The organism is Kitasatospora sp. NPDC059160, assembly GCF_042755465.1.
Classification (GTDB): domain Bacteria; phylum Actinomycetota; class Actinomycetes; order Streptomycetales; family Streptomycetaceae; genus Kitasatospora.
Window position 1 is genome coordinate 1 of sequence record NZ_JBHZCN010000007.1, and the last position, 114909, is coordinate 114909.

Annotated in this window: 95 protein-coding genes and 2 pseudogenes (1 of these 97 only partly in view); 43 read left to right on the forward strand and 54 right to left on the reverse strand. The window is 73.7% G+C overall.

The window, feature by feature from the left end; all coding sequences use genetic code 11:
- The first annotated feature begins 1402 nt into the window (after positions 1–1402).
- On the forward strand, positions 1403–1894 hold the full coding sequence (locus ACFXOZ_RS04210) for a lipocalin/fatty-acid binding family protein (protein WP_380587302.1): 492 nt from the start codon (positions 1403–1405) through the stop codon (positions 1892–1894).
- A gap of 944 nt (positions 1895–2838) precedes the next feature.
- On the opposite strand, the gene ACFXOZ_RS04215 is transcribed toward ACFXOZ_RS04210, so the two are convergent.
- The 6 genes from ACFXOZ_RS04215 to ACFXOZ_RS04240 form a co-directional block, all read right to left on the reverse strand.
- Entirely contained in the window at positions 2839–3246 is a 408-nt protein-coding gene (locus ACFXOZ_RS04215) for a hypothetical protein (protein ID WP_380587305.1), read from the reverse strand.
- Between the two features lie 127 nt (positions 3247–3373).
- Complete coding sequence (locus ACFXOZ_RS04220; protein ID WP_380587307.1) at positions 3374–4354, reverse strand: hypothetical protein; 981 nt, start codon at positions 4352–4354, stop codon at positions 3374–3376.
- Between the two features lie 90 nt (positions 4355–4444).
- Positions 4445–6799, reverse strand: coding sequence for a Helicase associated domain protein (locus tag ACFXOZ_RS04225; RefSeq protein WP_380587310.1), 2355 nt, complete (start codon positions 6797–6799; stop codon positions 4445–4447).
- Positions 6800–6918: 119 nt separating this feature from the next.
- Positions 6919–7626, reverse strand: a complete 708-nt coding sequence (locus tag ACFXOZ_RS04230) for a helix-turn-helix domain containing protein (RefSeq protein WP_380587313.1) — start codon at positions 7624–7626, stop codon at positions 6919–6921.
- Positions 7623–9851, reverse strand: a complete 2229-nt coding sequence (locus ACFXOZ_RS04235; protein WP_380587316.1) for a hypothetical protein — start codon at positions 9849–9851, stop codon at positions 7623–7625. The genes ACFXOZ_RS04230 and ACFXOZ_RS04235 overlap by 4 nt, the downstream gene beginning before the upstream one ends.
- Before the next feature lie 7 nt (positions 9852–9858).
- Complete coding sequence (locus tag ACFXOZ_RS04240) at positions 9859–10485, reverse strand: DNA-binding protein (protein ID WP_380587319.1); 627 nt, start codon at positions 10483–10485, stop codon at positions 9859–9861.
- A gap of 636 nt (positions 10486–11121) precedes the next feature.
- Here ACFXOZ_RS04240 and ACFXOZ_RS04245 point away from each other — a divergent pair.
- Positions 11122–11565: a hypothetical protein gene (locus tag ACFXOZ_RS04245; RefSeq protein WP_380587322.1), complete on the forward strand. Its 444-nt coding sequence runs from the start codon at positions 11122–11124 to the stop codon at positions 11563–11565.
- Between the two features lie 94 nt (positions 11566–11659).
- Here ACFXOZ_RS04245 and ACFXOZ_RS04250 read toward each other — a convergent pair whose 3' ends face one another.
- On the reverse strand, positions 11660–12304 hold the full coding sequence (locus ACFXOZ_RS04250) for an SAVED domain-containing protein (RefSeq protein ID WP_380587324.1): 645 nt from the start codon (positions 12302–12304) through the stop codon (positions 11660–11662).
- Positions 12305–12481: 177 nt separating this feature from the next.
- Between ACFXOZ_RS04250 and ACFXOZ_RS04255 the strand changes: the two genes are divergently transcribed.
- On the forward strand, positions 12482–13672 hold the full coding sequence (locus ACFXOZ_RS04255; protein WP_380587326.1) for a hypothetical protein: 1191 nt from the start codon (positions 12482–12484) through the stop codon (positions 13670–13672).
- 81 nt (positions 13673–13753) lie between these two features.
- Entirely contained in the window at positions 13754–16069 is a 2316-nt protein-coding gene (locus ACFXOZ_RS04260) for a hypothetical protein (RefSeq protein WP_380587328.1), read from the forward strand.
- Between the two features lie 617 nt (positions 16070–16686).
- Here the strand turns inward: ACFXOZ_RS04260 and ACFXOZ_RS04265 are convergent.
- Positions 16687–16860, reverse strand: a complete 174-nt coding sequence (locus ACFXOZ_RS04265) for a hypothetical protein (RefSeq protein ID WP_380525943.1) — start codon at positions 16858–16860, stop codon at positions 16687–16689.
- 13 nt (positions 16861–16873) lie between these two features.
- Positions 16874–17263 carry a hypothetical protein gene (locus ACFXOZ_RS04270; protein WP_380525944.1) on the reverse strand — a complete coding sequence of 130 codons (390 nt, stop codon included), beginning with the start codon at positions 17261–17263 and terminating at the stop codon, positions 16874–16876.
- 346 nt (positions 17264–17609) lie between these two features.
- Between ACFXOZ_RS04270 and ACFXOZ_RS04275 the strand changes: the two genes are divergently transcribed.
- Positions 17610–17741 carry a hypothetical protein gene (locus ACFXOZ_RS04275; RefSeq protein ID WP_380525945.1) on the forward strand — a complete coding sequence of 44 codons (132 nt, stop codon included), beginning with the start codon at positions 17610–17612 and terminating at the stop codon, positions 17739–17741.
- Positions 17742–17843: 102 nt separating this feature from the next.
- Here ACFXOZ_RS04275 and ACFXOZ_RS04280 read toward each other — a convergent pair whose 3' ends face one another.
- Entirely contained in the window at positions 17844–18269 is a 426-nt protein-coding gene (locus ACFXOZ_RS04280; RefSeq protein WP_380587331.1) for a hypothetical protein, read from the reverse strand.
- 257 nt (positions 18270–18526) lie between these two features.
- Positions 18527–19864, reverse strand: a complete 1338-nt coding sequence (locus tag ACFXOZ_RS04285; RefSeq protein ID WP_380525948.1) for a hypothetical protein — start codon at positions 19862–19864, stop codon at positions 18527–18529.
- Positions 19865–20779: 915 nt separating this feature from the next.
- On the opposite strand from ACFXOZ_RS04285, the gene ACFXOZ_RS04290 reads away from it, so the two are divergent.
- Positions 20780–22054: a hypothetical protein gene (locus tag ACFXOZ_RS04290; RefSeq protein ID WP_380526004.1), complete on the forward strand. Its 1275-nt coding sequence runs from the start codon at positions 20780–20782 to the stop codon at positions 22052–22054.
- A 303-nt stretch (positions 22055–22357) separates the two neighbouring features.
- Here the strand turns inward: ACFXOZ_RS04290 and ACFXOZ_RS04295 are convergent, their stop codons facing one another.
- The 3 genes from ACFXOZ_RS04295 to ACFXOZ_RS04305 form a co-directional block, all read right to left on the reverse strand.
- Positions 22358–23056, reverse strand: a complete 699-nt coding sequence (locus tag ACFXOZ_RS04295) for a hypothetical protein (protein ID WP_380587333.1) — start codon at positions 23054–23056, stop codon at positions 22358–22360.
- 1643 nt (positions 23057–24699) lie between these two features.
- The gene (locus tag ACFXOZ_RS04300; protein ID WP_380525952.1) at positions 24700–25089 is read right to left on the reverse strand and encodes a peptidoglycan-binding protein; all 390 of its coding nucleotides are present in this window, start codon (positions 25087–25089) and stop codon (positions 24700–24702) included.
- Positions 25090–25304: 215 nt separating this feature from the next.
- On the reverse strand, positions 25305–25709 hold the full coding sequence (locus tag ACFXOZ_RS04305; protein WP_380525954.1) for a peptidoglycan-binding protein: 405 nt from the start codon (positions 25707–25709) through the stop codon (positions 25305–25307).
- 1780 nt (positions 25710–27489) lie between these two features.
- Between ACFXOZ_RS04305 and ACFXOZ_RS04310 the strand changes: the two genes are divergently transcribed.
- Positions 27490–28341 (forward strand): ribosome-inactivating family protein, encoded by an 852-nt coding sequence (locus ACFXOZ_RS04310; RefSeq protein ID WP_380525958.1) that lies wholly within the window; start codon positions 27490–27492, stop codon positions 28339–28341.
- 624 nt (positions 28342–28965) lie between these two features.
- Positions 28966–29451, forward strand: a complete 486-nt coding sequence (locus ACFXOZ_RS04315; RefSeq protein WP_380525960.1) for a hypothetical protein — start codon at positions 28966–28968, stop codon at positions 29449–29451.
- Here ACFXOZ_RS04315 and ACFXOZ_RS04320 read toward each other — a convergent pair.
- The 3 genes and pseudogenes from ACFXOZ_RS04320 to ACFXOZ_RS04330 all read right to left on the reverse strand — a co-directional run.
- A pseudogene (locus ACFXOZ_RS04320) lies at positions 29444–29971 on the reverse strand (transposase); the annotation flags it as partial. The gene ACFXOZ_RS04315 and the pseudogene ACFXOZ_RS04320 sit on opposite strands and share 8 nt — an antisense overlap.
- A gap of 1336 nt (positions 29972–31307) precedes the next feature.
- Complete coding sequence (locus tag ACFXOZ_RS04325; protein ID WP_380587335.1) at positions 31308–32291, reverse strand: alpha/beta hydrolase; 984 nt, start codon at positions 32289–32291, stop codon at positions 31308–31310.
- A gap of 93 nt (positions 32292–32384) precedes the next feature.
- A complete protein-coding gene (locus tag ACFXOZ_RS04330) occupies positions 32385–33452 on the reverse strand; it encodes an alcohol dehydrogenase catalytic domain-containing protein (protein ID WP_375896590.1) in 1068 nt (355 codons plus the stop codon).
- A 183-nt stretch (positions 33453–33635) separates the two neighbouring features.
- On the opposite strand from ACFXOZ_RS04330, the gene ACFXOZ_RS04335 reads away from it, so the two are divergent.
- A complete protein-coding gene (locus ACFXOZ_RS04335) occupies positions 33636–34265 on the forward strand; it encodes a CGNR zinc finger domain-containing protein (RefSeq protein WP_380587338.1) in 630 nt (209 codons plus the stop codon).
- A 217-nt stretch (positions 34266–34482) separates the two neighbouring features.
- On the opposite strand, the gene ACFXOZ_RS04340 is transcribed toward ACFXOZ_RS04335, so the two are convergent.
- The 5 genes from ACFXOZ_RS04340 to ACFXOZ_RS04360 form a co-directional block, all read right to left on the reverse strand.
- Positions 34483–34866, reverse strand: coding sequence for a peptidoglycan-binding protein (locus tag ACFXOZ_RS04340; RefSeq protein WP_380587341.1), 384 nt, complete (start codon positions 34864–34866; stop codon positions 34483–34485).
- A gap of 146 nt (positions 34867–35012) precedes the next feature.
- A complete protein-coding gene (locus ACFXOZ_RS04345) occupies positions 35013–35483 on the reverse strand; it encodes a DUF3291 domain-containing protein (protein ID WP_380587344.1) in 471 nt (156 codons plus the stop codon).
- A 32-nt stretch (positions 35484–35515) separates the two neighbouring features.
- Positions 35516–36169, reverse strand: a complete 654-nt coding sequence (locus tag ACFXOZ_RS04350) for a helix-turn-helix transcriptional regulator (RefSeq protein ID WP_380587347.1) — start codon at positions 36167–36169, stop codon at positions 35516–35518.
- A 217-nt stretch (positions 36170–36386) separates the two neighbouring features.
- Positions 36387–37169: an AAA family ATPase gene (locus tag ACFXOZ_RS04355; protein ID WP_380587350.1), complete on the reverse strand. Its 783-nt coding sequence runs from the start codon at positions 37167–37169 to the stop codon at positions 36387–36389.
- Positions 37170–37564: 395 nt separating this feature from the next.
- Positions 37565–39523 carry an SMI1/KNR4 family protein gene (locus ACFXOZ_RS04360; protein ID WP_380587353.1) on the reverse strand — a complete coding sequence of 653 codons (1959 nt, stop codon included), beginning with the start codon at positions 39521–39523 and terminating at the stop codon, positions 37565–37567.
- A 447-nt stretch (positions 39524–39970) separates the two neighbouring features.
- On the opposite strand from ACFXOZ_RS04360, the gene ACFXOZ_RS04365 reads away from it, so the two are divergent.
- On the forward strand, positions 39971–41044 hold the full coding sequence (locus ACFXOZ_RS04365) for a ParB/RepB/Spo0J family partition protein (RefSeq protein ID WP_380587356.1): 1074 nt from the start codon (positions 39971–39973) through the stop codon (positions 41042–41044).
- On the opposite strand, the gene ACFXOZ_RS04370 is transcribed toward ACFXOZ_RS04365, so the two are convergent.
- Positions 41037–41762, reverse strand: a complete 726-nt coding sequence (locus tag ACFXOZ_RS04370; RefSeq protein WP_380525982.1) for a hypothetical protein — start codon at positions 41760–41762, stop codon at positions 41037–41039. The genes ACFXOZ_RS04365 and ACFXOZ_RS04370 overlap by 8 nt on opposite strands.
- Positions 41763–42093: 331 nt before the next feature.
- Between ACFXOZ_RS04370 and ACFXOZ_RS04375 the strand changes: the two genes are divergently transcribed.
- A complete protein-coding gene (locus tag ACFXOZ_RS04375; RefSeq protein ID WP_380525984.1) occupies positions 42094–43518 on the forward strand; it encodes a S1 family peptidase in 1425 nt (474 codons plus the stop codon).
- A 152-nt stretch (positions 43519–43670) separates the two neighbouring features.
- Entirely contained in the window at positions 43671–43982 is a 312-nt protein-coding gene (locus tag ACFXOZ_RS04380) for a hypothetical protein (RefSeq protein ID WP_380587359.1), read from the forward strand.
- Positions 43983–44283: 301 nt separating this feature from the next.
- Here the strand turns inward: ACFXOZ_RS04380 and ACFXOZ_RS04385 are convergent, their stop codons facing one another.
- Positions 44284–44760, reverse strand: a complete 477-nt coding sequence (locus ACFXOZ_RS04385) for a hypothetical protein (protein WP_380587362.1) — start codon at positions 44758–44760, stop codon at positions 44284–44286.
- Between the two features lie 103 nt (positions 44761–44863).
- Positions 44864–45694 (reverse strand): hypothetical protein, encoded by an 831-nt coding sequence (locus tag ACFXOZ_RS04390; RefSeq protein ID WP_380587365.1) that lies wholly within the window; start codon positions 45692–45694, stop codon positions 44864–44866.
- 707 nt (positions 45695–46401) lie between these two features.
- Between ACFXOZ_RS04390 and ACFXOZ_RS04395 the strand changes: the two are divergent.
- Positions 46402–48978, forward strand: a pseudogene (locus ACFXOZ_RS04395) (BTAD domain-containing putative transcriptional regulator); the annotation flags it as partial.
- A 273-nt stretch (positions 48979–49251) separates the two neighbouring features.
- Here the strand turns inward: ACFXOZ_RS04395 and ACFXOZ_RS04400 are convergent.
- Both ACFXOZ_RS04400 and ACFXOZ_RS04405 read right to left on the reverse strand, forming a co-directional pair.
- The gene (locus ACFXOZ_RS04400) at positions 49252–50820 is read right to left on the reverse strand and encodes an FG-GAP-like repeat-containing protein (RefSeq protein WP_380587500.1); all 1569 of its coding nucleotides are present in this window, start codon (positions 50818–50820) and stop codon (positions 49252–49254) included.
- Between the two features lie 94 nt (positions 50821–50914).
- Positions 50915–52207, reverse strand: coding sequence for an FG-GAP-like repeat-containing protein (locus ACFXOZ_RS04405; RefSeq protein ID WP_380587368.1), 1293 nt, complete (start codon positions 52205–52207; stop codon positions 50915–50917).
- A gap of 352 nt (positions 52208–52559) precedes the next feature.
- On the opposite strand from ACFXOZ_RS04405, the gene ACFXOZ_RS04410 reads away from it, so the two are divergent.
- The 6 genes from ACFXOZ_RS04410 (at position 52560) to ACFXOZ_RS04435 (ending at position 60710) form a co-directional block, all read left to right on the forward strand.
- A complete protein-coding gene (locus ACFXOZ_RS04410) occupies positions 52560–53540 on the forward strand; it encodes a hypothetical protein (protein ID WP_380587371.1) in 981 nt (326 codons plus the stop codon).
- A gap of 21 nt (positions 53541–53561) precedes the next feature.
- Positions 53562–54347: a thaumatin family protein gene (locus ACFXOZ_RS04415; protein ID WP_380587374.1), complete on the forward strand. Its 786-nt coding sequence runs from the start codon at positions 53562–53564 to the stop codon at positions 54345–54347.
- Positions 54348–54438: 91 nt separating this feature from the next.
- Positions 54439–55257, forward strand: coding sequence for a glycoside hydrolase family protein (locus tag ACFXOZ_RS04420; RefSeq protein WP_375896396.1), 819 nt, complete (start codon positions 54439–54441; stop codon positions 55255–55257).
- A 305-nt stretch (positions 55258–55562) separates the two neighbouring features.
- Positions 55563–57773, forward strand: coding sequence for a protein kinase (locus ACFXOZ_RS04425; RefSeq protein ID WP_380587377.1), 2211 nt, complete (start codon positions 55563–55565; stop codon positions 57771–57773).
- The gene (locus ACFXOZ_RS04430; RefSeq protein ID WP_380587380.1) at positions 57770–59899 is read left to right on the forward strand and encodes a protein kinase; all 2130 of its coding nucleotides are present in this window, start codon (positions 57770–57772) and stop codon (positions 59897–59899) included. Before ACFXOZ_RS04425 ends, ACFXOZ_RS04430 begins: the two co-directional genes overlap by 4 nt.
- Positions 59900–59924: 25 nt before the next feature.
- A complete protein-coding gene (locus ACFXOZ_RS04435; RefSeq protein ID WP_380587383.1) occupies positions 59925–60710 on the forward strand; it encodes a hypothetical protein in 786 nt (261 codons plus the stop codon).
- Between the two features lie 143 nt (positions 60711–60853).
- Here the strand turns inward: ACFXOZ_RS04435 and ACFXOZ_RS04440 are convergent, their stop codons facing one another.
- Positions 60854–61042: a hypothetical protein gene (locus ACFXOZ_RS04440; protein ID WP_375896387.1), complete on the reverse strand. Its 189-nt coding sequence runs from the start codon at positions 61040–61042 to the stop codon at positions 60854–60856.
- 206 nt (positions 61043–61248) lie between these two features.
- Here ACFXOZ_RS04440 and ACFXOZ_RS04445 point away from each other — a divergent pair, with 206 nt between their 5' ends.
- Positions 61249–62607: a Fic family protein gene (locus tag ACFXOZ_RS04445; protein WP_380587386.1), complete on the forward strand. Its 1359-nt coding sequence runs from the start codon at positions 61249–61251 to the stop codon at positions 62605–62607.
- Between the two features lie 75 nt (positions 62608–62682).
- Here the strand turns inward: ACFXOZ_RS04445 and ACFXOZ_RS04450 are convergent, their stop codons facing one another.
- From ACFXOZ_RS04450 to ACFXOZ_RS04480, 7 genes are all read right to left on the reverse strand, one after another.
- A complete protein-coding gene (locus ACFXOZ_RS04450) occupies positions 62683–63816 on the reverse strand; it encodes a methyltransferase domain-containing protein (RefSeq protein WP_380587389.1) in 1134 nt (377 codons plus the stop codon).
- On the reverse strand, positions 63813–63962 hold the full coding sequence (locus ACFXOZ_RS04455) for a hypothetical protein (protein ID WP_375895101.1): 150 nt from the start codon (positions 63960–63962) through the stop codon (positions 63813–63815). Before ACFXOZ_RS04455 ends, ACFXOZ_RS04450 begins: the two co-directional genes overlap by 4 nt.
- 321 nt (positions 63963–64283) lie before the next feature.
- Positions 64284–65132 (reverse strand): helix-turn-helix domain-containing protein, encoded by an 849-nt coding sequence (locus tag ACFXOZ_RS04460; RefSeq protein ID WP_380529012.1) that lies wholly within the window; start codon positions 65130–65132, stop codon positions 64284–64286.
- 26 nt (positions 65133–65158) lie between these two features.
- Entirely contained in the window at positions 65159–65689 is a 531-nt protein-coding gene (locus ACFXOZ_RS04465) for a DUF6879 family protein (protein ID WP_380529014.1), read from the reverse strand.
- A complete protein-coding gene (locus ACFXOZ_RS04470) occupies positions 65686–65883 on the reverse strand; it encodes a hypothetical protein (RefSeq protein ID WP_380529016.1) in 198 nt (65 codons plus the stop codon). The genes ACFXOZ_RS04465 and ACFXOZ_RS04470 overlap by 4 nt, the downstream gene beginning before the upstream one ends.
- Before the next feature lie 255 nt (positions 65884–66138).
- Positions 66139–66783, reverse strand: coding sequence for a DUF4360 domain-containing protein (locus ACFXOZ_RS04475; RefSeq protein ID WP_380587392.1), 645 nt, complete (start codon positions 66781–66783; stop codon positions 66139–66141).
- A gap of 223 nt (positions 66784–67006) precedes the next feature.
- Positions 67007–67417 (reverse strand): hypothetical protein, encoded by a 411-nt coding sequence (locus ACFXOZ_RS04480; RefSeq protein ID WP_380587395.1) that lies wholly within the window; start codon positions 67415–67417, stop codon positions 67007–67009.
- 254 nt (positions 67418–67671) lie between these two features.
- On the opposite strand from ACFXOZ_RS04480, the gene ACFXOZ_RS04485 reads away from it, so the two are divergent.
- From ACFXOZ_RS04485 to ACFXOZ_RS04500, 4 genes are all read left to right on the forward strand, one after another.
- Positions 67672–67962 (forward strand): DUF4287 domain-containing protein, encoded by a 291-nt coding sequence (locus ACFXOZ_RS04485; RefSeq protein ID WP_375895089.1) that lies wholly within the window; start codon positions 67672–67674, stop codon positions 67960–67962.
- Between the two features lie 199 nt (positions 67963–68161).
- Positions 68162–69370 (forward strand): FAD-dependent oxidoreductase, encoded by a 1209-nt coding sequence (locus tag ACFXOZ_RS04490; protein ID WP_380529021.1) that lies wholly within the window; start codon positions 68162–68164, stop codon positions 69368–69370.
- Between the two features lie 102 nt (positions 69371–69472).
- Entirely contained in the window at positions 69473–70270 is a 798-nt protein-coding gene (locus tag ACFXOZ_RS04495; protein ID WP_380587398.1) for a hypothetical protein, read from the forward strand.
- A 54-nt stretch (positions 70271–70324) separates the two neighbouring features.
- Complete coding sequence (locus tag ACFXOZ_RS04500; protein WP_380587401.1) at positions 70325–71020, forward strand: VC0807 family protein; 696 nt, start codon at positions 70325–70327, stop codon at positions 71018–71020.
- Positions 71021–71068: 48 nt separating this feature from the next.
- On the opposite strand, the gene ACFXOZ_RS04505 is transcribed toward ACFXOZ_RS04500, so the two are convergent.
- Positions 71069–71326, reverse strand: coding sequence for a hypothetical protein (locus tag ACFXOZ_RS04505; RefSeq protein WP_380587503.1), 258 nt, complete (start codon positions 71324–71326; stop codon positions 71069–71071).
- Between the two features lie 289 nt (positions 71327–71615).
- On the opposite strand from ACFXOZ_RS04505, the gene ACFXOZ_RS04510 reads away from it, so the two are divergent.
- A complete protein-coding gene (locus ACFXOZ_RS04510; RefSeq protein WP_380587404.1) occupies positions 71616–73121 on the forward strand; it encodes an amino acid permease in 1506 nt (501 codons plus the stop codon).
- Here ACFXOZ_RS04510 and ACFXOZ_RS04515 read toward each other — a convergent pair.
- From ACFXOZ_RS04515 to ACFXOZ_RS04525, 3 genes are all read right to left on the reverse strand, one after another.
- Positions 73072–73746 (reverse strand): TetR/AcrR family transcriptional regulator, encoded by a 675-nt coding sequence (locus tag ACFXOZ_RS04515; protein WP_375895075.1) that lies wholly within the window; start codon positions 73744–73746, stop codon positions 73072–73074. The genes ACFXOZ_RS04510 and ACFXOZ_RS04515 overlap by 50 nt on opposite strands.
- A 139-nt stretch (positions 73747–73885) precedes the next feature.
- Entirely contained in the window at positions 73886–75103 is a 1218-nt protein-coding gene (locus tag ACFXOZ_RS04520; RefSeq protein ID WP_380587407.1) for an MFS transporter, read from the reverse strand.
- On the reverse strand, positions 75100–75993 hold the full coding sequence (locus ACFXOZ_RS04525) for a pirin family protein (protein ID WP_380529030.1): 894 nt from the start codon (positions 75991–75993) through the stop codon (positions 75100–75102). Before ACFXOZ_RS04525 ends, ACFXOZ_RS04520 begins: the two co-directional genes overlap by 4 nt.
- Before the next feature lie 144 nt (positions 75994–76137).
- Between ACFXOZ_RS04525 and ACFXOZ_RS04530 the strand changes: the two genes are divergently transcribed.
- Complete coding sequence (locus tag ACFXOZ_RS04530; protein WP_375895067.1) at positions 76138–76707, forward strand: NADPH-dependent FMN reductase; 570 nt, start codon at positions 76138–76140, stop codon at positions 76705–76707.
- A gap of 138 nt (positions 76708–76845) precedes the next feature.
- Here ACFXOZ_RS04530 and ACFXOZ_RS04535 read toward each other — a convergent pair whose 3' ends face one another.
- Entirely contained in the window at positions 76846–79044 is a 2199-nt protein-coding gene (locus ACFXOZ_RS04535; protein ID WP_380587410.1) for a HEAT repeat domain-containing protein, read from the reverse strand.
- A gap of 179 nt (positions 79045–79223) precedes the next feature.
- The gene (locus tag ACFXOZ_RS04540; protein WP_380401166.1) at positions 79224–79430 is read right to left on the reverse strand and encodes a hypothetical protein; all 207 of its coding nucleotides are present in this window, start codon (positions 79428–79430) and stop codon (positions 79224–79226) included.
- Between the two features lie 275 nt (positions 79431–79705).
- On the opposite strand from ACFXOZ_RS04540, the gene ACFXOZ_RS04545 reads away from it, so the two are divergent.
- The 5 genes from ACFXOZ_RS04545 (at position 79706) to ACFXOZ_RS04565 (ending at position 83859) form a co-directional block, all read left to right on the forward strand.
- Positions 79706–80500, forward strand: a complete 795-nt coding sequence (locus ACFXOZ_RS04545; protein WP_380587413.1) for a squalene/phytoene synthase family protein — start codon at positions 79706–79708, stop codon at positions 80498–80500.
- Positions 80497–81483 (forward strand): hypothetical protein, encoded by a 987-nt coding sequence (locus ACFXOZ_RS04550; RefSeq protein ID WP_380529037.1) that lies wholly within the window; start codon positions 80497–80499, stop codon positions 81481–81483. Before ACFXOZ_RS04545 ends, ACFXOZ_RS04550 begins: the two co-directional genes overlap by 4 nt.
- Before the next feature lie 478 nt (positions 81484–81961).
- Positions 81962–82177, forward strand: coding sequence for a hypothetical protein (locus tag ACFXOZ_RS04555; RefSeq protein WP_380529038.1), 216 nt, complete (start codon positions 81962–81964; stop codon positions 82175–82177).
- A 219-nt stretch (positions 82178–82396) separates the two neighbouring features.
- The gene (locus ACFXOZ_RS04560) at positions 82397–82720 is read left to right on the forward strand and encodes a hypothetical protein (RefSeq protein WP_380529040.1); all 324 of its coding nucleotides are present in this window, start codon (positions 82397–82399) and stop codon (positions 82718–82720) included.
- Between the two features lie 89 nt (positions 82721–82809).
- Positions 82810–83859, forward strand: a complete 1050-nt coding sequence (locus tag ACFXOZ_RS04565) for a hypothetical protein (RefSeq protein WP_380587416.1) — start codon at positions 82810–82812, stop codon at positions 83857–83859.
- A gap of 54 nt (positions 83860–83913) precedes the next feature.
- Here the strand turns inward: ACFXOZ_RS04565 and ACFXOZ_RS04570 are convergent, their stop codons facing one another.
- Positions 83914–85200 (reverse strand): alpha/beta hydrolase family protein, encoded by a 1287-nt coding sequence (locus ACFXOZ_RS04570; RefSeq protein WP_380587419.1) that lies wholly within the window; start codon positions 85198–85200, stop codon positions 83914–83916.
- A gap of 514 nt (positions 85201–85714) precedes the next feature.
- Between ACFXOZ_RS04570 and ACFXOZ_RS04575 the strand changes: the two genes are divergently transcribed.
- On the forward strand, positions 85715–89152 hold the full coding sequence (locus ACFXOZ_RS04575; protein ID WP_380587422.1) for a BTAD domain-containing putative transcriptional regulator: 3438 nt from the start codon (positions 85715–85717) through the stop codon (positions 89150–89152).
- Positions 89153–89187: 35 nt separating this feature from the next.
- Here ACFXOZ_RS04575 and ACFXOZ_RS04580 read toward each other — a convergent pair whose 3' ends face one another.
- Positions 89188–90537, reverse strand: a complete 1350-nt coding sequence (locus ACFXOZ_RS04580; RefSeq protein WP_380587425.1) for a lipase family protein — start codon at positions 90535–90537, stop codon at positions 89188–89190.
- A 215-nt stretch (positions 90538–90752) separates the two neighbouring features.
- Positions 90753–91367 carry a TetR/AcrR family transcriptional regulator gene (locus ACFXOZ_RS04585; RefSeq protein WP_380587428.1) on the reverse strand — a complete coding sequence of 205 codons (615 nt, stop codon included), beginning with the start codon at positions 91365–91367 and terminating at the stop codon, positions 90753–90755.
- A gap of 167 nt (positions 91368–91534) precedes the next feature.
- On the opposite strand from ACFXOZ_RS04585, the gene ACFXOZ_RS04590 reads away from it, so the two are divergent.
- Positions 91535–92986, forward strand: a complete 1452-nt coding sequence (locus tag ACFXOZ_RS04590; RefSeq protein ID WP_380587431.1) for an amidase — start codon at positions 91535–91537, stop codon at positions 92984–92986.
- A 79-nt stretch (positions 92987–93065) separates the two neighbouring features.
- On the opposite strand, the gene htpG is transcribed toward ACFXOZ_RS04590, so the two are convergent.
- A complete protein-coding gene (htpG, locus tag ACFXOZ_RS04595; RefSeq protein ID WP_380587434.1) occupies positions 93066–95051 on the reverse strand; it encodes a molecular chaperone HtpG in 1986 nt (661 codons plus the stop codon).
- Positions 95052–95259: 208 nt separating this feature from the next.
- Between htpG and ACFXOZ_RS04600 the strand changes: the two genes are divergently transcribed.
- Positions 95260–95652, forward strand: a complete 393-nt coding sequence (locus ACFXOZ_RS04600) for a hypothetical protein (protein ID WP_380532014.1) — start codon at positions 95260–95262, stop codon at positions 95650–95652.
- 103 nt (positions 95653–95755) lie between these two features.
- Here ACFXOZ_RS04600 and ACFXOZ_RS04605 read toward each other — a convergent pair whose 3' ends face one another.
- The 4 genes from ACFXOZ_RS04605 to ACFXOZ_RS04620 form a co-directional block, all read right to left on the reverse strand.
- Complete coding sequence (locus ACFXOZ_RS04605) at positions 95756–97345, reverse strand: purple acid phosphatase family protein (RefSeq protein ID WP_380587437.1); 1590 nt, start codon at positions 97343–97345, stop codon at positions 95756–95758.
- 85 nt (positions 97346–97430) lie between these two features.
- A complete protein-coding gene (locus tag ACFXOZ_RS04610) occupies positions 97431–98822 on the reverse strand; it encodes a hypothetical protein (RefSeq protein ID WP_380587440.1) in 1392 nt (463 codons plus the stop codon).
- Positions 98823–98940: 118 nt separating this feature from the next.
- Positions 98941–100656: an FAD-dependent monooxygenase gene (locus tag ACFXOZ_RS04615; protein ID WP_380587443.1), complete on the reverse strand. Its 1716-nt coding sequence runs from the start codon at positions 100654–100656 to the stop codon at positions 98941–98943.
- A 109-nt stretch (positions 100657–100765) separates the two neighbouring features.
- The gene (locus ACFXOZ_RS04620) at positions 100766–100996 is read right to left on the reverse strand and encodes a hypothetical protein (RefSeq protein WP_375895023.1); all 231 of its coding nucleotides are present in this window, start codon (positions 100994–100996) and stop codon (positions 100766–100768) included.
- Positions 100997–101088: 92 nt separating this feature from the next.
- Between ACFXOZ_RS04620 and ACFXOZ_RS04625 the strand changes: the two genes are divergently transcribed.
- On the forward strand, positions 101089–102180 hold the full coding sequence (locus ACFXOZ_RS04625; RefSeq protein WP_375895020.1) for a DUF5937 family protein: 1092 nt from the start codon (positions 101089–101091) through the stop codon (positions 102178–102180).
- Between the two features lie 63 nt (positions 102181–102243).
- On the opposite strand, the gene ACFXOZ_RS04630 is transcribed toward ACFXOZ_RS04625, so the two are convergent.
- Positions 102244–103107: a serine hydrolase gene (locus ACFXOZ_RS04630; protein ID WP_380532035.1), complete on the reverse strand. Its 864-nt coding sequence runs from the start codon at positions 103105–103107 to the stop codon at positions 102244–102246.
- Positions 103108–103208: 101 nt separating this feature from the next.
- Positions 103209–104156, reverse strand: a complete 948-nt coding sequence (locus ACFXOZ_RS04635; protein WP_375895017.1) for a LysR family transcriptional regulator — start codon at positions 104154–104156, stop codon at positions 103209–103211.
- A gap of 143 nt (positions 104157–104299) precedes the next feature.
- Between ACFXOZ_RS04635 and bla the strand changes: the two genes are divergently transcribed.
- Both bla and ACFXOZ_RS04645 read left to right on the forward strand, forming a co-directional pair.
- The gene (gene bla / locus ACFXOZ_RS04640) at positions 104300–105262 is read left to right on the forward strand and encodes a class A beta-lactamase (RefSeq protein WP_380587447.1); all 963 of its coding nucleotides are present in this window, start codon (positions 104300–104302) and stop codon (positions 105260–105262) included.
- Between the two features lie 46 nt (positions 105263–105308).
- Positions 105309–106409: an MBL fold metallo-hydrolase gene (locus ACFXOZ_RS04645; RefSeq protein ID WP_380532032.1), complete on the forward strand. Its 1101-nt coding sequence runs from the start codon at positions 105309–105311 to the stop codon at positions 106407–106409.
- A 4-nt stretch (positions 106410–106413) separates the two neighbouring features.
- Here the strand turns inward: ACFXOZ_RS04645 and ACFXOZ_RS04650 are convergent, their stop codons facing one another.
- A complete protein-coding gene (locus ACFXOZ_RS04650) occupies positions 106414–107679 on the reverse strand; it encodes a phosphodiester glycosidase family protein (RefSeq protein WP_380587450.1) in 1266 nt (421 codons plus the stop codon).
- 119 nt (positions 107680–107798) lie between these two features.
- On the reverse strand, positions 107799–108347 hold the full coding sequence (locus ACFXOZ_RS04655; RefSeq protein ID WP_380525360.1) for a DUF2165 domain-containing protein: 549 nt from the start codon (positions 108345–108347) through the stop codon (positions 107799–107801).
- A gap of 122 nt (positions 108348–108469) precedes the next feature.
- Here ACFXOZ_RS04655 and ACFXOZ_RS04660 point away from each other — a divergent pair, with 122 nt between their 5' ends.
- From ACFXOZ_RS04660 to ACFXOZ_RS04675, 4 genes are all read left to right on the forward strand, one after another.
- Positions 108470–109015, forward strand: coding sequence for an AAA family ATPase (locus ACFXOZ_RS04660; RefSeq protein ID WP_380587453.1), 546 nt, complete (start codon positions 108470–108472; stop codon positions 109013–109015).
- A 99-nt stretch (positions 109016–109114) separates the two neighbouring features.
- The gene (locus ACFXOZ_RS04665) at positions 109115–110452 is read left to right on the forward strand and encodes a tetratricopeptide repeat protein (protein ID WP_380587456.1); all 1338 of its coding nucleotides are present in this window, start codon (positions 109115–109117) and stop codon (positions 110450–110452) included.
- A 91-nt stretch (positions 110453–110543) separates the two neighbouring features.
- Entirely contained in the window at positions 110544–110987 is a 444-nt protein-coding gene (locus ACFXOZ_RS04670; RefSeq protein WP_380525354.1) for a hypothetical protein, read from the forward strand.
- Positions 110988–111068: 81 nt separating this feature from the next.
- Complete coding sequence (locus ACFXOZ_RS04675) at positions 111069–111761, forward strand: hypothetical protein (protein WP_380587459.1); 693 nt, start codon at positions 111069–111071, stop codon at positions 111759–111761.
- A 74-nt stretch (positions 111762–111835) separates the two neighbouring features.
- On the opposite strand, the gene ACFXOZ_RS04680 is transcribed toward ACFXOZ_RS04675, so the two are convergent.
- Complete coding sequence (locus tag ACFXOZ_RS04680; RefSeq protein WP_380587462.1) at positions 111836–113383, reverse strand: alpha/beta hydrolase family protein; 1548 nt, start codon at positions 113381–113383, stop codon at positions 111836–111838.
- 257 nt (positions 113384–113640) lie between these two features.
- On the opposite strand from ACFXOZ_RS04680, the gene ACFXOZ_RS04685 reads away from it, so the two are divergent.
- Positions 113641–114864: a sensor histidine kinase gene (locus ACFXOZ_RS04685; RefSeq protein WP_380587465.1), complete on the forward strand. Its 1224-nt coding sequence runs from the start codon at positions 113641–113643 to the stop codon at positions 114862–114864.
- Positions 114861–114909: the 5' end (the start) of a response regulator gene (locus tag ACFXOZ_RS04690; protein ID WP_380525349.1), read on the forward strand. The gene runs 632 nt beyond the window's last position; only the first 49 of its 681 coding nucleotides appear in the window; the start codon lies at positions 114861–114863; its stop codon lies off the right edge, out of view. Before ACFXOZ_RS04685 ends, ACFXOZ_RS04690 begins: the two co-directional genes overlap by 4 nt.

A 114909-nucleotide genomic window follows, 5' to 3' on the forward strand; every position in this document is an offset into this window, starting at 1 on the left:
AGCCTGCGGCTTAAGCAGGGCCTGGCGGCCCTGCGGCGGTGCTGACGCACCGCCAGGTGCGGGGGTGCCGGCTACGCCGTCACCGTGCGTGGTGTGGCCTCGGCTGCGCCTCGGCGGATGGTGGGTGGTTGGGGGAATTCGCCGGTGGCGAATTCGTGGGTGTGTGCGGGTTGTTGTGGGTGGGGGTTGGGCGTCGCTGCGCTCCGCCTTTCCGGTGGCTTTTCTCCGGGCCTACGGCCCGTCAACTGGTCGGCTTTCCGGCCTTGTTGGGCCGGTGTTTTCACGGCCCTATGGGCCGATTGACTGGCAGGGTTTCCCGGGCTGCGCCCGGGGGTGAGCGTTGACGATGTGACGCGGAATTCGGGTAGTGGCCCATCCCTCCGGGCGGGCGGGGTGCCGGCCGGGGCCTGCGGCCCTCGGCGTTGACGATGTGTCGCGGACTTCGGGTATCAGTCACAACCTCACCCCCGGGGGCCCTCCCCCGGTCCCGGCCGGTGGCCGGTCAGCCGCCTGGTTGCTGGGCTGGCGGCCCATCCGGCGCCCCCGGGGCGGGGCCTGCGGCCCTCGGGAGCAACCTCCGGGCCACCCGGTCCGGCTCGGCCTCCCCGGCCCGGGTGGCGGGCCCTCACGGGCGCCCCGGACGGCGGTGGCTGACGGGCCCTCAACCGCAGACTCCCGACCGGAATCCGAAGCGAATCCGGCGGCGTTTCCCGACTTCCGTACAGCCCTATCCTACCGGTCCCCGGACGGGCGCGGGACGTGAACGGGCAATCTCGCGGCAACCGTCCATCACGGCTCTATCCAGCCGCGCTCTAGGCGAGAATGCGAATTTCTTTCCTCTCTCTTTCAGGCGGCAATCGGAAAGCCTTGCGGGGCGCAGCGGATGGAAATCGAATTCAGGCACACCGGAAAGGGGCCTACGGCCCTCCGCGCCAACACGGCGACCGCCGTTCCAGACCGCCGAGGAAATCCCGCCAAGCGTCACCTGGGCAATTCCCGGAGCAGCGACACCAAACCGAACACCGGGCCAGGACGGCGGCCTGGACGGGCCGCCAGGGCACGGGCCGCCAGGGCACGGGCAGCACAGCAGCGGCCGAGCCGGGCGCAGCAGGACGGCCTGGCGGCCGACCAGGACGGCGACCAGGCCCAGCAGCAGGACGGCGGGGCGCGGCGCCGGGCGACGCGGGCAGGCGGCAGCGGGCCGCCGAGGCCGGCCAACCGGCCCAGCCCAGTGCAACACGAAGTGCAACACACCCACCCACCCCCACCCACAGCCACATAACACCTGGTCAGACCCGCAACACGGCCCCCGTGTTGCACCCCACCGCAACACCGCGTTGCACCGGCCCCGGCATCCCGCCGGGCCTATTTGGCTGTTCCCGCCCAGGGCGCGGTGGTCCTCGTGGATCATGACAAGTGCGGTGCCCGGGCCGGGCGCCACACTTGTCATGATCACGATGGAGGGGACCATATGGTAGGCGGAGCTTTCACCGACTTCACCGGCACCTACGAGCTGACCAGCAGCGAGGGGTACGAGAAGTACCTGGAGGCGATCGGGGCCAGCACAGCCAGCCGCGAGGCCCTGGCCTCGGACCCGCAAACGGTGAAGATCACACAGGAAGGCGACCACTACACGTTCAAGAGCACCATCGCCGCCAAGGCGCTCGTCACGCAGTTCACCCTCGGCCAGGAGTTCGTCGACACCTTCGAGTACGACAACAGCCGCCAAGCCAAGGGCATCGCCCGCCGCGACGGGAACCGCATCATCCTGCAGCGCAAGGCAGGCGACAGCGAGATGACAATCGTGTACGAGGCAGATGACGAGGGCCTCACCGTGAACCTCGTCGGCCCCAACGGCGTCACCGCCAAGCGCCGCTACAAGCGCCAGCCCTGACCGAAGAGCACCAGCGTGCGGGCCCCGGGCCGAATGCCGGGGCCCGCACGCGCAGCTGCGCCGGCGGTGACCGGGCGGCCACCACCGAGCAGCCGCCGCGGCCCCACCCCGGCACCCTGTCCCCCTTGTCGCGCCCAGACCACACACAGGGGAACAGGGGTATCCGCCCACGTCACAACGCACGACAGCACCCCACACGACAGGGGGCGCGACAGGCAACGCGACAGCCAACCGGCCACCCCCGGACGGCACCGGGACGGCCTCCCGGACCACCACCAGAGCCACCCCCGAGGCGGCCTGACGGCCACCCAGCCGACCAACCGGGACAGCGGCACAACAGGACGACGGACGGCCCGGGACGGCGGCACAGCGAGGCCCGGACGCCCCCGGACGGCGGGACGGCGACGGCAGGCACCCGGACGGCCCCGGACGGCGGCGCGGCCTGGACGGCGGACCCGGAACGGCGGCGGCCCAGCAGACACAGCAGGCCCGGGACGGCGGCGCAGCGAGGCGGGCACGACCACCGGGGACGGCGGTCCCGGCCCGGACGGCGGCGGCCGAGCAGGGCGCAGCAGGCCCGGGACGGCGCGGGGGCCTGCGGCTCCACCCCGGACGAAACCGAACACCCACCCCGCCACCACCCCCGCCCCCACAATTCCGGCCCGAATTCAGAACACCACCGGCAACCAATCCGCCAAAACAACCAGACGGAATACCCGACGGAATTCACCCCCGAAAACAACCCACCACACCGAACCCACCCCCCAACCGGCCCGACCCCACCCCCCGACCCCACCAACCACCACACACAGTCACCACACCAGCCACCCCACCCACCCACCCGACACCCCCAACAGGCACAACCAAAGGTCCAGACAACCCAGCGAGAGAGGCCATTCCACGCCCCACAACGCCAACAGGTCACACCCGCGGTGGGGGATGAGCTACTTCTCTCCGTGGCTCGCACGTGCGGCTCGGCGCCGGGCATCCGCAGCTTCTGCGCGGGCCTGCTTCGCTGCCCGCTCGGCCAGGCGCGCGGGACAGAACTCCTCCTCGGTCCGGTGGTTCACCGCCTGGCGCAGCTTGCGGCCGGCGGGCCAGCGGGAGCCGCGGGCGTGGCGGCGTACGGCTCTGGGAGGCACGTTCAGGAGGGCCGCGAGCAGGCGGACCGCCCGCTGGGTGGTCTCGTCCGGGCTGAACCGGTAGTCCATGCTCAGCGGGCCGTCGGCGTACTGCTCCAGCAGCGCCAGGAGCCGTGTCTGGACGGTGCGCAGCTCTGCCACCGGGCAGTTGCCCCAGCTGTCGGCGGCGTGGGCCTGGCAGGGCGCTGTGGTCTTCTTCTTCATCGTCATGGCGCCACCCTGGCCGGGGCTGGCTGTGGACAGCGGCGCTGACGACGAAGCAGCGCGCCCCAGTCGGGGTCACCGGCTGGGGCGCGCAACGGAAGGGGCGGCGGGCTCCGAGGGCCCGCACGGTCGGTCAGAACTGGCGGCGCCGTACGACGGGCCGGACGGGCGGAGTCTGCTCGGTGCCGCGCAGCGCGAAGGCGGCGGTGCGGGTGCGCTCCAGCCAGCTCGCGACCTGGCGCAGTGTGGCGGGGTCGAGGTGGCGGGTGAGGTCGCGGACGGCCTGGTGGTCGTCGTCGGTGAGCGCGTGGAGGCCGGCTCGGTCAAGGGCGGTGTAGAGGGGCTGGGCGGCGGTGCCGACGAGGCTGCGGTGGGCGGCGTCGGTGGTCTGGCGGGCCTGGTGGGCGGCCTCGCGGGCGCATGCGGCGACGTCCTGGCGGTGGCGCTCACGGCGCAGCGCGTGCTGGAGAGCGGTGTCGTGGTCGGGGTCGTAGTGCTCGGCCCCGGTCTCGACAGTGCGGTCGCGCACGCGCTGCCACTCGGCGCAGACGGTGGCAGCGGTGGCGTAGGCGGCCTCGTCTCCGGCGTCGGCGTACCGGTCGGCGGCGCGCTCGTCCTCCCGGGCCCGGTGCAGGGCCTGCTGGAGGTCCTCCCGGGTCATCCCGGCCGCCCGGCGGCGGACCCGGCTGCGGGCGTCGCCGAGCAGCCCGTCCTCCTGGTCGTCGTCCTCGGCCCGGGTGAAGGGGGTGCGAGCGGGGTGCTGGGCGAGGGCGGCGTGCAGCGTCGCACCGGCCTCCCACGCCTCAGCATGGACGACGGGCTCCGGCAGGGTGCCCGGCTGGGCGCTGAGGACGATCCGGCCGTCGACCAGGGCCACCCAGCCGTCGTGGCCGTCGACGTCCTTCTCGGTCCAGCCGCGGGCCAGGTCGGCGCCCTGGTGGAGGGTGCGGATGCCGTCGTGGCCGGTCCAGCGCAGCCACATCGCGCCGCGCACCAGCGGGGAGTCGTGCATCGGGCGGCCCAGGTCCCGGTCGGCGGGCGCGGGCCGGCTGCTGTACAGGGCCAGCTCCAGCCGTCCAGGCGCGGCGGGGTCGGGGCGGGTGGTGTCGGTCATCGCGCGGTGCCTCCGGAAGTCGGGAGCGGGGTACGGGCAGCCGTCCCGGCCCGGGGTGGGCCGGGACGGCGGGGTCTTGCGGGGCGCGGGTCAGCCGGTGACGGTCTCGGCGTGCCGGGTGAGCGCGTCCAGGAGCGCGGTCTGGTGGTCGGTCAGCTTGCCCTCGGTGCGGGCCCCCGCCTGCTTGCGCAGCCAGGTGCCGGGCCGGAAGGTCGGGTCTGCCTCGCCGCCGGTGCGGTTGGCGGGGCCGTCGAGGGTTCCGCCGGCGGCGAGGTAGGCGAGCAGGCGGCGGTACGACCTGTTCCAGTCCGGCTCCAGGCGCCACAGCTCGTCCAGGCCGTCGAGCTTGGCGACCTGGTCGGTGGTGAGGTTGTCGGCCTTGCGCTGGCGGCGCATCCACGCGCCAACCGCGTAGTCGTCCAGCTTCGCGGTCGCCGGGATCGCCAGGTGGCCGTGCTGGTGGTGGAACGCGGCAGCGTACGCGGCGCCGCGCTCCCAGGCGTTGGCGTTCTTCGACCAGATCATGCCGAGCGCGTCCAGCTCGGACACCCGGGCGGCATCGAGCAGGCCCTGCCCGTTCAGGTGGCGCTGGCGGGTGAGCCAGGAGATCAGCTCGGTGTGCTTCGTCTTGTCGGTGGGGTCGAGGTGGCCGTGCTGGAGGTGGAAGACCGCCGCGACGGCATGCATCCGCTGCCACTCGACCGCGCGCGGGTTGAACGCGCGCAGTTTGACGGTCTGGAGGATCCGCGCGGCGTGCTGCCGAGCGTTGATCTTGAGCCACTCGATCGGCGACTCCACCGGGGCCGGCTGCTGCTCGCCCTCCCCGGCCTCGGCGGCTTCGCCCTCGGGGGCGACCGTGGTCGTGGTGGTGTGCGCGGTGCCCTGGGAGCGGCTGGCGCGCAGCTCGGTGATCCGGCCGACCACCCGGGCGTCGTGGGCAGCGAGGGCGCGCAGGACCCGCCAGATGGTGCGGAAGCTGGAGGCCTCGATCTCGGTGTCGGCCTCGGCCTTCACGGCTTCGCCGGCGTCGTGGACCTCGGCCGGGTGCGTGGTGGCGGTGTCGTCGCCGATCTCCGGCGTGGGGAGGTAGACCGGGATGATGACCCAGCTGACCTTGCCTTCGCGGTAGGACTGGCGCAGCGCGCGGCCGACGGCCTGGACGATGTCGATGACGCTCGACTTCGGGTCCGCGAAGCAGATGGCGTCCACGCTTCTGACGTCGATGCCTTCCGTCAGGAGTCGGCTGTTGCAGAGGATGCCGCACTCCTCTCCGTCTTCGCCGGTGTGGGCCTTGAAGTCGGCGAACGCGGCGCGGCGGTCCTTGAGGCGGTCGGTGCCGGCCACCGCCTTCGCCCAGATCCGCTCCGGGCGCTCGGCGTCGGGCAGCAGCCCCGAGGCCTCCAGCAGGCTGCCGGCGAACTCGCGCGCCGCCGTGACCCGGGAGTGGAAGGTGATGACCCTCCTGAGTCCGAGGTCGGCGACCGCGCGCAGCACCGCGATCTGCAGGGCCAGGCGCAGCAGCTCCTCGTTGGTGCGCTGGGTGCGCAGGTCGGCGACGGCCGGGAGGTTCAGCAGCTCACGCAAGTCCTCGTCGGTGACCACCGGCACGAGCACCCGGTAGTCGGCAAGGTAGCCGTGCTCAATCCCCTGCCCGAGGGTCCAGGTGAAACAGACCTTGCCGTAGATCTCCTCCGAGTCCATGGAGCAGAGCACGGGCAGCGCCTGGCCGTCGGCGTCGGTGAGGTCGGCCAGGCCGTCCTTCGCGCGGCGGTCGTCGGCGATCCGCGGGGTGGCGGTGAAGTACAGCCGGCGCTTCGCCGGAACCTTCGCGTCGTCGTGGATCGCGGCCCACGCCTTCCCCTCCGCACCGGCCGTACGGTGCGCCTCGTCGATGACCACCAGGTCCCAGGCCGGGAGGCCGCGCACCTTGTGGGCCTCGACGATGCGCTCCAGCGAGGCGTAGGTGGCATACACGGTGACCGGCTCGCCGGCCTTCTCCTTGGCGACCAGGTCGGCGATCCGCGGGGCCTGGGTGGTCACCTGGGCGTGGACGCGGCCGCCCGCCTCCGCGCTCTCCAGCGCCTCCTCCCGCGAACACGCCGCGACCGCCAGCCCACGGCGCCCGCCCCGCAGCGACCACGCTTCGGCGGTCTGCTCCAGCAACTCGATCGTCGGCACCAGCACCAGCACCCGGCCCTTCGCCGCCACGCGCCGGGCGCAGCCGGCCGCGATCAGCGTCTTGCCGGAGCCGGTCGCCGCGACCACCGTGGCGCGGCCGCCGTCCTTCACCTCGCGCACCGCGGCCGCGACGGCGTCCTTCTGGAACCAGTGCAACGGCAGCGGGTTCACCGCGGCGGTGCTGGACGGCTGCGCCGGGACCGGCTGCCCGGCGTCGGCGCGGAACGCGGCCGGCACGTCGGCCTCGGTGGCGGTGGTGGTCTCCACGGCGGTGCTTCTCCTTCGGATGCTGAGACGGCGGGGCGGCGCGGGCGGTGCTGTGGAAGGGTCAGGGGCGGGCGGCCTCTCCCCGGAGCCAGGTCATGGATGGGGAGAGGCCGACCGGACTACTGCTGGTCCTCGGGGATCCAACCTCTGACCTCGAGGTAGGCGATGTCGGCGTCCTCGACGGCGCGGCCGGTCTCCACCAGCCACTCCCGCATCGCCTCGGTCACGTCGCCGTGGTGGTCCGCGACCCGCTGGGACCACTCGGCGGCGTCGAACCCGCCGGTGGAAGCGGAGCCGTAGGTGCGCTCCTCGGTGCCGTCCGCGCGGGGGATGAACCCGCGCCGGATGCCGCCGGAGTCCTTCTCCGAGCCCGCGCTGTAGACGTACTGGTTGGCCTTCATCCTCACCGTGAAGGCGAGGCGGCCGCCGGCCTGGCCGGTCTCGTGGACCACCGGGGCGAGGTGGCTCGCGCCGGACTTGATGGCCTGCTTCCCGGCCCGGCCGGCCATCGACCCGCCCGCCTCGCCGACGGTGTCCTTGCCCCGCACCCGCGCCTTCTGCCCGGTCTTGGTCCGGCGGCGGCTGGTGTTCGCCTCCGCGATCCCGGACAACGCCTCCTCGTCCCGCTCGCCGCCGCGCACCGCGCGGACCACCTGGCGCAGCGCGGCGACCATGCTCGCGCCCTTGCCCTTGGTGAAGAACTGGCTCACGAGCGAGGTGTCGCGGCCGAGCATCTTGGCCACCTGCCGCTTGCTGTAGCCCTGGTCCAGCAACTCCTGGGTCAGGCGGGCGGCCTCGTTCGGCTGGTTCGGGTCGGCCGGGCTCACTGGTCAGTCCCCTTCTGCGCGAGTTCGGCGCGGCCCAGGCCGCGCAGCTTGAGGTACTGCTCCTGGCTGACCAGGTACTCGACCGGGCCGGTCAGGTGGCCCTTGAGCAGGTAGTCGCCGGGCTCGCCCCGGTAGGGCCAGGGCTGGCGCTCGGTCAGGGCGATGCCGTCCGTGCCGAAGTAGACGACGGTGCCGGGCTTGGCGTGCAGGGCGCCGGCGTAGCCGATGACGTCCTTGCCCTGGCGGTACTTCATGTCCAGCAGCGCCGCCCGCGCCCCGGACCACACGTAGGCGGCCCACTCGGGGTGCGCGTACGGGTCGCGGGAGAACCCGGCCTGCCGCTGCCAGGTGACCACCGTGTCGTCCTGGCCGAGGATCTCCACCCCGGCGGGAAGCGCCTCGCCGAGCGGGGTGGTGCCGGAGACCAGCCGGGGGCGCTGGGCGAAGCCGCCCAGGCCGAACAGCAGCACGGAGCGCACCGCGCGGGAGGCGAGGTAGGCCGCCTGCCGCTGCCGCTCGTCGCCGTGCAGCTTGGAGAGGTTGGTCAGGTCCGCCCAGGCCGCCTTGAGCCGCTTGCCCCATTCATCCAAGGGCTTGCCGTCCTCGAAGAGCAGGCCGCCGAGGACCTCGATCCGCCACGGTGCGATGTGGTTCGACAGGGCGAGGTGGATCTCCGCGCCGCCCGCCCAGGTGGTGAAGGTGGTGCCCGGCTCGGACGGGTAGACCCAGGCGCGGTCCCTGGTCACCGGGGCGGGCAGCAGGCCCACGTGGTTCCAGCCGGCCGGGACGGTGACCCGGACGTTCCAGTGCGAGCAGGACATCAGCGCCTTGACCTGCTCTGCCTCAGTCATCGCGGCGAACGCGGCAGCGGTGATGCGGCGCGGCGTGCCGACCGGCGACTTCCACAGGTGCTTGGCGTAGGCGAACGTGCGGTCGTACTCCACCAGCGCGGGCAGCTGCTCCGGCACGCGGGGCGGCAGGAGCAGCTCGGTGCGGCCCTGCCCGCCGGTCGCGTGCAGCAGACCCCGCAGCTCCTCGGACAGCACCGGGTAACCCCCGGCCCACTTGCCCGTGGTCGGAATGGTGCGCGACCACAGGTCCCGGCCGGTCTGGCTCGGCGAGCCCATCAGCACGGCGTCGTCCCAGTGGCGGCGCAGCGCCTGCCACAGCAGCGTGAACGCCTGCCGGCAGGTCACGACGTCGGCGCCGTCCGGGTCGAACCACTCCCCCATGCTCCGGATCTCGGTGGTGGCGCTGTCCGGGGCGCTCGCGGGGGCGTAGCGGCCGACGGGCTGGCGCTGGTGGACGAAGTGTCCGGCGAGCTTGTCCCGGCCCGAGCCGACGGCGGTGGTCCACCGCTCGCTGGGGGTGTTCAGCCAGGCCGCGACCGCGTCCTTGAGCGTGCTGTAGCGCTCGGCGCCGTCGTGCCACGGGGCGCCGGCCGTGATGTAGATGCGCTCCGTGCCGGGGGCGGTGGCCAGAACGGCGTCCAGGATCTCCCCTGGCGTGCGGGCGCCGAGGTCGACCCGGACAACCTGGTCGCGGACCGCGAGCATCCCGGCCGCCGCGTCCAGGAACACCGTGGCCCGGGCCTGCTGGACGAAGTTCGGACGCTTGGACACCAGGCCCGTGGTGACGGCCTCGAACCGGGCCCCGGCTGGACCCTCCGGGAGGATGGGCAGCTCACGCGGACCGGCGGCAACGGCCGGACGCTCCACCGCGGCGACCGGAGCGACCGAGGCCGCCGGGACGACCAGCGCGGCCGGGGCAGGCCGCTCGACGGCGGCGGCCTGGTCCTCGACCTCGGTCGGCGCCTCGGCTACCGGGGCGGCCGGGGCCGGCTGCTCGAGCACGGGGGCCGGGCGGGTCAGCGCCGGGGCGACCGCGACGGCGGGCTCGGCGACCGGCTCGGCCACGGGCGCCGGGGCCTGGGCGGGAGCGGCGGCGGCCTGGTCGTCGGCCTTGGCGGCGCGGACGGCAGCCGGGGTCGGGTCCAGCAGCGGGGCGATCCGCACGACGTCGCCGACCGACAGGCCCGCGGCCTTCGCGATGGCCGGCGCCTGGGCGCCCTCGTACCCCGCGAGCCCGGCCACCCGGCGCGAGCGCTGGGCGGTGAGCTTGTCCAGCTCCTTCTGCGCGGCCGCGACCCGCTTCTCGGCGGCCGTGATCTCGGTGCGCAGCTCGCGCAGACCGGCGAGCTCGGCGGTGTACGTCTTGCGGTCCATCAGCGGGTCACTCCCCCTCGGTGGCGGGCTGGTCGGTGGTGGTCTGGCGGGTGGGGACGTAGGCGATCGGGCCGCCGGACACGGACGCCAGGCGGGTGCCGAGCAGCAGGCCCGCCAGTCGGGCGTCCTCGGGGTCGGTGGGGTCGGCGGCGTTGGCGGGGGCGGTGAGGTCGGTCAGGTAGCCGGCCAACCTGGCCTTCGGGAACCGGTACCGCCCTGCGGTGCCGACGGTGCCGTCGGTCTCCCACTCGGTGAGACCGGTCAGCACGGCGACGACGAACCCGGCCACCGTCACCGGCAGAACTCCGCCGGCCGAAACGCGGGCCGGGTCGCACCGCCACCAGCCGGACAGCGCGGCCAGCAGCTGCGCCTGGTCCAGGCCGGTGCCGAAGCCGATCCACTCGCGGTCCGGCTCGTCCACCTTCGCCGGGGCGTCCGAGCGCAGCACCGCGACCTCGGCCGTTCCGAACGCGGTCAGGTCGGCGGCGGGCCTGGCCTGCAACTGCTGGAGCGCGGCCAGCGGGAACACCTGGCGGCCCTGCTCGCGTACGCCGGGGACCACGCCGGTGGCCATCAGCTTCTTCACCGTCGGGATCGAGCACCCCAGTGCCGTCCCGGCTTGACCGGTCGTCACGAACACACCCACAACCTCCACGCCTATTCATCTAACTTAAAACGCTAGGCGACTCTACGCCTCCCCCACCGACACCGTCCACGCCTTTTTAGTAAGTCGTACAAGCATGTTGAGCGGTGTCGTCAACGCCCGCGCCTTCGCTCACCACCGGCCCTTCGGGGGACCGTCCGGCCGCCCCCGGCGGCCCCGCTGTCCAGTGGGAAGCGGGCCGAGCCGCAAGGACCCACCGGAAACGGCTGCGGCTGGCCGGGCAGGGGCCTGTCACCCTGCGGACATGGTCGAATCACCGCACCCCCAGGCCGAGCTCTGCCAGGTGCAGCGCAGCGGCCCCACTGACCGTGAGCGCTGCCCCGAGCCGGCGCGGTTCGTGATCCACCGGCACCTCGACTCGGAACCAGTCGTCTGCGCCGGTCACCTGGCCCCGTCATCCTGCACGCTCCCAACGTCTACTAGCCGCCACAGATCTCGCTGGTCGATGCGAACAAGCACCCCAAGCACGTCGTCGTCACCGGCGCCGACAGCGACCAGAGGGAGCAGCGCGCGAAAGACTGGGCCGCCCACCTCTTCGAGGAAGACCCCGCCCCAGCCTCCAACCCCGCGCTGGATCTGACGGACCCGCAGGACGCCAACCACCTGGTGTCGACCGTCCTGGCCGCCAGCCCCGGGCGGCGGTCCAATGACGTTCTCGGCGCTCTTCTCGGTGCCATCGAAGCGGAGCTCGTCGCCAAGGGCCCGAACACCGTGCCGGCGGTCCTGCACGGCTACGCCGCCGCCAACAAGATGGTCAACGGCGGGAAGGACTGGGCCACCGTCCTGCACCTGCGCCAGGCCCGGACCGCTGCCGAGATCGGCCACGTCCTCGACTCGGACATCGGCCACACGGCCGAAGGCGCGGCCCATATCGTCTCCGGGCTGCTGCGCCTGGCCGCCGCCTTCGACGGTCTCCAGGTCAAGGGCCCGGGGGGTGCGGTCCCCGTTAAGACGATGTACCAGCAGGCCGAGAAGGTGGCGGCCCAGGTCCGCCAGGCCATGGACCAGGACGTGCGCGGCGAGCTCGCCCGCGCCGGCCACCGCGTGTAGTAGCGTGCACGGCCACCTGGCCGGTGCCCGGCAGCCGCGGCACCCGGGCACCGCGATGGCCCCAGCCCGTCCCCTACTCGGAGCTGGTTGTGTGTCAGGCCTCGATGGTGAAGGCCGGCTCGTACCCCTCGTCGACCTTGATGTCCTCGTACACCACGGTCTGGCACAGCCGGTTCCATCGGTGGCCGAGGAAGAGGGAGAGTCCCATCGGGCAGGCCAGGAAGAGGTGCATGCGCCGGACCGGGCGGGTCACGCCGCGCAGGTGGTCACGGATACCGACAGCCAGGGCGTTGGCGGCCGTGCTGTCGGCGACAGAGCCGTCCTTCGCGGGCCCGCCGGGCGGGGTGAGGACGATGAGCTTGGAGACGGGGACGTGCTGCTCGCGTAGGTACGCCATGACGTCCTTGGTCGGGTCGGTGGCGATGGCGATGGCGGCGGCGAGTTCGCCGCCCTGCTCGACGGAGTACTCCTGGGCGCCGGGGGCCAGAGTGATGTCGTACGGGTCGCTGGTGGACCAGAGTTGTCCGCGCTGCATGACGGCGAGGTCGGCGCCGGTCACCATGCGGAAGGCGGTGCCGACGAGGAAGGCCGGGGCCAGGCGGATGCTGCCGGCCCGGGTGCGCCCCACCAGGCCGCTGAACGTCCCAGCCCACTTGCTGTTCGCCAGCGCGGCCCTGGCCGATCCCCAGCCGTCCCCGCCCGCTTCGCCCGCACCGGCGGGCGCGAACAGTGTGGGCAACGCGCCCCCGGACGCGGACACCGACGCGGCCCCACCGGGGCCGGCGAAGGCTCCCGATCCGCGGCGGTGGCGTTCGCGCACGTTCTCCGGTCGCGCCACCGACCTGTTCCTGCGCAGCCTCGCCCCGCCCTCCGATGACAGCGACAGCCCGGCACCGTCCGGCGACGAGGAGATCACATGAACGACCGTGTCCGCGCCCACGCCCGCCCGGAGGCCGCAGCCAAGGCCGCCCCGCACTCCTTGCACCTGGCCGATCCCGGGCCGCTGGCGACCAAGGAGGGCTTCCTCGCCCGGGCTCGACGCACTGTCACCCCGCCGAGCCTCCAGGACAGCGCGCCCCTGGGCACGAAGGTGCGGCTGACCGACCCGCGCTTGGCCTACCACGGCGCTCTGCTGCCCTTGGAGACCGACGACTTCACCCGAGGAGTGCACCTCGCCCGGACCATGCTGGTGAAGAACCTGTACGACTCCCCCGGCCGCAGCCCGAACTTCGCCGTCGACGGCCCGCGCCTTGCCGGCAAGTCGCTGCTCGCCGCCAGGATCGGGTTCGCCTTCCAGGGCCTGGTCGACCACCATTTCCCCCCGGACACGGACCGGCACCCGGTGGTGTACATCCACGTGCCGCACGACCGCGGCGACGCCCTGCACTGGTCTCTGCCGTTCGCGGAGTACTTCGGTCTGGAGCACTCCCGCTCGCCCGAGACGATGAACCACCGCTCCGTCGACATGACCGGGCCCATCACACGCGTCATGGAACGCGCCGGCACGCGCCTGGTCATCGTCGACGGCATCGAGTACATCAGGGACAACGAACGGCAGACCGCGTTCGACTACCTGTTCCACCTCCAGGACGCCCTGCCGAGGATCACTTTCCTGTTCTGCGGCATCGGCGCGCAGGAGATCCTGCACCGCGCCCTCGGCGACCACCGCAGCAAGGCCCCCGCAGCTGGCATCGACAAGCCAGCACCGCTGGGCATCCCGACGCTGTGGGTCAGGCCAGTCCCCTACACCGCCGCCGAACCCGACCAGTGGTGCAACGTCCTCGACGACGCCGAGAAGAACCTGCGCCTGTACAAACACCAGCCCGGCACCCTGGTGCAGTTGGCCGCCTACCTGCATGAGCGCACCGACGGCTCCATGCACGCCCTGAACCAACTGCTGTGCCAAGCCGCGCAGACCAGCATCCTCCAGCAGACCGAAGCCATCGACCGCGAACTCCTGCAGACCATCCTCACCGGCTACAACGACCCGACATACGACTGCCTCCCTGCCCTGGCCGAACCGGCCGCCAGCGACCAGGACAACCACCGGCACAGCAGCTCGCAGGACCAGGCGAGGCAGGACGAAGCGGAACAGTCGCACTCGTAGTACGGCCTTCCAAATGCGCTGGGCGGGCTGGACCTGCCTGCCTACGGCACGCCGGCTCCCCGCACCTGGCAGGATCAACAGGTGGCCTTCTCCTACCTGTCGCTACAGTCCTTCGTCCGCCCTCCCAGGCTGCTGGTCCTCGCCCCCGAGGGCGAGGACTGGGTGGCGATGTCAGCAGCCGCGCTGGGCGCAGTCGGCAAGGTCTGGGGAGGCTGCGCGAGCGCCGTCGTCCCGGTCAGCGCCGCAAGTCATGCGGCCCTCGCGCCCTTCCTCTCCCGATACCAGCCCGACCACATCCTGGAATACCAGCCCACGTGGACGACGGCTGACCTGATTCATCCAGGCATCCTGGAACGGGAGCTGAGGGGACTCGACCTGGATGAGCAGAGCTTTTCCTTTAACAAGGAGCTGCTGGCACGCGATACCTGGGACGGTCACGCCGATGGAGCAGCCCTGCAGGTAGCCGCAGAACGGCTGCGGGCGGCGCACGGCGTCAACAGCTTCGACCGTTCCCACCCTTGGCTGTTCCACCTCGCTGACGATCCCGACAAAAGCGGCTTCACCGCCCTCAAGGACGTCACCTCGCAGCCGACCGGCGGCGTGCCGATCGGGCAGATCCGCACGCCTGCAGCCCTGTCCGCCGCAGCACGGCTCGGTGTCCTCCTCGCGGCGGCCGGCGACGAGGCGCAGGCTACCGAGTCCGACACGGACTGGCTCGCGCAGGTCGCCGGGACCCCGTGGAACGCCGACGACACAGCAAGCCCCTTCGATACGGCCGCCGCGCTGTGCGCACGAATCCACCGCGGCTACGACACGGACCGGTCAAGCGATGTCGTCGTGCTCGGCGAGCGGCCCGAGGACTTCGCGCTGGCCCAACTCGCCCGCCAGGTTTACGGCGCCGCGCGCTGGCTGCCCGGGAGCGCGCTGGCCTGGCGTCATCTGCCCCTCTCCCGGCGCCCAGAGCCGGTCACCGTGGTCAGCGCATCCCTGTCGGAAGAGGAAATCCGCGCTCATCTGACCGACCGCTGGAACGCCCGCGGCATCCGGATGCACGGCGAGGACAGCATGCCGGTCACGATCGTTTCCCCCGGCGAGCTCCGGCCGACCGGCCGCGACCAGGTCGCGCTACTCAACGCCTGGGACATGCCGCTGTCCCTCCCGATGGAGGAGACCTCGGACGGATCCCTGGTCTCGGCCGTGCGGATGCCCATCCAGGTCCCTGCCCCGCTCGACGCGGCACGGCACCGCTGGCAGGTGGGGATGATCTCCACCAGCCACCCCGTCCCGCCCCTTTCCGACCTGTTCGGCCCCAGCTTGGTAGCAGCCGGCGACGAGCGGGAGACATTCGTGCGAGCCGCGGACGGCGGGATCACCTACGCCTCCACCCGGGTCGACTTCGTCCCAGCCGGTGCGTCGCTGGCCGGCTCCCTCGCCGGGCCCAGACTCGTTTGGCCCTCCCTTGAGCGGATTCTGCGCCTCACCGGCGAGCCCGACGAGGTACGCCCCAGCCCCGCCGGGAAACGAGCCCGAGTCGCGAGGCGGCTGCTCGGGTCACGCTCTGCCGTCGAAGCCCTGGCCGCACCAGCGCCGTGGGCGCTGCTGTCGCACTGGCTGCCCGGCCACAACCGCTCGGCCCTTCCAGCAAACAGTGCCTGGGAGCTCAAGTCCGGGGTGTTCCTGACGTGGGAGGCCATCGCCGCCGCTTCCGGCGACTGGGCCCAGGCAGAGCTACGGGCGCGGATCGACGCGTGGAGCACCTGCGGGCTCCTGCGCCGCGGACTGGTGCTCGGCTGCCACGACTGCCCACGGGTCGAGTTCTACCCCATCGCCGAAGTGGCACAGCAATACACCTGCCGGCGCTGCGGCAGCAGCAACACGCTCGAGCAACCACGGTGGAAGCCAGCCCGCAACGAGCCCACCTGGTTCTACGAACTGCACCCGGCGATCACAGAGTTGATCGCCAACGACGGCAACTACGACCTGCTCGCCACCCAGTTCCTCCGCTCGAAGGCGTGGGCTGGCGCCTGCCTTGTCACCGAGGAGTTCGAGCTGGTCCAAAACGGCAAAGCCGTCGTGGAGTTCGACTTCGCCGCAGCGACCGTCGAGGGACTCTTCCTGGGCGAGTCCAAGAAGAACGACTGCCTCGCCGACTCCGCGAAAGCGACCCTCACCGAGCTCAACAAGCTCCTGAACGGATGCCGCACACTCGGCGCGACGCACCTGGTCCTGGCTACTCCCAAGAACGCCTGGAAGCAGGCGACCATCGACGCCATCGACAAGCAACTCCAAGGCGACGCGGCACACGGCGCCAGCAGCCCCCAAGTACTCCTCCTGACAGGCCTGGGCACCGACCCGAAGGTCCTGACCCTCGACGGCAAGCCGTTCACCATGGACTGAACCAGCCGGCTGCGAGCACCCGAGCCGACTCGGCCGAACCAGCGGCAGTCCAAGGACACGCACACACGAGCCGACACGAGGAGGCGTTCAGGTGGTCATCCTGGCGAATCAAGATCAACAGCGTTGAGGCGATCCCACCCTCATACCTGTGGGTTTTCCCAACCGGACTGAACAGCAGTCCCAGATTCTGCAAAGCAACAGGCCACAGGCCTTGAAATGTCGATCATGACAGCAAAACCGCAGGCCCGGGAGCCAAGATTCAAAGTCCCGGATCCTGCAAGTCCAATGGTCAACACATGATCAATCGACAAGATCTTTCAAAGCAGCCGGGACGGAGCACCCGTGGTCGCGGGTCTGCCGTACACCCTGCACAACCGCATCCTGGTGGGCCTGTTCGCCCTCCCGGTCGGCGCCGTGCCGGCACTGGCCTGGAAACTCCAGCGGTGATCGGATGACGTTCCCCCGAGGGCCGGAAGGCCGTCGGACATGACCTGATAGACCGTGAGAAGGCAGCCGAGCGTGAGGCCCGCTGTCCTGTCTGCGCCGGCTGTCCAGGAACTTCTTCCAGCCCCCGGCCAGAAATCGGCCGGGGGCTGGAGTGCGCACCTTGGTTCCGATCAGTTGCCCTCGTCGCGATCCCTTGGCGAGGGCAACTTGTCTATCAGCAGGGCATAGAGGCCACTCAGAACGAAGATGGCGGCGCACTGCGCCAAGTCGTTTCCGCTCAGCAGCTTGACAACCCCGATGAGCCCAGCCGTCCAGACGAGCGTGGCAATTATCTTGATCGCCATTGCATGCTCGCCGTTACGAGAAGGATGACAGGCAGGCTGTCGCCCCAGCGCCGACGACCTTTGCCGCGATATCCTTGGCAACATCCTTGCTGACATACTTGCCGATAACGAATGCCCCCGCTCCGCCGATCCCTGCCTTGAGAAGGCAATTCTTCACCATGTCAGTCATCTTTTTGCTTACCAGCAGCGATGCGCAGTCGTTCTCATCATGCTTCCATAGACACATTGACCGCCGCTCGCCGACCGGGTCGACCTGGGCGATGGGGGATACGTCCTTGACCTCAGTTATGACGGCTCGGCTCCCAACGGGCTGGCCTGTCGCGAACGCTGTACCCGCAGTGCCGGTCACGAGAATACCGCCGAGCAGGGCAGTAGAAATTATGCCGGATATGGCGCGCTTCATTTGCAGATTCTCCATACGCTTCGGAGGAACGGTTCCGGCCAGGACCCCATTCCTCATTGCCTGGGGTAAGACTAAGAATGGAAGATCCTTTGCGGGAAGGGATCCAGAGGTGCCCAGGGGGGTGCCCCGTGGATCGGCTGGTTCCCGGTGGGTTCTCGCAGGGAAGGGCCGCCCTGGTCGCGGAGACGACGGGACCGGTGCCGGTGGACGTCTGTCCGGCGTCCTCGGTGGTGTCGCTGGACGGCGGGATGACGTTCACGAACAACGCGGTGGGCTGTGTGGAGGAAGGCCGCGGCTCCGGCGCCCGGCACCGCGCACCACCACCACGCCCCGGCACTCCCCCACGGTGCGCCCACGGCGCCCGGCCTGGCGCGACCCCGGCCGGATGCCCGGCGCCGTCCTCGCCAACGCCGGCGCCGCACTGGCCGTCACCCTGCTGCTGGCCCTGGTCCAGCACATCGAGATCACCTGGCACTGACACCCCGACAGGGGACCGGCCCGCCGCCCGCTCGGGGGCCCGGACGGCGACCGGTCCCCCTCAGTGTCCACAGGCCAGCGCCGCTGGGTGGCCAGTACCCGGCTACGCAGCTGCCGTGTCCTGGCCGCGATCCGAGCGGGTGTGGGCGAGCGCGATGATGACACGCGGGAACTGGTAGGCGACCAGGACGTCGACCGCGGCGGAGAAGCCGGTCATGTACCAGGAAAGGCGGCCCGGGTTTCCGACGGGGTAGGACACGCCCGCGAACCCGACGGCCATCACGAACAGCAGCAGGACCGTGATCAGGCGGCTTCCTGCGGTGCGGCCGCCCGAGGCGTCGATCCGGTGCAGCAACCGCGCGCAGGAGATCCCGCTCGTCGGCAGAACGATCGCGGCCAGCCAGCTGATCGGCCACGCTGTCCCGAGCGCGATCAGCCCGGCCGCCGCGCACGGCACGTTGACAGCCCACCAGAACACCACGACGGCCGACAGCACTACCCTGTGGCCGATGAACCGGGGGGCGCTCACCGACTACCTCCTGGGACAGGATCCTTGGCCAGGACGGTCCACTCGCCGCTCTCGTACACCTGCCAGTCGCTCATCAACGTCCTCCTCGCCTCTCGGGTGCATGCCAGTCTCGGGCAGGCGTCCCCGCTTGTGCGAACGAATCGGCGATCTCGTCCATGGAAGGCCCCGGTCGCCGACCGGCCGAATCCGGCCACCGCCCCGGGGGAGGTAGGGACGGTGGCCGCACTTGTACTACCGGCGATCAACCGGGCGTGACGTCAGTCGACGTTCACCCAGTACGGATCTTCCAGGGGCCAGGCCAGGATCCGGTCGTCGACGTAGAAGTCGCCGAGATCGGTGCCCGCCCCCCGGTTCTCGCCGTTCGCGATGTTGCGCACCGAAAAGTCCCATTCGATCGACGATGCGCCCTCGTAGGTGGAACTGAAGGGGTACTCGTCGCAGTCCTCGACCGAGGTGTTGTACGGCGGAAGACCGGTCGCGGCGTTGTAGTCCGGGCCCCACGGGTTGGCCCCGTCCTTCTGTCCGCATGCCGCCTTCTTCACCTGCTCGTTCGCCAGGGCGATCGCACCGCCCTTCCCTCGGCTCACCACGCGGTGCAGCGGCGCGCCCCGAGACCCGGCGGTCGGCGACCACTTGCCGGGGACCTTCTTGGGGTGGTTCTCCTTGGGGTAGGTGACGCCGTCGGTGGCCGGGGCGTTCTGCGCGTCGCGGATGTGCTGGCGGATGTTGGGACGGTTGTCGCCGTAGGTCAGCACCGGGAAGGCGTTGGTGTAGATGCAGGCGTGCGGGTAGCTCTTGTTGCGTTGCGTGAAGTAGTCCGCCGAGTCGCAGCGGATACCGATCGGGGGGCCCTCGCCGCGCTCGGTGCTCTGCTCGTATCCCGGGCTCGCGCCGTCCATGTAGAAGCGCCACTGGTGGAAGGCGACTTGGTCCTGGCCCTCGCCACCGCTGGAGGAGACGTCCCAGTAGACCCAGTCAGGGAAGTTGCTCCACTGGGCCCATTCCATCTTCGCCGGGGACCGCCCGACGCCGCACGTGGCAGTCGTGGGTTGATTGGCGCCCGGAACGCATTCGGGGGTGACTTCCAGCTTCAGGTTCGGGGCGACGGTCCGCTTCTCCAGAAAGTTCCACCCGTCGTAGTTGACCTGGCCGGTCTTGGCGCGAAAGAAGACGCGGGTGGCGCGGGTGTCGTTGTAGCCGATGGCGGCGGCCTGGAACTTGATCGTGTTGGTGCCCTTCAGGACGGGCTTGCCGTCCACCTTCTTGTAGTACCTGTTCTTGAATTCGTATTCCTGGCACCACCTGAACCGGTTGTAGACGCGACCGCCTGGGTTCTGGGCGTCCGACGAACCGAGACAGTCGTTCAACCACTCGGTGCCCGCGGGGTTGTCGGGAAAGATCGGCATCTCCGCCGTCCCCTTGCCGTTCGTGCTGCGCTGAGCAACGTCGCCGGGCTGGGCCGTGTACTCGATGCCCGGGCCCGACGCGGCAGGCTTGGGGCCTGCGGCGGCGGCCGGTGAGGAGCCCAGGGTGAGAAGGGCTGCGGTGAGGGCGAGTGCGGCTATAGCCGCCAGCAGTCGACTGACGCGTTTCAAAGGTGGTCCCCCCTATTTTCCGGTGGCAGGTAAATCCGCTCGGGATCGAACCGGCGTAGTGCCCGTCTGAGCCGGCCATAAATTGGTCTTCCGTGGTCGTCCTTCGGCCTGTTCGGGCCTCACGCCGCCGCCCGTCCTCGCGACGGCGCCCCCGCGGTCGGCAGGATGCGCGGGCACGGCGGCCGTCACTGGGCCGCCGAAGGCGACAGCGGCTGCCGGCGTCGCCCTTGACAGGGCCCTGCACCGCCTCTTCGGTCTTCGGTCTCGTCCTTCGTGGTTGCGATGCAAACCTGATAAGGGCGGTTCGCTTTCTCCCTGTTTTCCGATTGGTTGCGTTCCGTGCCCGTGCTGGATGCGGTCGGGGATCATACGGACGCTGCCGGATCGGCTGTCGGAATCGAAGCTCCTCCTTCCAGCTCACCGCCAGCCACCCGCTGGATTCTCTTCTGTCATGCCGGCGATCGCCTGCCCCCCATGGTTCATAAGGCCGTTCCCGCCGGCGCGCAAACAGTCAAAGCGCCACGGCCGTTGAAGGCCCTAGGTTTCAGACTGCGCGAGATGGCCGAATACGTGACGGCTTGGTGGCGGCCGGCCGCGCCGGCAGACCATGAAATCCTTTCCGGCAGTCGCCGGCCGTCGAGGTGACGGCAGCGGAATCACGACCGAACAGCCAATCTGTCCGGCGGCGGTGGCGGATTGTAGCTCCGCCGATGAAATCCTGATGAACCTCGGTCAGGTCAAGAATTTCCTATAGCCGTTGAAAGGCAATGAGTTCCGCCTCGGACCGTCCGATTCCGTCATCGCCACTGCATCGCTGCCGACGCTAAATTCGCCTCACCGACCACCGCTCCCCACCACACAGCTGGCAGGGTTCCGGCCCGGGGCGTCACGGCACCCGGCCGAGGAAAGGGCATGATGAGCCACTTAGGAGCTTCCGGCCGCTGGGCCAGAGGGCTGATCGCCCTCACCACGGCCACTGCATCGACGCTCGCCGCCATGGTTGCCGTGGCCGGCCCCGCCGCCGCCCAGGACGCCACCCCCGCCGCCGGCGCCGGCGTCGTTCAGGCCGGGCAGTCCTGCACGGCGGCCGACCTGGGCAAGCGCCACCCGTTCATCAAGTCGACCGAAGTCGCCCCGACGATCACCCACTTCAAGGGCTGGTACGTCACCGCGGGCTCGACCGGCTACCAGAACGTCACCACCAGCACCCAGACCACCGTCTCGGTCTCCGTCGGCCTCAACGGCGAGATCAAGGGCGATTTCGCCGTCGAAGCCCTCGGCACCGTCGGTGCGATGCTGGGCCTGAACGTACAGGTGAACTACTCCTCCACCAGCAGCGAGTCGACCTCGGTCAGCTGGAACTTCAACGACCCCGGCTACTACGGCGTCTACAAGGGCACCAAGAAGGTCACCGGCACCTACGGAAGCCTCAACTGCAACCGCGTCCAACAGGGCGACGGCAGCTGGGCGCTGCAGTGGATCGAGGGACCGGACAGCGGCAGCTACACCACCTACACCACCCTCGAAGAGGGCGCGGTGCGCTGCGAGGACAAGGTGCCCGCCAACAGCATCATGCGCAAGGCGCAGGGTCTCCTGGACTGCGAGACCCCGCCCCGGGCCGGACACGCACCAGGGCCGGTGGCTTCCGCCAAGGCCACCGCGGCCAGGGACGCGGCAGCGAAGGGCACAGCGGGCAAGACGGCCACCTCGCGGGCCAGTGCGCCCGCCACGCGGGCCGCCCTGAACTGCCAACCTGACGTCTACAGGATCCACGTCCCCGGCAAGCCCCTGAACTGGAGTGCACCGCTCCTGGCCAACGATGGCGTCCGGCTGCGCGAATCCAACTGGACGAGCGCCCACCTGGACAACTGGCGGCTGTGCAACGTGACGGAGCGCAACGGGGTTGTCGAGGCGTCCCTGTGGAACTGGGGCAATGGCGGGTGCGCGACCATCCCGGCCAACATCGCCAACCAGGAGCAGGCCTACCTCACAACGGCCCCTTGCGGGGAGGACGACCTCCAGCGGTTCTCCATCTACCGCGACGTACCTGGCGGCTCGAAGATCGGCCTGCAGAACAAGTACACCGGCTCGATGCTGGGCCACGACCGCTACGCGGACGGGGAGTTGATCCGCCAGTACTCCAGCGGCAGGCAGGACGGTACGGGCACGTATGACCTGGTGAAGGTCTGACTCTTCCCCGCTTGACGCGGTGCCCCCGGCCCAGGCCGCCCGACTTCCCTCTCACGTGGACCGAGGTCGGACGGCCCGGGCCTACTCCACGGACATGCCGTAGGCGCCTGAGCGGCTCTGAGTTCCCGGCCGGGGCCCCCTTCGGCGGGCCCAGGCTGCGTTCTGGTGCGCGCGCACGATCGTGGAGTCGACCGAGACGATCCGCTCCGGGTCGCCCTCGGCGTCGGCCTGGGCGAGCAGGGCGGTGAAGACCCGCTCCCAGGGTGACCACCCGCGGCTGCGCCCAGAGCCGGTCGCGGCCGCTCAGTCCTGCGCCGCCGCCACGGCCACGGCCGTCGCCAGGGCGGCGGCGATCAGCCAGGCCAGCGCCGGCAGGCCCATGGTGAGGGCCTGTGGCCAGCGCCAGGCCAGCAGCCGCGCACCGGCGCCCCAGGTGAGGAGGAACAGCGGGACCAGGATCACCGTCTGGATCCTCCATGCCTTCAGGAACGCCCCGGCCAGGCCGCCGGCCAGCAGCGCCGTGCCCGCCGCGACCAGCAGCCCGATCCGGAACATCAGGGCCCACGGCGCGGTCTGCGGGTCGGTTCGGTGCCCCTGGTGGATGACCTCGGCCACCCGGCCCCGCCAGAAGCGCAGTTCCACGGTCGAGCCAACGTCCACCGCGTCGTAGAACGACTCGTCGACCGTGTAGGTGCGGCCCGGCGCGTTCTCCCGGAGAACCGCGAGGCGGTACGAGGTCGAGTCGCTGTCGGTGTCCACCCACTTCTTCGTCACCCGGCCGCTCTCGGGACGCAGGCAGTCCGCCTGTGCCACCCCGTCGGCCGTGGCACGGCAGACAGGTGCGTCGAGGTAGGCCCGGCCCTCGTCGTAGGCATCGTGGTAGCGGACGAAGCCGAACACCACGATCGCCAGCCCCAGCACGGCGATCAGGCCGCGCAGCACCTGACCCGCCGCCGGTCCGCGCCACGGGCGCCGGTCCCGCGGGCCGTCCGCCTTCCCCATGGGCCCCTCCTCCCCTGCCGGAGCATGCCATTGTGCCCCGGGCCTGGGGGGGGCGGCCGGTGCCCTCGGGCCGCCGCCAGGGCGACGGGACCCGGTCCGCACCCTGACAGGGTCTGCCTTGTGGGCCTTTGCCGGGTGACGCTCCCCAGACTCCGGCCCGGAGGTGTCCCCGTCGCGGTGGCTCCCCCGCCTGCTTGGGATGCGCGCACCCCCCGACGATCTCCGCCAGGCACGGCGCGCCCTGGTAGCGGTGCGTGCCGAGCGGGCCGCCTTCCTGGCCGGCCTGCCGCGGTGGGACGGCGACCTGGCCGCCGCCCGGCAAGGGGTGAGCGAGGAGCAGCACGCCGAGTCCTCCCGGCTGGAGGAGGCCGAACGGCAGGCCGCCCACGCAGCCACGGGGCACCCGTTCCGGGCGCAGCTCCCGGTCGGGGACCGGGAGCTGCGCCCGCACCCGACTCATGCGCATCGACGACACGGCCCCGGGCGCGACGGCGCAGCGGCTCCCCGGGGCGACCCCGACGGCGGACAGGCCGACGGGCCCGAAGGCGCCGACCACCACCGAACGGTGACGGGCGCCTTCGGGCGTCCGTCTTCTCCTGGTCGACGTGGATGTCCAGGAGCGAGCTGCCCATGATGCCCGGGCTCCGGATCGCTTCGTCTACGAACACACCTGCGCCTGACGCGGGCCCCGCCCCGCCGAAATCCCGTTGGTGACGCCCCGTCGGATCGGCACGGTCACGGGCATGGCCATCCCGATCGTGCTCGACATGGAGACCGGCGACCCCGACGACGTCTTCACCCTGTGCGCCCTCGCGACCCATCCGTGGGCACGCCTGGTGGCCGTGACGCTCACGCCCGGAACGGACGAGCAGGTCGGCGTCGTCAAGCACCTCCTCGCGCGCCTCGGGGTGAGCGCACCGGTCGGCGCGCACCGGCCCGGCGCCGACGTGACGGCGGTGTCGGCCAGGACGCGACGCTGCTCACGGGGGCACCGCCGAAGAACCCCGGCACGCTCCTGGAACGGAAGCCGAACGTGCGCATCGCCGGCTGGGTCGCCCAGGGCGGCTTCGATGGACAACCAGCAGTCGCCGGCGCAGCGGCGGGCCCGGGGGCGAGCCCGGGTGCCGGCCCGGCAGGGCGGCCCTGCGGCTGGACGGACGACCGCCCGGCGGCACCCGGCCGCCGGGGCCGTCAACCGGCGCCACAGGCCCACCTGGCCCGACAGCGCACCAACCACCACCGGGACAACAGGGGCGCGCAGAGGGATGTCGGATTTTCCGGCCCCGGCGACGGGCCGGTTGAGCTGCACCGATGCCGTCGACCGCCCGGGTCCGGGGTGCCGGCATCGGGAGCCGCATCGGGAGTCACAGCAGGAGCTACGGCAGGAGTCGCGTCGGGATGGCGCCGGTGCTGTCGCGGTCGGTGTCGTTGCGCACGGCTTCCGCGAGGCCCCGCGTTAGGTCGGGCACGTCGAAAGGGGTTCCGCAGGATCTCTTCCTGCGCCTTCGTCAGCGCGCGCATGTGGGGAGACGAGCGTGCCGCACACCGCTCTGGGGCGATACCGCCTCTCGACGCGGGTGAGCCCCGGACGGCTGCTGGGCGGTAGTCGTCCGGGGCTCACCCGCACCTTCCGGTTCCGGCTGTCAGCTGACCGTCGGGACGAACGGCCGGCACGAGCCGTTGGGTCCGGCGTACGGGTCGGTCCAGTCGTAGTTGAGCAGCTTGCTGCCCGTCTGCGGGCCGACGATGCCGTCCTGCTGCAGGTTGCCGTACACGTGCGCCTGGAAGTCCCGCACGGCGCCGTCCGTCTTCGGACCCCACTGGCTGTCCTCGTCGATGGTCGGGCTGCTGCCCGCGCGCAGGTAGTCGTTGACGAGGTGTTGCACGCACCACACCCCGGTGCCCGAGGTGGTGTGGCCGTAGCCGAGCCAGGGTGCGGTGGTCGACGCCTGCGCGGTACCGGTCAGCCCGACCGTGGCGAGCGTGAGGGCAGCGGCGGCCACGAGACCGCGGCCGATGACATTCTTGATCATGTGGGTTCCTTGGGTGGTGATGGGGAGGATCGTTTCGTGCGGCCACGGACGGACCGGCGAGTCCGCCGTTGTCGGCCGCCGTCGCGTGATGGCAGCTGGGCCCCGGGGCCGACGATCTGACGGCTCGTCGTTTTCCGGTCGGCCGTCAGGCGGCGGGCGTTCGCTGTTCGGGCCTGTGGCCGCCTGCGGAGGTGTCACGGCCAAGGGCGGAGCCGTCAGCCGTGGGTGGGCAGCACGTCGTAGCAGCTGCTGACCGGAAGGCCGTACCCGCTCTGGGGGTTGTTGTTCTTGGAGATGTCGATCTGGAGCGCCTGCCAGAGCTTGTCACCGGTGTCCGGCCCGACGATGCCGTCGGCCTTGAGGCCGGAGTCGTGCTGGAACTGCTGGAGCTGGGCGAGCGTGTCCGGCCCGAACGAGCCGTCGACGGGCCACACGTGCGCGCTGCTCCAGGTGGCCCAGTTGATGCCGACCTGCACGCAGTAGACCTGGAAGCCGTTCTGGCCCTGGGTGATGTAGGACGCGCCCGGGGTCGCGTCGGCCGTACCGGTGCCGGCGGTGAGGGCGGCGCCTGCCAGGGCGGCGGTGGCCAGGGTGGTGGCGATGCGCTTGCGGAAACTCATGACGTGGCTCCTCCGTAGTCGCCGCTCGCTGCGTGGGCTGCGGGCGGGCCGGCTTCGCAGGGGATGACGGGTGGCGCGGCTGCGCGGTGCGACCATCGGCATCCCGGCGCCGGGCTTGATCATCGTGCGGTCCGGTCGGCCCCACCCGCGACGGTTCGGCGTCTCAACACGCCCCTCCCCCGTCCCAACGGCCCGTCCCACCGAGCTCACCTGCGGACACTCCGCGGGCCTTCCCCCATCTTGAGACGGCCCCAGGCCAGTTGAGCCCTCCCGGCGGCCGGTTCGCCCCGGTGCGCGCGGCCGCCACGGCCTCACCACGCCGGGCCGGCATCCGAACACCACCCCGCACGACCCGATGCTTCTCAACCAACCGCAAACCCTCAGCCCGGGCGGAAGGCCGGGTCGTCGCCGAGGCCAGTGCGGTTGGCGGGGCCGGCTGCCCGCCCTCCCCGGCCCCGGCCCCGGCCCCGGCCCCGGCCCCGGCCCCGGCCCCGGCGGCGGAGGCCCCCGCCGCGGTGGTGAACTGGGGCTCGGCGCGGTGGGCGCGCAGCTCGGTGATCCGGCCCACCACCCGGGCATCGTGGGACGCGACGACTCAGCGGAACGCCGCCGCGCCGCGGCCGAGGGCTCCGCCGCGGGGCGCAGCGGGCCGTAGCGGGGCCAGCCCGGGTCGCCGCTGCCGGCGAAGGTGGTCCAGGCGCCGTGGACGCGGGCGGCGAGTGCGGTGGGTGCGGTGGGTGCGGCCGCCGGAGATCCGAGCGTGGGCCGCCGCCATGCGCGCCGTGCCGGTCTCGAACAGGGCCGCTCCGAGCCGGGCCGAGCGCAGTTCCGCCCGGTGTGTCGTCGGGGCGGGCCGTGCGGTGGGCGGTGAGGGCACCGTGCGGGTCGGTGTGCAGGCGGGCGGCGAGGGTGAGCAGGTCGGCTTCGGTGGTGGGTTCCAGCGCGTCCTGCGGTACGAGGGAGAGGTGGGCCTCCCGGGTGTTGGTGCCGATGGGCAGGTCGACGTCGCGGGTCGGTCCGTGGGCGAGGGCATCAGCCAGCTGGACGGGCAGGACCAGGCCGAACGGGCTGAGCCCGGCCAGCGGGTCGGCGGCGGTCGCGGTGCGCAGGCCGCGCACGGCCCCCGCCGGGGTCTTGACGAGCGGATCTTCCTGTCGGGGCACGGGGGGTAGGTCCTTTCGGCGGGCTCAGGGCTCAGGGGTCAAGGGTCAGGACAGGCGGGAGAATCCGGCCCACTGCTTGACGGCGAACGTCGGCCCGCTGCGTGCGACCCGCACTCGTTGGTCCGCGGGTTCCAGAAGTCGGTTGCCGGCCGGTGGCGTTGCTCCTGCCACGCGCCCCTTCGCCCGACCAGGTGCTCGTCGTGTGCACGACCCCCGCCGACTCCGCCTCCGAGCAGGCCCTGGCGCTCCTCGCGCGGGCGAGCGCCGCCCGCTCCCCTCCCCCGGGGACCGCCTCGGCTGAGGCCGTCGAGGCCGTGTGGCCGGCCGGTTCTCCGCCTGCCGCCGCTGACTCGACCCAACCGAGTCACACCGTTCCACGACCTGGTCAGCCAGAAGCTCGGGCAGGATCCGGCGTTGGACCGAGCGGCAGAGAGCGCACCTGCCGACGGCGCGTCCGTCCGGGAGCCGCAGCACACCTGATGCCCCTGTGCGCGCACGGGCGATGGCGTGTGCGCGGTGGGAACGAAGGGGTGTGAATCGGGTACTTAGGCTGAGCCGACCTCACCGAACGGGCCGCCACCAGGCCTCGATCCACCTGACGGGAACCCCTGAATCCTGTGAACCCCCTGAAGAAGCTGCACTCCGCGCTGATCTGCGTCGCCCTGGCCCTCGGGCTGGTGACCGGTCTCAGCGGCACCGCGTCGGCCACCAACTACCGAATCGTCGACTGGGACATCTCCCGGGTCACCGACGGCGGCCAGGAGCACGCTGCTCGGTACTACCACGCAGTCGACGGCCTGCACCAGAACACCTACGGGAACGCCACCCACGAGAACGCGGTCATGCAGACCACGACCGACCCCTCCCGGATCGTCCAGATCCGCATCCGCGACACCGGCGGCAACGAGCTCGTCTCCCTCTACTTCTGGGCCGACAACCTCTACCTGGCCGGCTTCTACGCCCCGTACGGCGGCGACGCCGCCTCCGGCCGGCACCACTTCTCCTTCGCCGACGGCCGCGACATGGGGGCCTCGCTCGGCGTCGGCACCCGCAGCCTGGTCCGGACCGGCAACTACACCAGCCTGCCCGGCGGCAACAACCGGGAGAACCTCCGGATCACCCCGGCCACGCTCTACAACGCGGCCTACGTGCTCGGCCACGCCACCGGCTACAACGACAGCGTCGGCGCGTCCCTGCTGCTCATGATCCAGGCGTTCTCCGAGGCAGCCCGCTTCGGCCCGATCTTCTCCCAGGTCTACAACAACATCTACAACCACAACGAGACCCCGCTCGGCCGGGACCTCGCCGGGCTGGAGAACCAGTGGGACGAGATCTCCCGCTTCGCCCACGACGTCCGCCGCAACGGTTCGTCCTACCTCAACCTCTTCGGCAACACCGTCCGCAACTTCAACGACCTGCGCACCCGGCTCTCCTTCGTCGAGGTGATGGGCTCCGTCGCCCAACTCTGATCCCTGATGGAAGGAGTCCTGGCCGGCCCGCTCCGCGCCGAACAGCACGGCCTGTCCGGCCGTCGGCTCCCGGTAGCCGTCGGCCGCGATGGCGGAGACGGGTCAGGCGGCCCGGTTGCGGGGGAAGCAGGGTCGCGCTGGAGTCGTCGAGTCCTTCCAGGAAGCCCCAGGACGCCGACACGGCACCGGCCGGCCCCAGCCCGACCCGGGGGCGGGGCACACCACGGCGTCCTGGCCGGCGGGCTCGCCGGCGGGGGCCTGCGGGCCGGAACGGATCCTCGGGGGTGACGGCAGCGGCGCAGCAGTGAACGGGGCGGCGGCCGGGGTCGAGCCCGGCGCGAGGCGGGACCGGGCGGGGGCGGACGAGGAGGACGACGGCCCGGGCAAGGCCACGAGGCCGCTGGGACGGGCCGGACGTCGACACCGTGCTCGGAAAGCACGAAAGACCCGACGGAGAAACCCTGCTGATTCCGTATCGATCATCAGCCGGGAAGCTCGGCCGTCGACAGCCACCGACAGCCGCCGGGCCGGGGGCTGCTGTCGGTGTTTCCGGGGGGTGCCTCTATGGGGTTCGTCAAGGAAATCGGGCTGCGTTCTGGAGCCGTGGGCGGGCAGCATGGTGGGATGCCGGATCTGCTGTGGGACGACGTCAGGAACTTCTTCGACCCTGACGTGATGGGTGCTCTGCCGGATGTGTTCGTGGAGGGCACCTCGGCGGCGGACTGGCAGGCGGTGTTCGATCTGGTCCGCTCGGATGGTTGGGCGTGGGAGTTCACGGAGGGCGGAGTCGCCGGGCCGTTGCCTCTGGCTGTGGAAGTACTGACGCGTCCGGCCGATGCCGAGACGGTCGAACTGCGGGTGTGGCCGGTCCCGGGCGTGCTGGCGATCTTCCGTCCGTGGTCTGCCGAGGGGATCGACTTCGATGTCGACCTCCGCGAGCTTCAGGGCCAGGAGGGAGTGGACGTCCTGTGCGGGCTCCTGACCGCGGTCGGCCGCCGGCTGGGCAAGCCCGTGGTCATGACCGCCGAAGGCGACTACGGGCACCCGGTGCTCGGGTTCGATCCCGACGCAGACCGCGTGCTCCTGATGGCGGACCCGCAGTTCAGGTGACCGCTTCGGCGGGCCGGGACTCGTAGAAGGTGCCGTCGCGGAGCATGGCGAACAGGACGTCGACTCGGCGTCTGGCCAGGCAGAGGAGGGCCTGGGTGTGGCGTTTGCCCTGGCCGATCTTCTTGTCGTAGTAGGTGCGGGAGGCCGGGTCGCCGAGCGGGGCGAATGCGGCCAGGAAGAATGCCCGTTTCAGCTGTTTGTTGCCCCTCCGGGAGGGTTGCTCGCCGCGTATGGAGGATCCGGAGCTGCGGGTCGCGGGGGCGAGGCCGGCGTAGGAGGCGAGGTGGGCGGCGGTCGGGAACGCGCTCGCGTCCCCGACGTCGATCAGGACGCGGGCGCCGGTCCGGGTGCCGATGCCGGGCATGGAGGTCAGGATCTGCGACAGCGGGTGTTCGTCCAGCAGTTCCTGGATCCGCTTCTCCAGGAGCTTGCGCTGGTCGAGGACGGCCCGCAGCGAGCCGGCCAGGCTCGGCACGATCAGCGCGGCCGCCTCGGTGCCCGGGACGACCACGGTCTGCTCTACGAAGAGCCTCCCAGCACGCTGGTGGTCCTGCCTCTATCAGCGGTCTACCGATGCCTCCGGCCCGGTGACACCACCCCCCGGATCATGCGAACTACAGGGGGGAACAGTCATGCCGGACCGGAGGCCGGGAGCCCCGTTGCGGGGCCACCAAGAAGGTAACGGGGGCTGGCTCCGGCTGCGGTGGTGTCAGGGGTGGGGGCTATGGTCCGTGCACCCGTTCATCGCTGGAGGGATGAGCCACCGATGGTCCGTGTCACGCCGCCGCGCCCGGTCGACATCGCCGCCGTCTTCCCGGAGTTGGCGCCGCTCGCCCGGCAGGCGGTCCGGCTGCATCCGCGCCCGGGCGCACCCGGCGTGCGCGACAGCTCGGTCGGCGGGCCGCTGCTGTGGCCCGCCGGTGAGCCGTGGCCGGTCTGCGCGGGGCCGCACCCGGAGGAGCACGACGGCGGGACCGCGGTGTCCGTCGCCGACGTCCGGCTTCGGCGGGCGCTGTACGGGACGACGGGCCGCACGGCGGAGCAGGACGCGGCGCTGGAGGCCACCTTCGCCGGGCACCCGTGGAGCGGGCGGCCGAACGCGATGCTGCCGGTCGCCCAGCTCTACGCGCGGGACGTACCGCTGCTGCCGTGTCCTGGGGACGCCGATGTGATGCAGGTGTTGTGGTGCCCGCTGGAACACGACCCCCAGTGGGCGCCGGCGCCGAAGGTTCTGTGGCGCTCCTCCGCCTTGGTAGGTGAGTTGCTGACCGCGCCGCCGCTACCCGCCGAGGTCGCCGGGCACGGCGGGTATCTGCCGGAGCCGTGCGTGTTGCACCCCGAGGTGGTGACGGAGTACCCGGCCCCGCTGGAGCTGGCGGACGGCCTCGCGGAGCGCATCGAGGGCTGGTGTGAGGGCTGGTGCGAGCGGGAGTTGGCCGGTACCGACCCGCTGTACCGCAATACCGGGGAGTACCGGGCCTACTACCGGTTCGAGCTGGCGGTGGCCCCCGGGTGGAAGGTCGGCGGCTGGGCCCCGTGTGCCTCCATGGACCCGTACACGGCGTACTGCGAGGAGTGCCGGGCCGTCATGCGGCCGTTGCTGACCATCGACCCCGACGTCGTGGGCGGCGGCGGCTGGGCCCCGTCGAGGACCGGCGCCTCGACTTCGACCTCGGGACAGCCATCGGGCGCGGCAACGTCCTCCAGCTCTACCGCTGCCCGCTCTCCCTGGAACACCCGTGCGTCGAGGTGGTGCAATGACTTCCGTCCCCCGGCCCGGGGCCGGGCGGCCGCGAGCCGGCCGGGGAACTCGGCGGGCGGTGTCCGTCGGGGTCGGTGTCAGGTGGGGTGCGGTGTCAGGTGGGGGCCGGTGTGGTGCGGAACTGGCGGGCGAGGTAGTCGAACCAGGTCCGGTGGAAGGTGGCGGCCAGTCGGGAGGCGGGGGCGATGAGGTCGAAGGCGTGGTAGGCGCCGGGGTAGAGGTGGAGCTCGACGGGGACGCCCTGGGCGCGCAGGCGGGTGGCGTAGCTGAGGTCCTCGTCCCGGAAGCAGTCGAGGTCGCCGACGGTGATGAAGGTGGGCGGCAGGGCTTCGAGGTCGGCGGCGCGGGCGGGGGCCGCGTACGGGCAGACGTCGTCGGTGCCGGCGCGGTCGCCCAGGATCGCCTGCCAGGCCAGGAGGTTGGTCGAGCGGTCCCAGATGCCGATGTCGGTGATCTCGTGGCTCGACGCGGTCCGGTTGCGGTCGTCGAGCATGGGATAGGTCAGTGACTGGAACAGGGGTGTCGCGCCGCCGCGGTCGCGGACCAGGAGGGCGGTGGCCGCCGCGATGCCTCCGCCGCCGCTCTGGCCGGCGATGCCGATGCGGGTGCCGTCCAGGCCCAGGGCGTCCGCCTCGCGGCCGAGCCACTGGTAGGCGGTGAAGCCGTCCTCGGCGGCGCCGGGGGCGGGTGTCTCCGGGGCGAGCCGGTAGTCGACGACAGCGACGGCGCAGCCGAGGCTCGCGCCCAGTCGGGTCAGCCACGGGTCGTCCTGGGCGGCGAAGCCGAGGACCTGTCCGCCGCCGTGGAACCAGAGCAGCACCGGCAGCGGTCCCGGCGCGGCCGTGGGCCGTAGCAGGCGGACCGGTACGTCGGGGCCGTCCGTTCGGCTCGCGAGGTGTTCCTCGATGGTGACCGACGGGTCGGCGGGAAGGCTGTCGGCGGCCGCTTCGGCCTGGGCGCGGAAGGCGGCGCGCGTCGTGGCGAGGTCGGTCAGGTCGAAGGCGCCGTTGGGGGTCATGGGGACCGCGTCGAGGGCCAGGCTCAGTTCCTGGTCCATCAGTCGGCGGGAATCGGGCATGGGTGTGCCTGCTCTTCGGGGGGACGGTTCGGACGGTTCAGAGGGTTCGGACGGTCAGGCCTGTTCGGACTGGTTCAGGCCGGTTCGGAGGGTTCAGGGGCGGAAGGCGTCGATGACGACGATGCCGGTGGGCCCGTACGTCTCCAGGGACTCCAGGACCTCGCTCGCCTCGTGGAGGCCGACGGTGCGCGAGACGATGCGGCCGGGGCTGAGCCGGCCGGCGGCGATCATGTTCAGCATCGTGCCGAAGCGCTGGCCCTGCATGCCGAAGGCGCTCAGGAACTCCAGTTCCTTGACCATCATGACGTCGACCGGCAGCGCGACGTCCCCCTGTTCCGCGGCGGTGGTGTGCCCGAGTTGGAGGTGGCGGCCGCGGGTGCGCAGGGAGAGCACGGAGTTGCGGCAGGCGGCGGCGATGCCGACGGCGTCGACCGACACGTGCGCGCCGCCGCCGGTGAGGGTCTTCACGGCCTCGACGGGGTCGGTCGCGGCCGCGTTGACGGTGTGGACGGCGCCGAGCGCGCGGGCGGCGTCCAGTTTGTCCTGCGTGATGTCGATCGCGATGACGTTGGCGCCGGTCGCCGCGGCGATCTCCACCGTCGACAGGCCCATGCCGCCGCCGGCGCCGTACACCGCGACCCATTCGCCGCCGCGGATCCGCGCCTGGTCGACGACCCCGTGGAAGGCCGTCATGTAGCGGCAGGCCAGCGCGGCGACGTCCACGAAACCGACGCCCTCGGGCACTTCGACCAGGTTGACGTCGGCGAAGCGGACCATGACGTACTCGGCGAAGGCGCCCCAGTAGGAGACCCCGGGCACGAGTGCGTCGACGTGGTCGCAGACGTGCTGGTTGCCGCTGCGGCACATCTCGCACGAGCCCTCGCCGGGGTTCATCGGGAAGATGACGCGGTCGCCCTCCTTCCACCCCCGAACCTCGCGGCCGACCTCCACGACGGTGCCGGCGAACTCGTGGCCGAGGACGAACGGGGCCTCGACCCGCGGCCCGCCCGTCCAGAACTGCCCGGCCCACAGGGCCCAGTCGGTCCGGCAGATCCCGTTCGCCCCGACGCGCACGATCGCGCCGTCCGGCGGGCAGACGGGGTCGGGCACGTCGCGGAGGACGAGCGGCTTGTGGAGTTCCTCGATGACTGCGGCGCGCATGGCGCGGCCTCCTCGTGCTGGGGGGAGAAGTTGCGGGAAGCGGGGGTGAGTTGGAGGGGAGCGGGGGTGAGTCGGGGGAATCGGGGAGCGATCGCCCGAACGTCAAAAGTCCACCGGTTCAAGCGGTGGACCTGAAAGCTAGCCGTTTGCCCGAAATCATGTCAACCGCATAAAGTGGTGGACATGGAGAGCAGTGTGGAGGACATGGGCGGCAAGGACGGCGGCCGCGAGGGACGCCAGCGCGCCAAGACCGACTTCCGCTTCGACGACGCCCGGCTGTGCTTCGCCTTCGCCGGCACCCTGGCCGACCGCGGCACCGGCACGCCCTTCGAACGGCTGGCCCGGCCAGAGGACTTGAGCCGCTGGGCCGTGCAGAGCGCCTGCACGACAGCCGCGCCGCCCTGCACCGAAGCCGACCTGGACCACGCCAGGCAGCTGCGCGAGGCGATCCAGCGAACCGGCCGCGCCCTGGCGGACGCCGTCCCGCCCTCCCCCGCGGACATCGCGCTCGTCAACCGCGCCGCCGCCGAGCCGCCCCCGAGGCCCGAACTCGCCCCCGACGCGGCCACCGTGCGCCGGCACGGCGACTCGATCGCGGCGGTGCTCTCGATGGTCGCCCGGGACCTGATCGCCCTCTGCGCCTCGGAGCACCGCACCCGCGTCCGTGTCTGCGGCAACCCCGGCTGCGGCGCCCTCTTCGTCGACACCTCCCGCGCGGGCGCCCGCCGTTGGTGCTCGATGAAGACCTGCGGCGCCCTCGTCAAGAAGCGCGCCTACCGGGCGAGACTGCACACGCCCGCCGACGACGCCTGACCGGGGGCTCCCCGGCCGCCGCCGCGCTCCGGAGCTGCCCGGCGGCGGCGCCGGGGTGCACCGGCCCGCCGCCCATCTCGCGTACACCGCGGGCACGGGCTACCAGCGGCGCCGGCTGCGGGCGTTCGCGATTGACGGCGTCCACGACGCCAGACGGCCCTGCCACTCCTTCGCAGGAGTGGCAGGGCCGTCTGGCATCATCGGCGAGGCTACGAAGCTACGAAGTCGTCGGGATGTAGTCGTGGCAATAGCCCATGACGCCCAGCGGATTGATCTTCCAGTACGAGTTCCACAGGGCGGTGCCGGTCCTGGGCCCGACAATGCCGTCGATGTCAAGGCCGTTGCCGTACGCGCGCTGGAAGTCCTCGACCGTGCTCTTCGCGTCCGGCCCGAAGTCGCCGTCCACGGCGATCCTGTGGCCGAGACCGACACCGTTCAGGAAGGCCTGGACACACGAAACCGCAGGTCCGTGCGACCCCTTCTGCACACAAGGGGCGCTGGTGGAGGCCTCGGCCGTTCCGCTGAGGCCGATGACCACGGACAGCGACAACGTCAGGCCCGCAGCGACCCGTGCTATTGCGCGCGTGCTCTCAGTCGCCACGGACGCGGCTCCTTGACCGGGGCCGCCGGCCCACCGAACGGCGTGCACGCGCCGGCGCTCCGCCGCCGCAGGTTGAACGCCCGCAACTTGGACGGCCTGAGGACCTGCCCCCGGGGGCTGGTCCTCAGGCCGGCGGGAGCGGCCGTTCACGCGCCCGTGGGTGGTGGGGCCGCGTCCGGGGTGCGAGGGGAGTTGAAGGTGAAGGCGCGTGGGGAGGGGCCGTTCTGGCGCAGGTCGGCCAGTCGTTCCAGGGCCTCGTCGATGTCCGGCAGGTGTCCGGCCGGGACCCACCACAGGACCAGGTGCGCCTCGACGTTGCGTTCGAACCACTCGCGTCGGCGCCGCATCGCCTCCAGGTGCCCGCTGCGGTAGGTGAACTCCCACAGCGCCTCCTGGCTCTCCCAGACCGACATGTTGACGACGACGTCCTCGCCCGCCGGGCGCAGGGCGCTCGCGTCGTCCGTCCCGTCCGCGGTGAGCCGCCAGACGAAGCCGGGGGCGGTGTCCGCGGCAGCGTTGATCGGGGAGACCATCTCGACGAACGGCGCGATGCGCGGGTCGTCGACGGGGTGGCGGAGCGTGGCGACGTTGAACTGGGCGAGGTGGTGGGAGGTCATGGCGCCATCCCAGCACGGGCCTTCTTTCTATGTCAATCAGTATTGTTTTTAGAAGGCTCGACCACCACGCAGCACTCCCCCGGCCGGGCGTCCATCCGGGCGCGGAGGGCGCCGTCCGCGCCGAGAAGTCCCTCCAGGAGGGCGAGGTTCATGCCGCAGACCAGGGGCGGGAAACGCTCGGCGACGGAGTGGAAGGGGCAGTTGCGCATGCGGATGGCCCCCTCCTCCAGGCGGGGTTCGTACCCGCGGGCGGCCAGCAGCGCGACGGCCTCGTCGAGCCCCCCGCAGGGCGCGGCCGCTCCGCGCTCGGCCTCTCCCCTCCGCCGCGCGGCTGCGCGCAGCCCGTCGTCCAACCCGGCGCGCTCGGCGGCCTCGGCGAGCAGTTCGGCGGCTGTCCGGTAGTCGCGCGCGGGCAGCGACACCCCCAGCTCGGCGCGCGTGCGCGTGTACACCTTCGCCGGCCGCCCCGCCCCCGGCCCCGACCGCCCGGTGAGCCTGCGGCTGCCGCTCTCCAGCAGCCCGGCCTCGACCAGCTTCTCCAGGTGGTGCGCCGCCAATGTCCGCGTCACCCCGACGGCCTCCGCCGCCTCGTTGCGGCTCACCTCGCAACCCTGGGCCGACACGTACTCGTAGAGGCGGCGGCGCACGGGGTCGTGCAGGGCGGCGATCGCTTCGATGTGCTCCATGCGGCCATTCTAGGAACAATGGCCATTGGAGATAGAGGCGCTGGCCGCAGGGGCCGGCGGGCCCGGGCGAACGCACCCGGCGCGCCGACGCGGGCACAGGCGCAGGCACAGGCACAGGCACAGGCACAGGCACAGGCAGGGCAGTCGGCGACGAGGCTGCTGTCGATCAGGACGGTCCGGATGCGTCCGTCGGGTCCGGGCGTGACGTCGGCGTGCGTCAGGCCCGTGGGGGAGATGGGTCCGGTTCGTCCTCGCCGAACAGGTCGCGCAGGAAGCGCTCGGGCCGGTTCACGAAGGCGCGGGTCAGCGTGACGGGCTCGGCTTGGTCGTATCCCACCTGCTCGATGGTGCCGTCGGCTTCGAGTTGCAGGATCCGGGCGCCGGGGAGGGCGAGCAGGATCGGCGAGTGCGTCGCGATCACGAACTGGCTTCCCTGGGTGATGAGTTCGCGCATTCTGACCATCAGGGCCAGGCAGCCCTGCACGGAGAGCGCCGCCTCCGGCTCGTCGAGGACGTAGAGGCCGTTCGGCCCGAAGCGGTGGAGCGCGAGGTCCAGGAACGACTGGCCGTGGGAGCGTTCGTGCGGGGAGCGGCCGCCGTAGGCGGGCAGCAGCGGGGTCGGGCCTTCGCGGTCCAGGCGTTCGATCTCGGTGGCGACGTTGTAGAAGCTCTCCGCACGCAGGAAGTATCCGGTGCGCGGGCGCCGGTTCCAGCGCAGCACCAGGTGCTCCCCCAGGACGGACTCGCTGGAGCGGGTGGCGAAGCGGAAGGACTTCGACCCGCCCTCGGCGTTGAACCCGGCGGCCGTGGCGATCGCCTCGATCAGGGTGGACTTGCCCGAGCCGTTGTCGCCGACCAGGAACGTCGCCCCGGGCGCGAACTCGATCCGCCCCGACTCGGCGAGGCGGGCGACCACGGGCAGGTCGAACGGGTAGCCGCCGGCCTCGGGGCCCGGTTCGACCTGGACGTGACGCAGGAACCCCGGGGCGAAGACACTCATCGAACGATCGTAGGCCGGGGCACCGACACCGGCCGCCGGGCGGCGGGGTCGGCCCTCGCCGCCCGGTGCAGCGGGGGACGAGGGGCCGGGCCGCATGTGCCCCGGCTACGTCGCGGGCTCGGCCGTGGCCTTCGCCGTCGCCGCACGCCAGGTGGCGATGGTGGCGGCCGCCTTGGTCTCGAAGTCCGGGTCGCGCCAGGCGCCCGGCATGCCGATCACCGCCGGCAGCTTGAAGTCGCCGTCACGTCCTGCCCCGATCCTCGTACCCCCTGTGGGCTTGCCGTTCGCGCGCCGAACCCTGGAGGCGCGCACCGCCGCCGTACCAGCAATGACCGGGTGGAGGCGTCGGGTGGAAGCCGGACCAGTGGCTCCGTATCCGTACGGAGGCGGCCCGGCTACGGTGTTGCCCGGCCGGCGACGAACTCGTCCCGGGTGGCGATGGTGTCCGCCGGGGGCACCGTGTCGGCCGGAACGGCTCCGAAGGGCTCCCCGTTCCCGGGCGGCCGCGCCCATGGGCGAGTGGTGAACGTGTGTAGTCGCCCGTTCATGATCGCGTGGCGTGGCAGGTGGACTCCGAACTCACCGGACACGGCCTCCAGCAGCGGGCGCTCCGCGGCGGTGACCTCCTCCCCCTCGCCGAAGAACCGGTCCGGGTCCAGCGCCGGTGGCGTCCGCCCGGTACGGTGCAGTTCCCCGTCCGCGTACGTGAAGGCGTACTGCTCGACGCCGTCCTGTGCCACGGAGAGATGGAAGAAGGGCCGCCCGTGCCCGCTTCTCAGGCCGCCCCACCCGACCACCGCGCGGGTACCCTCGCCGGCTGCCGCTGCGGCCGGGGAGACGAACCGCCGCAGGTCGAAGTACGCGACGTCGTCCTCGAAGGCGAAGCTCCAACAGGGACCGGCCCGACCGACCGCCGCCAGGGCCGTGTCGACGACGTACGGGACGGCCCCCGGTCCGCGGGACGCGAAGCCGCGTGCTTCGTCGCGGGTCATGGGCCGGTTCAGCACCGTCCCGTCGCCGTCCGCGAGGCGCCCCGGCAGGTCCGCCGGTGCCACTCCCTCGACCAGGACGAAGCGGTAGGACGTGGGGATGCCGGGGGTGTCCGGGTCCGCGAGCCATGCCAGGTCGCCCGGGTCGCGGTCGGCCGAGCGGCCCGGTGCCTCGCCCGCCTGTCCGCCCCTGGGGGTGGACAGCAGCTCGCAGCCCCGCTCCGGGGTCAGCAGCGGCCCGAGCAGGGGGTCGGCCACCCATCCCAGCGGCGCCAAGTGGTCGGGTCCCGATGGCTGCCACGCCGGCAGGGCGTCCGTCAGAATCCGCCACGCCCCGTCGGTGTCGCCCCACCGCGCCAACTCCCTCGCCCGTTCGACCGCCTCCCCGAACGGTCCGGCCGCCGTGTACCGGTACGTGCCGTTGCGCACCCGCTCCAGCGTCGCAAACGCCAGCGACACCACCTCCCGCCCGGCTCCCCGAAGGTGGAACAGCAGGGCGGAGTCGTCCCTGTGCCCGCGGACCACGTGCTCGGCGGCCAGCACCGGGAGCAGTTCGGGCGCGTAACGCGGGTCGGCCGCCATGCCGTCGAAGTACACCATGTACGTGCGTCCGAGCAGGCGACGCATCTGGTCCCCCAGTGCGGCGGCCCGCGGCCTGCCGTACCCCTTCGCCTCGTCCAGCACGTGCCCGGCCCGTTCCCAGTCGCCGCGCAGCGCCTCCAGGCGGGCCCGCTCCACCCGCGTGTCCAGCTCCCGCGTCAGGTCGTTGGCGAACTCCGGTCCCCCGTCGGTGCGGCCTGCCCGCAGGCAGTGGAACTCGCGGTGCATGTCCCGCATGAAGTCGGCGAAGTTCGCGTACCGTTCGGGCGGCGCGGCCCGCCAGCTCGCCCACGTGTACACAGCCCACTCGCCGTCGTCATCCACGTCCTCGGGATCCAGCAGGACGTGGGTCATGTCGGACTCGACATCGAGCTGGAGCCCTCGCCGCCAGATGCCCGCCCCCCGCCGCTCGGCGTCCGTGGCGTCGTCGTCCAGGCGCTCCTCGAAGATGTCCGCGGGTGCGGACTCGTTGTCGTGCCAGCGCGCGTCCGCCGTCCCCGCCAGCAGGCCGATGAACCCGCCGGCGTTCCGCCATCCGTCGCTGACCTCGAGGAACTCCCGGTACGACGGGGGCATCCGACGGCCGAGGCGCTCCTCCATGGCGACGATCCGCTCCTCGGAGGCCGACGGGAACCCGAGCCAGCGAGCCCGCCGGGCCGTTTCGTCCTCCTCGCGTCGTGTCCCGCCATCGGCCAGGGAGTCCGACCACTCCCCGCTCCATCCGAGCAGGAACGGCCGCCAGTCGAGCGGTGTCGTGTGCGTCATGCGCCCGATGCTGTCAGCCGCCGCTGACACCGTTCCGTACCGTCCCTGACGGGGGCGCAGCGGCTCTCCTCGCTCCGCCCCGCCTGGGGCGGGCAGTCGGCGCGGGCCACGCCGGCCTGCTCCGGGCCGGGCGGTTCCGTGCCCTCGGGACGGTGCCGGACAGGCGGACGTGTCCGAGGGGTGCCCGAGGGGGTGCCCAGGAGAGTGGCGCGGGCGCAGCTGCCTTTCCTAGGATCCGGCTTCGGCCCGGCGCAGGGCCTTCGAGGGGTCCGCCGACGGCGGTCCGTCGGCCGGCGGCCGTGCGCCTTGGCGGCGCGCCCGCGGCGCATGTGTCGTATGGGGAGAGCAGAGCAGATGTTCCAGCAGACCGTCCGCACGGCCGCCGCCGCACGGCGGGGAGCGCGTGTGCACCGGCCCTCCGGGCGGGGCGTACGGGAGTCGGGTTCCGTGCCGCTCTCGGTCCTGCGGCCCGGGGTCGCCCTGCGCGGCCGCGGGCTCGACCCGGAGCACGTCGGGTTCCTGGCCTCGCTCGACGAAGCTCTGCCCCCCGTACTGGTGCGCCGTGCGGACCTGCGGGTCATCGACGGGATGCACCGCGTCGAGGCCGCGCGGCAGCGGGGGCGGGCGTTCATCGACGTGGAGTTCTTCGACGGCACGGCCCACGAGGCCTTCCTGCTCGCGGTCGAGGCCAATGCCCGGCACGGCCTGCCGCTCTCACCGGCCGACCGGCGCGCTGCGGTCGAGCGGATCCTCGTGACCCATCCGCAACTGTCCGACCGTGCGATCGCCAGGCTGTCGGGCCTCGGTGCCAAGGCGGTGGCGTCCGCGCGACGCCGTGCAACTGCCGCCTCGCCGCAGTTGCACACCCAGCCGGCGGCCCGGATCGGGCTCGACGGTCGCACCAGGGCCCTCGACGCCACCCAAGGGCGGCTGCGGGCGGCCGACCTGATGGCCGAGGACCCGCAGGCATCGCTGCGCACGGTCGCGCGGCTCGCGGGCATCTCACCCGGGACGGTCGCCGACGTCCGCAGGCGTCTCGGCAACGGGGAGGGGCCCGTGACGGTTCCGGCGGTGGTTCGCGGAGCGGGACGGCCTCCGGCCGCGTCGTCGGCCGGGGCCGGAGTTGCCGGTCCTCCCGATCGGTCGACCCCCGGCGCCCGGGTTCCGGCGACGACGGCCACGGCCGTGACGGTCCCCGTCACGACGCCGCCTCCGCCGCACGCCGACGGCCACGGGCGGGGAGCGGCCCTGCCGGGGCCCAGGGCGAACCTGCTCGTCGAGAGGCTCTCCCGCGATCCCTCGCTCGTCCTCAAGGAGGACGGCCGCAGGCTCCTGCGGCTGCTGCACCGGAGCGCCGCCGCCGACTGGCCGAGTCTGTTCGCTGCCGTGCCACCGCACTGCGGGGGCCAGGTCCAGCGCCTCGCGCGCCGGTACGCCGCCGAGTGGCTGGAGTTCGCCCGGCAGTTGGAGGCGCGCGAGGCGGCGGCGCAGGAGGGGACCAGGGCCTCCCGGGCTACTTGAGGCCTTCGGCGACCCGGACGAGCTCCTGGTCGGTGAGGGCGACGGGCGCACCGGTGGAGACGGTGAACGTGTAGGTGCCGTCGTACCAGCTCAGCGACCGGGGCCCGAGGTTCGGGTCGGCGCTGGTGAAGGCCGCCGGATGCCCCTTGACCGTGGTCGTGGCGGTGGGCCGGTCGGTCGGTGCGGGGTCGGCGCCGCCCCTGCTCTGGCGGATGATCAGGGAGGCCCCGGCCCTGGGTTCGGTGCCGACGTGGTAGCCCGTGGCCCAGTTCGGCCGGTCCTCGGGGAACGGGGCCAGGCCGGGGATCTGGGCGATCTGGTCCTCCGGGTAGGGGAAGTACTGGTCGGGGAGGTACGTCGGCAGGGCGAGGTCGCGGCCGTCGAAGTGGATGACGGGGCGACCGGTGACCGCGTCGATCAGCGGCTTGTCCCCGAGAGGTGCCTTCAGCCGGGCCGTGATGCGCGCGTAGCCGCCCATGGGGTCGCAGAGCCCCGGCGGGTCGGTGACCGGGACCGTGTGCCGGACCGAGACCCTCACCTTGTCCGGCAGCTCACGGACCACGAGTTCCGGCCGCGACTCGCAGCCCCAGCCGACGCTGAGGGTGAGGGTGCGTCCGTCCGCACTCGCCAGCAACTGGCCAGTGGCCGCGCCCTCGTGCACCCGCGCGCCGGGGGACCCGGTCGCCCATGTGGTCAGCGCGACCGCACCGCCTGCCACCCCCGCCGCCACGATGACCGGCCACCCGCGCCGCCCCGGGCGCGTCCCGCGACGGCTGCCCGCCTGCCCCATGATTCCTCCCGATGTCGAGGGGAATGGTTCCCCTTTCGGCCGGGAGAGTCAAAGAATTCGGGCCGACCGCGCCCCGGTCCGGATCGGGGGGATTCCCGGCGGCACGGGTGAAGAATCGATGGAGGGGCCCTGTTCACGCCCGAAAAGATCGCATTCGATCTACTTGGGTGAAAGGCGTGCCTTCGATTTCCCCATCATTCGGCCTAGGTTCCGTGCAGCGGGCCGCAAGTGGCCTCGCACCGCATTCCCGAGGAGCCCTGTGAAGCATGTAAAGCACTGGAAGAATTCCGGCCGGACGCGTCTGCTGGTGGCAACGGCCCTGCTGTCCACCGTGCCGGCCACGGTCCCGGCCCTGGCCGCCCCGGGCGGCGGCGCGCCGGACGTTCCCCGTCCGGCCCAGGCCCGCGGTACGGACCGGCCCGCGCCGGTTCCGGCCTCGGGTGAGGAGGCGCTGACGGGCAAGGTCGCCCCCGGGATCATCGAGCTGATGAGGAGACAGGAGGTCCTCGACCGGGCCGTGGAGCTGATCACCGGTGGACGGGAGGAGTTCGAGCGCGACCGGATACCGGGCTTCTCCGAGGTGGAGGTCGACCCGGCGGCCAACCGCGTCCTGCTCCACTGGAAGGGAGACCTGCCGCAGCCGGTGGCCGCCGTGATCCGCGACCTGCCGGACGGGGTGAAGGTCGAGGTGCTCCCGGCCAAGTACTCCAAGGCGGAACTGCACGCGGCCCGGGCCAGGCTCGTGCCCGACGGCACGCCCTTGGTCCTCACCGCCGACAGGCCCAGCCACATCAGCAGCATCGGCCCGTCTCTGGACGGCAGCGGCCTCGACCTCGGCTACGAGCCCGAGGACGAACGGGCCAGGGGCGCGCACTCCGCGTCCGCCCCGCTCTCGGACGAGGAACTGACGCCCCGGATCGAATCCCTCGCGTCGGCCCTGGCCGGCGTGGAGGTCCACGCCCGGCGGGAAGCCCAGGTCATCGACCTGACCCGGGGAGAGGACGGATCCCCCTGGCACGGCGGCGCCGGCGTCGAGACCCCGGGCGGCACGATCTGCTCGACCGGCTTCGGGGTGTACGGCGCCAATTCCAGGGACCTGGTCACCACCGCCTGGCACTGCGGCGAGGGAAACTACCGGACCTGGTACAGCAGGCAACCCATGGGCAACGCCTCGAAGAAGGACGGGAACGCCTCCGACGACACCATCGGAATCGCCCCGCACACGGGAAGATCGGGTGCCTACGTTTACGACGGCCCCTGGAACGAGAGCACCGGTTACGCCAAACCCGTCGCCGGATACGGTGGCAACAACGTGGGCGATTACGTCTGCCATTCCGCAGCCAACTCCGGCGTCCACTGCGGTCTCCGCGTCCAGGAGGTGGACCGGCATGTCGTGGGGCCGAACAAGGTCCTGCGCAAGTTCGCCGACAAGGTCGTCCAGACCGACCCCAACGAGATCGCCGCCGCGAACGGCGACTCGGGCGGCCCGGTGTTCGCCCTGACCGACGGCGGGAGGAAGGACCAGGCCCGAGGGACCATCACGTCCCTGGAGAACGAAATGAACTGCAACGGACGCAAGCTGTCCGACGGCGGCTACCGCCCCCCGTGGTGCTTCAAGGCGATGTGGTACGTCCCCATCTCCCAGACCCTGGCCGACATGGGCTGGACCCTCAGGACGAGCTGATCCGGCTCCGGGCCCGGACCCGGCGGGAGTGGTGACGCCGGGTGGCAGGATGTCGATGCGACGAGTCGCTTCCGCCGATCGCGCCGACCCGCTTCCCGACCCAGGATGAAGGGCAGGACCGGCCGCGTGGCCGCCGGACGGAAAGGTTCTCCGTGCGCTTCCTCGACTCCTCCTCCTTCACCGCCGAACGCCCGTGGGGCGCGCTCGACCTCGCGGAGCTGGACGACGCGACCGTGCGCCTGCACTGGACCGACCGGCCCTACCGCTGGCACGTCAACGACGGACCGGAGGTGTTCGTCGTCCTCGACGGCGCCGTCGACATGCACTACCGCGTCGACGGCACCGAGCGGGTCGAGCACCTCACACCGGGCCGGGTGTGCTGCGTGGAGCCCGGGGACGAACACGTCGCCCGCCCTGCCCCCGAGGCCCGCATCCTGGTCGTCGAGCGGCGGGGCAGCGACTGACCGTCACCGACGCCGCGTCGCGGCGACACCGCACGCGACTCCGGCACACCGGCAGGGGTGTCACACGGGAACGGGTTGCGTGCGGTCGGCGCGGGCGGGTCGGGCGGGGAGTGAGTGGGACTGCGATTCGGCCGCCCGGAGGCCGGCCTGGTCGCACAGGGCGCCGATGCGCGCGGCCGCGGTGGGGTGACCGGGCCGGTCAGGGCCGCCGCGGGGTCGTCGCAGAGGGCCAGGACGGCGGCCTCGGCCTGGCGGCCCCTCGGCCGAAGGGCGAGCGAGGGGCCGGGGCGCATGTGCCCGGCTACGTCGCGGGCCCGGCCGTCGCCGTCGCCGTCGCCGCGCGCCAGGTGGCGATGACGTCGGCCGCCTTGGTCTCGAAGTCCGGGTCGCGCCAGGCGCCCGGCATACCGATCACCGCCGGCAGCTTGAAGTCGCCGTGCTCCCGGTGGGTGACCCGCACGACGTCCCCGGAGTCGGGGCGGTCGCGGTTCTTCCCGACCTCGACGCTGGTGATGTCCGCCCAGGCGAACCGCTTGCGGGAGCCCAGCGCCCCGGTCCACCAGATCTCGCGGTCGTCGAAGTTCACACTGATGAAGGCGCCCCTCACCTGGAGGAACCCACCGATGATCAGGAGCGCGCCGAAAGCCACGACGATGACGGTCCGGAGGTCCGCCGGGACGGACGAAGCGCGGTGGAGAAGGTAGGCGCCACCGGCCAGGAAGAGCGTCGAGAAGATCCACTGACGGCGTATCTGTGCCGGGTGGAGACGGTAGGTCACGTGTTTCACCAGCGGATCTTGGCAGGTCGGACGCATCTGAGGAAGCGTCACCGTCGCCCCCCTGCCGTAGCCGAGGTCGGCCGGCCCGAGGCCGTGCTCCCGGCTACGGCTTCGCCTTGCCGGCGACGAACTCGTCCCAGGTGGCGACGGTGTCGGCCGGGGGCGCCGTGATGGCCGGGACGGCGCCGAAGTCGGAGTACTCCTCGACGACCTCGCTCCGGCCCTTGCTGCCGGTGGTGACCTGCTGCGACTTCAGCACCAGGTCGTCCTTGCCGACCCACATGTCGAGGTCCGCCGAGGTCTCGCCCCGCCTCTTGGCCAACTGGACGTAGTAGTCGCGCACCTCGTCCTTGATGGCGGGCCCGCTGTAGTGGGCCAGCTCGTCGAAGACCACCGTGCCGCGGTAGTGGTCGGCCGGCCGGCCGCCCACCTGCTCCTCGCCGACCCAGGAGGTGGACCCGGTCGAGGCGAGCGAGCCCGCGATCTCGTTGACGAACCCCGCCGCCCGTGCGCTGCCGGGGCTGCCGGCCGTCTTCTGGTCCATCCGGTACCAGCTCTTGCCCGGGACGTGGTCCGACTTCATGTAGATGCCGTCGCCGGTGGCGATGATGTGGTTGAAGCCGCTGGGGTTGTCCTCGGACTTCTCCCCCCAGGACTTGATGGCCGAGGCGTACGGCTGCTGCTGGAAGAACATCTCGGACCTGTCGGATCCGCCCCCGCCCGTCTGGACCGTCTTGTAGGAGGCCTGTTCCGCGGTCTTCCTGGCCGCGGCCATCAGCACGGTCCGGGCGTCGGTCCGGGCGTCGGCCCGCTTCGTCGCCGCCTCGTTCCCGCTCCGGGCCGCATCGCCGCCGTGGGGCTCCCCGCCGCCGTGCGACTCCCCGCCGCAGCCCGCCAGGGCCAGCGTGAGCGCCGCCCCCGCGGCCGCCGCCACGACGCCCCTCCTCATCACCCGCACAGCTCTGATTCCTCCTCGGTCGTTTCGACCTGCATGACCATGGTTGTTGCCCGGGCCGGGCCGGACCGCCGACGATCTCGAGCGTCCGCCTCCCGAAGCACCACCCGCCCGCGCCGGGCGGGCCGCTCCACCCGCGAAACGGCGGGCGACCCCGGGTTAAGGTCAGTTTGACGATAACATCCTTCGTCCCCGGACCGACAACCGCTGCCCCGGCGGCCCCGGCGCGGGCGAGCACCTCCCCCACCCCGAGCCGCCCGCCGGGCGCCGAGGCGTACCGGCCCGCCAGACCGGGCCGCGGTGGGAAGGCCTGACGGCCGACCAGACCGACGGCCGGGGAGCAGCGGCGGGGCGGTCGCGGTCGCCGAACGGCTCCGGGCGGCGGCAGCGCGCGGGGTGAGCCCTCTTGAAGGCCCCGGGCACCTGTCCCCTACGGTGTCCGTGATCACCGTGGTCGAACAGCCGGCGGGGTGTGTCAGACCGGGGGATCGATCATGTACTTCAGCCTGCTCGGCCCGCTTCTCGTCCGTATCGGTGGCCAGGAGCGGGCGGTCGGCGGCGCCAAGGTCCGCACGCTGCTCGCGGTGCTCCTGCTGGAGCCCGACCGGCCCGTGCCGTCGGACCGGCTCAGGACCGCCCTGTGGGGCGACAGCCCGCCGGCCTCCGCGAGTGCCTCGCTGCACAACATGCTGGCCCGTCTGCGCGCGCAGCTGGGCGACGAGCGCGGCGAACGCCTGCGTTCCACCCCGCTCGGCTACGTCCTGGAGGTCGCCGCGGGCGAGGTGGACGCCCGGGTCTTCGACCTCGGTGTCCGGCGGGCCCGCGAGGCGCTGCTGCGGGAGGACTGGGACGCCGTGCGGGAGGAGTCGGCGGCGGCGCTCGCCTTGTGGCGCGGCGTTCCGCTGGGCGAGTTCCCGGACCTTCCCGAGGCGCAGGTTCCGCGTCGCCAGTGGCAGGAGGCCCGGCTGGAGGCCCTGGAGTGGCGCATCGAAGCGGAGCTGCGCCTCGGTCATGTCCGGGGGCTGGTGCCCGAACTGACCGCGCTGGCGAACGAGCACCCGCTGCACGAGGCCTTCCACGCCCAGCTGATGCGCGCCCTGCACCGCCTCGGGCAGCGTTCCGAGGCCCTCGCCGTCCACCAGCGGCTGCGCCGCGCCTTGGCCGAGGAGCTCGGCATCGAGCCCGGGCTCGCCGTCCGGACGGCGCATGAGCGGGTCCTGCGCGACGAGGACGAGTACGGGGAACGCACGGGCGGGGAGGGCCGCGCGGGCGGTGCGGAACACGGCGGACGCGGCGGGGGCGGGGAGCCCGGCGCCACCGGGCGGCCCGTGAGAACCGTCCGCCCGCAGGCCCAACTCCCGGCCGCCCTGGCCGACTTCACCGGCCGCGAGGGCGACCTGCGAGCCCTGACCGAGTTCCTCACGGCCGAGCCCGCCGGCGCCCTCCCCCGGGTCGCGGTCGTCTCCGGCATGGGCGGCATCGGCAAGACCGCTCTCGCCGTCCAGGCCGCCCACGCCGTCCGGCACCACTACCCCGACGGCCAGCTCCACGCCGACCTGCGCGGCTTCGGCGCCGCCCCCGCCCGCGACCCGCACGAGCTGCTCGCCGTCCTGCTCGCCGCCCTGGACGACCTCCCCGACCACCCCGACCGCCCCGAGCAGACCTGGCAGACCTGGCAGACCGAGCACCCCGACCGCCCAGGGCAGGCCGGGCGCCGTTCGGGCCCCGGCGCCGCGGCGAGGCCGCTGCCCGAGGACACCGACGACCGGGCCGCCCTGCTGCGCACCGCCCTCGCCGAGCGCCGCGTCCTGCTGGTGCTGGACAACGCCCGCGACGCCGCCCAGGTGGAGCCCCTGCTGCCGGGCGGCTGCCGCAGCGCCGTGATCGTCACCTCGCGCAACGCCCTGCCCGACCTGCCCGCGGGCGCCCGGCTCTCCCTCGCCCCGCTCGACGTCGAGGAGCAGCGCGCCCTGCTCTCCCGGCTCTGCGGCCCCGAGCGGATCCGGCAGGACCCGGACGGTGCGCTGCGCCTGCTGGCCGCCTGCGCGGGCCTGCCCCTGGCCCTGCGCATCACCGGCGCCCGGCTCTCCTCCCGTCCGGCCTGGAGCCTGGGCACCCTGGCCGGGCGCCTGGACGACAGCCGGGGGCGGCTGCGCGCCCTGTCGGTGGGGCGGCTGGCCGTCGAGACCACCTTCGCCACCAGCTACCTCGCCATCCGCGACAGCGAGGACCCGCTGGAGCGCGAGGCCGCCCGGGCCTTCCGGCTGCTGGGCCTGTGGGCGGGCCACACGCTGGGGGTCGACGCCTCGGCCGCCCTGCTGGACCGGCCCCGGGAGCACACCGCGGACCTGCTCGAACTGCTCGCGGACGTCCACCTGGTGCAGACGCCGGAGCAGTGGCGCTACCGCTTCCACGACCTGCTCGGGGAGTTCGCCGCCCAGCGCGCCCTGGAGGAGGAGAGCGCCGGGGCCCGCGAGGAGGCCGCGCTGCGGCTGGGCGTCTGGTACGCGCTCGCGCTGGAGGCCGCCGGCACGGCCGTCGACGCGGCGGGCGCGCCGCGCCTGGCCGAGCCTCCCGCCGCACCGGTGCCCGTCTTCACCGACCCCCAGCACGCCCTGGACTGGTGCCGGCGGGAACTGCCCGTCATCAAGGAGGTGATCCGCCGTGCCGCGGACTCCTCCCGCCCCGATCTCACCTGGCGGCTCGCGATCTGGCTCATGGGGTACGCGAACACCTTCTGGTGGACGGGCGAGTGGGACACCTGCCTGAACCTCGCCCTGAGGTCCGCCGAGGAGCGCGGGGACCGCCTCGGCCAGGCGTGGACGCTGCGTCGGCTCGGCGCCTCCCACGGCATGGCCTTCCGCAACGACCAGGCGATCGAGACCACCTGGGCCGCACTCGCCGTCCTCGACGGCGGACACGATGACGACGTCTGCCGGGCCACCGTCCTGGCGAACCTGTCCATGACCCTCGGTCAGCGGGGCGAGGGCGGCCGGGCCCTGGAGTACGCCCAGGACGCCTGGACCCTCCAGCGGCGGACGGGAGCGGAGGAGGGCGCGATCAGGGTGCGGGCGGCCCTGGCCACGGCGTACCTGCGCAACGAGGACTTCGAGGCCGCCCACACCCACTTCCGCCGGGTCCTCGAAGCCTGCCGGGCCCGCGGCAACCTGACGCACGTCGCCGTGACGCTGGCCAACATCGGCGACTGCCTGGTCGGACTGGGCCGGCAGGAGGACGCCTTCGCCGCTCTCGACGAGTCGCTGGCGATCCGCCGCGGCTTGGGGGACATGAGCGGCATCGCCGACTGCCTGATCATCACCGGCCGGGCCGGCCCACGCCCACTTCGGCCGGCTCCCGCAGGCCCGTGCCTGCTTCGAGCAGGCGGCCGGGATCAGCCGGGACCACTCCATCCCCGCCCTGCTCCGGCGGAGCCTCGACGGCCTCGAACAGCTCCGGGGCGTGCGGCGCTGACCGTGCCGGTGCCGCCCGGGGGCCCGGGCGGCACTGGCAGGTACGGGCGGCACGGGCAGGTGCGGTCAGCCGGTGGGCACTCCGCCGGCCACCTGGCCGAGGCCGGTCCAGCCCCCGCGGCCGTCACCGCCGTTCCAGGCGTAGACGAGAGCGGCGTTGGACGGCGGGTCGGTGCGGATGTAGTCCGCGTTGCCGCCGCCGTCGAAGTCGGCGAACTGCACCCGGCTCTGGTCCGTGGTGAGCCCGCTGGCGGCCTGGCCGATGCCCAGCCAGCCGCCGCCGGCGTCGCCGCCGCGGTTCAGCCAGATCCGTACGGCGCCGCTGGGGTCGATGACGGCGTAGTCGGCCCTGCCGTCGCCGTCGAAGTCGGCCAGGCGCACCCGGCTCTGGTCGGTGGTCAGACCGCTCGCGACGGTCCCGAGGTCCTGCCAACTCCCCTGACCTGCGGTGAACTTGTTGAGGTAGGCGTGCACGGAGCCGTCGGGGTTGATCACCTCGTAGTCGGCCTTGCCGTCGCCGTCGAAGTCGGCCAGGCGCACCCTGGTCGGGTCGGTGGTCAGACCGGTGGCGACGACCCCGATGTCCTGCCAACTCCCCTGGCCGCCGGTGTACTTGTTCAGGTAGACGCGGACCGAGCCGTCCGGGTTGATCACCTCGTAGTCCGCCTTGCCGTCCCCGTCGAAGTCGGCCAGGCGCACCCGGGCCGGGTCGGTGGTCACACCGGTGGCGACCTGGCCGAGCGACTGCCAACCGCCTTGCCCGTCACCGCCCTTGTTCAGCCAGACGTCGACCGCGCCGTCGGCGCCGATGGTGAGGTAGTCGGCCTTGCCGTCCCCGTCGAAGTCGGCGTACCGGACGCGACCGAGGCCGCCCGACTCGCTGGCGGTGTCGGAGGCCACGGATGCCCGCGCCGCACCGTCGGAGAACGCCTGGTCCAGCCCGCCGTAGAAGGCCTGCGCGATCCGCCGGTAGCCGCTGTCGTTGGGGTGGAGGCGGTCGGACATCTCGGCGGGGCTCAGGGCGGGCGGGTCCACGTACCGGAAGGAGTTCCCGGCCTGGGCCTCGACGGCCTGCAGCTGGCGGACCCGGTCGTTGTAGACGGCCGGGGACTCCTGGAGGCCCTGGGTGGTGGGGATCACGCCCTCCATGACCACGGCGGTGCCGGGCCGGTCCGCGTAGATCCGGTCGAGGAGGGCCTTGAGGCGCTCGGGCGCGTGCGCCGGGTCGGCGCCGCGGTCGAGGTCGTTGACGCCGATGTGCAGCAGGACGACGTCCGGGTGCGCGGCGGCGAGCCACTGGTCGATGCCGGCGCGCAGGTCGTCGACCATGTCGCCGGAGTGGCCCTCGTGGGCGAGGTCGGGCAGCTGCCCGCCGGCCTGGGAGCCCACGAACCGTACCGTGTAACGGGATTGGCCGGCGACGAGGCTCCACAGCGGGGCCCGGTAGGACGAGCCGGTGGCGCTGCCGGCGCCCGCGGTGATCGAGTCGCCGAGCGGCATCACGCGCAGCGAGGGTACGGCGGTAGTGGTGGTAGTGGTGGTGGCCGGCGTGGCGGCGTGGGCGGCCGGTGCGGCGGCCGCGGCGAGCAGGGTGCTCAGGCCGAGGGCCAGGATGCGTTTCAAGGTCTCCCCCATGACGTGCGGTCGTTCGGTTGCGGAGGGGGCTCCGGTTGACGGACCGGAGCCCCCTCGGGCGCCGGCGACGGGTGGCCGGCGCCGGTCACGGGCGTCAGGCGCCGGTGGCGACCTGCCCGAGGTTGGTCCAGTTGCTGCCGCCGTCGTAGCGGTAGACGTTGACCGAGTTGTTCGGGTTGGTGGTGATGTAGTCGGCCCGGTTGTCGCCGGTGAAGTCGGCGAGGACGACGGCGTTCTGGTTGGTGGTGACGCCGGTGGCGATCTGCCCCATGGCGGACCACTGGCCGTGGCCGTCGACGTTGCGGTACGCGGTGAGCGAGCCGTTGCCGTTGATGACGGTGTAGTCGGCCTTGCCGTCGCCGTCGAGGTCGGCGAAGCGGACCCTGCTCTGGTCGGTGGTCAGGCCGGTGGCGGAGATGCCGATGTTCTGCCAGCCGCCGCCGGTGTCGCCGCCGCGGTTGAGGTAGGTGGTGACCGAGCCGTCCGGGTTGATGACGTTGTAGTCCGCCCGGCCGTCGCCGTCGATGTCCGCGAAGCGCACCCGGCTGAGGTCGGTGGTCACGCCGGTGGCGACGGTGCCCATGTCCTGCCAGCCGCCGCCGGTGTCGCCGCCGCGGTTGAGGTAGACGTGCACCGAGCCGTCCGGGTTGACGGCGATGTAGTCGGGCAGCCCGTCGCCGTCGAAGTCGGCGAAGCGCACGCGGTTGGGGTCGGCGGTGATGCCGGCGGCGACCTGGACGGGGGAACCCCAGTCGCCGCGGCCGTCGCCGCCGTTGTTCTGCCAGACCGTGACGGCGCCGGTGGCGCCGATGGTGATGTAGTCGTCCTTGCCCCGGCCCCAGAAGTCCGCCCACTTCACGCGGCCGTTGCCGGCCTCGGTGCCCTTGTGGTGGTCCCAGTGCGTCCTGATCATGCGCCACTGGGCGTCATCGTCCTGGAAGCCGGTCCTGCAGACGGGGTTGCCCTGAGCGACCTTCAGGTAGCAGCCCTTGGGGCTGGCGACGCTCGTCCAGCGGCCGTCCACCCCCAGCTCCATCCAGGCGAGCCCGTAGTCGTGGCTGCCGCAGCCCACGGTCAGGACGTTGGAGCCGTCCGTCGCCAGGCAGGAACCGCCGTAGTACATGGAGCCGTCGACGATCTGGTTCTGGTACCCGGTGACGAAGTACTGGTTGTCGTTGCTGCCGCAGGGCTGGAGTGCGACGGGCCACGCACCGATGTCGGTGGTTCCCACCAGGCACAGCCCCGTCGCCTTGTTCTGGATCTGGAACGCCAAGGGATGCACGTCGGCCGACGCCTGGCCGGCGGAGAACGACAGGCCGGCCACCAGCACGGCGACGACGGTCAGGCCGGCTCTGATCCGGCGGAATCGGGGAACTCTGATCTTCACGTGTCCTGCCTCTGGCGTTGGGTGCGCGCGACCGGCCCGGCTTCGCTGCCGGACCGGTCACGCGGTGACGCCACGAGGCTGGCAGGGTGCTCCAACAGCGACCCAACAATCAACCAACCGTGCACCGTTGCGGAACGGACCACCTCCGCACCCGACAGCTCCGACTCTTCTCGGCGGGCCGGGCGGCCTTTCGCGAGGCGGACATGACAGCTAGCGTACGTACGAGCTGCCCGGTCCATGACGGTCCGTCACCGGATTCCGCCGTGGACTCGCGCGGTACGGACGGGACGCCGCGCCCGCACGCACGCCCGCCCGCACGTCGAAGACGTCCGTCGCACACCCTGGAGAGCCCGTGGATCCCCGCCCCGCTTCCCGCCGGCAGCGCCTGCGCGTTCCCGGCGCCGCCTGCGTCGCACTGCTGTGCTCCGTCGCCCTCGGCGCCGCGACACCGGCGCAGGCCTTCAGCGGGGGCAACCACGAGAGGATCACCCGGGCCGCCCTGGGGGCCGCGGGCTGGCACCCGGCCTCGCTGACGGCGATGGCGGACGGGAACTCGGGCGCCATCGTCGCCAACGACCACGGCGAGTACTTCGGCATCGGCAAGCTGCACTGCGACAACGCCGACTACCTCGACCCCCGGTACGACAGCCGCTACCCCCGCACCCGCGGGCAGGCCGACGCCGAGATCATCGACTGCGTCGACGGTTCCGTCCACAACTTCAAGCGGGCCGCCGCCGCCGCGGACCGGCTGGTCGACGCGAACGGGCACGTCGTCGCCGCCCAGACCGCCATCTCCCCGGCCTGCGACTGGAACGACCGGCCGGGACGGGCGAAGTGCGAGGTGCTGGAGGACCTGGGCCGCGGCTGGCACCAGATCGAGGACTTCTACGCCCACAGCAACTGGGTCGACCAGGCCGGCCCGGGAGCCGTCGGCGTCAAGAACCCCCCGGGCCTGGGCAGGACCGACCTGCCCGCGTTCTTCTCCATCGCCCGCTACAGCTCCATGAGCAGGCCCGACTGGGCCAAGGACGCCACCGCCCACATCCCGCACGACCTGGCGACCGGCTGCTACCCGGACCGCGACCACAGCGGAACGGTGTCCGACTGCGCGAACCGCGTCACCCACGACGGAGTGCTGAACAAGGACACCAAGGACACCCCGCGCTCGGCCGTCGGCCACAACTTCGACCGCGCCTACGACCTCGCCGTCAAGGACATCACCCGTCAGTGGAACGACTTCAAGGACGAGCTCCGGCGCAGGTACCCGACCAACGGCCGTGCGCAGGCGATGATCTGCGCCATCACCCATGACCACCCGGACAAGACCTGCTGAGCGGAACGGAACGGAGACGTCATGCGAAGGTTCCTGACCAGGCTGTTCGTCGCGGCGGCGGCCGCCACTCTGACCGTGGTGCTGCCCGGTGCGGGCGCGGCGGCGCCGGCCCGCACCGGGCCCGCCTCGGACGCGGTCGCGGCGGTCAACCACACGGTGACCTTCGTGAACCACTCGTCGCAGCGGCTGTGGATCGGAAGCGGCGTCAACGCCGACGGGTCGAAGCAGTTCAGCCGGCTGCCGGTCCTGGCTCCCGGGCAGTCGGCGACGGTGACGATCCCCGAGACCACCGCCCCGTTCCACTGGCGGGGGAAGTTCTTCGCCCGCCAGGACTGCGGCGGGGCCTCCGGCAACGGCTTCCACTGCCGGGTGGGCGACTGCGGCCCGTTCGCCGACCACTGCACGACGGGCGAACAGCCCGCCAGCCTCGCCGAGTTCAACTTCGACGCCAAGGACGGCGCCGCCCCCTGGTACGACGTGAGCTACGTGAACGCGTTCTCGCTGCCGGTCACGATCACCCCGGTGAACGCCTCGATCCCGGCGGGCGGGGGCTGCGACACCAGGGGCTGCGCGAAGGACCTGCTGCCCTCCTGCCCGCCCGCCGACCTGACGCGCGGGCCGGACGGCAAGCCGCTGCTGTGCACCAACCCCAGCCGCGACACCCAGAGCGACTACAGCCGCGCGCTCAGCGCGAAGTGCCCCAAGGCCTACACGTGGTCCAAGCAGGACCAGGTCCCGGGCAACAAGGTGATGCAGCAGTGCAGCCGTTGCAGCGGCTTCACCGTCACCTTCGGGCCCTCCGCGTGAGCGCCCCGGCCGCGTGAGCGCCCCGGCCGCGTGAGCGCCCCGGCCGGATGAGAGCCCCGGCACGACCGCCTGATCGAAGGAGAGGAACGCCTTGCCACGTCGAACACGTCTGTTCGCCGCCCTGCTCGCCGTGCTGACCTGTCTCACGGTCGGCACCACGGGCGACGCGTCCGCCGCCCCGGCGAAGAAGAAGGGCGTGAGCGCCTGGAACTTCACCGACGTCACCAAGGCCATGGCCGACGCCAGGGTGGGCTGGTTCTACACCTGGGCCTCGGACCGGCAGCAGATCAGGCCGCCGGCCGGCGTCGAGTTCGTCCCCATGATCTGGGGCGCGGGCTCGGTGACCGACGCGCAGCTCGCGACGGCCCGGAAGGAGGGCACGACCCTGCTCGGGTTCAACGAGCCCGACCTGCGGGGCCAGGCCTCCATGAGCGTCTCCCAGGCCCTCGACCTGTGGCCCCGGCTCCAGTCGACCGGGATGCGCCTGGGGGCGCCCGCGGTGGCGGGCGGCGGCGACGTCGCGGGCGGCTGGCTCGACCAGTTCATGAAGGGCGCCGCCGCCCGCCACCACAAGGTCGACTTCATCCCCCTGCACTGGTACGGCTCGGACTTCCGCGCCGATGCCGCGACCGGTCAGCTGCGCAGCTACCTCCAGGCCGTCCACGACCGCTACAAGAAGCCGATCTGGCTCACCGAGTACGCCCTGATCGACTTCTCCGGCGGCACCCCGCGATACCCGACGCCGGAGCAGCAGGCCGCGTTCGTGACGAAGTCGACCGCCATGCTCCAAGGGCTCCCCTTCGTCGAACGCTACGCGTGGTTCACCCTCTCCGCGGACCGCGGCGGCACCGGTCTCTACCACCGGGCGACGCCCAACCGGATGGGCGAGGCCTACCGCGCGGCCGGCTGAGCACACCGCCCGGCGCCCGTCAGCGGGTGCCGGGCGGTGCCGGGTGGCTCGCGCGGGTGAGGGCCTGCCGACGCAGGCCGCGGAGTGGGTCGAGCGTGGTCACCGGCGGCTCCGGCCGAGCGGCGCAGATCGCGAAGTTGCTTGAGGGGGCGGAAATCTGATGGTCAGTCCGATGGTGATCCCGCGCATGCCGATTCCCTCCCGCCCGCCGGACGGGGGGCCTTCGATGGACGGAAGGGGTCCACCGGATGACCTGTCCGTGCCACTCTGTCTGGTGACGGCGGCGAGGGCACGGGGGAGGCTTGGTGGCTGCCAAGGGTGACAGCGAGGGCACCGGGGCGCGGGCGGCCGTGTTCGTGGGCCCCCATCAGTTGCTGCGGCCGTTGGGCGAGGGCGGGATGGGGGTGGTGTACCTCGCCCGCTCGCCCGGGCTGAGGCTGCTCGCGGTGAAGGTCATCCGGCCCGAGTACGCCGAGGACCCGCAGTTCCAGCGCCGGTTCCAGCAGGAGGTGGAGGCCGCCCGGCGGGTGACGGGGTTCCACACGCCGCCCGTGGTGGACGCCCAGCCGCGCGGTCCGCGGCCGTGGATGGCCACGGCGTACCTGCCGGCGCCGTCGCTGGGCGAGGTGGTGCGGCGGTTCGGTCCGCTGGGCGAGGCGGGTGCGCGGGCGCTGGGGGCGGCGCTGGCGGAGGCGCTGGCCGCGATCCACGCGGCGGGGGTGGTGCACCGTGACCTCAAGCCGGGCAATGTGCTGATCGCGCGGGACGGTCCGCGCGTCATCGACTTCGGGATCAGCCGGGCCTTCGACGCGGTCCACCTGACCCGGACCGGCATGGTGTGCGGCACCCCCGGCTACATCGCCCCCGAGCGCGTCGTCTCCGCGTCCGTCACCTTCGCCTCCTCGGACGTGTTCTCGCTCGGCTGCCTGCTGGTGTACGCGCTCACCGGCCGCACCCCCTTCGGCGCCGGTGAGCCCGCGCAGATCAACCGGCGGGTGGTGTACGAGTGGCCGGACCTGTCCGGGGTGCCCGCCGCGCTGGGCCCGCTGGTGGCCGCGTGCCTGGACAAGGACCCGGGTCGGCGGCCCACGGCGGCGGCCGTGCTGGCCGCGCTGGCCCCGGCCGATCCGGCGGCGCTGCTGAGTCCGGGGTTGCTGGCCGACTTCGAGGCCCGGGAGCGGCAGGCCGGGATCGACCTGGCGGCGCCGCCCGCGGATCCGCCCGCGCGGGCGGTGCGGGCGTGGCGGTCGCTGAGCCGGCGCGGGCTGTTGGGCCTCGGTGCCGGGCTCGGCGCGGGCGCGGCGGCGGCCGTGGGCGTGCCGCTGCTGCTCACCCGCCGGGCCCGGGCGGCGGCCGGGGCGGCGATGGTCGGTGACCCCGTGGACGCGTGGGGAGCCGACGCGGGCGGCGCGGGCAGTGCCGGGGCCTCGCCCGGTGCGCCGGCCCCGCTGTGGAGCCGGCCGTTCAGCGGCGTGACGGTCCTCCACCAGCTGTCCCTCGTCGGCTCGACGCCGGTGTGGTGGACCGAGGGCACGGGCGCGACCGGTGTGGACCCCTCGACGGGGCGTACGGCATGGTCCCAGCAGGAGGTCCAGTTCTTCCAGGCGCAGGGCGGGCTGCTCTACGGGACGTCCCCGGACTTCGCGAGCCTGGTGTGGCTGGACGCCTCGGCGCAGACCCACCGGATCCCGCTCGCCGTGCCCGCCGACCAGCACATGTACGCCGCGATGACCCTGCGGGTCTTCGGCGCGGACGACCGGACCGTGGTGACGGCCCGGCAGACCTCCGCCACCGGCGGCGGGCTCCTCGCCGGGACCGACGCGGGCAGCGGCGAGGTGCTGTGGCAGCACGACGTCGCCGAGAACCTGGCGGTGTCGATGGCCCGCCACTCGGAGTCCCTGTACAGCGGTTCCGGCAGCGCGATGGGCCTGGTCGCCGACGGCAGGTGCTACTACCGGGACGGTGACGTCCTGCACGCGCTGGACCTGCGCACCGGCGAGTCCCGCTGGCAGGCCGCCGGCCTCGCACCCGCGGGCGCGGGGGTGCCCGCGCGGCTGCTGCGCGCCGGCGACCTGCTGGTGGTCGTCGCCAACCGGACGGTGGTGGCCGTGGAGGCGGCGACCGGGCGGCAGCGCTGGACGGCTCCCCCGGTCCCGCAGGCGGTCTTCGGCTGTGCGCTCGGCGGCGACCGGCTGTTGCTGTCCGGGGCCCAGGGCACGGCCTACTGCCTGGACGTCACGACCGGCCGGGGGCTGTGGCACTGCACCGTGGCGGCCGTGACCCTTCCGAGTGCGAGCGGGGACTTCCGGGCTCCGAGCGCGGGTGACGGCTTCTTCGCCGTCCCGCTGCAGGGCGGGCCGTACGGGACGGCCGTCCTGGACGCCGCCCGCGGTACGGTCCGCTGGGTGGCCCGGCCGCCCTCCGACGAGGGCCTGTGGACCACCGCGGCCGACGGCCCGACGCTCTACTGCGCCTCGTCCACCACGCTGCGCGCCTTCCGAGCCGGTGCCGGATGAGCGCGCGCAGCATCGGCCCGTACCGCGTCCTGCGCAGACTCGGCGCGGGCGGCATGGGCGCCGTCTACCTGGCCGCCACCGGCAGCGGGCGCCCGGTCGCGGTGAAGACCGTGCAGGAGCAGTACGCGGCCGATCCGGAGTTCCGGCGCAGGTTCGCCCAGGAGGTGGCCGCGGCCAGATCGGTCAACGGGGCCTACACCGTGGCGGTCGTGGACGCCGACACGGAGGCGGAACTCCCCTGGCTGGCAACCGAGTTCGTCGCCGGACCGTCGCTGTACGAGGCGGTGGCGCGGCACGGCGCGCTCGCCCGGCCCGCGCTCCACGTCCTGGGGGCGGGCCTGGTGGAGGCGCTCGCGGCCGTCCACCGCGCCCGGATCATCCACCGGGACCTGAAACCCTCCAACATCCTGGTCGCCCGGGACGGCCCGAGGGTCATCGACTTCGGGATCAGCAAGCCGACGGCCGACGCGCTGCCCACCGCGAGCGGCCAGATCATCGGCACACCCGGGTTCATGTCCCCCGAACACGCGGCGGGCCGCACCCTCACCCCCGCCAGCGACCTGTTCTCGCTGGGCGCCGTACTGGCCTTCGCCGCGACCGGCCGCGCGCCCTTCGGCGAGGGGCCGCCCGCGGTGCTGGTCTACCGGGCCTCCGAGGAACCCCCCGACCTGGACGGGGCGCCGCCGGAGCTGACCGGACTGCTGGTGCGCTGTCTGGACCGGGACCCGGCCCGGCGGCCCGCACCGGCCGAGCTCGCCGAGGCCTTCCGGTACGGCCCGGCGGTCGGCACCGACTGGATGGGCGGGGCGGAGCGGACCGTACGCGGGCGTGAGCGTGAACTGGCCCGGGTGCTGAGCGATCCGAACGGCACCCGGCGCCGGCTGCTCGTCCTCGGCGGCGCGCTGCTCGCCACGGCCGCCGCGGGCGGGGCCACCCGGCTGCTGTGGCCGGGAAACGCGGGGGCGCCCCCGAAGGCCTGGTCGGCGCCCCTCCCCCGGGCCGGGATGGCGCCGGTGGCCTGCGGCCCGGCGGCGGTGGTGTGCGCGGACCGCACGGGGGCGGTCGGCTACGCCCGCTCCGACGGACGGGTGCTGTGGACCAGCACCTCGGAGGCGGGGGCGTCCCCGGTCGGCGACGGCGGGCGGGTGTGGTCGGTGGACCAGGACGGCTCGGTGCGGGCGCGCGACGCGCGCAGCGGCGCCGACCTGTGGCGCTCGTCCGACCCGGTCCCCGGTGCGCAGGCCCTCGCCCTGCCGCTGCCGGGCCTGCTGCTGGTCACCGGGGCGGACGGAGCCCTGCACGGCTACGACGCGGCCGCGGGGCGCAGGCTGTGGAGCGGTGCCGCGCTGGGCACCTCCTTCCGCGTCCAGGGCATGGACGCGGCGGGCCTGCTGGTCGTCACGGTCCTCGGCGATCCGGCCCTGCTCGCCGACGGCACCTTCCGCTTCCTGGCACTCGACCGCGCGAGCGGGCGCCAACGCTGGTCGCTGGACGCCCAGGAGCTGTACGCGCCGCCGAGCGGCACCAACCTGTACGCCCTGGATCCGGACCGCGCCCTGACCGCCGTGGACGGCGGGCGCGGAACCGCCCAGTGGAGCCGGCCCAGCGGCCTGCCGCCGGCCTCGGCGACCATGTCCGCCGGTTCCTACCTGGGTTCGCTCGCGCTCCGTGGAGCGGTGCTCACCTGCCTGCCCGTCTCCGGGACGACGGCCACCGACGGGCAGATCCCGACGGCGGCCTTCGACACCACGGGCGCCCGGCTGTGGAGCGGCACCCACACCGGCGCCATCACCGGGTGCGCGGACGTCGCGGCCCTGGTCGCGACCGGCGGCCCGCACGGCGTGTCCGGCACCGACCCGCGCACCGGGGCCACCGCGTGGACCTGGCCGTCGGCGCAGGGCGCCGCCACCGTCCGGGGCTCCTGGGGGAACTCGGTCCTCGTCACCGCGCCCACGGACACGGGCGGGATCGCCCTCCAGTCGCTGGCCGGCGCCGACGGCAGCCCGCAGTGGCACCAGACCTTCGCCCGCCAGCCCGGCGACCCGCAGGTCCTGGTCCAGGACGCGGCCCTGCTGGTCGGCTACGGGCCCACCCTGACCGCCTACCACCTGTCAGCCGGCGGCTGACAGCCTTCGAAGGGTTCCGTACGAGATGGCCGAGATCGAGGACACCCCTCCGGCGACCCAGCCGCTGCCCACCCTCCCGCGCACGAGCCCCCTGCCGGCCCAGGCCGTTCCCGCCACCCTCCCCGACCCGGCGGACCTGCGCCCGGGCGGGCCCGCCCGGCGGTGGACCTGGCTGCTCGGGGGCATCACGGCCGGCGCGGGCGCCGCCGCGCTCGTCCTGGGTCTGGTGGCCAACCTCGTCACGCCGACCGCGACCGCCTCGTCCGCGGCGAACTCTTCCGCCGCAGTCGCGTCCTCCGGCCCGGCGTCCCCGTCCGCGGCGCTCTACACCGCCTCAGCGGCCGGCTGCTCGCTGGTGCACCCCGAGACGGTCGCCCGCTATGCCAAGGGCGCCCCCTGTACCGAGCAGAAGCCGATCGGGGGCATACCGGTGACGGGCGGGAGCTGGACCAGCCAGGACTCGGGCCTGACCATGCTGCAGGTCCTGGTCACGCTGTCCCCGAGCACCGACAGCATCTACCAGGAAACGTTGAGCAGCGCCCGGACGGCGGCGGCCACCAGCGCCGGCACCATGAAGATCACCGACGACCGGTCGGTCCCCGGCATCGGGGAGAAGGCGACCCTGCTCTACACCGTTGCGTGGGGTTACGGCCGCATCGAACTCGTGGTGCTCCAGCGCAACGCGCTCATCACCGTCAACTACCAGGCGGCCACCCGCTCCGGCTACACCTTGAAGGACGTCCCGCCCTCGGAGGCCGAGGCCGCCGCCACCGCCGCCGCGCGGGACGCCCTGGGCACCCTCACCGCGTGAGAACCACGGCGCCCCCGACTACACGGTGCGATCCGCAGCCGCAGTTCGTACTCCTCGGCTCCGGCGGCACCCGCCTGCTCGCCTGCTCGCCGTCGTCGAGGACAGCGTCGCAGGTCAGGAGCCTGCGGCAGGCGGCCGGGTGGTCAGATCTGGCGGTCCGGGTCGGAGAAGGTCAGGCCGCCGACCGCGAGCGGACGCCGGGCCGGGGCGGGCACTGCGGCGGTCTCGCCGGGCGGCTGCCGGAAGTCGGCGCCCTGCTCGAGCGGCGGCCGGCGCGCGCCGGACTGGGTGGGCAGGGGCGTGTCGGCGGCGGTCGCGGAGAAGGTGGGCATTACGAGAGGACTGTGGTCTGTCATGATCGACAGTGTCGCAGCACGGACCGGGTCGCGTCGCCACCCTCCCGGAACCGGTGGGGCCGGAGCGGGGGTCGCACAGCCCTCGCGGGTGTCCCTGGGCGGTACGGGCGATGCGGCGGTGTGGGCGGTGCGGGCGGAAATTGCGTTGCCCGGACCCCTGGCCCCCGTGGCACCCTGACCCGGTGTCCAACGCGCTCTACCCCGCAGGCCTGACCTGGGACGAGGTCGACCCCGCCGCCCACCCCTTCGACCCCGCTTCGGCCGCGCAGGTGGTCCGCTCCCTCGGCCCGGCGCGGCGGGTGCCCTCCCGACCGGACCCCGCCGTCGATCCGATCGGAGTCAACTGGGCGCGGGAGGCGGCCAGGCCCTGGACCGATGCCATGACCCACGTGCTGATCGAGCACTACGGCCGGTGGGCGGCGGGGTGGCGCTGGTCGGTCGGCGAGGCGGACGTCGACGGCGGGCCGGTCGGGAACTGGTGCTGCGGGTCGCACTCGATCACCACCGCGGAGCAGACCCTCGACCGGGTCGTGGCCTCGCTGTGCGAGTGGCGCGACTGGCTGGAGCACCTCGCGCGGTGGTTCGAGGCCTACCCCCTGGACCCGGAGACCCTGGTGGCGGACCGGATCCTGTGGGAGCGCGCCGCCCGCAACCTGATCCTGCAGGTCGCCGACCGGACCGGCGCCGAGAGCGGCTGGTACGGGCACTGCCGGCAGGTCCTGGGCTGGTTCCTCACCTACTGGGGCGTCGCCCCCGAGGCGGCCGAACGGCTGGTGCGACAGGCGGTCGGCGGCCGGTTCAAGAGCTGGACCGCGCCGGACACCGTCCTGGCGGAGGAGGTCGCCGAACGGCTCGTCGGCCCGCTGCGCCCGCAGGACACCCACTGGTCGCCGGCCCCGGGCGGGCTCCCGGACCACCTGGAGCGCTGGCTCGCGGTACGCGAGAGCATGCCGTGGCCGGACGGCGAGGCCGGCACGGACGGCGCGGACCACGAGCCGACGGCCGCCGCCCGCGACAGCGCGGCGGAGGACTTCCGCTCCTTCGACGCCGCCGTGGACCCCGCCCGCGCCGCCGGCCTGCTCACCGCACTGGAGCTGGTGCGGGCCGACGCGGCGCGAGGTGCCATGCTCGACTTCGAGCTGCTGCGCAGCTGGCAGCAGCACGTCCTGGGCACACCCGAGCCGCCACCGCTGCGCACCCGCCCCGCCTTCGCCAAGGGCGGCGAGGAGCGCTACGGGATCGGCCCCGACACCGGCACCCGCCTCGACGCCTGTCTCGCGCAGGCCACCGACAGCCGGCCCTCGCTGGCCGCCAGGGCGGCCCGGGCCCACCTGGACGTCTGTTTCTTCCACCCGTTCGACGACGGCAACGCCCGCGCCGCCCTGCTCACCCTGCTGTTCGTACTGGCCCGCGAAGGCCGCACCCTCGACTCGGTGATACTCGTCCGCCGGTTCGGCCACCGGGCCGACGACCCGCAGGACGCGCTGAGCCTGTGCCGTTCCGTCGAGCTCGATCTCAGGCGCTGCGCCGCCGCCCGGTAGGAGACTGGAGCGACCCACGCCCCGACACCCCGAACCGGTCCGCCATCACCCGGGACGGGTCCCGGACGGGCGGGCTCACCGGATCGGCCGGCCGGGGTTGTCCAGCCAGGCGCGCCAGCCGTCGGGGGTGACGGTCAGCCCGAGGCGCGCGATGCCGGGCTCGCCCTCCTCGTGCCACCAGGCGAGGGCCCGCTCGAAGTCCTCCCACAGGCGGCGGCCGCCGTACTGGCGGACCGGGTGCACGTCCTCGCCGTCGCGGAAGGTCGCCGCAGCCCAGGCCGGGGTGGTGAGGGAGTAGAGCCACAGGGTGCGGGCGCCGTCGTCGTGCGGCTGGATCGCGTGGACGACGTCGCGCAGGCGCAGGCCGGCGGCGAGCGGGAACGGGTCGAACGTGCCGTGCGGCGGCAGGACGGCGGTGGTGGTGGACTCGGCGACGCTCCCGCCACCGGGCGGGTGCTGCGGCCGGCGCAGGCGCTGGGAGCGCATCTTCATGAACTCCACCGGCTGGAGGAACGGGCCGCTCGCGGCGCCGTCGCCGGTCACGGTGAGGCGGACCAGGGCGTCGGCGTTGGAGTAGTGGGTGCCGAACGGCGCCAGGATCAGCCCGCCCGGCTTCGTCTGCTCGATCCAGGCCCGCGGAACCTCGCGCAGCCCGTAGGTCGCGATGATCCGGTCGTACGGGGCGCCGGGCGGGTGGCCGGATTCGCCGTCCGCACGGACGACGGTCGGCCGGTAGCCGGCGCTCGTGAGCGCGGTACGGGCCCGGGCGGAGATCCCGGGGTCGATCTCGACCGTGGTCACATTCGCGTCGCCGAGCCGGTGCGCGAGCAGGGCGGCGTTCCAGCCGGTGCCGGTGCCCTGCTCCAGCACCCGCATCCCCGGCTCCACCTGGAGGTCGTCCAGCATGGAGGCGACCAGGGAGGGCATCGAGGCGGAGCTGGTGGGTACGGTGCCGGGCTCGGCGCCCCGGTGTTCTCCGTCGTCCCACTGCGTGACGATGGGGATGTCCGCGGCGGCCGCCGCCAACCAGCCCGCCTCGTCGGTGGTCCGGTCGACGGGCCAGCTCTTCCCGGTGGCCATGTCGTGGGCCCAGACCAGGTCCGGTAGGAACAGTGAGCGCGGGACGGCGTCGAAGGCCGACGTCCACGCGTCGGCGACGGGGAAGGACCGCCCCGGCGGGCGGTCCTCCTGCCCAGGTGCGAGCGTCACTTGCGGTGGCCCCCGTCCCCGGGCGGGGGGCCGCCGTCCGGGGACGGCGGGTCGGACGGCGGCGTCCACGGGGTGCCCGGATGCCCGTCCCCCTCGCCGCCACCGCCACCCGCACCTGCGCCGCCGTGGCCTCCGTCGTGGTCCATGCCGACCTCCCTTGTCGCCGCTGTGATGGTGCCTCCCGGTGCCGGGAGGAGTAGCGGGCCTGCCCGGCCCGCGCGAGCCACGCCGGGCCGCGAACGCGCACATCCGCGCAGTGCGGTGCGCACCGGACGGCAGACCATGGCGGTACTCCGCTCCCTCGCGGGCGGTGACGGCTGCGCCCACCCGACGGGGGGTCAGGCGGGCGCAGCGGCCCCGGCGCGCCCGCCGGGAACCGGGTGTCCGGTCCGTCACGGCGGGCGACGGTTCGACGGTAGGGGGTAAGCGGCCGGGCCCTCAACGAGGTTGCGCCGTCTTGCGCGAAGTCACCCGAGAGTGGCTATCGCCGCCGTGATCAGCTGACGGGCCCCGGTTCCGTGGACGGCCATGGCGGCCAGATCCGCGAAGGTCCGAACGTAGTCCGCGATCTCGCGCGGCTGGGTGATCCGTAAGTAGCCGGAGGTCAGTTCGACGGCTACCTCGTCCTCGTCGAACATGTAGAAGTCCTCGACCGGCAGGTGCGGGCGGTCGGGCCCGGTGGGGATGACGCCGACGCTGACGAACGGGCTGGAGGAGACGGCGAGCAGGTGGCCGAGCTGGGCTGCCATCGTCTCCGGGTCGCACACGGCGGCGCGCAGCACCCATTCCTCGATGAGCAGGCCGAAGCGGTGCCGGCCGGAGAACAGCATCCGCTGGCGCTCCAGGCGGGCCTCCACGGCGTCGGCGACGTCGTCGACCTCGACGCGGGCGCGCTGGATCGAGCGCAGGACGGCGGTGGTGTACTCGGGTGTCTGCACCATGCCGGGCAGGACACGGCTGGCGTAGACGCGGAAGTGGCCGGTGCGCCGGTAGAGGGCAGCGACGGACTCCTGGGCGGCGCGCAGCCCGCTGCGCTCCATCCGGCGCCACTCGGTGTACATGGAGTCGACCGTGCGGGCTGCGGCGATGAGATCGGGGACCTGGTCGGCGGAGTCGCACGCGGTGCACCAGGCGCGCAGGTCGGCCTCGGACGGCGCCGACTTTCCGCTGAGGATCCGGGAGGTCTTGGAGGGGTGCCAACCGCACCGGGCGGACAACTCCTTGCCGTCGATCCCGGCGTCCAGCATCAGCTCGCGCAGCCGGACGGCGAGCGCGGCGCGGGCGGCCTGGGCACTGGATGAGGGCGAGGCGGGCATGGGCTGTCTGCTCGGCGTGGGCGGGCTCAGACGGTGTACCGCTCGTGCGGGACGGCCCGTTCCCACACCGCTTCGAACGCGGTGGCGCAGAGCTTCGCGACGGCGGGGTCCTCGGTGTCGGAGGTGCGCGGGTCGGCCCAGTCGCCGTCACCGGTGAAGTGGTTGAACCGCACGACGCGGTCGTCGAACAGCCAGAAGTCGGCGCCGGGCAACGCCAGGTCGCACGCGTCGCGGCGCGGCAGCCAGCGGACGTCCTCGCCGGCCGCGGTGTTGACCGGCGTCATGGCGTGCAGGTACCGCGTGTAGAGGGTGACCGGCTCGGACACGATCCGGGCCCGGCGGACAGCCACACCCCGTTCGGTCGCCTCGCGCAGCATGGCCGTCCAGTCCCGCCAGTACTCCGACTCCGGGTCGAGGTCGGACTCGCCGGTCAGTCGGAACCGTTCGACGGCCTCTGCCTCGTCCGGGACACCGTAGCTGTCGCGCATCTCCAGGTGGACCGCCGAGTACCGGGCGGCGGCCAGCAGGTCAGAGAAGCTCATCACGCTCTGCGTCATCGCGGGTCTTCCGCAGAATCGGGATCGCCGACCTCGGCGTTCAGTGCGTCGTCCGCCTTCAACCCCTGAATCACCAGCTCCTGCTTGTCGTTGTCCAGCAGCACCATGGGCGACCCTTCCTTCCCCGTCTCAGGGTCGATCCCCACGAAATCTAGCCCCACGACACCCTCCAGCACCACGCCGGTTGCGGTCACTTGCGCGTCACCGTTCCGCAGTGCTGACGATCCGTCAAGGGCGTGCGGGCGCAGCCGGGCGGCTCGCGTCCGCGCTGGCCGTACGGCGTGCCCCGGCTCGTGCAGCGAGGGGTGCGACTGCCGGGCGCAGCCTGGTCCGCCGGTTCGGCCACCGGGCCGACGACCCGCAGGACGCGCTGAGCCTGTGCCGTTCCGTCGAGCTCGATCTCAGGCGCTGCGCCGCCGCCCGGGGGCGGCGGGCGCGGCGTCAGGAGGTCATGGACAATGCCGCAGGGTCAGGTGGTACACGGTTTTGACCGTGCCGTCCGTCGAGTCCATCTCCAGGAAGCTGGTGTCGCCCGGGCTCGAAGTGCCGCGGTCGACCTGCAGTTCGGTGGTGATGTCGAGGTTGCGCTCCTCCCCGCAGGGGGCGAAGGCCAGGGCCGCGGCCGGCGCGGTGTCGGTCGTCTGCCAGTCGCCGTTGAACCCGCCCTTGAAGTGGTGGGTCGCGGTGGTGGTGCGGGGGTCGCCCTGGAAGTGGTAGCGGGCCCGCTGGGTGCCGGAGGCGCCCGGCGCCAGTGATGCGAAGCCGCGGTAGTCGGCGGACACGATCGCGTAGGTGTAGCCGCTGGGGACGTGCACGAGAAGGGTGAGCTGACAGTTCTTCCGGAAGTCGGTCGGCGACGCCCCGGGCCCCACCTGGGCGAGGTAGTTACTGTAGGTGACGGTGAAGGCGGTGTTGTCGGGGGACACGGCGACGGCGGCCGTCCCCTCCGGGCAGCCGGTGCCGTTGACGGCCACGCTGTCGATGACGACCTGCTCCTGCGGCGGGGGTGGGGGCGGGGCCGGGCTGCCGCCGAAGGCGGACGAGCCGAACAGTGAGGTGGCGACACCAGTCGCGGCCAGCACGCGGAGCACCATGGTTTCCCTTCGACCGTCCACGGGTCCGGGGGCGGGCGTCGGTCTCCGCGCCCGCCCCCGGATCTACACGTCGGCATCGCACCACACACCGCGTACCCGAGTACAGAAGGTGACAATTCGGTCACTCAAACGGCCCGCACGGTCGGGGCGTCGTTCACCCACGTACGGGAACAGGGCGCCGCGCGGGTGGGCGGAACGTCCCCGCCCGCGCCGTCGGGTGGTGTCAGTGGACGAAGATCCGGTGCGGGGTGTCCTTGGTGGCGGGCTGGTTGCGGTCCAGGTGGACGCCCGGGTAGGTCTTTCCCGCGTTGCGTACGGCGAAGCTGATGAGCACGGCCATCAGGCCGGTCACACCCGACAGGCCGGGGACGGCTCCGCCGCCGCCGATGAGGCAGGCGACGGCGACGAGGGCGATGCCCGCCGCGAGCAGGAGCCAGCCGGAGGTGGTGCGGGTGCGCTGCTTCTGTGCGGCGGTCGGCTCGGATTCCAGCACGACCTTGATGGGGAGGCGGCAGTCGCCGCAGTACGCGTCGAGGACGACGGACCCCGACTCCGGGCGCCGGCTCGCGCCGAGCGGGAACAGGTGCCACTGCGAGTGGTAGGTCGTGCTGCGCAGCACCTCGGTGCGGGTCATGCTCGTCCGGTGGCCCAGACGGAACCGTGAGACTTCGGTGGGCACGCTCATGGATCTCGCTCCGTCTCCCCGTGCGCGGCCCCCCAAGTGTCCGCGCGGGCCGCGATGTTAACAAACGCACGTGTACGCGAGGGGCCGCCGGGCGACGCCCGGGCGGCGCGGCCGGTCCGGAAGTTCCCGGCCGTCGGGCGATGAGTTTCGCCGCCCGGGCCGGTCTACCCCTTGAACACACCGACACGAGCAGGAGAGAGCACATGTCCTTCCAGGCGTACCTCGACACCATCGAGACCAGGACCGGCCTGACGCCGCGCCAGTTCGTCGCGCTCGCCGAGCAGCGCGGCTTCGACGCCCCGGCCACGAAGGCCGGGGTGATCCTCGCCTGGCTCAAGGAGGACTACGGACTGGGCCGCGGCCACGGCATGGCCCTCGTCCACGTCCTCAAGCACGGCGCGAAGATCGACGCCCGGCACGTGGGCACCACGGGGTCGCACCGCGACGCCTCCGACACCCTGTGGCTGGACGGCCGGGCGACCAGGCCCGCGTGAACGGTCGGGGCCGGACCGGGGCCGGGCCGTTTCGGGGTGTGCTACGGTCGTCGGCGCTGGCTGGAATGCGCGAAAAAAATCCGCTCCTGAATGGTGTTTCCGAGCGGCGCCCCACACGGTGTTCGTTCCTCTGCGAGGAACCCGGTGCTTCCTTCGTCGTCCTGAACGAAGGCAGAGGACTGTGCTTTTTCCGTACCGTGTGATCATCATCGGGGCCGGACTGGGCGGGCTCGCGCTCGCCCACGGCCTGCGCGAGCGAGGCGTCGACGTCACCGTCCACGAGCGCGACGCCCGTCCCGGGGCCCGGCCGCAGGGCTACCGCATCCAACTCGACGAACCCGGCCTCACCGCCCTACGGCAGTGCCTGCCCGCCGAGTTGTTCGGGCTCTGCCTGGCCACGGCCGGGGCACCGCCGGCCCGGGTCTCGGTCCGCAACCGTCACCTGGAGGTCCTGGCGGACCGAGCCACGGGCCGAACCGCGGACCCGACGGCGGGCTTCGAGGCGGCGGGCGTCGGCCCGCGCGCCTTCGACCGGCCGACGCTGCGTCGGATCATGCTCCTCGGACTGGGCGACCGGGTGCACCACGGCGCACAACTGGCCTCCTACCGGCACGAGGACGACGGGCGGGTCACCGCCTGCTTCGCCGACGGCCGGACCGCGACCGGCGACCTGATCGTCGGCGCCGACGGCGTCAACTCGACGGTGCGCCGGCTCCTGCTGCCCGCGGCCCGGGTCGAGGACGCCGGCCTGCGGCTGGTCTACGGCCGGATCCCACTGGACGGGCGGGCCCGCGCAGCCCTGCCGGGCTGGGCCTTCGAGAGCATCTTCACCGTGGTCACCGACGGCCCGGGCAAGGCCCATCTGGGCCTGGGCCCGGTGGAGTTCGCCACCCGGCCCGACCTGGCCGGCCGGGCCCGGACCCCCGCCCTCGACCTGCCCCCGGCCCACGACTACCTCGCGTGCATGGTCGGCGCACCCGCCGACCACCCCGCGATGCCCGCCCCCGCGGACCTGCGCACGCTGCCGCCCGCCGCCCTGCGCGACCTCGCGCTGCGGCTGCTGGGCGACGGCTGGCACGAGGACGTCCACCGCCTGCTCGCCCGGTGGGACACCGCCTCGCTCTTCCCGCTGCGCATCTCCACCTCCGCCCCCGTGCCGCCCTGGGAGCCGGGCCCGGTGACGCTGATCGGCGACGCGATCCACGCGATGAGCCCGGTCCTGGCGATGGGCGCCAACACCGCCGTCCGCGACGCCGCCGAACTCAGCCGCGCCCTGGCCGACGCGACCGGCCCGGGCCCGGGCCTGGCCCGGGCCGTGGGCGTGTACGAGAGCCGGATGCGGGACTACGCCTTCCCGATCGTCGCCGACTCCCGCCGGACCGGACAGCAACGCGTCGGCCAGCGCTGACCGGACACCTGCGGGAGGGGGTCTGCGGAAGGGAGTCCTGCGGGCGGGCGAGGGCGGGCTAACGCCCTTGAGCGGAGCCGGTGTTGGTGCTTCACTGTGCGGATGATCAGCGAGGCCGAGATGACTGACCTGTTCGGCGCCGTACTCAGCAGGCACCGGGTGGACACCCGGGCGCGGTGGCGCAACGCCGTGTGGGCGCTGGTGGTGGCCGTGCCCAGCGGCTGGCTCGGGCTGTGGGCGCTGGTCGCCGCGGACGACGGCCGTCCGGGCGGGGGCCGGGCGATCGGCCTGGTGATCGGCCTGTCCCTGGGCGCGCTGTACATCGCCGTGACACAGGCGTGGCGCGCGGTGCGGGGCGGGTCGGGAGAGTACTTCGAGGTCCGCGAGCGCGGGATCGTCCACGGCTCGCGGCGCGGTGCGGTGGGCTGGGAGTGGAGCCGGATCGTGTCGGTCACGATCCCCGGCACCCCGAGGATCCACGGCCTCGCCCGCCGGCTGGGCAACGACTACCGCTGCCGCCTCGCCCTCGACGGCGGCGCCCGCCTGTACATCGACGGGCACGCCGCCGGGGCCTTCGGCCTGGGCCGCGCGGTGCTGGAGCACAGCCCCCGGGCGCGGCGGCTGCAAGGGGACGAGTGGCAGGACCGGGCGGGCGGCTGGTTCCTGGCCGGGGCGGCGGTGTTCCTGCTGGCGGGGGTCTCGATGGTCGCCTATCTCGCGAGCCACGCGGACACCACCCGCACGGTCACCGACCCGAACGGGATGCTCCGCGAGGAGACCGTGCAGGGCGTCGGCGACGGTGTGATCATGGCGGTCGGGCTGAGCCTGCCGGTGTGCGCGATCGGCGCGATCACGTGCATCGTGCTGTACGTCCGCTACCGGCGCTACCGCCCGCGCTGACCGGGCGGTTCCACCCCGGCACTACCCTGGCCTTCCCCGGCCCCGGAGGACGCCGTGCCCCCCACGCGAAGCGCCGGCGGTGACGCCCCCGCGCCGCCGCCGCGGCCCAGCGGCCGGCGCCTGCTGCTCGGCGTCGCCTGGGACATCGTGGTCCCGATCGCGGTGTACTACGGGCTGCGCGCCGCCGGGGTCGGCGTCTTCGGCGCGCTGCTGGCCGGCGCCGTCCTGCCCGCGCTCACCACAGCGGTGCGGTGGCTGCGCACCCGGAGCCTGGAGGGCATGGCGGGATTCATCGCCGGGACCATGCTGCTCGGCGTCGCGGCCGCGCTGGTCAGCGGCAGCCCCCGGTTCCTGCTGGCCAAGGACGGGTGGCTGACCGGCGTGGCCGGGCTCTGGTTCCTGGTCTCGGTCAGGGCCAGGCGTCCGCTGCTCTTCCACGCCGGACGGCCGCTGCTGGAGGGCCGGTTCCGCTCCGACGGCACCTCCTGGGACGTGCTGTGGGAACGCGAACCGGCCTTCCGGCGGATCTGGCGGGTCTCGACCGCGATCTGGGGCGTGGCGATGCTGCTCGACGCCGCCGCGCGGGTCGTGATGGCGTACACCCTGCCGGTGGACGCGGTGCCCGGCCTCGGCGCGCTGCTGTGGCCGGTCACGCTGGTACTCCTCCAGGTGGTCAACGGCCTCTACTACGAGCTGGCCGGGCTCTGGCGGCTGACCTCCGGCACGACCGCGCGACCGCCGCGCGGCTGAGCACCCCCGGCCGGGAGGTCACCTGCGGTGCGGTGCCGGGCGCGGCCGTCACCGCTGGAAGGGGCTGGGGCCCCAGGCCTTCCCGCCGACCGGGTAGCTGTACAGCGGCCGGCCCTTGACCGCGCTGGTGCGGAACGGCGCGCCGCCGCCGGGGCCGACGGTCAGCGTGCCCTTCCGGGTGCCGCTGGACCACTCCAGTTCCAGGTACCAGCTGACGTCGTGGGAGGTGGTCTGGGCGGTGACCTCGATGACCTGCGGGTCCCGCTCGCTCACCTCGACCGGCAGGCCGGCGCTGCCCTCGGTCACCACCGGGCGGGAGCGGAGGCGGGGTCGTTCTTCAACGACTCGCTGATCGGCGACGTCGTCACGGTCGTGCACTCCAAGGAGAAGACCGTCGCCCCCGACAACGGACTCGGCGGCTGGAACCTCCTCTGGGCCAACTGGTAGCACCCGCCCGGGCGTTGGCCGGATCCACGGCGCCTCGCCGCCGGCACCCGCCGCACGGGGTTCCACCGGGGTTCCACCGGGGGCTTGATCACGACGGGTGGTCGGGGCCAAGATCTCCCCCGGTTGGATCACAACGGGGGGAGCCGTGATGTCCGAGGACCGGTCGGTCAGTCGTGGACTGAGACAGCGCCACATCGCCATGATCGCGCTGGGCGGTGCGATCGGAGCCGGGCTGTTCGTCGGCTCCGGCGTCGGGATCGCCGCGGCGGGGCCGGGGATCGTGGTGTCGTACGTGGTGGCCGGGGTGCTCACGGTGCTGGTCATGCGGATGCTCGGCGAGATGTCCGCCGCCCGCCCCGGCTCCGGGGCGTTCGCCGCGCACGCCACCCGCGCCTGGGGGCCGTGGGCCGGGCTGCTGGCCGGCTGGATGTACTGGGCGCTGCTGGTGGTGAGCGTGGCCGCGGAGGCGATCGGGGCGTCCCGGATCGTGGCGGGTTGGCTGCCGCAGGTGCCGGCCTGGGTGTGGGTGGCGGTGTTCATGGCGCTGTTCACCGGGACGAACCTGGCGGGTGTGCGGCACTTCGGCGAGCTGGAGTTCTGGTTCGCCGGGGTGAAGGCGGCCTCGATCTGCGCGTTCGTCCTGCTCGGCGCCGCCGCCGTGCTCACCGGCCGGACGCCGGCCGCGGAGAACCTGACCGCGCACGGCGGGCTGCTGCCGCACGGCTGGCACGGGGTCGCGGTGGGCACGATCGCCGCGGTGTTCGCGTACGGCGGGCTGGAGACGGTGACCATCGCCGCCGCCGAGTGCGCGGACCCGGTGGCCGCGGTGCGCCGGGCGGTGCGCACGGTGCTGTGGCGGGTGGCGCTGTTCTACATCGGCTCGATGGCGGTGATCGTCGCCGTGGTGCCGTGGGACGACCCGGCGGTCGCCGGCGGCCCGTACGCGGCGGCGATCGGCCGGATCGGGGTGCCGGGTGCGGCGCAGCTGATGGACGCCGTCGTGCTGGTGGCGCTGCTGTCGGCGATGAACGCCAACATCTACGGCTCCTCGCGGATGCTGCACGCCCTCGCGGCCCGCGGTGACGCGCCGCGCCTGCTGACCGGGCGTGGTGGGGTGGAGGACTCGGGTGGTGCGGGCGGCGGCGCGCTGGTCGGGGCCGGGCGGGCCGTGCTCGCCTCGGCCGCGTTCGGTTTCGGGTCGGTGGTGCTCAGTCTGCTGTGGCCGCGGACCGTCTTCCCGTTCCTGCTGAACTCGATCGGGACGGCGATCCTGGTGGTCTGGATCCTGATCGCCGCCTCCTACCTGCGGCTGCACGGCCGACGGCAGCGGCGCACGGACGGGCAGGAGCAGGAGCAGGAGCGCGGGCGGGAGCAGGCGGCCTCGATGTGGGGCTTCCCGTACCTGGGCTACGGGGCGCTGGCGGCGATGGCCGGGGTGCTGGTGTTCATGCTGGTGGACCCGGGCAGCCGCAGCCAGGTGCTCTGCACCGGCGCGTGGACGGCGGTGCTGCTGGTGGTGGCCGGGCTGCGGCGGCACCGGCGCGGGCCGGTCGCCGGTCCGGCCGTGGCGGCGGCCCCGGGCGCCGGGCCCGCCGTCGCCGCGGTCACTGCTCCCGTGCGTACCGGGCCAGGAACAGGTCGACCCCGGAGCTGATCGTGCGGTGCATCGCGGCCTCGTCCAGTTCGGCCTCCGGGCGGAACGTGCGCACCAGCTGCGGCACGCCCACCGTGCAGGCGACGAGCTGCTGCACGGCCAGCGCCGGGTCCTCCACGGCGAGCACCCCGCGGCGGTCCAGTTCGGCGAAGGCCTCGATCAGCGGGCCGTTGTTCATGTCGTAGCTGACCCGGTACCAGAGCTGGCCCAGCTGCGGGAAGCGGTCGATCTCGCCGATCACCAGCCGGCGCAGCGACATGATGTCGGGGCGCAGCAGGATGCGGGTCCAGTCGAGGGTGAGCGTGATCAGCGCGGAGCGCAGGTCGTCGGCCTCGGCGATGGTGGAGTTCCACGGCTTGAGGTCCTCGTAGGTGGTGGGCAGTATGCCGCCGATCACCGCGAGGAAGAGCCGCTCCTTGTTCCCGAAGTGCTTGTAGATGGTCGCCTTGGAGACACCGGAGCGCGCGGTGATGGCGTCCATCGAGGCGGCGGAGTAGCCCTCCTTCAGGAACTCGACCAGGGCCGCGTCGATGATGGCCTGTCGGCGGCGCTGGGCGGCGTCGACCGGGCTCGGGATGATCGGGATGCCGAACTCGTCGGTCGGCTGGGGGTCGTCGGCGGCCATCGGGTTCTCCTCGGGGTGCTCGGGGGGAGACGGTACGGGCCAGTATATGAAACTGAACGGTTCGGTCGGTGCGCTCGGGCGGGGCGCTCGGCCCTGCGCGCTCGGTCGGTGTGCTCGGCCGGCGCGTCGGCGGGGCGGGTTACGGGCCCGGCACGGCGATCCGCTCGGCGAGCACCGCCAGTTGCGGGCCGAGCGCCGCGCCGAGCAGGAACACCAGGTTGAACAGTCCGATCGCCTCCGGTCGCCGCTGCGGTGCCACGGCCTCGGCGGCGGCGCCGGTCAGGATGCCCTGGCCGCCCGCGTTGACGCAGGCGCTGGCCCCAGCGCCCAGCAGCACCAGCGGTGCCCAGGGGCCGAAGGCGGCGAGCGCGAGTGCGGTGAAGGAGCCGCCGAGCAGCAGGCCGGTGGTGCGGCGCAGGCCGAGTCGGGGTGCGGCGCGCACCAGCGACCAGGAGAGCAGCGCGCCGGTGAGGGTGGCGAGCGAGCCGACGGCGCCGGTCTGGACGGTGCTCCAGCCGGTGAGCGCGGCGGCCCGCCGCGGTGCGCCGTAGACCAGGCCGAAGTTGACGGTCGCCAGGATCAGCATCACCGCGGCGACGGCCCGGAAGCGCGGCACCGCCAGGGCGTCCAGGCCGAGGAACGAGCGGCGCGGCGCCTGCGCGCCCAAACCTTGCGCGGGCTTCCGTACCGGATCCCGTGCCGGCTCCCGTGTCGGCTCGGGCTTCGGTCCGGGCTTCGGTCCGGCGCATCCGCGCAGTACGGCCGGCAGTACGGCCAGGGTCAGCACCGGCAGCACCAGGCAGGTCCGCCAGCCCAGCCCGGTCGCCACCGCCGCGCCGATGAACAGGCCGGCGGTGCCGCCCGCCGCGCTGCCGATCGCGACGACCCCTGAGGCGCGTCCGTCCGGCTGGCGCGCGGCCAGTTGGAAGGCGGCCACGTTGAACCCGGCCGCGCCGACCGCCTGCAGGGCGCGCCCGGCGACCAGCGGGCCCAGGTCCGCCCCGGCGGCGAGGGTGACCAGTACGCCGAGCAGCAGTGCCCCCGCGGAGGCGAGCAGCAGTGTCCGGGGGTCGCGCCGCCCGGCGGTGGCGGTGAGCAGCGGGGTGCCGAGCATCATGCCGAGCCCGTAGCCGCTCATCAGCCAGGCGGCGGGGCCGGGGCCGGTGTGCAGTTCCCGCGCGACGGCGGGCAGGACCAGGCTCGGGCTGGAGAGTCCGGCGGCTCCCGGGGCGGCGAGCGCGGCGAGCAGCAGGCCGGTCCGGAGCGACCCCCGTGCGCCCCGGCCGGTGCTGTCCGTCGGCGGCTGCGCGGGGCGGGCGTCCGCCCCTGCCGCCGTGTTCAGTGCTCCCGGCTTCATTCCGGGATCCGCCCGAACTTCCCGTTGGAGAAGTCGAGTTGGGCCTGCCGGAGTTCGGCCGCGGTGTTCATCACGAACGGGCCGCCGCGGGCGACCGGCTCGCCGATCGGCTCGCCGGCCAGGACCAGCACCTCGGCCGGTCCGTGCGGTGCGGCGACGGTGATCCGCTCGCCGTCGTGCGCCAGGACCGCGAGCTGGCCGTCCGTCAGCGGCGTGTCGGGCAGTTCGACGGCGCCGGAGAGCACGTAGACGGCGGCGTTGTGGCCGGTCGGCACGGTGAAGTCGGCCCGCCCGCCGGCGGGCAGCACGGCGTGCGCGAGCAGGACCGGCAGGTGGGTCTCGAAGGGTCCGGCCACGCCGTGGCTGCGGCCCGCGATCACCTTGACCCGGCTGCCGTCCTCGGTGTGCACCACCGGGATGGTGTCGGGCCCCTGGTTCTGGCTGCGGGCCGGGAGGTCCTTGAGCCGGGCGGGCAGGTTCACCCAGATCTGGAGCATGTGCTGGCGGCCGCCGTGGGTGAGCAGTTCGGCGGTGGGCTCGTTGGAGTGGACGATGCCGGCGCCGGCGGTGAGCCACTCGACCTCGCCGGCGACGCTGGTGCCGCGCCGGCCGGTCGAGTCGGCCCAGTCCATCGAGCCCTCGATGAGGTAGGAGACCGCTTCGAAGCCGCGGTGCGGGTGGGCGGGGGCGCCCTTGGCCTCGCCGGGGGCGAGCAGCAGCGGACCGGTCTGGTCGACCATCAGGAACGGGTCGAGCATCGGGAGCTCGGCCACCGGGAACGGGCGGCGGACGGGGAACCCGGCGCCCTCGAAGGTGTGCACGGGGTCGATGACGGTGGTGGTCGAGCGGACGGGGGCGGCCTGGGCCGCGGCGGACTGAGTCGTCGTCATGCCGAGGACTGAACTACACAAGCCAGTTCAGAGTCAAGACTGAACTGTCTGGTTGACGCATTGAACTGAACGGTTTAGGTTTCTCGGCGTCGGAACAACCACCGCCGCCCCGGCAGCCACACGCACACCGCAAGGAGCACCGTCATGAGCGCGTCCAAGGTCTTCGCCATCTCCGGCTCGCTTCGCGCCGACTCGCACAACACCGCGCTGCTGCGCGCCGCCCGGAAGCTCAACCCGGCCGGCATGGAGATCGAGATCTACGACGGCCTGCGCGAGATCCCGCCGTACGACTACGACCTCGACCACCCCGGCAAGCGCCCGGCCGTCGTCGACGAGCTGCGCCGCAAGGTCACCGAGGCCGACGGACTGCTCATCGCCACCCCGGAGTTCAACTACTCCGTCCCCGGCGTCCTCAAGAACGCCCTGGACTGGCTGAGCACCGACTGGAGCAAGAGCGAGGGCCTGCCGCTGCACCGCAAGCCCACCGCGATCATGGGCGCCGCCCCCACCAACTTCGGCTCCGTCCGCGCCCAGCTGGCGCTGCGCCAGGTCTTCGTCTGGACCGACAGCGACGTCGTGGTCAAGCCCGAGCTGGTCGCCTTCCGCTCGCACGAGCGCTTCGACGAGCAGGGCGAGCTGACCGACGAGGGCACCGCCGGCATCCTCAAGGACCTGCTCGCCGCCCTCCAGGGCAAGATCGACGCCCGCGCCTGACACCCCCTCCCCCGGAACCCACCGCCCCCACGCGACACGGAGCCCCGCCGAGCACCCGCCCGGCGGGGCTTCGCCGTGCCCGGGCTCCCCGGCGTCACCGGGGAGGCCGGGGGCCGGGGACGGCAGGGACGGCAGGTCTCAGGCGGTCGGGCCGAGGAGGGCCGCCAGTGCGGTGCGCAGGTGTTCGTCCTCGCGGATCATCGCGTGGTCGGCGCCGGAGAGGACCAGGCGGCGGTCCCGGGTGGCGAGCGCGGTCAGGCGGTCGTGCTGTTCCGGGGTCAGGGCCGAGGCGCCGAGGGCCCGCAGGGCCTCCACGGCGTGCTTGAGGTCGGCGTGGGTCTCGGCGGAGTGCAGGGCCGCTTCGGCGAGGCGGGTGCGGTCGAGGACGGCCGGGTCGCCGACGGCGAGCAGGGCGAGGACGGCCGAGGGTGCCAGGGTCGGGTCGTCGAGGAAGGATTCGAGGCGGGCGGTCAGTGGGCGTCCGGCCGGGCCGAGGGCGGCGATCTCGCGGGCGGCGCGGGCGGCGGTCCAGCGGAACCACTGCCGGCCCCGGCCGTTGTCGAGCACCGAGGCCAGGACCGGGACGGCTTCGGCCGCCTGCCCGGTGATCCGCCACAGGGCGAGCGCCAGGGCGAGGTCGGTGTCCACCTGCGGGGTGGTGTCGCGCTCGGCGGTGCGGCCGAGCGCCTCCCGCAGGGCCGGGACGAGGGGGGCGGCCGCCGGTCCGAGGGCGGCCGCGGCCTGGGCGCCGTCACCGGCGCCGCGTACTCCGGTGGCGAACGCCGCCTCGGCGGCGGCCAGCAACGGTCCGCTCTCGCCGGTCAGTTCGTGCAGTGCCCGGGCCACCAGGAGCTTCCCGGCCTCGGCGCGCAGACCGGTGGCGGCCTGCGCGCGCTGCTCCGGTCCGCCGTCGGCGGCGACGGCGGTGATCGCGGTGGCGGCGTACGGGAACCGGGGCAGCACGGCGCACAGTTCGGGCAGCGCCGTGACGGCCTGCGGGCCCCATCGCCGCAGCAGGTGGACCAGGCCCGCGATGTCGTTGTTGTCCTTGACCGTCGTGCAGCCGCAGTCCTGGCATTCCGAGGCGGGCCGCTCCAGGGCCTTGGCGGCCAGGCGGGCGCGGACCGCGGCGAACAGCTCCGGGTCGAACGGGAAGGGGGCGTCGGCCGGGGCGTAGGACCCGGCGGCGCTCTGCATGGCGCGCGGGCGCCGGCCGAGGGCCCGGGCCAGCAGCGGGGCGGCGGCCTCCGGCGCCACCAGGACGAGCGCGGCGAGGGCCTGGTCGGCCGCCTCGTCGTCCGGCCAGCTGCCCGGCCCGTTGTCCGGCCCGTTGTCCGCCTGGGCGTCCGGCCGCGCGGCGAGTTCGGCGAGGACGGGCGCGGCCTCGGCGGCGGCCGGGCCGAGCTTGGCCAGCAGTTGGGCGGCCGCCCGGTCGGCGGCGAGCGGGACGATCGCCGGGACCAGCCGCTGCGGGGCGCTGCGGGACAGGGCGCAGGCGCGGTCGGCCGCCCACAGGGCCTCGGCCCGCACCTCGGGGCGCTCGTCGCGCAGGGCGGCGTCAAGCAGGGCGAGGGCGCTCTCGCGGTCGGCGGCGTCGTCCCGCTCCAGCAGGTGCCCGACGATCGTGCGCAGCGGCTCCCGGTGCTCGCCCGCGTGGCCGAACCGGGCGGTCTCGCACGCGGGCAGCAGGCCGAGGACGGCGTCGTGGTGGGCGGCGAGCCACGGCTCGTCGGCGTCCAGCGCGGCGAACACGGCGGCCAGGCGCAGCGGCGCGGGGGTGTCCGGGGTGAGCAGGGCGCGGGCCTGGTCGGCGGCGCCCTCGCGGTCCAACCGGCCGTAGGCGGTGAGGAGTTCGGCCCGGACGGCGGGTTCGGTCTCGGTGGCGAGGCGGGCCCGGACGGCGGGCAGGGCGGTGCCGGTGTCCCGGGTGTGGCCGACCGTCCAGCCGGCCGCCTGCCGTACGTCGGCGTCCTCGTCCGCCAGCAGCGGTATGAGCAGGGGCAGTTGGGCGGTGACGGCGGCCCGTACGGCGCCCGGCTCGACGCCGTGCTCGTCCGCGCTCTCGGCGAGGCAGCCGAGCAGGCGGAGCGCGTCGACGCTCTGGCTGCCGGAGGCGGCGATCCGGGCGAGGTAGGGGGCGGCGTCGACGCTGGCCGCGTACACGGTGCCCTGGTGGACGATCGAGCCGTACAGCTCGTCCAGTGCCTCCTCGGCGTCCTCGCCGCCCTCGGCGAAGGCGCGCAACAACTCGGGCAGGTCCTCGGCGGGGCCGTAGGCGTGGTCGACGGTGGCCCAGGGGTGGTCGTCGAGGCCGGCGAGGGCGGCGGGGAGCTCCATGGCCGCGATCTTCGCAGGGGCCTCCGACATCAACCCGGACGGGGTGGCGCGGCCGGACCGGGGGCCGGATCTGGGGGAAGACCGGGGTGGGCGGGCGTGTCCGCGTGGCGCCGGGGTCGGCTCGCCTCCGGCATCCGCCGAGATGGTGGAGCCGCTGACGCCCTGCCCCTCGATGAGGATCATGTGACGGCGGTCTCCGCGGCGGTCTCGCCGATCGGGGTCCAGGAACCGGGGCTGCCGCTGTAGCGGGTGACGTGGTCGTTGCCGGGATCAGTGGCGAACAGCCCGGCGGGTCCGGTGAAGAGGCGATCGGCCGGGCCACCGATCGCGGCCCGGTGTCCGGTGGCCCGGTCCCACTGCGCGACCTCGGCGTGGTCCGGGGACAAGCGGTAGAGGTGTTCGGCGTCCGTGACGAAGGAGGCCGCCGGGCCACTGATCCGACGGCCACCGGTCGCGGCGGTGCCCGGCCCGTCCGTTGTGCCGAAGTCGACTTCCGGTCAGGAGGATTGACATCGAGCCGAGATGCGGTCTGCTGCAGGCAGGGGCGCGCGAGGCCTGCCCGAACGGCCTGCTGCCCCGACAGCTCCGCGAAGCCGGGGGCCGGAAGCGGCACGAGGGCCCACCGTCGTCGCCCGACCCGCGAAGAGAGGTACGGGGTGTCATGGCCCTGCTCGACGACGCGCACGCCGTGGTGCGCGAGTACAGCACTACCTGGTACGGGCCGGTCATCGGTACGCCGGCTCCGCTGAACGAGGCGGTCACGTGCGCCTACCTGCTCATGCGGGCGATCGACGAGATCGAGGACCACTCGTCGCTGGCCGCCGAGGACAAGGGCGTGCTGCTGCGTGGCGTCGGGCGGCTGCTGCAGACCCGCTTCACCGAGAGTGACTTCGCCACGCTGTTCCGGGAGCACGTCGGCGTACTGCCCGCAGTGACCCTGCGTATCGGGGAGTGGACGGCACTGCCCCCGCCGGACATCGGGCCCCGGGTGTACGAGACCTTCGCTACCATGGCCGAACGCATGGCCCAGTGGGCCGCCGGCGGATTCACCGTCCGCACCGGCACCGACCTCGACCGGTACACCTACGCGGTGTCGGGCACCCTGGTCCTGCTGCTGTCCGACCTGTGGGCCTGGCACGACGGCACCCGCACCGACCGGACCTTGGGCGTCGCCTACGGACGGGCGCTGCAGAGCGTCAACATCCTCATCGACCGGGACGAGGACGCGGCCCGCGGTGTCGACTTCTGGCCGGACGGCTGGGGGGCCGCGGACCTGGCCGCATACGCGCGCCGGGAGCTGAGCGGTGCCGACGCCTATCTGGCCGCATTGTCGGACGGACCGGCCCGGGCCTTCTGCGCCGAGCCGCTCGCGCGGGCCCACTGGGCGGTGCGCACGGCGAGCCGGCACCTGGATCACCGGGAGGACGGCCACGACAGCGGGGGGAACACCCGATGAGGCCCGTACCCGCGCCCCGGGAGGACAGGCGTGACCTGGCCAGGGAACTGGTGCTCCCCCGGATCTCGTTTCCGGTACCCCCTCGGCTTCACCCCCGCGCCGACGAGTTGGAGGAGCGCACTCTGGCATGGCTTCGCGACGTCGGCATCATCGGCACCGACGCGGACGAGACATACCTGCGCCATTCCACGCTCGGCCGCACCTACGCGTGGATGATCCCCGAAGGCGACGTGGAACGGGTGCTGATCGCGACGCGGTTCTGCGTCTGGGCCACCGTGCAGGACGACCGCTACACCGAGGGTCTGGGCCTCGCCGGCCGTACCACGGACCTGTCGGAGCACCTGCTGGCCTGCGAAGCCATCGCCGAGGACCCCCACGCCCCGGTGCCCCACGACGTCCCGATCGAACGTGCCTACCGTGACCTGTTCCAGCGGATCGAGCAGGCGGCGACCCCGCAACAGGTCCTGCGCATCCGCAAGGGGATGCTCCACTACAGTGTGGGAGCGGCCGCCGACGCCGCCTACGCCGAGCACCGGACGGTGCCGCCGGTGTCCGAGTACCGGCGCATCCGGCACCTGATCGCCCACCTGCACCACCACTTCGTCCTCACCGAGGTCGCCCAGGGCTTCGAGATGCCGACCGCCCTGGTGCTCGACCCGCAGGTCAGGGAACTGACCGACCTGGCGATCCGCATCATCGGGCTCACCAACGACGTGTACGGCTGCCCGCGCGACGTGGCCCGCGGCCACATCGCCAACCTGCCCATGGTCCTCGCCCACCACCACGGTCACAGCGTCCAGACGGGCATCGACCTGACGGCCCGGGAGATCGAACACGACACGGCCCGGTACACCGAACTCGCGGCCGCCCTTCGCCGGCGCGGCAGCGAAATCCTCACCCGCTACACGCGCGGACTGGACGACCAGATCGCCGGACACCTGGCCTGGCTGCACGAGACCGGGCGCTACGACATCGGCCTGTAGCCGGGATGTCCCGGGCCTGGCCACGAACCGACGATGCGGCAGGCACCCGGGAAGTCGGCTGATGGCCAGTGCCGGCGGTCGGGCGGCACGGCGTGGACGCGGTAGCCGCCGTCGCGGGTACGGCAGCAGGTCAGCGTTCCGCTGAGGTTGTCGGCCCGCTCCCGCAGCCCGATCAGCCCGGTCAGAGAGCCCGGCAGTGGGTGTCCAAGCCGCTGCCCGCCAGCAGGTCCGCGAGCCGTGCGACAGTTGGCCGCGGGAACGGGATCAGCACGCCCGCGGACACGATGGCGATGCGTCGGGGGCCGGTCCCGTCGGGCGCGCGCCCGGTGGCGGAGAGCACGCGCATGGCGCAGCGACCCCGGAGGCGAGCGGGACGTCGGGCGGCCGGGGCGCGGCGGCTGGGTGGTTCGTATACCGATGGGAAGCGGTGGGGGCGGATCGGCGGCACCCTTGGAGGAGGCCGACCAGGGAGGTAGCCATGGGCAGTCCGATCGCAGGAAGCGATCCCGCGGGCGGGGAGGGCGCGGACGCGAAGGCGTCCCCGCAGCGGCTGTTCACCGGAGGTGAGCGGCCTTTCGACCCTGAAGACCTCGTCATGGCCTCCGGGCAGGACATCACCCACGAGCGGCTCGAGTGGGCCAGGCAGCAGATCGAGCAGAAGGGCGCCGCGGCGCTCGAGCGCTACCTGCCCTGACGGAACCGGCCCCGACCGACGTGCGAATCCCGCCACCGCTGCCGCTGCTCCGCCGCAGGTGTTCGGCAGTGCTTTTCCTGGTCAAAATTCGAACATGGGTTGATGTTTGCACGGGAAATGCCGCATTTGAGCCATTTCACCGAATGCCTCTACCGCCTCCGCCATTCGTAATCCTAGGGTGAATTCGTCCAATCCCTTTGAATACGAAGGAGGATCATCATGCGGACTCGGAAGCGGGTTGCGGCGTTCGCCCTGGCCACGGCCCTGGCCGGCGCGGGGTTCGTCGGCGTCTCGTCGGTGTCGGCCTCGGCCGCCCCGACGGCGTTGAGCTGCGGCAACAAGCAGTTCTTCACGGGGAGCGGCGGGCACGCGGGCGCGTCGATCAGGTGTACCAACGGGCCCTTCGTCGCGGATGTGACGTGCTACAAGCCGGGTTACGGCCGGTACCACCACTACGGAAACCGGGTGGAAAGCGGTGGGACCTCGACCGTGTGGTGCGATCTGAACGCCACTGCGGAGAACGTGGTGGGCCTCGCCTCCTGAATTCCCGGGGAGAGGTCGCGCGGCCCGGTGGGCGGCGTCGGCCGGTGGGTGGAGGGCGGTGTGTCCGAGCGGCCGGGCATACTGGCGCCGTGTCGAGCACCGATGATTCCCAGCAGCCCCCTTCCCGTGAGCCGGAGCCGGAGCCGGTGACGCCGGGCCGGGCGACGCCCGATCCGTTCGAGGGGCTCGTCCTGGACGAGCGGTTCATCGGGGAGGCCACCGTCAAGGAGCCGACCGCCCGGACCCGGATGCTCGCCGCGCGGTGGCGGGAGGAGCCGCCGGTGGACCCGGGCGGCCGCCGCTGGACGCCCGGGCCGGCCCCCCGCGCGGCCCGCGGCGCGGGGCGCTCGCGGTGGCTGCGGCCCGGACGCCGGCGCACCGCGCTGATCGCGGTCACCGCGTTCGCGGCGCTGTTGGCCGTCGCGGTCGGGACGGACCCGGCCGGCGTGCTGAACCGGGGCGGCCGGTCGAGGCCCGGCCCGCGGCCGGTGCCCGGAGCGCCCCGGCCGACCGCGGACGTCGCGCTGCCCGGCGGCGGGTTCTCCGACGGCGCCAGGTGCGGCGCCCGGGGCTTCCACCACTTCGAGCCGGCGCCCGCGTCCTTCACCTTCGCCGGGCCACCGGCCGACACCCCACCGCCGGGGCCTCAACTCGTGCTCAGCTCCTACGGGTTCTCCCGGGACTCGGCGCAGGACCCGGGGCACTTCACCATCGACCTGGGTCTCGCCCCGGGCCCCGGCGGCCGAGCGCTGGACCTGTCGGCGCCGCTCGGTCCGCAGGGCGTGGCGGTGGAGATCGAGGGCCCGGACGGCCTGGTCGGCGGGGCCCACGGCCTCCCGCTGACGCGCGGCGACGACGACGCCCCGGCCGGCCCGGGCGGCAGCGTCCACGTCGGGCCCGAGGGCGGCGCGTCCGCCCGGGTGACGCTCCCGCCCGAGGCCCTGTGCCCGGGCTTCGACGGCTTCGCCGTCCAGCAACGGCTGGTGGCACCGACCGACGCGCACAACACCGTCACCGGCCCGCCGCCCTACCGGCTCACCGTCTCCATCTCCGATCCGGCGATCGGCGCGCTGCGGCGCCAGGTGGGCTCGACGGTGCCGGGCGACGTGCTGGCGACCGACAACCGGGTACAGCCGTAGGGTAGTTGAGCGGCTGGGCGGTTGGGCGGCTGCCGGGCGCCGTACCGGCGCGCGCTACCGCTCGTAGCGCATCTCGGGGAAGCGCGGTGACGGGCCGTCCAGGAGGTGGTCGTCGTGGCCGCGCAGCCAGCGGTCGAGGAAGGACGCCACGTAGGAGCGGGTGGCGAGGACGGCGCGGTCGGGGCGGACGTCGCCGACGGCGGCGGCCACGGCCTCCGGGGTGACGGCGCCCTGGCGGGCGAGCTGGGGCAGCAGGGGCTGGGCGTCGGTGTAGGAGCCGTGGCGGGAGCCTTCCAGGGTCACGTCGGCGTGCCAGCCGGTGCTGTGCTGCCACAGGGCGTCCCAGCCGGGCTGCTGGTGGTAGCTGCCGGAGTCGGCCTCCTGGGTGCCCATCAGCAGGAAGGGCCGGGTCAGGCCGTCCGCGGCGACGGTGGGCAGGGGCAGCTGGACGCCGCTGCCGTCCGGGCCGGGGAAGTGCAGCTGGCCGTCGAGGTCGACGCCGGCCTTGAGGCGCGGGTCGTCGTGCATGGTCTGCAGGGCCGCGGAGCCGCCCCCGGAGTGGCCGACCGCGGCGATCCGGTCGAGGTCGAGGGAGGCGGCGAGGCCGGACGGCAGCTGCTCGTCGTGGCGCAGCCCGGCGAGTCGGTCCAGGACGAAGCGGGTGTCGTCGACCCGGGTCTGCAGCATCTTGCGCAGGAGGGCGCCCAGGTCGAGGCCGGGCTGGTCCATGAGCGCGGGGAAGACGGAGGTGGCGAGGTCCCCGTCGGGGAAGGCGACCTCGGAGGCCTCGTAGGTGTGGTCGACGGTGACGACGACGTAGCCGCGGGAGGCGAGGTCCTCCACCAGGGCGGTGCCCCAGCTGCGCGGGGCGCCGAAGCCCGCCGAGTACAGCACGACGGGCCGCTTGCCGCCGGGGAGGGCGGGCGCGTCGGCGCGGGCGTGGGTTCGGATGCCCGCCCAGTCGGTGCGGCCGGGTTCGAAGCCGTTCTCGCGCTGGCCGATGCTCCCGGCGCTGTCGAAGTGGTCGGCGGCGGCGGGGAGCATGTAGGGCGCGCGGTCGTCGCCGGTGGCGGGGCGGGTGGTCGGGTACCAGAGGCTGATCATCAGCTTGCGGTGCTGTCCGGGCTTCCAGGGGTCGTCCCGGCCGTCGTCCGTGAGCTGCAGGGCGGTCGTGCCGATCGGGTACGGCCCGGTGGGCTGCGGCAGCCAGGCCCTGGCCTGCCGCTCGGTGGCCCGCTGCGGCGCCGCCGCCGCGCCCGGCGCCCCGGCCGCACCCACCGTGGCCGTCGCCGCCAGCAGCACCGCCGCCGCGGCCGCCGCGGCCCGTCCTCGCCTGTTCATCGCCGTTCCCCCTCGTTCGTTCCCGTGGTCGCTTCGGACACGGGCGACGGTACGGGCGGGGAGGGGCGGAAACCGTCGTACCGGGGTGCCAAGTCCCGCTGTAGCACTCCGGTATGACGGTGCCATGGCGGCGTTCGGCGCTGATCGCCGGTGCCGCCCGCCTATGCCGGCCGCTGCCGGTGGCGCGACCACCCCGTGTCCTCGCGTGCCGGCGCGCCGGTGGCCGGTGCCCGCAACGGTGTGCCCGGGGCGGTGCCGAGGCCCGCCGGGTGCCGCTTCACGTTCATGCTTCCCCATCTCTGCCGTGCCACCGGCACGACTGGTGACGTCGCACCGGGTGCGACGAGCGAGCTGCGGAGACCGCCGTGTCCGCAGTGCGATCGCCGCACCCGGCGCGCTGCCGCGCGGGGGCCGACGGCCGGGTGCCGGCGTGTCCTGGCGCGCTGGAGAGATCATCTTCGGGTCGCCTGTCACGGGGCTAACATGCGGCAGAGATCGGACAGGGGGGCGGGAGATGCAGTTCAGCGTGCTCGGTCGGCTGACCGTTCGCGACGGCTCCGGGGAGGTCGGCGTGAGCGGTGCGCGACTGCGTTCCCTCCTGGCGGTGCTGCTCCTGCACGCGAACCGGCCCGTCGCGACGGACCGGTTGCAGGAGGCGTTGTGGAACGACGGTCCCCCGGCCTCGGGCGCCGCGGCCGTGCACAATCTGGTGGCGCGGCTCCGGCGGGTGCTGTCCGACGGGACGGGCCGGCGGATCTCGGCGACCCCGCTGGGCTACCTGCTGGCGGTCGCCGACGGGGAGCTCGACTGCCGGGTCTTCGAGCATCACGTCGGCCGGGCCAGGGCGGCGTTCCTGAACGGGGAATGGGATGCCGTGCACCGTGAGACGGCTGCGGCACTGGCCCTGTGGCAGGGCGAACCGCTGGCCGAGCTGGCCGACCTCCACGAGGCGCGGGCCCCGCGCGAACAGTGGTGCGAGACCCGGCTGCAGGTTCTGGAGTGGCACTTCGAGGCCCAGCTGAACCTCGGTCGGCACCACGGGATCAGCGCCGACCTCGCGGCCCTCGCCGCCGAGCATCCCTTCCGGGAGGCGTTCCACCGGCTGCTGATGTGCGCCCTGCACCGCACCGACCGCACCGCGCAGGCCCTGGAGGTCTACCGGACCCTTCGCCGGAAGCTCGACGACGAGCTCGGCATCGAACCCGGCCGCGCCACGCAGGACGTCCACCAGCGGATCCTGGCCACCGACGGTGACCCCGCGACCGCCCCGGAGCACGCGCCGACCGCCTCGCTCCCCCGGGACGTCCGCGCGTTCGTCGGACGTCGTGAAGAGGTCGACCTCGTGCTCGCGGCGTGCCGCCGTGGCGCCGGGGCGGGCGGAGTCCTCGGGATCCACGCCGTCGACGGCATGCCGGGCATCGGCAAGAGCGCCTTCGCCGTCCACTGCGCCCACCGGCTGGCCTCCGACTTCCCCGACGGCCAGATCTTCCTGCCGCTGCACGCGCACACCCCGGGCACGCGTGCCGTCGAGCCGGCCGAGGCCCTCGCCGAGCTGCTGCTGGCCGTCGGGGTGGCGCCGCGGCGGATCCCCTCCGAACCGTCGGCACGGGCGGGGATGTGGCGCAGCCAGGTCGCCGGCAGGAGGATCCTCCTGCTGCTGGACGACGCCCTCAGCAGCGAGCAGGTCAGACCCCTGCTGCCCGGCGCACCCGGAACGCTGGTCCTGGTCACGAGTCGCCGCCGGCTGGTGGGGCTCGAGGACACCGTCCCCGTCACGCTCGACGTCCTGCCCCCGCAGGAGGCCGCCGCACTGTTCACGGCCGGAGCCGGCCGGCCGGGCCTGCTGCCCACGGAGCCCGCGGTCGTCGAGACGGTACGCCTGTGCGGGTACCTGCCGCTGGCCGTCGGGCTCATGGCGGCCCGTCTGCGCCACCATCCGTCCTGGTCGGTCGCCGATCTCGTCGTGGACCTCACCGGGGCCACCGGGCGTCTGGAGGCGCTGCGCGCCGGAACGACCTCGGTGGCCGCCGTCTTCGACCTCTCCTACCAGCATCTGCCGGCCGATCTGAGGCGCCTGTTCCGCCGGCTCGGTCTGCATCCCGGTGACGACTTCGACGCGTACGCCGCCGCCGCGCTGGACGACACCGACCTCCCCACGGCCCGGCAGCGGCTGGAGGCGCTGGAGGACCACCATCTGATCGAGGAACCGGTCCGCGGCCGCTACCGCATGCACGACCTCCTGCGCGAGCACGCCCGCGACCTCGCCGGGGCCGACCGCCCCGACGAACGCGGCGCGGCCGTGGACCGGCTGCTGGACTACTACCTGGCGGCCGGCACGGCCGCCGACCGCCACTTCGCCCGCCACAGCCTGCCCGCCCCCGGCCGCACCCCCTGCGGACGCGTCCCCGACCTGTCCACCCCGGAACGGGGAACCGCCTGGCTGCAGGCCGAGCGGGCGAACCTGCACGCGGCGGTGGAGTTCGCCGGCGAGCACGACCGCCCGCTCCACGCCGTGCGCCTGCCCTCGGCCCTGCACGAGTTCCTGCGTGGCCACGGCCACTGGGAGCAGGCGGACGCCCTGCACCGGATCGCCCTGGACACCGCGGTTCTCACGGACGACCGGCTCGGCCAGGCCCACGTCCTGGTCCACCTGGCCAGACTTCGGGACCAGCGGGGCCGGTTGGGGGCGGCCGCCGAGTTGCTCCTGCGGGCACGGGCACTGTACCGGGCGCTCGGCGAGCGGCTCGGCGAGGCGTACACGCTGTTCAGTCTCAGCGACGTGCAGCAGAGCGAGGGACGGTACGAGGCCGCGATCGAGTCGTGCCGCGCGTCACTGGCGATCCACCGGGAAGCCGGCGACCGCCCCGGCGAGGCGAACGTGCTGGTCAGACTCGGCTTCGTACAACAGCTCGCGGGGCACACCGGAGCTGCCGCCGAGAACCTGCGGCCGGCCCTCGCGCTGTTCCGCACCCTGGGAGACCGGGGCGGCCAGGCCAACGTCCTGTTCAACCTCGGCCTGATCGGGGAGAAGACCGGGCACTACGAGGACGCGGCACGCGACCACAGCGCGGCGCTCGCCCTGTTCCGCACGCTGGGGAACCGGTTCGGCCAGGCCAACGCCCATCTGGGCCTCGGACTCGTGCAGGAGGCGACGGGACGGTACCGGGAGGCCGCCGACAGCCACCGGGCCGGTCTGGAGATCCTCCGCAGCACCGGGAACCCGATCGGCCACGCGGACGCCCTCACCTTCCTGGCCCGCGTCCAGCTCGTCACCGGCACGTACGAGGCGGCGGCCGGGAACCTCCGGGCCGCGTTGGAGACCTACCGCACGGCGGGCGTGCGCCGGGGCGAGTTGGACGCCCTGGTCGCCTGGGGCGGTCTCCTGCACGAGACCGGGCAGCACGCCGCGGCCGTCGAGCAGCTCCAGCAGGCCCTGGCCGGCATCCGCGACCTCGGCATCCCGCCCGCCGAGGCACGCGCCCTGGTCCACCTGGGCGACGCCCAACGGGCCGCGGGCGAACTGGACGCGGCCGCCGGGAGCCTGCGGCGGGCGCTGGCTCTGTGCAGCGGCCTCCAGCACCCCGGGATTGAGGCGGAAACCCTCAACGCACTCGGCAGGCTCCTCTCGGAGCGCGCACGGTGGGCCGAGGCACGCACCCGTCACACGGAGGCGCTCCGGATCGCCAGGGCCATCCGCCATCCGCTCCAGGAGACGCGCGCACTCGAAGGAATGGCGAAGAGCTTTCAGCGCGAGGGGAACTCCCGCGACGCCGAGGAGCATCTCCGTCAGGCCCTCACCGTCGCCCGGCAGCTGGCCGTACCCGACGCCGAGCGCATCCGGGGCAGCTTGTACGACGTGTACGGCGCCGGTGCGCACGGCGAGGGTGCGGCGGTGGACGGGGTCAGGACCGGGGCGGGCGGAACGGGGCGTCGTCGTGGCCCGGGAGGATGACCGGCACGGCGCACCCGGGGGTCAGTGGCCGGGAGTCAGTGGCCGGGGGTGGGCTGTTCCGGGGTGAGGGAGTTGCCGGGCGGGATGTGGCCGCAGTCGGAGGGGGCGGGGCGGCCGGCGAAGCGGTCGCCCAGCCAGCCGACGGCCTGCGGGGCCCAGACGACGGGGACGCCGAAGTGGCTGAGGAGGTCGTACTGCTGGTACGCGACCGCTGCGGTGCCGGTCGCGCAGTACTGGCGGGCGAGGGCCCGGACGTCCCCGGCGACCGCCACGCCGTCGCCCGTGCCGATGCCGGGCGGGCTGGCGAAGGTGCCCTCCAGGAAGCCGCCGTTGCCCTGGGCGATGGAGCCGGGCACGGTCGGGGTGGGGGCCGAGCCGAGGTTGTTCCGGTTGACGGCCTCGACGAAGGGCGGCGCCGAGTTCGGGTCGGCGTACTGGGGCTTGACCAGCGCCTTCCAGGTCAGCCCGGGGTAGTGGCCCAGGGCGTCGACGATCGAGCCGTGCTCCAGCTGCTGGTAGACCGAGCGGCCGTAGTCGTTCAGGTAGGGCGTCAGGTCGCTGCCGAAGGAGCGCGAGGCCCCGATCACGGACAGCGGGGTGATGCCGCTCCACACCAGCGAGCCGTCCACGTACTTGAGGTTGTGCGCCGGGTCCACCAGCAGCCCGCCCTCGGTGTAGCCGACCAGCTTGGCGTTCACCTCGGGCGCGTAGCTCGGCGCGAGCGCGGCCGCCCAGCCGGTGGCGACGGCGCCGCCGGAGTAGCCCATCAGCCCGAAGCGGGTGTCGGGGCCCATGCCGGTCTCCGGGGAGCGGGTGGCGGCCCGGATGGAGTCCAGGGTGTTGGTCGCGTACTCCGGGCCGGCCGCGAGGTCGGCGTTCTGGCCCTCGGTGTCGGGGAGCACCACGTTGTAGCCCTGGGCGAGCAGCGGCACCAGGAAGAGCGCCTCGACGTTGGGGATCAGACCGCTGATGCTGACGTCGCCGGCCACCGCGCGGGAGGGGCCGTCCTTCGGGTCGAGCGAGTCGTAGAAGGACTGGTACGAGACGGCCTTGCTGCCGTCCCCGGCCAGGCTGCGCACCACGGTGGTGACGTTGGCGCTGGGGCGGCCCTGGGCGTCGGTGCTGCGGTAGAGCAGTTGGATCGCCGTCACCGGGGTGGGCAGCCCGAGCACGTGGTACGGCAGGGTCCGCGTCTTGAGCACGGTGCCCGGCGCGAGCGAGGCCAGCGGCGTGCTGCCGTCGTAGGCGTAGAAGGGGTCGCTCGCGGTGGCGGAGCGCGCGGCCGCGGGGGCCGCGGCGGCCGGGCCGGCGGTGGCGGCCGCGGCACTGGCGGCCAGGGCGGCGGTGACGGCGGCGGCGAGCAGCCGGGACGTGCACGTGCGCATGGTTTCCCCCGGGGCGTGGAATTCCTGGTGGTCCGTCGGAAAGCGCGGGTTACCGACTGGTAGGCGGCCCCCGGAGAACATCATGTCCATGACCCGGCACGCTGTCCCCGGGCCGGGTCACAAAGATTAACGACGCGGATGGTGACCGGTCACAAAGCGCCGGCCACCAGGCGCCGGTCACCAGGCGGCGCCCCGCGCGAACGCGCCGCCGGGGGTCAGCGGGTGGGCGGCGCGGCGGGCGCGGCCCGGTCCAGGATCGCCTCGACGATGCGCAGCAGGCGTTCGCCCGGCCGGTCGACGCTGCCGTTCTGCGTGCTGACCTGCGCGCCTTCGAGGAGGAAGGTGATCTCGGCCGCGGTCTGCTCCGGGTCGGGCAGCCCGGCCCGCGCGCACAGGTCGAGCAGCCGGCGGGCCTGGCGCTCCTTGTGCCGCTCGATCACCTGCCGTGCGGGGTGGGCGCGGTCGGGCAGTTCGGCGATGGAGTTGATGAAGGGGCAGCCCCGGTGCGAGACCGCCGGCAGCCCGCCGGCGATGAAGCGGGCCAGCCCGAGGATCTGCTCCCGGGGCCGGTCGGGGTGCTCGGCCTCGACCCGGTCGAACGCCGCCTGGTACTCGGCGGCGACGATCCGCAGCCACTCGGCGACCAGTTCGTCCTTGGTCTCGAAGTGGCGGTAGATCGCCATCTTGGTGGTCTCGGCCTTCTCGGCGATCGCCTGGACGCCCACCCGCCGGATCCCCTCGCTGCGGAAGAGCTCCTCCGCGGCGTCGAGGATGCGTTCGCGGGGCGGCAGCTTGGCCACCCTGCTCGGTCGTCCGGCGGTCGCTGTCATGGCTGTTCGGGGCCTCCGGTCGCTCGCGGGTGCTCCGCCTCCCTGGCGTCCCGCACTTCCTGAACCTGCTGCTACGGTACCAGTCCGTTCCACGCGATACCGATCGGTATCGTTGAAGACTGGTCGGTATCGACATCGGTACCGGTCCCGGATCCAGGAGTGACCCAGTGGACGTCACGGAGTACACGGCCTTCGACGCGGTCGGGCTCGCCGAACTGATCGCCCGGCGCCAGGTGAGCCCCGCCGAGGTGGAGGCCGCCGCGCGCGCGGCCGCACGGGCCGTCGGCCCGCGGCTGAACGCCGTCGTGGAGACCTGGCCGGCCGACGACCGGCCCCGCCCCGGCGGCGCGCCGCTGGCCGGGGTGCCCTTCCTCGTCAAGGACCTCGGGGTCACCATGGCCGGGCGGCGCACCGAGCTCGGCAGCCGCCTCGCCGCCGGGAACGTCGCTGCCGAGGACTCGACCCTGATGGCGCGCTTCCGCGCCGCCGGCCTCGTGACCTTCGGACGCACCGCGACCCCGGAACTGGCCTACAGCACCACCACCGAACCCGTGCTGTACGGCCCGACCCGCAACCCGTGGGACCCCACCCGCAGCGCCGGCGGCTCCAGCGGGGGCGCGGGCGCGGCGGTCGCCGCCGGGATCGTGCCGATCGCGCACGCCACCGACGCGGCGGGCTCGATCCGCGTCCCCGCCGCCTACAACGGCCTGTTCGGGATGAAGCCGACCCGCGGCCGCATCCCCGTCGGCCCCGCCGTCGACGAGATCTTCAACGGCCTGGCCGTGCACGGCAGCGTCAGCCGCACCGTGCGCGACAGCGCGGTCCTGCTCGACCTGGTGGGCGGCCCGGAGGCGGGCGACCCCTACGTCGCCCCGCAGCCGGAGCGGCCGTACGCGCAGGAGGTCCGCCGGGATCCGGGCTCCCTGCGGATCGGCGTCCTCGCCCAGGCCTGGGGCGGGCGGCGCACCACGGCGCCCGTCCTCGACGCGCTGTCGCGCACCGTGCGCCTGCTGGAGTCGCTCGGCCACCGGGTGGAGCAGGCCGAGGCCGAACTCGGCGTCGGCTGGGAGCAGTTCGTCCTGGCCAACGCCCGGCAGTGGACGGCGAACCTCACCGTCATGGTGGACGAGCTGGCCGCCGCCACCGGCCGGCCCGTCGACTTCTCGACCCTGGAGGCGCCGATCCTGGCCAGCTACCACTACGGGCGGCGGGTCACCGGCCCCGAGCTCGTGACCGCCCTGGCCGTCCGCAACCAGGTCTCCCGCAGCCTGGCACGGTACTTCGCCGCGTACGACGTGCTGCTCACCCCGACCGTGCCGGACCTGCCGGTGCCCCTGGGCACCCACGGCCGGGGCGCGGAGGCCCTGGACGGCCTCGGCTGGCTGCGCCGGATCCTCGACCACTCCCCCTTCACCGCGGCGTTCAACGTGGCGGGCACGCCCGCCATGTCGGTGCCGGTGACGGCCGACCCCGGCACCGGGCTGCCGGTCGGCATGCAGTTCGCCGCCGGGTACGGGCGCGAGGGGCTGCTCTTCCGGCTCGCCGGGCAGCTCGAACAGGCCTGCCCGTGGTCGGACCGCACTCCCCCGGTGTGGGCGGGCGAGCGCCCGGGCCGCTGAGGGCCCGCCCCCCGGGGGGGGGAAGCGGACGCCCCTCGCGGCCGGGCCGGTCGCGAGGGGCGTGTGCCTGCCGGGGGGGTTACAGGCTGTGGGTGAGGTGGTCGGTCAGGAGGCGGGTGAACCGGGCCGGGTCGGGCAGGTCGCCGCCCTCGGCGAGCAGGGCGCTGCCGTGGACGAGTTCGGCGATGTCGGTGAGGACCGGGTCGTCGGACTTCGCCCCGTGGGCCCGGTGCAGGGCGGTGATCAGGGGGTGGGTGGGGTTGAGCTCCAGGATCCGCTTCACGGTGGGGAGTTCCTGGCCCATGGCCCGGTACATCTTCTCCAGGGTGGGGGTCAGGTCGTGGGCGTCGCCGACCAGGCAGGCGGCGGAGGTGGTGAGCCGGGTGGAGAGGCGGACCTGCTTGACGTGGTCGGCCAGGGTGGCCTGCAGCCAGGTGAGGAGGGCGGCGAAGTCCTCCTCGCGCCGGGCCTTCTGCGCCTTCGCCTCGTCGTCGCCGTCGGTGTCGGCGTCGTCGCCGAGGTCGACCTGGCCCTTGGCGATGGACTGGAAGCGGTGGCCCTCGAAGGCGGGGACCTGGTCGGTCCAGACCTCGTCGACGGGGTCGGTGAGGATCAGGACCTCGTAGCCCTTGGCGGTGAATGCCTCCATGTGCGGGGAGTTCTCCACCATGGCCCGGTTCTCGCCGGTCAGGTAGTAGATGGTGTCCTGGCCGTCCTTCATCCGCGCGACGTACTCGCGCAGCGTGGTCGGCTTCTGCGCGTCGTGGGTGGAGGCGGCCGAGACCAGGGGCAGCAGCGCGTCGGTGTTGTCGCGGTCCTCCAGCAGGCCTTCCTTGATCACCCGGCCGAACTGCTCCCACGCCGTGGCGTAGGCCTCGGGGTTGGCGGCCTGCATGTCCTTGAAGGCGGTGAGGACCTTCTTGACGAGCCGCCGGCGGACCGCGGTGATCTGGCGGTCGTGCTGCAGGATCTCGCGGGAGACGTTCAGCGACAGGTCGTGGGCGTCGACCACGCCCTTGACGAAGCGCAGGTAGTTCGGCATGAGCGCGTCGCAGTCGTCCATGATGAACACGCGCTTGACGTACAGCTGCACGCCTCGCTTGGTGTCGCGGGAGAACAGGTCGAACGGGGCGTGGGCGGGGATGAACAGCAGCGCCTCGTACTCGAAGGTGCCCTCGGCGCGCATGTGGACGGTCTCGGCCGGGGGCTGCCAGTCGTGGCTGATCTGCTGGTAGAACTCGTGGTACTCGGCCTCGGTCACCTCGCTGCGGGGGCGGGCCCACAGGGCCTTCATCGAGTTCAGCGTCTCGAACGCGTCGGCGGGTTCGGCGCCGTCCACGGTCTCGGCCTCGGTCTCGGTCTCGGCACCGTCCGCGGCGGCGTCCGCGGCGGCGTCCGCGGCGGCGGGTTCGGCGGCCATGCGGATGGGCCAGCGGATGAAGTCCGAGTACTGCTTGACGATCTGGCGGATCTTCCACCCCGCCAGGTAGTCGCCGAGGCCGTCCTCGCCGTCGGCCGGCTTGAGGTGCAGCGTCACCGAGGTGCCCGCCGGCAGGCCGTCGGCCGGCGCGATCGTGTAGGTGCCCTCGCCGTCGGACTCCCACGCGGTGCCCTGCTCGGTGCCGGCCCGGCGGGTGTGCAGGGTGACCTTGTCGGCGACCATGAACGCCGAGTAGAAGCCGACGCCGAACTGGCCGATCAGGTTCTGGGCCGCCTCCGCGTCCTTGGCCTCCTTGATCCTGGCCAGCAGGCCGGCGGTGCCGGACTTCGCGATGGTGCCGATCAGGTCGACGACGTCCTCGCGGGTCATGCCGATGCCGTTGTCCCGCACCGTCAGGGTCCGGGCCTGCCGGTCGACCTCCAGGGTGATGTGCAGGTCGGAGGTGTCGGCCGCGAGGTCGGTGTCGGTGAGGGATTCCAGACGGAGCTTGTCGAGGGCGTCGGAGGCGTTGGAGATCAGCTCGCGCAGGAAGATGTCCTTGTTCGAGTAGATCGAGTGGATCACCAGCTGCAGCAGCTGGCGGGTCTCCGCCTGGAACTCGAGCGTCTCGGTCGGGCTGGCCACGAGGGGTCTCTCCTTCATGTTCGTACGCGTGTGGTGACCGGCCAAGGATACGGAGGACCTCGCACGGCCCACCTGCCGTTTCCGGCACATCGACAGTCAAATGACCGATGCCACGGGTGAGCCGCTCCGAGAACAGTGGGGGCACGGCCCGAGCGGACAGCTCGGATCGCATGCTCGGAAACGCTCATCGAATGCTTGGAGCCACCCCATGAAGTCTCTGTCGGGCAAGCTGCCCAAGACGGTCGCCGTCCTCGGCCTCGCCGTGTCCGCGCTGACCGCCGTCGCGGCCACTCCGGCCTCGGCGGGCACCGCCGCCACCGCGGGCTGCACCCGGCCGCTGCGTTTCTACGACGTCGAGGTCCAGGTGGACAACTGCTCGGACGGCTGGGTCTGGATGTCCACCGGCACCCGCTTCAACGGGGCCAGCGCCTTCGTGAAGACCGCCTCCGGCGAGGTCCACGAGTTCCAGCTGGCGAAGAACCAGGCCAGCGCGATCAAGTACCACACCCGTCTCACCAGCGTCTACGTCTGCGGCAACGACTCCGTCGGCTGGTTCCCCCCGGTCCCCTTCCGTCGCTGCTCGTCGCAGGTCGGCCTGTGACGACGTCGCCCGGGTGACAGCCGTCGCCCCGGTGACACCGGAGCGGTCCGCCCACGGAAGGGGCGGGCCGCTCCTCGGCTTTCCGCGCGGCGCCGGCCCGGGTTCAGCCGCGCTGCACGGTGACGCGGTCCACGGCCGTGCCGTCCTCGGTGACGGACCGCACCTCCATCCGGGCCGGCGCGCCGCCCACGGCGGGCGTCACGTCGACCGCCACCAGGCAGTAGCCGGTGTAACGGACCCTGGACCAGGTGACCTTGACGGTCTGCTCGTGGCCGCTCCGGTCGGAGACCACCATCGGGACCGGGGCGTCGTTCCTGGTCTCGTGCCCGAGGTAGGTGTCGGAGGCCGGGAACTTGTAGAGCCCGCCGCCACCGCCGCCCGCGACGACGTAGGTGGTGCCGTCCTTCACCGGGTTGACGGTGTCGCCGGAGGCGGCCTTGCGGGTGGCCTTGCCCGCGCGGATCGGGTCGGTCCGCTCGTAGACGTGGTTGTGGCCGCTGAGCACCAGGTCCACCTGGTACTTGTCGAACAGCGGGGCCCAGTCCTGCTGCGCGCCGAGTTCGGCCCCGTTGTCGTGGCAGGTGGAGTACGTGCACTGGTGCAGGTAGACGACGATGAAGTCGATGCCGGGGTCGGCGCGCAGGGCGGCGAGCCGGGCCTCCAGCCACTTCTTCTGCCGGCCCTTGGTGTGGTCGAGGTTGGCGGGGGTGTTGAAGCAGACGTCGTTGCCGTCGAGGCTGATCAGGCCGACGTTCTGGTAGCGCCAGGAGTAGATGCCCGTCGACTGGTCCCAGGCGTTGTCGGGCATCGTGAACCGGGCGCGGACGCCGCCGTAGCCGTCGCCGCCGTACCAGGGCTCCATCTCGTGGTTGCCGACCGCCACCATCCACGGGGTCCGGGCGGCGACGGGGTCGTTCTGCACGAAGAAGGAGTCCCACAGGCGGGCGTCGTACGCGTCGTCGGTCTTGCCGCTGCCGCCGCTGTTGGCGTACGAGAGGTCGCCCATGTGGAGGTGGAAGGCGGGGTCGAGGCCGGCGATCAGGTGGGCGGTGGCGGCGGCGTTGTAGCCGATGCCCTGGTCGCCGAAGGCCGTGAAGGTGAAGCCGGCGCCGCGTCCGGGGGCGGGTGCGGTGCGGAAGCTCGCCACGTCGCCGAGCCGGCCGGCCGGGTCGTGGCCCTGGTGGCCGACGGCGTAGTAGTAGGTGGTGTCCGGGACCAGCTGGTCCACCCGCGCGTGCAGGTAGTACTGGGTGACGGTGGTGGGCTTGACCAGCGGCTGGTCCTCGACCGGGTGCTGCCAGGCGAGTTTGCTGACCAGGGTGCGGACCTCGGCGGGGACCGGCGCGCCGAGGTCGCCGGGCTGCAGGCCGATCCGGACGAAGGGGGCGGTCACCGCGTCCGGCACCTGCCAGGAGACGACGACCTGGCGGGACGGGTCGGCCCCGTAGGCGAGGTGCCGGCCGAAGGGCCGCAGCGCGGACCTGGCGGTGCGCTCGCCGCGGGGCGACGGCAGGGTGGGGCTGCCGGGGGTGGGGGTGTCGAGGACGGGGGTGTCGAGGACGGTGGGGTGCGGGGCGGCGGCCCGGGCGGCGCCGGGCAGCAGGAGGCCGCCGGCGAAGGCCGCTCCGCCCGCCGCGCCGACGCGCAGGAGGGAGCGCCGGGAGTACCGGGAGTGCCGTGGTGTCTCGGACATGACATCAAGTTAGGAAACTTCCCTAACATCTGACAAGAGGACGGGCGACACCGGAACCTGGCGCGGGCCCAGGGCGGGCGCGGGCTCAGGGCGCGGCGCTGTCGTTCAGGTGGTCGAGGGCGTGGGCGATGAGGGGCTCGTGCCGGTGGACGGTGAGCTTGCCGCGGTAGTCGCGGGCCAGGCCCGAGGGAAGCACGCCGGTGAGGTCGAGGGCGCGGTGCACCAGTGCGGCGGCGACGTCGAGTTCCCCGAGGGCCAGGTGGGTGTCGACCGCGTACAGCAGGAACAGCGCGGTGTGCGGGTGGTGGGCGGTGTCCTGCGGCAGGAGCAGGGTGTCGGCGAAGGCCCGGAAGTACGGTGCGGCCCCGCGGGGTCTGCCCAGGTACCACAGCACGCCGCCCCGGGTGATCGACAGGCGCTGGTGGATGCCGGGGTCGAGCGAGGGGTCGGCGGGCGCGTCCGCCATGCACTCCCCGGCGTGGTCCAGTGCGGCCTCGGCCGCGCTCGCGTGGCCGAGTTGGGCCGTCGCGGTGGCGTCGAAGCAGTGCAGCGTCGCCTCCGCCGCCGGGCTGCGGGGGCCGGCGGCGCGGGCGGCGCGGATGAGGGTGACGGCGCCCTCCGCCGTACCGGCGACCAGCTGGTGGAGGGTCAGCTGCGACATCGCCCGCACGGCGAGTGCCGGCTCACCGGCCGCGGCGGCGGCCCGGACCGCGGCGAGGCCGTGCCGCTCGGCCCGCGCGTCCTCGCCGAGGGCGAGGCTGAACCACCCGCAGAGCAGGGACGTGCGGGCGGCCAGCGCGAACAGGCGCCGCACCGACGGGTGTGCCGACGACAGGTGTGCCGACGACGGGTCCGACGCCGGTGCGCCGGGGTGCCCGGCGCGGGTGAGCAGGGAGACGACCAGGCGGTGCTCGGCGTGCGCCGCCGCGTACAGGACGGCGGGCGACAGCCCGGTGGCGTTCTCGTGGCCCTCCAGGGCACTGGTGCGCGCCTCGATCCCCGCGACGCGGCCGGTCAGCGCCCCGAGGTCCGCCCCCGGCGCCGCCTCCACCCGGGTCAGGCGCAGGTGCTCCAGCGCACCGCGCAGCTGGCCCGTCAGTGCCGCGCCGCTCAGGACCGGTGCCGGCGCCCGGGCCGGGGTCTCCTCGGGCGGCAGCGCCGTACCGGCCAGGACGGTCACGGCGCCCTCGTCGGTGTGGGGCTGTTCCAGCAGGGCCGCGTCCCGGGTGGCGAGGTGCGCCCAGAACGGCCAGCCCAGACGGCGGACCTCCCTGGCCGCCACGCCGTGCAGGTGCGCCATCGCCAGCTGCGCGGTGAACTCGGGGGCGATCCGCCCCGACTCCCAGCGGGACACCTTCTCCCGGCGGGCGGCCATCCGCCCCAGGCCGAGCTCGTCGTGGGTGCGGGCGACGAGGCGGGCGTACTCGGGCTGCGACAGGCCCAGCGCCGCCCGCAGCGAGGTGAGGGGATGCGTCATGGGATGTCCTGGTCCTGCCGTGCTCGGGGGGAAGGGCCAGATCGTACGAACGCCCCGCGACACGGGCCAAGCGAGGAGGCACACCGGGGCACACCGGGACCGCCGGGACCAGCCGGGATCAGCGCCCTTCCGGGCGGGGGGTGCGGAAGACACGGGCCAGGTGGGCGGTCAGGCCCTCGGCCGTGGGCGGGTACAGGCGGGTGCCCAGGTAGCCGTCCGGGCGGACGACGAACGCCGTCGGGCCCGCCTGGGTGGCGTAGGCGCGGGCGAACTCGCCGCGGGTGTCGCGGTACACCGGGAGCCGCGTCCCGCCGGCGGGCGGCCGTGCGCCGTCGGCGAGGATCACGTAGGAGGTGAGCTGATGGCCGGTCAGTTCGGTTGCGAGGGAGGCGAGTTCGTCGAATCCTCCGGTCGACTCCCGGTCGGTGCCGTACAGCAGCAGCACGTGTTCGCCGCCCCGCAGCACGTCGTACAGGCGCTGCGGGTAGGTGGCGATCTCGCCGGTCAGGCCGGTGCAGTCGGGGGCCCGGTCGCCGGGGCGGGGGGCGGGCCCGGCACCGCTGTCGCCGTCGGCGCCGTCGGCGTCCGGGGGGCCGACGATCGGGCTGTCGCGGTAGCCGACGAGCAGTTGGGCCTCGCGCAGCAGCAGGGTCGCCGGGTCCTCCGGGTCGGCCTGGACGCCTTCGGCGGCGTGCCGGACGGTGCGGCCGACCACCTCCTCGCCGACCGGGCGGCGCTCGGCGTCGTAGCTCGCGAGGAGGCCCGGGCGGGCGGTGCCGCCGATCGTGAGGGCGAGCTTCCAGGCGAGGTTGTAGGCGTCCTGGATGCCGGTGTTCATGCCCTGCGCGCCGGTGGGCGGGTGGATGTGCGCGGCGTCCCCGGCGACCAGGACCCGGCCGTCCCCGTACCGGTCCACCAGCCGGTGGCTGATCCGGAAGACCGAGGACCAGCGCAGGGCCGAGGCGGTGGCCGGCCGCGGCGAGAGCCGGTCCAGGACCGTCTGGACGTCGGACAGCGCCGGGCCCCGGCCGCCCTCCAGGCCGTGCGCGACGCCGGAAGCGGCAGGCGCGGCTGATTCGGCCGGGACGGCAGGCGCGGCTGAAGCGGCCGATTCGGCCGGTGCGGCCGGTGCGGCCGACAGCTCGGGTGGCACCAGCATCGACATCCGGTAGCGGCCCCGGCCGGGCAGCGGGATGCAGACCAGCAGGTCGTCGACGCGGCCGTCCTCACCCCGGTGCAGGGCGCGCACGCCGTAGCCGGGCGGCAGGTCCCAGTCGACCTCGACGTCGGCGAGCATGTACTCCTCCGGGAACGCCCCGCCCCGGAAGCCGAGCCCGAGCCCCTTGCGGACGGTGCTGTGCGCACCGTCGCAGCCGATCAGGTACCGGGAGCGGACCTCCTCCTGCCCCGCCGCGGTGACCAGGCGGCTGGTGACGCCGTCGTCGTCCTGGGTGAACGACACCAGTTCGCTGCGGCGCTCGATCCGGCCGCCGAGGCGGATCAGGTGCTCCTCCAGGATCCGCTCGGTCTCGTACTGGGGCAGCGCCGCGAAGCCGTACGGCACCTCGGGCGGCAGCGCCAGGTCGGTCCTCGGCTGCTCGGTGCCGTTCACGTAGCGCAGTTGCCCGCGCATCGGGACGGCGGCGTCGAGCGCGGCGCGCACCAGTCCCATCCGGTCCCAGATCTCCAGCGTGCGCGGCTGGACACCGACCGCCTTCGCGAACGGCAGCCGCTGCGGCAGCCGTTCGACGAGCCGGCAGCCGATCCCCCGCCTGCGCAGTTCCACGGCGGCGGTCAGGCCGACCGGTCCGGCGCCCACGACGAGTACGTCCACTGGAAACCTCCCGGCTGCGTCCCCGGTGCGTCCCCCCGGTCCACCTCCCAGGGTGGCGGGCCGGGCGGGTGACGGCGACCGCGCCGCGGCCCCGGTGCCGGTGCCGGTCTCAGCACCTGGTCTCGGCCCCGGCCCGCCGGCCCTGGGCGCTCAGCCAGCGGCGGACGGCGAAGCGCAGCCGGCCGGGGGTGGGGCGGCCGGCGACGACCGCTTCGAAACGGCGGTGGTCACGGGCCGCCCGGAGCACCGCGAGGTCGTGGGTGCCGGGGGCGGGCGGGGCCGGTTCGGCGTGCTGGGCGGCTCGGTAGCTGTCCAGGAGGTGCTGGTGCAGTGCGTTCATGCGCCCACCGTGCACCCCGGCCGCCCCGCCGGTCCCGCCGATTGACGACCCCCGTCAAATGACGTGGTCAGCGGGCCGGGCACCATGGTGGGGTGAGCGTGACCATCGACATCACCGGACTGCCGCACGAGCGGATCGCCTTCCACCCCTCGCCGCTGGCCGAGCTCGGCAACGCGCTGCACGCGCTCGCCGAGCCCGCCCACCACCCCCGGCTGCACGCGTGGACGACGGCGACCTCCGGCACGCTCGAACCGGAACTGGCCGGCCGGATGCTGGAGGCCGACTTCATGTGGCGCTCCACGCGCTCCGACTTCCTGATCCCCGCCTGCCCCCGGCAGACCCTCGCCGAGGAGCTGGACGACCTCGACCGGATGCCGGACGAGAGGTTCGTCGGGGCGGCCCTGGAGATCTCCTGCAGCACCAACCACTACCCCAAGGGGCTGCCCTCGCCCCTGACCGACGCGTGGTCGCGGCGCCGCTCGCTCGACCTGGCGGCGGCCCGCGGCCCGCACCAGGCGGCGTTCGTCGAACGGATGCTCAACGACCCCACCGGGACCCGGGCGTGGATCCGGCGCCTCCTGGAGGACTGCGACCGGGCGTTCTTCGCCGACACCTGGCGCCGGGTCCGCGTCCAGCTCACCGCCGACGCCCAGCAGAAGACCGACCTGCTGCGCCGCAAGGGCCTGGCGGAGGCCCTCACGGCGGCGTCGCCGGCGCTGAGCCTGGAGGAGGACGAGCACGGCAGCCGCATCGTCGTCGACAAACTCGTGCACGGGCGCACCGACGCCCGCGACACCGCCGTCACCCTGCTGCCCAGCGTCTTCGGCTGGCCGCACCTGTTCACCCTGTACGGGCCGGGCTGGCAGCCGGTGATCCAGTACCCGGCCGCGGCCCACGAGATCGGCGGCGCCGAGCCCGTGGAGACGGTCAAGCTGCGCCTGGACGCGCTGACCCACCCGATGCGGATGAACCTGTGCCGCAACCTGGCGCGCGCCGCGTACTCGACGAACGAGCTGGCCGACGCGTACGGGCTCACCGCCCCCGAGATCTCCCGCCACCTCGCCGTCCTGCGCAAGGCCGGGCTCCTCGTCACCCGGCGCCGGGGCCGTTACGTCCTGCACCAGCTCGACATCTCCGTCGTGGCCCGGATCGGCAGCGACTTCCTGGAGTCGGTGCTGCGCTGAGGCCCGCCCGGCGAACTGCTCGGCGGTACGCGCAGAGTGCGCGGATCGAACGCGCGCGGGCTGTCAGCCCGTCGGGCCCGTGGCCGCGCGGGCCCGGAGGGCGTCGACGGCGAGGCGGGCGGCGGTGCCGATGGCGGCGTCGGCGGCGGGCAGGGTGATGGTGGTGGCCGCGGCGCGGGTGAAGACGGCGAGGGCGTAGCGGCCGCCGTCGGGGTACTCGACGACGCCGACCTCGTGGCGCAGCGTGGGGAGGGTGCCGGTCTTGCCGTGGACGCGGACGTCGTCGTAGGGGAAGCCGGAGGCCAGGCGGTGCGGCCAGACCTGGAGGCCGAGGAGGCGGCGCAGGGCGGCGCCGTGGTCGCCGGGGCAGGCGTCGCCGTGCCAGAGGGCGGCGAGCAGGGTGGTCATGTCGCGGGGGGTGCTGTGGTTGGTGAAGGCGGGGTCGAGGACTCTGAGGCGGGCGACGACGGCGGGGTCGACCGGGGAGTCCGGGCCGGTGTCCTCGGCGAGGGCGGCGCTGAGGTCGCGGAGTGTGTGGACGGCGACGGTGCGGGTGAGGCCGAGGTCGGCCATGGTGCGGTTGACGGCGTCGAGGCCGATCTCGTCCCACAGGGTGTCGGCGGCGGTGTTGTCGCTGACGGCGGCGGTGAGGTAGGCGAGGTCGCGCAGGGAGAGGCGGGCGGGGTCGAGCATGGCGGCGAGGCCGGTGCCGCCGGGGGTGCGGCCGGTGGCGGGGATCTCGACCTGTCGGGTGAGGTCGATCCGTCCGGCGGCGGCCTCGCGGTAGAGCGTCACGAGGAGGCAGAGCTTGTGGACGCTGGCGGTGCTGACGGCGGTGTCGGCGCCGAGGCCGATCTCGGCGCCGGTGTCGAGGTCGCGTGCGTGCAGCCGGCCGGTGACGCCGGCGTCGGCGAAGGCGGCGGTGATGCGGGTGCGCGCGGCGCGGCTGTGCGGGGTCCGGTCGGCGGCTGATCCGACGGCGGCCGTACGGTCGGCGGTCGGGCGCTCGGCTCCGGTGCGGTCGCTGGTCACAGCGGGAACTCCATTGCGGGCCGGGGGTAGAGCGGGCGGTGGGGCGGTGGGGGCAGCAGGCCGCCCGGTCCGGTCAGCGCCTCGTGGGCGGTGTGGGCGAACAGGCGGACGGCGGGCCCGCCCCGCCCGGCCGGCCAGGCCGTGGAGGTCCGCCAGGCCAGCGGGGTGCCGGTGAGCGGACGCCAGACTGTACCCGGTGGCGGCGCGGTGCGCGGCACCAGGGCGATGGCGCTGCCGGTGAGCACGAGCGCGCCCGCGACGTCGGGCCCCGGCGGGTCGACGACGGCCTCGGGGGTGCAGCCGTGCCTGGTCAGGGTGGTGAGCACCTCGTCGTACAGGGCCGGGGCGGTGGCGCGCGGGAAGAGCACCAGGCGCAGACCGGTGAGGTCGGCCACCGCGAGCTCCGGGCGGTCGGCGTACGGGCTGCGGTCGGCGAGCAGGACGCCGAGCGGCTGGTGCAGGACGGGGCCGAAGGCCAGTCCGTCGGCCGGGCAGGGGTGGCGCACGACGGCGACGTCGACGGTGTGCTGGGCGAGTTCGCGCACCACGGCCGTGACGGGCACCTCGCGCAGTTCGAGCCGGGTGCCCGGGGAGGCGGCCTCGAAGCCGGTGAGCAGTGCGGCGAGGGTGGCCGGCCCGAGGTCGGGCGGGACGGCCGCGCGCAGGGTGCCGGCCCGTCCGCTGCGCAGGTCGGCGGCGGTGGCCAGGAGGCGGGCGGCGCTGTCCAGGGTCTCCTCGGCCTCGGCGAGCAGCAGCCGGCCCGCCGGGGTGAGGTCGACGCCGCGCGGGCCGCGGTCGAAGAGGGTGACGCCGAGTTCGCGTTCGAGGCGCTGGATCCGCTGGGAGAGCGAGGGCTGGGCGATCCGCAGGCGCTCGGCGGCGCGGCCGAAGTGCCGTTCCTCGGCGACGGCGCGGAAGTGGCGGAGGTGCCCCAGCAGGTCCATGGCCAGCCATCATAGGTGTTTTCTTATCGCCTCCTTCACGATTGCGGTCTTGGACTGGAGGGTCGGCGGCCTGGTTGGCTGAGCGCGACGGCGCGACCGCATCGGCGTGACCGTGACGGTACGAACCACCTGGGAGACCACTGATGACGTCCGACCTCCACCGCCCCCGCCGCCACCGTCCCCGCGTCGCGCTGCCCGCCGCGGCCCTGCTGGTGGCCGCGCTGGTCGGCGGGTGCGGCGGGGCGGGCGGCGCCTCGACGGCCTCCGGTACGGCGGCCTCCGCCGTGACGGCGGTACCGGTGGCCGGGGCGGCCCCGGCCGATGCGGCGGAGGCCTCCTTCGCGGCGCTGGAGCAGCGCTTCGGCGCCCGGCTCGGCGTGTTCGCGGTGGACACCGGCAGCGGCCGGGAGGTCGCCCACCGGGCCGACGAGCGGTTCGCGTACGCGTCCACGATCAAGTCGCTGGCCGCCGGGGCGCTGCTGCGGACGGCGTCCGACGCGGACCTGGACAAGGTCGTGTCCTACCGTCAGGAGGACGTGCTGGAGTGGGCGCCGGTCACCTCGCAGCACGTGGCCACCGGCATGAAGCTGCGGGACCTGGCCTCCGCCTCCATCCAGTACAGCGACAACACGGCGGCCAACCTGGTCGTCGCCGAACTCGGCGGCCCGGCGGCCGTCCAGAAGTCCCTGCGGGACCTGGGCGACTCGACCACCAGCGTCGACCGCACCGAGCCCACCCTGAACGAGGCCACCCCGGGCGACACCCGCGACACCAGCACGCCGCGGGTGTTCGCCGGCGACCTGCGCCGTTACGTGCTCGGCGACCTCCTCCCGCAGGACCGGCGCGCTCTGCTGACGGACTGGCTGGTCGGCAACACGACCGGCGGCCCGTACGTCCGCGCGGGGGTGCCCGCCGACTGGCGGATCGGCGACAAGACCGGCAACGCGGGCTACGGCACCCGCAACGACGCCGCGGTGGCGTGGCCGTCGGGCGGGCGCGCCCCGATCGTGATCGTCGTCCTGTCCGACCGCGGCAAGGCGGGCGCCAAGTCCGACGACGCCCTGCTCGCCGAGGCGACGAAGACCGTCGTCAACACCCTCGGCTGACGTGCGCAGGAACGTCCCTTCCCGACCGACCAGGAGCCCGACCGCGATGATCCGCCCCACCCGCCGCGCCGCGACGGAGGCCGACTACACCCGGCGCCGGCTCGCCCAGCTCGCCGTCCTCGGTATCGCCGCCGGGGCCGCGCCGGCCGCCCTGCCGGGCCCGGCCTCGGCCGCCACCGGAACGTCGGCGAAGGCACCGTCCGGCCCGCGCCCTGCGGCGAAGGCGCCGTCCGCCGCCTGCGCGCACGACGAGCGGGCGCGCCGCCTGGCCGGTGACGACCCCGTGCTGCGGGCCCTGGTGACGGCGCTGACACCCGGCTCCGCCCTCCCCCAGCTGCCCGCGCCCCCGCCCGTCAGACTGTTCGACAACCTCGTGCTGCTGAGCGCGGGCTGGGTCTCGGCGATGGCGGTGCTGACGGACGACGGCATCGTGCTGATCGACGCGCTCACCTCGCCCGCCGACGCCGAGGATCTCATCGTCCCCGGGCTGCGGGCCGTCGGCGCCGACCCGACGGCGATCCGGCACATCGTCGTGACCCACGGCCACCCGGACCACTTCGGCGGCGCGCAGACCCTCGCCGACCGCTACGGCGCCCGGGTGCACATGTCCGCGGCCGACTGGGACCTCCTGGCCCGCACCCGCCCTGCCGACGCCCCCGCCCGCGACCTCGACATCGCGGACGGCGCGCAGCTCACCCTCGGCGGCACGACGATCGAACTGCACCACACCCCGGGCCACACCCCCGGCACCGTCTCCCCGGTCATCCCGGTCCGGGCGGGGCGCCGGCACCACAGCGCGATGCTGTGGGGCGGTCTCAAGCCGCCCTCGACGGTCGCCGAGCTGCGCACCTTCCTCGCCTCCGTCCACTCCTTCCGGGCCGTCATGCGCCGGGCGAACGTGGAGGTCGAGCTCTCCAACCACCCGAACGACCACGGCCTGGAACGGGCCGAGCAGCTGCGGCACCAGCCGCCCGGGGCCGCCAACCCCTTCCTGCTCGGCGGCCCCCGCACCCAGCGGTACATGGCGGTCATGGACGCGATGCTGCGCGGCCGCATCGCCGAGAAGGAGGAGGCCGTCGGGGCGGCGGAGGCGGCCGGGACGGCGGAGGGGGTCGTCGGGGCGGCGGTGGCCCACGGCTGTTGTTAGCCGGCTAGCCGCCGCTGTCGGCCGCCCGCGCCGCGATACCGGGAGCGGGCCGCACGCCGGGCCGTGCGGCGAAGACGCCGAGGGCGTTGGGGATCCTGCGTTCCAGGCCGTGGTCGAGGTGGTTGCGCACGGTGGGCCCGCCGGTGGCGGGGTCGCGGGTGACGAGGGTGGCGGAGGCGCCGCCGTCCAGGTAGGCGCCGTCCGGGCAGCCGAGCCCGCGCAGCACCCGGGCGAGCTCGGTGAGCGTCAGGCCGGTGGAGGTGCCCTCGCGCCCGTCCGTGGACAGCAGCGTCAGCACCCGCCCGCCGTCCGCGAGGCCGACCGCGCTGCGCGGCTCGGCGGTCGTGGCGTCCAGGCCCGCCGGCTCCTGCCCGTCGCGCAGCAGCCGGTAGGCGCCGAGCGCGAAGCGGAAGGGCACCGGAGTGTCCGGGACGAGGCGGTGGTCCACCGCGACCGGGGTGCCGACGGGCAGGCCCGCCAGCACCCGGGCGCCGGCCTCGCGGCCCAGCAGCACGGTGCTGCCCGCCGGGATCGGGCCCGCGCCCGGGGTCGGGGAGGTCGCGGCCACCCGGCCCCGGCGGACCGTCACCTCCCAGGTGTCCGCCGTGCAGGGGGCCGCGCGCGACTCGTCGTTCCCGCACGCCGCGCGGGCCCGGGAGACCTCGCCCCACTCCGGCGTGAACACCCCGATCGAACCGACCGGCAGGGCGTACTGGTTCAGCCCGCCCACCGGCCACACCCCGCCCGCGGCCCGCACACCGCCCCGCAGCACCAGGCGCCCCAGCCGGGCCACCCCGTCCGCCCCGACCCCGAGCACGTCCCGGTCGGTGTCCCCCGGCGGCGGCCGCCACCCGAACCGCTGCGCCGACGGCACCGCCGCCTTCAACGCCCGCCCCCGGTACACCTCCGGCCCGGACGGCGCCCCGGTGGCCGGCACCCCCGGGTGCTGTTCCTCGCTGATGTCGAAGAAGTCCCCGTTGACCGCCGCCACCGCACCGCTCGCACCGACCAGCGCGGTCAGCGGCGCCCGGGCCGCCACCGCGCCGGGGAACAGCAGGTCCGCCCGCACACCGGGCGCGCGCAGGTCGGCCCGCACGGCGTACACCCGCGCCCGGCCGTGCGGGGTGGGCACCGTCAGCTCCCGGTAGCCGACGCCGGGCGCGAGCACCGCCCAGTCCGCGGCGGCCTCGGCCCGGGAGGGCGAGGCGGCCGGGCCGATCGGACCCGCGGCCAGCAGGAGGGCGCCCGCGCAGCGCAGAACGGTCTTCATGCCGGCCATGCTGACGCCCACCGCCGAGCCGCCCCCGCACCGCCTGCGGCGCGCCGCCCGGCCGTCCCTCCCCCGCAGGAAAGCGGGCGGGCGGGGCGTTCGCGGGCTCCGGGAGTGTCTCACTCCGGCGGGGCGGAAGGGGTGCGGGGGTGCGGCAGGTTCACCACCACCAGGGCCAGTCCGGCCAGGGTGACGTTGCGGATCGCCGCGTCCAGGCCGTTCCAGGCCTTCGACTGCCACATGGCGAACCACTCGCCGCCGATCCCGATGAATCCGGCCCCGAAGAGGAGCAGCATCAGCAGCAGGCCGAGGGTGCTGAGGCGGCGCGCCGCCTCCGGCCGCAGCCACCAGGCGAGCGTTCCCGCCGTCAGCGCCAGGGCGCTCAGCGCCTCCCAGGCGATGATCGCCACGTAGGCGGCGTTCTGCAGGCCGGGCGAGGTGATGGAGCGCCACATCAGGTCCCGGTCCCGGAAGGTGGTGTCCATCGCCAGCACGTGCTGGACGAAGTGCTGGTTGGTGGCGAAGTCGGTGACGTTCCCGAAGACCACGAGGAGCAGGTAGAGGGCGTTCACGCCGGTGAGCACGGCCGCCGCCGCGGGCAGCGAGCCGAACGCGAGCAGGCGGTCGCGGAGGGTGGGGCCCGGGTCGGCGGGGCGGCTGGTCGGCATGCGGAACAGGCTAGCGCCCGGGGGGGAGTTGGCCCGGCCGCGGTCGGGGTGGTGGGGTCGTTGCGCGAAGGGCTGACGGTTCGTCATGCTCCTGTGCCGTGGCGGAACTTGAGGATGATCCGGTGCGGTGCGGGACGGGCCGTGCGGACACCGTGCTGGTGGTGGTGCGCGGTCCGAGCGGGGCCGGGAAGTCGAGCGTCGCGGCGCGGCTGCGCGCCGCCTACGGCCGGGGCGTCGCGGTGGTGGGCCAGGACGTGCTGCGGCGCACCGTGCTGCGCGAGCGGGACGTCGTCGGCGGGGCGAACATCGGCCTGATCGACCTGGTGGCGCGGCACGCCCTCGACCACGGGTTCCACGTCGTGGTCGAGGGCATCCTCGCCGCCGACCGCTACGGCGCGATGCTGACCCGGCTCGCCGCGGAGCACCGCGGTCGCAGCTTCCTCTACTACCTGGACGTCGACTTCGACGAGACCGTGCGACGGCACGCCACCCGCCCGATGGCCGCGGAGTTCTCCCCCGAGCAGATGGCCGGCTGGTACCGGGCCCGCGACTTCCTGCCGGGCGGGCTGGAGCGGGTCATCGGGCAGGGCAGCACCCTCGACGGGACGGTCGAACGGATCCTCGCCGACACCGCCCTCACGCCGCCCGGCTGGACGCCGAGGCCCTGAGCCCGCGTTCCCGTCCGGCGGCGGAAACCGGGTTGCCCGGGTGGTGGTCGGTCGAGGATCATCCTGGGGTCCTGCACGCCCTCTGACCTCCGGAGACCCATGACCAGCGAACTGTCCGAAGCCCGGGAGCTCTTCGAGTCCGGCGACCCGCAGGGGTCGATGCGGGTGCTGCGCTCCGCTGCGGACCGGCTCCCGCCCGCCGAGGTCGCGCCGCTGCTGGCCGGGCTGGCCCGGGGCGCCGGTTTCGAGGACCTGGCGCAGGCTTCGACGGCGCTGGCGGCCCGGCCCGGGGACGCCGAGCGGCTCTACGACTACGGCTACGCCTGCGTCGAGCGCGGCATCGACGCGGTGGCCGTCCCCGCGCTGCGGGAGGCGCTGCGGCTGGTCCAGGCGCCGCCGGCCGCCGCGGTGCGCACCGGCCTGTTCCGCCGTAAGGCCAGGCCGCAGGCCGCCCCGCAGCTCGGGCTGCGCAAGGTGCTGCTGGAGCTGGTGTCGGCCCTGGAGGGCTGCGAGCGGCACGGCGAGGCACTGGCCGTGCTGCGTGAGCACGACGAGCGGCTCGGCGACTGGCCGGACCGGTACCTGACGGTCTACAACGCCCTGATGGACGGACGGATACCGCTGGCCCGTGAGGTGTTCGGGGCGATGTCGGCCCCCGAGGGGATCTGGGTGGGGCCGGGGCAGCGGGTCGGGCGGATGCTGGAGCGGGCCGCGGAGCTGCCGCCGGTGGACGGGCGGGACCTGCGGGGCTGGCACTACGTGCTCACCGGCGGCCTGCTCACCACCCTCTCGCCGCACGGCTTCGAGCAGGGCATGACCGGCCGCTGGGCCTACCTCCAGGACGACTTCGGGCACTGCCACCACGGTCTGGAGCGGCTGCGCGCCGTCCTGGCCGCCACCGGTCGCACGCCCGACTCGGTCGCGCTGCTGGCCGACCGGGGCAGCCGGGCGCTCGGGCTGGCCGCGGCGCGGCTGCTCGGGGTGCCGGCGGCGCCGTTCCGGCCCGGTACGCCGGGTGCGCTGGTGGTCGCGTACGACCTGAACGAGTGCGATCCCGCCGTGGTGGCGCAGCTGAACGAGCGCGCGGAGGGCCAGTTGCTCTTCGAGCACGCCACCTGCTGGACGGACCCGCCCGCCGTGACGGCCGATGTCTCCACCCTGCTGGGGCAGATCGTGAACGCCCCGTGGGAGCCGGGCCTGCAGTTCGGCGAGGACGGCGAACCGGCGGAGGCCGGTCCCGACCGGCGCTCGGCCGAGGAGCTCGCCGAGGCGATCCTGGCCGCCGCCCCGGAGGCGCCGGAGGGCGACGGCGGGACCCCGGCCGACCCGGACGCGGTCCTCACGGCCTTCGCCGCCCGCGCGGTCGGCTGGCCCGCCGCCGGTCCGCGCGACCGGGTGGCTTCCGCCGGGCCGGTGCGCAGCTCCCGCTTCGCGTGACGGCCCGTCCCCACCCGCGGGACGAAACCCTCCGGAACAAACAACCCCCCTGGTCACGGGCCTGCCGGGGTCACCTGGGAGGATCTGCGCCATGACGACCGACATCCGCCGCGCGGCGGGCACCAGAACCTTCTCCGACGTCCTGCTGTCGATGGTCGGCCTGCGCCGGGCGAGCACGGAGAAGGACCTGGCCGACCTCCGGGCGGGCACCACCTTGCAGGTGGCCTGTTCGAGCTCGACGCTGGGCACGGTCAGGATGCTGCCGATCGGCAAGGGGCGCACCGTTGCGCACACGGCCTCCGGCTACCTGCACCTCACGGCCGGCTCGGTGGCCTGGCGCAACCGGCGCACCGGCGAGGACGTCGCCCTCCGGGGGCCGTTCGGCCTGTCGGCGTCGGGGCAGAAGGCCCCGCACCCGAAGATGGCGCGCTTCGACCTGGTGGCGGACGGGGCGCAGCACGTGATCCTGATCCCCAAGGCCGATGTCCCCCTGGTGACGCAGGTGCTGGAGGCGGCCGGCGCGGCTGGCCGGTAGCGCGCCGGGCCGGGCGGCGGAAGGTCGAAGACGGGCCCTAGGCTCGCCCGCATGGGTCGTGACGGGCAGGGAAGTGACGGTGTGGTTCAGGTGCCGGCGCAGGTGACGGTGCCGGTGCCGCCGTTGGGCGGCTACGAGGCCGGGCGGCTGTTCCACCGGCTGTTGCAGTTGCTCCTGCGGGACTCGAAGGAGGCGGGGCAGCCGGTCGGCCTGCACCAGTACCTGCTGGGTGGCGTGGTGCGGTCGCACGAGCCCGCCCGGGCGCAGGGGGGTGACGCCGGGTCTCAGCAGCCGCGCTGTGCGTGCTGCGGTACGCCGTACCCGTGCCGCACGGTGCTCGGTGTGGCGGTGAGCGCGGGGTTGCCGATCCCCTGGGACTCCCCCGCCGCCGTGGTGCCCGCGCTGCGGGACGCGGGGCTGGAGCCCCGACCGGGCGGTGAGGTCACGGCGGAGCGGGTGCAGTGGGTGCGCGGCTGGGACGCGCGGCGGACGGCGCAGGGGGCCTGGGAGATCGGCATCGCGCTCGACCGGGGCGAGGTGGAGACCCTGGCGGTGGGGGACGACGCGGCGATGGCCCGCTACCTGGCCGTGGCGGCGGTGGCCCTGGGCAGCCCGTACCCGTACGGCTGGGTCGAGGACGCGGCCGAGGCGGCGGCGGTGCGGCCGGCCGCGCACGCGCAGGTGGCCGAGTGGCGGGAGCGGGTGCGGCTGCCCTACTTGGACGTGCACCGGCAGTACGGGGCGGCCGGGGAGCCCGGGGGCGGGGCGAACTGACGCCCCGGTGCCCGGCCCCGCCCCCGCCCCGCTGTCCTGCCGGGGCGGGGGCGGGGCCAGGCCGCGCGGACCGGTCAGGGGCGGCCGTCCGGGCGGTGGACGCTGAGGCTGCCGTACGCCGACAGGGTGCCGGCCAGGTCGCCGGGCGCGTGGCGCAGGGTGGTGTCCAGGAAGGCCAGGGTGGTCGCGGCGACGAGGTGCGGGCTCGCGGTGCGGCCCAGGGAGCCGACGATCTGGGGCACCGGTGGCAGGTACAGCGGGCCGTCCATGAAGGTGAGGTGGGCGGCGCCGGGGACGGTGAGGCGGTAGCCGGTCGCGGTGTCGAGGGCGAGGGCCTCGGTGAGGCGGGGCAGGTAGCGCGGGTCGGTGCCGGGGGTGACGGCCTGGGTGAGCGCGAGCACCGGCTGGTGGAGGGCGGGGGTGGTGGGGCCGTGGGGGAAGCCGTCCAGGTCGATGACGGCGTCGATCCGGGGGTCCTGGCGGGCCGCCTGGAGGGCGGCGGCGCCGCCCATGGAGTGGCCGGTGGCGGCGACCTTGCCGGTGTCCAGGCGTCCGGCCAGCGGGTCGCTGCTCCCGCTCCGGTCCAGGTTCTCCAGCTGGGTGAGGGCGAAGCCGAGGTCGGCGGCGCGGACGGCCGTCCAGCCGGCGGCGAGTTGCTCGTCGGTGTCGCGGTCGCCGGAGGAGGTGGTCGCGGTGCGGATCGTGCGGCCGTCGTCGAGGACGACGGCGGCGGAGTCGTACGGGTGGTCGAGGCCGGCCACCACGTAGCCGTGGCTGGCCAGTTCCTCCGCCCAGGCGGTGTTCTGGGTGCGCACCCCGCCCGCCCCGGGGGAGAACAGGACGACCGGGAACCGCTCGTCCCCGCCGGACACGGGGGCGTTGAAGACCGCGTGGGTGCGGGCCCGCGGGACGCCGTCGACCAGGAAGCCGGGCAGGCCGACGCCGTGGGCGAGGGCGTCGGAGACGGTGCGCGCCTCCTGCTCGGTGCGCCCGAGGTACTGGGCCCGCGGCGCGTCCGCGGGGCTCTTCCGTGCGGGGTACCAGAGTTGGACGACGACGGTGCGCCGGTCGTCGGGGTCGGCGGTGAAGGTCTCGGGGCGCTGGGGGTCGGTCCACTGCACCACCCGGGTGCCGACCGCGAAGGGGCCCGACGGCTCGGGGAACACGGGCACCGGGAAGGCCCAGGCGGCCACCGGCCCCGCCGCGATCAGGCCCACGCAGGCCGCCGAGCCCGGCAGCGCCAGCCACCACCGGGCCCGCCACCCGGGCCGGCCGGGGGCGGCGGGGTCGCCGGGGTCGGTGGCGGGGTCGGCGGCAGAGCGGTGGAGGCGGCGGAGCCGTCGCAGCAGGGGGGCGAGGGCGAAGGGCAGCGCGAGGGCGGCCCCGGCCAGCACCGGCAGCAGTTGCCAGCGGAGCCCCACCACGCCCAGCACCGCCGTGGCCAGGACGAGGACCGCCACCGCCGCGACGGTGACGCGCGGTCGGGCGGCGGGGGGAAGCCAGCGCGCCACCACCAGCGCGAGGGCGCCCAGCACGGCGAGGAACTCGGGAGGGGACATGGACAGTCCCGTGATGATCTCGGTCACGCCGCCATCGTCGGGGCGGGGCACCGGGCGCCGCATCGACCCCCGGTCGCCCCCCGGTCGCCCTCGCCTGCCACCGCGGTCGCAACCGGGCACGCCGCACGGGCGGGTGCACTGCGACCGCAGGAGGTACCGCACTCCTCCTGTGGTCGTACAGGGCCGGTGGTGCCGTCAGACGGCGGACTCATGTGCGCCGCCGCCCCCGCGGCCTACCGTGGCGTGGCGCGCTCAGCGGGCACGGCGCATTCAACAGGACCGTCGGGACCGACGCCGACAGGGATGTGGGGAACGTGGGGATGACCGAGGCGGCCGCGCAGTCCGGCCCGGGCCGGGTGGTGCGAGCGGTGGGGAGCACGCGGCTGCGCGGCCTCCGACCGCCGCCCGCCGTACGGGAGTCGCTGCCGCTCGCGCTGCTGCTGCTCCATGTCGCGGCCACCCGCGCGCCGCGGGAGTTCCCGGTGGCCGCAGCCCTCACGGTGGCCCTCGCGCTGCCCCTGGTGTGGCGGCACCGGGCCCCGCGTGCGGTGTTCGGCGCCGTGGCCGGCGCGGCCTTCGTCCAGTGGCTGGTGGGCGTCCAACTCCCCGCCGATGTCTGCCTGTTGGTGGCCCTGCACGCGGTGGCCGCGCACGCGGGCCGGCGCGACGCGCTCCTCGCCGGCGCCGTCGTGGAGGGCGGGGCGCTGCTGGCGTGCCTGCGCTGGGCGACGGAAGGCGCGTTCCTGGCGCCCTTCGTCGCGCTGAGCGCGGCGGTCGTCGCCGCCGCGGCGCTGGGCGCGAACGCGCGCACCACCCGCGCCTACCTCGCGGCGCTGGAGGACCGGGCCACGCACCTGGAACGCCAGCAGGACCAGCAGGCGCGACTGGCCGTCGCCGAGGAGCGCACCCGCATCGCCCGGGAGGTGCACGACATCGTCACCCACAACCTGTCCGTCATGGTCGCGCTCACCGACGCCGCCGTCCACGCCCAGCACCGCTCGCCCGAGCGGGCCACCGCCGCGATGGTCCAGGCCTCCGAGACCGGCCGTCAGGCCCTGACCGACATGCGGCGCTCGCTGGGCATCCTGCGCACCGACGAACCGGACGCGCAGCGCCACCCGCTGCCCGGCCTCGCCCAGTTGGAGGCCCTGGCCGAGCGGATGCGCGCCGCCGGGCTGGCGACCCGGGTCGAGCTGCGGGGCGGCCACGCCCACGTGCCCGCCACCGCCCAACTGACCGTCTACCGCCTGGTGCAGGAAGCCTTGACCAACACCTTCAAACACTCCCCCGCCGGCACCCGCGCCGAGGTCCGGGTCCGGTGCTCGGCCGCGACCGTGACCGTGGACGTCACCGACAGCGGCCCCGGAACCGCCTCCGGGGGCAGGACCGGGGCGGGGGCCGCTGCGCCCGGCCACGGCATCCCCGGCATGCGCGAGCGCTGCGCCGCCTACGGGGGGACGCTGCGGGCCGGACCGCTCCCGGGCGGCGGCTGGGGCGTGCACACCCGCCTCCTCCTCGACGGCGATGGAGCCGTGCCCGCATGACGATCCGCATCCTGATCGCCGACGACGAGGCGCTGCTCCGGATGG

Excerpts from the sequence above, each read along its gene's own strand:
- ACFXOZ_RS04550 (WP_380529037.1), top strand. The coding sequence starts at position 80,497 with ATGAGGCCCGTACCCGCGCCCCGGGAGGACAGGCGTGACCTGGCCAGG.
- ACFXOZ_RS04520 (WP_380587407.1), bottom strand. The coding sequence starts at position 75,103 with ATGAAGCCGGGAGCACTGAACACGGCGGCAGGGGCGGACGCCCGCCCC.
- ACFXOZ_RS04360 (WP_380587353.1), bottom strand. The coding sequence starts at position 39,523 with ATGACGCACACGACACCGCTCGACTGGCGGCCGTTCCTGCTCGGATGG.
- ACFXOZ_RS04335 (WP_380587338.1), top strand. The coding sequence starts at position 33,636 with ATGGAGAGCAGTGTGGAGGACATGGGCGGCAAGGACGGCGGCCGCGAG.
- bla (WP_380587447.1), top strand. The coding sequence starts at position 104,300 with ATGACGTCCGACCTCCACCGCCCCCGCCGCCACCGTCCCCGCGTCGCG.
- ACFXOZ_RS04325 (WP_380587335.1), bottom strand. The coding sequence starts at position 32,291 with ATGCCCGATTCCCGCCGACTGATGGACCAGGAACTGAGCCTGGCCCTC.
- ACFXOZ_RS04510 (WP_380587404.1), top strand. The coding sequence starts at position 71,616 with ATGTCCGAGGACCGGTCGGTCAGTCGTGGACTGAGACAGCGCCACATC.
- ACFXOZ_RS04650 (WP_380587450.1), bottom strand. The coding sequence starts at position 107,679 with ATGAAGACCGTTCTGCGCTGCGCGGGCGCCCTCCTGCTGGCCGCGGGT.
- ACFXOZ_RS04525 (WP_380529030.1), bottom strand. The coding sequence starts at position 75,993 with ATGACGACGACTCAGTCCGCCGCGGCCCAGGCCGCCCCCGTCCGCTCG.
- ACFXOZ_RS04560 (WP_380529040.1), top strand. The coding sequence starts at position 82,397 with ATGCGGACTCGGAAGCGGGTTGCGGCGTTCGCCCTGGCCACGGCCCTG.
- ACFXOZ_RS04485 (WP_375895089.1), top strand. The coding sequence starts at position 67,672 with ATGTCCTTCCAGGCGTACCTCGACACCATCGAGACCAGGACCGGCCTG.
- ACFXOZ_RS04580 (WP_380587425.1), bottom strand. The coding sequence starts at position 90,537 with ATGCGCACGTGCACGTCCCGGCTGCTCGCCGCCGCCGTCACCGCCGCC.
- ACFXOZ_RS04600 (WP_380532014.1), top strand. The coding sequence starts at position 95,260 with ATGAAGTCTCTGTCGGGCAAGCTGCCCAAGACGGTCGCCGTCCTCGGC.
- ACFXOZ_RS04460 (WP_380529012.1), bottom strand. The coding sequence starts at position 65,132 with ATGCCCGCCTCGCCCTCATCCAGTGCCCAGGCCGCCCGCGCCGCGCTC.
- ACFXOZ_RS04475 (WP_380587392.1), bottom strand. The coding sequence starts at position 66,783 with ATGGTGCTCCGCGTGCTGGCCGCGACTGGTGTCGCCACCTCACTGTTC.
- ACFXOZ_RS04670 (WP_380525354.1), top strand. The coding sequence starts at position 110,544 with ATGACGACCGACATCCGCCGCGCGGCGGGCACCAGAACCTTCTCCGAC.
- ACFXOZ_RS04350 (WP_380587347.1), bottom strand. The coding sequence starts at position 36,169 with ATGGAGCACATCGAAGCGATCGCCGCCCTGCACGACCCCGTGCGCCGC.
- ACFXOZ_RS04495 (WP_380587398.1), top strand. The coding sequence starts at position 69,473 with ATGATCAGCGAGGCCGAGATGACTGACCTGTTCGGCGCCGTACTCAGC.
- ACFXOZ_RS04605 (WP_380587437.1), bottom strand. The coding sequence starts at position 97,345 with ATGTCCGAGACACCACGGCACTCCCGGTACTCCCGGCGCTCCCTCCTG.
- ACFXOZ_RS04400 (WP_380587500.1), bottom strand. The coding sequence starts at position 50,820 with ATGGGGGAGACCTTGAAACGCATCCTGGCCCTCGGCCTGAGCACCCTG.
- ACFXOZ_RS04220 (WP_380587307.1), bottom strand. The coding sequence starts at position 4,354 with ATGACCGACACCACCCGCCCCGACCCCGCCGCGCCTGGACGGCTGGAG.
- ACFXOZ_RS04305 (WP_380525954.1), bottom strand. The coding sequence starts at position 25,709 with ATGAGTTTCCGCAAGCGCATCGCCACCACCCTGGCCACCGCCGCCCTG.
- ACFXOZ_RS04555 (WP_380529038.1), top strand. The coding sequence starts at position 81,962 with ATGGGCAGTCCGATCGCAGGAAGCGATCCCGCGGGCGGGGAGGGCGCG.
- ACFXOZ_RS04465 (WP_380529014.1), bottom strand. The coding sequence starts at position 65,689 with ATGACGCAGAGCGTGATGAGCTTCTCTGACCTGCTGGCCGCCGCCCGG.
- ACFXOZ_RS04290 (WP_380526004.1), top strand. The coding sequence starts at position 20,780 with ATGAGCCACTTAGGAGCTTCCGGCCGCTGGGCCAGAGGGCTGATCGCC.
- ACFXOZ_RS04295 (WP_380587333.1), bottom strand. The coding sequence starts at position 23,056 with ATGGGGAAGGCGGACGGCCCGCGGGACCGGCGCCCGTGGCGCGGACCG.
- ACFXOZ_RS04655 (WP_380525360.1), bottom strand. The coding sequence starts at position 108,347 with ATGCCGACCAGCCGCCCCGCCGACCCGGGCCCCACCCTCCGCGACCGC.
- ACFXOZ_RS04680 (WP_380587462.1), bottom strand. The coding sequence starts at position 113,383 with ATGCGGCGCCCGGTGCCCCGCCCCGACGATGGCGGCGTGACCGAGATC.
- ACFXOZ_RS04480 (WP_380587395.1), bottom strand. The coding sequence starts at position 67,417 with ATGACCCGCACCGAGGTGCTGCGCAGCACGACCTACCACTCGCAGTGG.
- ACFXOZ_RS04415 (WP_380587374.1), top strand. The coding sequence starts at position 53,562 with ATGCGAAGGTTCCTGACCAGGCTGTTCGTCGCGGCGGCGGCCGCCACT.
- ACFXOZ_RS04440 (WP_375896387.1), bottom strand. The coding sequence starts at position 61,042 with ATGCCCACCTTCTCCGCGACCGCCGCCGACACGCCCCTGCCCACCCAG.
- ACFXOZ_RS04585 (WP_380587428.1), bottom strand. The coding sequence starts at position 91,367 with ATGACAGCGACCGCCGGACGACCGAGCAGGGTGGCCAAGCTGCCGCCC.
- ACFXOZ_RS04620 (WP_375895023.1), bottom strand. The coding sequence starts at position 100,996 with ATGAACGCACTGCACCAGCACCTCCTGGACAGCTACCGAGCCGCCCAG.
- ACFXOZ_RS04270 (WP_380525944.1), bottom strand. The coding sequence starts at position 17,263 with ATGAAGCGCGCCATATCCGGCATAATTTCTACTGCCCTGCTCGGCGGT.
- ACFXOZ_RS04570 (WP_380587419.1), bottom strand. The coding sequence starts at position 85,200 with ATGAACAGGCGAGGACGGGCCGCGGCGGCCGCGGCGGCGGTGCTGCTG.
- ACFXOZ_RS04515 (WP_375895075.1), bottom strand. The coding sequence starts at position 73,746 with ATGGCCGCCGACGACCCCCAGCCGACCGACGAGTTCGGCATCCCGATC.
- ACFXOZ_RS04300 (WP_380525952.1), bottom strand. The coding sequence starts at position 25,089 with ATGATCAAGAATGTCATCGGCCGCGGTCTCGTGGCCGCCGCTGCCCTC.
- ACFXOZ_RS04430 (WP_380587380.1), top strand. The coding sequence starts at position 57,770 with ATGAGCGCGCGCAGCATCGGCCCGTACCGCGTCCTGCGCAGACTCGGC.
- ACFXOZ_RS04315 (WP_380525960.1), top strand. The coding sequence starts at position 28,966 with ATGCCGGATCTGCTGTGGGACGACGTCAGGAACTTCTTCGACCCTGAC.
- ACFXOZ_RS04685 (WP_380587465.1), top strand. The coding sequence starts at position 113,641 with ATGACCGAGGCGGCCGCGCAGTCCGGCCCGGGCCGGGTGGTGCGAGCG.
- ACFXOZ_RS04235 (WP_380587316.1), bottom strand. The coding sequence starts at position 9,851 with ATGGACCGCAAGACGTACACCGCCGAGCTCGCCGGTCTGCGCGAGCTG.
- ACFXOZ_RS04635 (WP_375895017.1), bottom strand. The coding sequence starts at position 104,156 with ATGGACCTGCTGGGGCACCTCCGCCACTTCCGCGCCGTCGCCGAGGAA.
- ACFXOZ_RS04265 (WP_380525943.1), bottom strand. The coding sequence starts at position 16,860 with ATGGCGATCAAGATAATTGCCACGCTCGTCTGGACGGCTGGGCTCATC.
- ACFXOZ_RS04435 (WP_380587383.1), top strand. The coding sequence starts at position 59,925 with ATGGCCGAGATCGAGGACACCCCTCCGGCGACCCAGCCGCTGCCCACC.
- ACFXOZ_RS04330 (WP_375896590.1), bottom strand. The coding sequence starts at position 33,452 with ATGCGCGCCGCAGTCATCGAGGAACTCCACAAGCCGCTCGTCCTCCGC.
- ACFXOZ_RS04575 (WP_380587422.1), top strand. The coding sequence starts at position 85,715 with ATGCAGTTCAGCGTGCTCGGTCGGCTGACCGTTCGCGACGGCTCCGGG.
- ACFXOZ_RS04645 (WP_380532032.1), top strand. The coding sequence starts at position 105,309 with ATGATCCGCCCCACCCGCCGCGCCGCGACGGAGGCCGACTACACCCGG.
- ACFXOZ_RS04530 (WP_375895067.1), top strand. The coding sequence starts at position 76,138 with ATGAGCGCGTCCAAGGTCTTCGCCATCTCCGGCTCGCTTCGCGCCGAC.
- ACFXOZ_RS04665 (WP_380587456.1), top strand. The coding sequence starts at position 109,115 with ATGACCAGCGAACTGTCCGAAGCCCGGGAGCTCTTCGAGTCCGGCGAC.
- ACFXOZ_RS04545 (WP_380587413.1), top strand. The coding sequence starts at position 79,706 with ATGGCCCTGCTCGACGACGCGCACGCCGTGGTGCGCGAGTACAGCACT.
- ACFXOZ_RS04355 (WP_380587350.1), bottom strand. The coding sequence starts at position 37,169 with ATGAGTGTCTTCGCCCCGGGGTTCCTGCGTCACGTCCAGGTCGAACCG.
- ACFXOZ_RS04255 (WP_380587326.1), top strand. The coding sequence starts at position 12,482 with ATGAACGACCGTGTCCGCGCCCACGCCCGCCCGGAGGCCGCAGCCAAG.
- ACFXOZ_RS04345 (WP_380587344.1), bottom strand. The coding sequence starts at position 35,483 with ATGACCTCCCACCACCTCGCCCAGTTCAACGTCGCCACGCTCCGCCAC.
- ACFXOZ_RS04455 (WP_375895101.1), bottom strand. The coding sequence starts at position 63,962 with ATGGACCACGACGGAGGCCACGGCGGCGCAGGTGCGGGTGGCGGTGGC.
- ACFXOZ_RS04610 (WP_380587440.1), bottom strand. The coding sequence starts at position 98,822 with ATGACGCATCCCCTCACCTCGCTGCGGGCGGCGCTGGGCCTGTCGCAG.
- ACFXOZ_RS04535 (WP_380587410.1), bottom strand. The coding sequence starts at position 79,044 with ATGGAGCTCCCCGCCGCCCTCGCCGGCCTCGACGACCACCCCTGGGCC.
- ACFXOZ_RS04215 (WP_380587305.1), bottom strand. The coding sequence starts at position 3,246 with ATGACGATGAAGAAGAAGACCACAGCGCCCTGCCAGGCCCACGCCGCC.